We start from the raw sequence: 115,343 nt of genomic DNA, 5'->3' as shown, positions 1-115,343 counted from the left end.
TTCCGGGGTAAGATTCAGAAAAGAAGCAATTAAATACTGTGGAATCCGTTGAATAAACCATGGATACAAGGTACTGAAATGTACATACAGTTCTTCCCTGGACATCTCATATAAATAACGGATTCTCCGCTCTGAAGCGGCATAAGCTCTTTGGTAGATCATTCTGAAATACCGTTCCATCACGGGATGCTTCTGCAGAAGAAGTTCCTGCTGCTGAAGATCAATAACGAGGATGCTGGAACGCTCCACAGCCTGGATAGAAAAATCGGACGGAATCTGTCTTTCATACGCGAAGGTATCTGTAATCCACCAGTTTTCTATGGCAAATTCAGTGGTCTGTTCTGATCCTTTTTCATTAATAAAAAACTTTCTCAAACAGCCTGTCATTACAAAATACATGGATCTGCAGATTTCGCCGTGAAGCATCAGGTCCTGCTTTTTTTTCACTTCCATCTCTTTAAAAAAAGAACGTACTGAAGCATATTCTTCATCCGAAACCTTAACAAACTTATTTAAATGTTCTTTGAAAGTATCCATCTTTTCAATTGAATGATCAAACTTAACTTTATTTTTTTAGTTTTACAATGACAAAATAATAAATCATGGAACTCGTTGCTAAAATTCTGATTGCTGTTGTTGCACTGGAACATATCTATATCCTGTGGATGGAAATGTTCGCCTGGGAAACCAAAGGGAGAGAGGTATTCAAAGCGGCATTACCGGCTGAAATGTTTAAACCCACAAAAGGTCTGGCTGCCAATCAGGGGCTGTATAATGGTTTCCTTGCGGCAGGACTGATCTGGTCATTCCTTATTGATGATCCGAAATGGCAAACCAATGTTTCCTTATTTTTCCTGGGCTGTGTTGCGGTTGCAGGAATTTATGGAGCTGTTTCTGCTGCGAAAAAAATATTCTTTGTTCAGGCTTTGCCTGCGATATTGGCAATTATTGCCGTGCTTTTGAAGTAAATTTCAAATTTATTTTGTTGGAAATCGCAAAGACACGAGTTTTTTTCTTGTTTTGTTGTTTTAAGGCGCAAGGATTTTATCTCCGATAAAATTGAACCCTGCCCTTGTAATCAGACTGAAACTCTGCGAAAATCGTTCAGAAACTACGATTCGCAATGACGAATGCGTTCTGTCCGCAGTTTTTTGCACGCAGATTACGCAAATCGAGCAGATTTATCATAGGTACAATATCTGTAAGTATGGAATTTTAAAATAAAATCTGTATAATCTGCACAATCTGCGCGAGAAGAAAATTATTATACCCAAACTTTAGATTTAAGTTTCAAAATCGAAGATTTTCAGCTATTCCTTAATGTGTTTAGTGAGCACCCCGTCATTGCAGGGGCAAAGATTTCGTTCTGACATTGTCCAACAAAAGCTACAAAGCAGAAATTTCCAGAAGTTTCTGCTTCATGGTTTCTGGCTTCAGCATGCCTTCATGGTAGTATACCAGTTTCTGATCTTTATCAAGAATGATCCACAAAGGATAGACAGGCTGATCCTTATTTCTGGACAGCGCCAGAGCCAGCTCATGAATTCCTGAACTTCCATTCGGCAGATATCCGAACTCTTTTCCCTGAAACGTTATCTTTTCCTTCGTTTTTTCAGCTTCAAAATTGACCAGATAAAAATTGTCATTAACCAGATCTACAGCTTCTTTGTCTTTATTCAGATTATATTTCTCCATTTTACAGACTGAGCACCAGTCTGTATACAAATGGATGATGACAGGTTTCGGATCTTTTTCCATCAGGGATTCAAGATCGGAAAAAGTGCCTGTCTTCATCTGAGACAGATAAAAACAGGGCACTAACATTAAAAATAAAATAAAAATTCTCATTTCAAAGTATATTTTACCCCCAGAAAACCTCTGATCTTCTGCATAGGAGCATAGCCATATGCCGTATCAAAAGTATAATGGTTGGGATTGTTTACAGGGTCGTCCACATATTTATCAAACGGGTCAAACGGTCTCATCAATGGATCTTTCGGGGTGAAATTGAAAAGGTTTTTAATCCCGCAATATACTTCAAAGCCTGATCTGAAGCTTTTGGAAACCTGGATATTGGCCAAAGAATAAAAAGGTGAATACTCCGGACGGTAGTCATTCGGTAATACAGGAAGCCTCATCGGTCCGTAGAATTGTCCTGTAAAATCCACCGTCAGGTTATGCGGGAACTTATAGGAAAGATTATAGGTCCCACTCCACTTTGGTGCATGAAGCTGTTGTGATTTTTCAGTCTCACCGTCAAATTTCTGATATACATCAAGATAAGTCACCCCCAGATTAATGCTCAGTGGGAAATTGAAGTTGTAATCTACATTCAGTGAAGCACCCCTTGAAATTCCGTATCCGTGGAGGTTATCATAAATAATTTTATCAGGATCCGTATCAAAATCCCCTACGATCTTATTGCTGAAATAGGTGTAAAATGCAGAAGCATCCAATTGCAGCATACGGCTTCCCACCGGAATTTTCCAGATATAATTTAAATTTCCATTGACTGATCTCTCTGGCTTCAGATCAGATTTGATCACTACTTCCCGCGAGCCTGTGAGTGCCGCATGATCTTCCGTAAACAGATTCACCACCCTGAATCCGGTTCCAAAATTGAATCGTAAAGTGTGGTAAGGGTTCGGGGAAAATTTCCATGCAAATCTTGGGGAATGAACTTCGTGGTGGATCTTGTCATAATCAAAACGATATCCAACCAATAACGTATGCTTATCATTGATATCCCATTGGTCCTGAACAAAAGCTCCCCAGATCGGAGACTTCATCGGTGCATTTGTGATTCCGTCTGAAGACAAAGTTCCGGGTGTATTGTCATCATAAAATGTTCTTTTAAATGTAATTCCTCCTGTAAGATCATGCTGCCCTATTTTTTTACTCCAGTAAGTCTGTGCAAATGCTACTTTCTGAAGGGCATCATAGGGATTGCTGCCATAAAAAGAATTCTGGTCATGGTAGTTATAGGAAAACTGGGTCACAATATATTCCTTTAAAGGCCATTGATACAGTCCAAAAACTTCCGCTCTGTTGGTATAAATACTTTCACCGTATACATCACCGCTTCCACGGTAAGACTTGTTCCACTGCATCTCGCCTCCGAAACGGTCTTCATACAGATATCTCAGGGCAAAACTTGCCTGGCGGTTTTCCTTTCGCTGGAAATTCCATTTATTAAAAACAGAAATCCTGCTCTGCAATGCCGAATCGGTAAAATTGTCTTTGTTCTGATCTATTCTTTCCTTAAAACTGAAATAATTTAAACTTAACAGTGCTGCCGCATTTTTACCAACATTGAATTTTGTTGAAAGATCAAGATTATTTTCACTCCAGGTGCTGGTCATCAGATCTACACTTAATTTTGGAGCGGTCAGCGCATTTTTAGTGATAATATTGATCACGCCCCCCATGGCTTCAGAACCATAAATAGAAGAGGCCGGACCTTTTACCACCTCAATCCTGTCAACAAGGCTGTTGGGAATTCCGCTTAAACCATATACCGTTGAAAGTGAACTTACGATAGGCATTCCATCGATCAGGATCATGGTATAAGGCCCTTCCAGACCATTGATATGAATGTCTCCGGTATTACAAACGGAACAGTTCAGCTGAGGTTTTACTCCATTCACCATGGCAATGGCTTCAAAAATACTTGGAGTAGGATTTTTCTGGAAAAACTTCTGGCTGTACACCTCTACAGCAACAGGACTTTTTGACCTGCTGAACGGTTTTAAACTTCCGGTCATCACCACATCATCAATAGCATTGGTTTTCACACTTGCTTTGGGCACTGCTGCAGAATCTCTTTGTAAAGGTTGCTGTACATTCAGGCTGTCGCTTTCCTGAGCAAAACAAAAAGAGGATAAAAAAACAGAAAAAAATAGTATTCGCTTCATGAAATCAAAATTGTTAGACAAATCTAACAATTATTTTTGAATTACCAAACACCATGATAAATGTTGTTGAAATCAATTCGCGAAAAATGACTAAATTTGAGAAACTACATATAAAAGTAAAATGAGATATCATCACGCGGGAAACATCCCACCAAAAAGACATACGATTTTTAAATCACCGGAAGATAAATTTTACTATGAACAGCTTTTCGGAACAGAAGGCTTTCACGGAATTTCCTCACTGCTTTATCATATACACCGCCCAACCCAGATAAAATCCATTGGTCCGGCCAAAGATGTGACACCAAAGATTGCGGTAGAGAAAAATGTGGCTCCGAGAATGTTTAAGGGAATGAATGTAACGCCTGAGGACGATTTTATGGACAGCAGAAAGATCCTTCTGATGAACAATGACCTGAAAATGGGATTATCCAAGCCGAGAAAATCTATGGATTATTTCTATAAAAACGCTGAATGTGATGAACTTCTATACGTACACCAGGGCACCGGGATTCTGAAAACTTTTGTTGGTGACCTGGAATTTGTAACAGGTGATTATCTTATCATTCCGAGAGGAACCATTTACCAGGTGGAACTCAAATCCGAAGACACGGTGTTTTTTGTGCTTGAAAGCCACTCTCCTATTTACACACCAAAGCGTTACAGAAATGAATTCGGACAGCTGCTGGAACATTCTCCGTTCTGCGAAAGAGATATGATCGCTCCGGTTTTCAAAGAACCTGTGGACGAAAAAGGAGAATTTTTAATTAAAGTAAAAAAGGAAAACCAGATCACGGATTTCATCTACGCCACCCATCCGTTTGATGTCGTAGGCTGGGATGGCTATTTTTATCCGTATAAATTTAATATCAAGAATTTTGAACCTATTACAGGAAGAATTCACCAACCGCCGCCAATACACCAGAATTTTGAAGGCCATAATTTCGTAGTCTGCTCGTTCTGTGCCAGAATGTACGATTACCATCCATTGGCAATTCCGGCTCCATACAACCATTCAAACATCGATTCCGATGAAGTTTTATTCTATACGGAAGGTGACTTCATGAGCCGTAACCATATTGACCTGATGGACTTCACCTTACACCCTGGAGGCATCGTACACGGACCTCACCCTGGAGCTATGGAAAGAAGTATCGGAAAAAAATTCACTGAAGAATATGCCGTGATGGTAGATCCTTTCCGTCCGCTGAAAATCACTGAAGAAGCCTTAAAAGTGGAAGATCCATCCTATAAAACCTCATGGCTGGAGGAATCTGACAAAACCATGGAAGACCGTTCACAGGAATAAAAAATCACCCATAAAAATTTCATTATGTACAATTATATTAGTGCAGAAGAAGCGATATATACAGTAAAAAGCGGAAACCGCGTATTTTTCCACGGAAGTGCATGCACCCCGAATTATTTAATTGATGAGCTGGCAAGACAGTCCCATCGCCTGGAAAATGTAGAAATGGTTTCCATTACCCAGCAGGGAAACGTGGAAATAGCAAAGCCGGAATACAAGAACAGTTTCTTTGTCAACTCTCTATTTGTATCCACTCCGGTGCGGGATGCAGTGAATTCTGACCGCGGAGATTTTGTTCCCGTTTTCCTCAGTGAGATCCCTATTTTATTCAGAAAAAATATCCTGCCGCTGGATGTGGCCTTAGTAACGGTTTCTCCACCGGACAGACATGGATTCTGTACCCTTGGAACTTCTGTGGATGTGGCCAGAGCAGCTGTGGATACGGCCAAACTCATTGTTGCCATCGTCAATCCATTAATGCCGAGAACGCACGGAGACGGGATGATCCATATCAGCCGGATCCATAAGCTGGTATGGCATGAAGAGGAACTTCCTACCGTAGATTATGGTTCAAAGGTGGGTCCTGAGGAAATGCTGGTGGGAAAAAATGTGGCAGAGCTTATTGAGGACAGATCAACCTTACAGATGGGGATCGGGACCATTCCTGACGCCGTGCTTAAATGCCTGAACAATCACAAAGACCTTGGAGTTCATACGGAAATGCTGAGTGACGGGGTGATAGACCTGATCCAGAATGATGTGATCAATAATAAATATAAAGGCTACAACGATAATAAGACAATCACCAGTTTCTGTTTCGGAACAAGAAAACTGTATGATTATGTGGATGACAATACCGTTTTTGCATTCAAGGATGTAAGTGACGTCAATTTCCCGATCAATATCATGAGGAACAAAAAGATGGTAGCCATCAATTCTGCCATTGAAATAGACCTTACAGGGCAGGTTTGTGCAGATTCCATCGGAACACTTCAGTACAGCGGAATCGGAGGACAGATGGATTTTATGAGAGGAGCTGCTTTAAGTGAAGACGGAAAACCGATCATTGCCATCACTTCAAGAACCAAAAAAGGAGTTTCGAGAATCGTTCCTTTCCTTAAGCAGGGAGCAGGGGTGGTAACAACAAGAGGGCATATTCATTATGTAGTAACCGAATATGGCACAGCCTATCTTTATGGTAAAAACCTACGACAGCGAGCGCAGGAACTGATCAGTATTGCCCATCCGGACGACAGGGAAATGCTGGAAAGAGCTGCTTACGAAAGGTTTAAACAATAAAAATAATATTTTAAAGTTTATATAACATATCTCTCAAAAGTGAGGTGTGTGTTTTTATGAATAAAAACAAAATGAATCTTAATAAAACTTTAACATTTGGCAGTGTTTTTGATAAACTCATTCAAAACCAAGGAAATTGAAAACGATATATAATTCAATACGGGAAGAAGTTGAAAAACATTCTAAGGTAAGGAATTCTGTTTTGGGGAATGTGAGTGAATGGAAGAGAAGCCATTATATTATTCTTTCCGAAATTATAAAGGATGAATTATCTGAAGCTGAAGAACTAAAAGGCGGAAAAAAATTTGAAATAGGCAATACAATATCACACGTTACGTTACAGCGTTTTTTTGAAAATGATTATCAGGATAAAACCCATAATGATCTCAGGTTCCTGAAAACACTGGATAAGATCTGTATTTTCCTTGGTTATAAGGACTTAAATGATTATATACAATCTTTAAAGTTAAATAACCGCGAAAAAGAACCCGCCGGCAGCCTGGAGTTTCTTACAAAAATGGTGTATGATTACTGCGCCACCACGTTTGAGTTTTACAAAAATTTTCCGGATCATAAAACTGAAATTTTTCAGGAGCTGGTCTTTAGCGGCTCGCCATTTTTAGAAAGAACTTCACAGTTCAGCAAAGAATTATGTGAACGGGATTTTCAGCTGGTCACCAAAAACAACCGTTCCAACTATGAAGTTTTTGATATTCATCTGGTGACGGATGAACCGGATAAAAAAATACTGGAAACCCAAGAGTTCTGGAATCTTCTGTTTAAAGTAGGGGAAACCGGAGAGGAACATTTTGTGAATCAGCTCAATACCCAGATCTATTTTATCCGAAAAATAGACAATGTATGGAAGATCTGGGACAACTATAATCCCGATGCCGGAAGACTGAACAGGAAATTTGAAATAGAAAAATAAAGAAAGCCGTAGAAGTTCTACGGCTTTCCTGTTTCGAAAATATTCTTTTTTTCACTTGTTCTTTGTGATAACAAATGTAGACAACCCTTTTTATTATAAAGAAACTTAAATATACTTAAATGAACACTTCTTTAATTTTATGTTAAGTATATTTCAGGAATCCTCCCCAATATTTTCGCTATTTATAAGATTTTTGTAATTTGCATACATTAAAATAAAAGTAAAAATAGAACTATGTCAACACTTACATTTGCCGAAAAAATTGCTCAAGCTGAGAATTTTTTACCGATCAACGGTACAGATTACATTGAGTTTTATGTAGGAAATGCAAAACAGGCTGCCCATTATTATAAAACCGCTTTCGGTTTTCAGTCTGTAGCATATGCGGGTCCTGAAACAGGAGTAAGAGACCGTGCTTCTTATGTTCTTCAACAGGGGAAGATAAGATTGGTACTAACAACCGGGCTTAAATCCGAATCACCAATCAGCGAACACGTAAAAAAACACGGTGATGGAGTGAAAATTTTGGCACTTTGGGTAGATGACGCGTACCAGGCTTTCGAAGAAACTACAAAAAGAGGCGGAAAACCTTACCTGGAGCCGGTTACTTTAACAGATGACAGCGGAGAAGTGAGAATGTCCGGAATTTATACCTACGGTGAAACAGTACACATGTTCATCGAAAGAAAAAATTACACCGGAGCTTTCATGCCAGGATATGAAAAGTGGGAAAGTGACTACAATCCTGAAGAGGCAGGTTTATTATATGTAGACCACTGTGTAGGAAATGTAGACTGGAACAGAATGATCCCCACTGTGGAATGGTACGAAAAAGTAATGGGATTTGTAAACATCCTTTCTTTTGACGACAAACAGATCAATACGGAATATTCAGCTTTAATGTCTAAAGTAATGTCCAACGGAAACGGATATGCAAAATTCCCTATCAATGAGCCTGCAGAAGGTAAAAAGAAATCCCAGGTAGAAGAATATCTTGATTTCTATGAAGGAGAAGGCGTTCAGCACATTGCTGTGGCTACAAAGGATATCATCCACACCGTAACTGAACTGAAGAAGCGTGGTGTAGAGTTCCTTTCCGCTCCACCAGAGGCTTATTACGATATGGTTCCGGAAAGAGTGGGCCATATTGATGAAGATATTAAAAAATTACAGCAGTTAGGCATCCTTATTGATCATGATGAAGAAGGTTATCTGCTTCAGATCTTTACGAAGCCTGTAGAAGACCGCCCTACCCTTTTCTTCGAAATCATTGAAAGACACGGTGCACAGAGTTTTGGTGCCGGAAACTTCAAAGCATTATTCGAAGCACTGGAAAGAGAGCAAGAGCGAAGAGGAAATCTTTAATTTACAATTAAATAATAAGTTTTGTCAGGATGAACAGTCTTGACAAAACTTTTTTATAAAAGCACATATTATGAGAAAAATTTTAATCGGGATTTTATTTTTTGGAACTTTAGGGCTTAAAGCTCAGTATGGTACCCTGAATGAAATCCTTAACCGCCTGGAAGCAAGAAAAGGAATCAATCAGCATCTTGAAAGTGTAAATATTGACAACAAAAAATTTGTTTTCATCAAAGATGAGGCAGATCATACAGAAAGGGATTTCATCATCATCAAAGGAAACAATGCTACCTATGTGGAAGTTTTTGATGACAAAGCAACGGGAGAAAGCAGCTCAAATGTTTTTACAGGTGATATTGTCAGAAGAAAAAACATCATTTCCCTGCGGGCAGACAAGCTTGAAAATAAAAAAGTTCCGATGCCGGTAACCAAAACTCTGCTGCTGACCAAACAGGACGATATCCTGTATCTGATAGACGTCAATACAAAAGCCAGATGGATTGATGAAGCCTCTTATTCCAAAAAGAAATAATTCCCAAAAAATCAGGATAGCATATCTTCACAGATTTGTTATCTTACCATTTTAATTTAATTCCAAAACATTATGAAATCATTTGTAGAATATTCTTCAGATTCAGACTTTTCTATACATAATATTCCTTTCGGAGTAGCAGTTTTTAATAAAGAATATATCGGATGCTGTACAAGGATCGGAGATCAGGTTGTTGATCTTGCCACCCTGTATGACCTTGGTTATTTTGAAGACATTGAAGGATTGGGCGACAATGTTTTTGAAGCCTATACTATCAACGAGTTTATCGAATTGGGAAAACCGACCACCAACGCAGTCCGCGCCAGAATTCAGGAAATCCTTCAGGAAGGTTCTGCTTTGTCCAAGGATGAAAAAACCATCGAGGATGCATTCTATGACCTGGATAAAGTAAAAATGATGATGCCTGTACACATCCCGAATTATACCGATTTTTACAGCAGCATCGAGCATGCCACGAATGTAGGAAAAATGTTCCGCGATCCTGCCAATGCACTTCTTCCCAACTGGAAACACCTTCCGGTAGGCTATCACGGAAGAGCTTCCTCTATTGTGGTTTCAGGAACAGATATTAACCGTCCGAAAGGCCAGACCAAACCTGCAGATGCAGAAAAACCGCTATTCGGACCAAGCAAGCAGTTGGATTTTGAGCTGGAAATGGCTTTCATCATCAACAAGAATACGGAAATGGGCGAAAGCATCTCTACAAAAGACGCTGAAGATGCTATTTTCGGAATGGTGGTATTCAACGACTGGTCAGCAAGAGATATCCAGGCCTGGGAATATGTTCCACTGGGGCCGTTCCTTGCCAAGAACTTTGGTTCATCCATTTCTCCTTGGGTCGTTACCCTTGAAGCCCTTGAACCCTTCAGAACCGCTTCTCCAAAACAGGATCCTGAAGTTTTAGACTATTTAAAATTTGAAGGCGATAAAAATTATGATATCAACCTTGAAGTCTATATCCAGCCCGAAAATGGTGAAGAAAACCTTGTTTGCGAAAGCAATTACAAACATATGTACTGGAATATGACCCAGCAGTTAGCCCATCATACCGTAAACGGCTGTAATGTGGAGGTTGGCGATATGTATGCCAGCGGAACCATTTCAGGTAGTGATCCAAAATCTTTCGGATCTATGCTGGAATTAACCTGGAGAGGGCAAAATCCGCTACAGCTAAGCAACGGCCAGGAAAGAAAGTTCATTGAAGATAATGATACCGTTACGATGAAAGCCTGGGCAGAAAAAGACGGAGTAAGAGTAGGCTTTGGTGAAGTTTCCGGAAAAATTATTCCAACGGTTTAATATCTTTAACCACAAAAGTCACAAAAGATTTTATGATTACACAGTCATATTTAACTGATCTGACATATAAGATAAACGGCGCCTGCATAGAAGTTCACAAAATTCTAGGCGCCGGTTTGTTGGAAAGTGTGTATCATAAATGTCTGGAAGAAGAATTCAGGTTAAGAAATATAAATTTTAAATCAGAACTGAAAGTTCCTGTGTTTTACAAAGGCAAAGAAATAAAGTGCGACTTTTTTTGTGACTTTCTTGTTGAAGATTTAATTGTTGTTGAATTAAAAGCAGTCGTTGAATTTAATGATATTCATCGTTCCCAAATTTTAAATTATATTAATTTAATGAAGAAACCCAAAGGAATCTTAGTCAATTTTAACGTAAAAAATCTGTATCATGGAGGACAGGAAACTTTTGTAAACAAATACTACAACATGCTTTTTTGAACTTAAAAAACAGCTATTCTTACTTAATAAGCTTTTGTGACTTTTGTGGTTAATTAATAAACAATGAAAACAGTAATCCCCTCCGAATTATCCCCCGTACAGCTTCAGACCATTATGCAGACCGCTGTATCACCACGCCCTATTGCACTTGCTTCAACGGTAGATAAAAACGGAACCATCAATTTATCGCCGTTCAGTTTTTTTAATATGTTCAGTACCGTTCCTCCGATATTGATTTTTTCACCATCGAGGAGAGTCCGTGACAATACCACCAAACATACGCTGGAAAATGTTCTGGAAGTTCCTGAGGTAGTGATCGGGACGGTAAATTTTCCAATTGTCCAGCAGATTTCTCTGGCTTCCACAGAATATGAAACCGGTGTGAATGAGTTTATTAAATCCGGCCTTACCATGAAAGATGCAGATCTGGTACAGCCTAAACTCATTGCAGAGTGCCCGGTGAATTTTGAATGTAAAGTTTTAGAGGTGAAATCCCTTGGGGATCAGGGTGGTGCCGGAAATCTTGTGATCTGTGAAGTGCAGAAAATCCATATCAGGGAAGAATATCTGAATGAAACCGGAAATCTGGATCAGCAAAAACTGGATATGGTAGCCCGCTTGGGAAGCAACTGGTATTCCAGAAGCAATGAGAACAGCCTTTTTGAAGTTCCGAAACCTTTGGTAACAAAAGGAATCGGGTTTGATCTTCTTCCGGATTCCATCAAATACAGCAAAGTATTTACAGGAAATGATCTGGGAATGCTCGCCAACGTTGAAATACTTCCCGCAGGTGATTTTCATGCTGATGAAAACATCCACCTGGATGCACAAAAACTATTACTTGAAAGCAGGATTGAAGAGGCCTGGACATTTCTGACAATAAAATAATTGTACAAATAAAAATAAAACCCGGTCTAATTACAGACTGGGTTTGTTATTTTTAAAATTTCCGCTGTAATTTTTCAATAAACGCTTCATCAAAATCAACTTGTTGATTTCCTCTTTGCCTTCTTAAAATACACAAATCATAATCCTTTGCGTTTAAAAAATTATCATCGTTGGAAATCGCAAGGCCGCAAGATTTTTCCTACCCGAGTGTTATAAGGCGCAAGGATTTTATCTCCGATAAAATTTCACATGGTCATTGCGAACATTAAGGAATAGCTGAAAATCTTCGATTTTCTTGCGCCTTAAATCTAACGTTTAGAAATTGGCCTTGCGTCTTTGCGCTTATCCAACTCATAATTTCTCCTCGCGCAGATTGTGCAGATCATGCAGCTTTTTTTAATAGTCAATCTACTCCTTTATTGATTTCTTATCATCTTAAACCATATTTTTCCTGATAAAATCAATACATTTTTCAGTAACCGTATTCAGGTGGTGCGGAAGTTCCTTCTCTGTCCACGGCTCCTTTGATCCGAAAGTATGATCCGCATTGTCAACCAGGAACAATTCTGAATTGGGATTAAGGATATGAAGATGCTCGGCATTTTTTACACTTACGCTTTCATCATGGGTTCCGTGGACAATCAGTACATAAGCCTTGGCCATTTCCGTCGCCCGCTCTACATCAAAACGATGAATATCCTTTTCAAAATCTTCGTAAAACTGATAATAGTGAGGCATTTCCTGTTTTGTACGGCCATTCAGCACATAATATACGCCTTCTTCTTTCCAGTTTGCGAGCGCCATATCTCTCGGAAATCGTTCTAAAGTATCAACACTGGCCAGTGTAATCAGTCCATTGATCCTTTCATCTTCATAGGTCTTGATAATGGAAATTCCTCCTCCCCTGCTATGGCCGATCAGAATGATTTTCTGGTCGTCCACATGAGGATCTTTTACAAAATGATCAATCACAACGCCAAGGTCTGAAAGCTCTTTGGAGTAATTATTATTCCCAAAAGCTTCCAGGTCCCCGAATTGATGGGGATCTTCAACAGTGGTTCCGTTATGGGAAAAATTAAATTTAACAAAGAAAAAGCCTGCAGCAGCCATCTTTTCAGCCATCAGGTTCCAGGCGCCCCAATCTTTATAGCCTTTGTAGCCATGAACAAAAATGACCAGCGGCAATTTTTCACTTGTATCCGGATAACAGGCATCGGCCAGAAAATCGCGGGTTTCCGGATTTTTCAGTTGTATATTAATCTTTTTTATTAATTCCATATAATTTTTTTAATATGATCTTAAACAGCAGTTGAATCTGATATTTTCACCTTATCGAAATATATAAAAAAATATCTACCCTAAAAAGTTATTCTTATACACAGAATTGATTTAATAGTTATAAAATTTACCTTATTTTTGTGGCATGCTGGATTTAAGAACCGTAACCGTCATGCGTTATATCCTTCCCTTAAGAGAAGGAGGCTCTCTTCCTGCTTTGGCAGAAGCTGATGATGATTTTAAATATGTGCTGAAATTCCGGGGTGCCGGCCATGGGGTAAAGATGCTGATCTCTGAACTTCTGGGCGGTAAGATTACCGAGGCTTTAGGGCTTAAAATTCCGGAACTGGTTCTCGTGAATCTGGATGTTGATTTCGGAAGAGCAGAAGCTGATGAGGAAATTCAGGATCTTTTGAAATTCTCAGAAGGGCTGAATCTGGGGCTGCACTACCTTTCAGGCTCTATCACGTATGACCCCGGCGTAACAGTAGATCCGCTCCTGGCTTCAAAAATCGTCTGGCTGGATGCGTTTATCACCAACATCGACCGTACTTTTAAAAATACCAATCTTCTGATGTGGCATAAGGAACTTTGGGTGATCGATAACGGGGCATCCTTTTACTTCCACCATTCATGGCAGAATTTTGATGCTGCAGCGAAAACCCCATTCAAATATGTAAAAGATCATGTCCTGCTTCCGAAAGCTAAAATGCTGAACGAGGCAGATCAATTTGCCCATACCGTACTGAATGACAATTTATTCAGAGAAATCGTCAACTTAATTCCGGAGGACTGGCTCCATTGGAATGATGCCGATGAGACCCCAGAAGAGATCCGAGAGATCTATTTTCAGTTTTTGAAAACGAGATTAGAAAATTCCCAAATATTTGTAAATGAAGCCCAGAATGCTAGAAAATAAAATATACGAATACGCGGTTATCCGCTTGGTACCGAAAGTTGAAAGAGAAGAATTCTTCAATATCGGTCTTGTGATGTTTTCCAAAAAAGAGAAATTCATCCGCATGGAATTTCACTTGTGTCCTGATAAATTCAAACTGATGGACAGTAAAATGGATTTTGAAGATGTTCTGCAGAATCTCGAAAGCTTCCAGAAAATCGCCAACGGTGACAAAGACGGAGGCCCGGTTGCCCTGATGGATATCCCCGAACGTTTCCGCTGGCTGACAGCTGTAAGAAGCTCTTCTGTTCAGACTTCACGACCTCATCCGGGAAAAACCCAGGATCTGGAAAAGACCTTTGGTAAACTTTTTGAGGAGTTAGTGGTATAACACTACACCACAAAAAGTATCTTATGAAATTATCAACGAACATATCAGTCTACAGGTTTTTTATAAACCTGTTTTTTGTTTTCGCCTTAGCCTCATTCAGTTTAAGCAATGCACAAAACCAACTGGAGACTGCTCCAAAGAAAAGCAGCCTTCTACCCGAAATCTCAACGGTTTCTGAAGAGGTCATCTACAAAACCAACACAATAGGAAATCCACTGGCGCTGGATATTTACATTCCTAAAAATGTGGAGACCGAAAAAATTCCGGTGGTCATCTATGTACACGGAGGTGCCTGGGTAAAAGGAGATAAAATGATTCCGGAAGGCAGCTATATTGAAACATTTATCTCTAAACTTCTGGAAAAAAAATACGCTGTAGTAAGCATTGACTATACCCTTCTGAATGACAGTACCCATTTTCCACTTCCTTTGGAGGACACCAAAGATGCAGTAAGGTGGGTAAGAAAAAATGCAGCACAGTATCATTTTGATCCTGATAATATCGGGTTCTTCGGAGCTTCTTCAGGTGCACACCTCTCTATGCTTGCCGCTTATACACCGGATACCGAATTTCCGGGAAATCCTGAGCTTGCCAATTATTCAGCGAAAGTAAATTATGTGGTAGATCATTATGGCCCGGCGGATATGAATCAGTTATTGCACACAAGGCTGGGAAAAGTTCCTGTCTTCTTTTTCGGACTGGCAGCTAAAAAAATTGTGGATCTCAGGACAGACCTTGTTCGGGGATTGTCCGGTTACGATATTAAAAAAGATAAAACTAAGGTTGTAGAATATTTCAAGACCATTTCTCCGGTTACTTATGTTGCAGCAGGCGTTCCCACTCTGATTGTCCAGGGAAATAAGGATAAAATAATGCCGATGAAGCAATCTAAGAAACTCCATCGGAAGCTGAAAAGAAATAATATTCAAACCAGTCTGATCATCGTTGAAGATGGTATTCATGGTTTCAAAACAACAGATAAAGTATACATGGACCAGCTTATTGGTCAGATGGTGGATTTTATCGTTTCTCAAAGGAAATAGCAATATACAAGTCCCTGCAAAACAAGTCAATAAATAACTAAAAATCAGGAAACTAAAATACGCACCTGTATAAAATTGCTAAATTGATATACATTTCATCAATTTTTATGTCTAAAATAATTAACTTGGCTTTTGTTTAAATTATTCTTAACAAAACATCCGATATTTTTAATTATTCACGCTTAAAAAACCGATGATATGGATTTTCTAAATAACACCAATGCCCTTACCCTGATCTTTGTATCCCTACTGATCTTTGCGATCGCGTATCGTTTTTACGGGATTTTTATTGCTAATAGAGTATTAAGGCTTAATGATAAAAATACTACACCGGCCGTAGAATTTGCTGATGGTAAAGACTATGTAGCCACCAATAAAAATGTTCTTTTCGGCCACCACTTTGCCGCTATAGCCGCTGCCGGACCTCTGGTAGGGCCTGTGCTGGCAGCTCAGTTCGGTTATTTACCGGGTGCTTTATGGATCCTGATCGGCTGTGTGCTCGGCGGGGGTGTACATGATATGGTTGTCTTATTTGCTTCTGTAAGGCATAAAGGTCAGAGTCTTGCTACCATTGCCTCTAAAGAAATAGGAAAAACCACCGGAACTGTTGCCGGGTTTGCCATTCTGTTTATCCTCATTCTTACATTGGCCGGTCTGTCACTGGCCTGCATCAATGCGATGCATGAAGCTTCATGGTCTCTTTTCACCGTAGTCATTACAATGCCCATTGCAGTAATTATGGGCTTGATTATGAGATACCGAAAAAACAGCGTCCTTTTTGCCAGCATCCTGGGCGGTATTCTTTTAGTGGCCGGAATTATCGGCGGACACAGCCTGATGCAGAACGAAACCATGAACAATCTTTTTACATGGGACATTAAAACCATTTCCATCGCAATACCGTTATATGGTTTTCTGGCTTCCGTACTTCCGGTATGGCTTCTATTAGTGCCGAGAGACTACCTTTCAACGTATCTTAAAATAGGAACCATCATCATGCTTGCTGTAGGGGTTATTGTGATCCACCCTACCATTCAGATGCCGGCCCTTACGGAGTTTGTGAACGGTGGCGGGCCTGTTATCGGGGGACCTGTGCTTCCTTTTATTTTCATTGTGATCGCATGTGGTGCTATTTCCGGTTTCCATGCCGTGATTGCAACGGGAACAACCCCTAAGATGCTTAACAAAGAAAAAGAAATCCTTTTTGTAGGCTACGGAGCAATGCTGGTGGAAGGTTTTGTGGCTTTAATGGCCCTGATTGCGGCCTGTACTCTAATGCCTGGAGATTATTTTGCGATCAATACCCCAAAAGAATCCTATGATGCTTTTCTGGCCGCCCATCCTTCCCTTCATGGGGTAGACATTGATTATTATTCACAAAAAATAGGCATCGAACTTCACGGAAGAACTGGTGGAGCGGTGTCTCTGGCCGTTGGAATGGCTCATATTTTCAATAAAATCCCGTATATGGACCAGCTGACTGCGTATTGGTATAATTTCGCGATCATGTTCGAAGCGGTATTTATTCTTACTGCTATTGATGCGGGAACAAGAGTGGGTCGTTTCTTTTTACAGGAAATGCTGGGTTCCGTGATCCCGAAATTCAATGATAAGAACTGGATTCCGGGAATTATTATCAGCAGCCTCCTGTTTACTTTTGCCTGGGGATATCTGGTGTTTACAGGAAATGTAAGCAGCATCTGGCCGTTATTCGGGATCAGTAACCAGCTCCTCGCAGCCTGTGGACTGATCGTATGTACAACGATGCTGATCCGGATGAACAGGGGAAAATATGCATTATGCTCGGCAATTCCGGGAGTTTTTATGGCCGGAATTACGTTCTGGGCAGGCTATATTCAGGTTACCGCAATCTATCTTCCCAAAGAGCAGTATTTATTGGCGGCTTTAGCAGTAACAGCCATAGTCCTGATGCTGATTGTTTTCTTTGGAGCTTTTATCAAATGGTATCAGCTTCTGAAAATCAAAACCACAGTGACGGATTATTACGGGGAGCCTGTTAAAGAGCTTGTAGAAAGATAGAAACCTATAAATGTTTTGTGAATCTTTGCCTGCTCTGATAATTTTTATACATTTGTTTTGCTTTAGGGGTATTCTGAAAAGAATTGAGAGAGTCCCTTTGAACCTGATACGGCTTACACCGACGTAGGAAAAAGCAAAATTACATTGTTGACAGTGTACTTTTTGTTTGGATTTTTCCTGAAGCTATTTTTATTTAAATGATAACAATGGAAAAAATTCTTTGGGAACTGGTACAGCTCGTCAGACAACAATCTCCTCTGGTTCATAACATTACCAATTATGTAGTGATGAACAATACGGCCAATGCCCTTCTGGCTGCAGGAGCCTCACCTATCATGGCGCACGCAAAATCTGAAATTCAGGAAATGATCGGCATTGCCCATTCAGTGGTTGTTAATATTGGTACCCTTGATGAATACTGGTCGGAATCTATGGTCATGGCAGCTGAAACTGCCCATTCTACTGGAAAACCCTGGGTTTTGGATCCTGTGGGAGCCGGAGCCACTTCATTCAGGGATCAGGTTTTAAATCAACTGCTGCAATACCAGCCCACCGTCATCAGAGGCAATGCTTCAGAAATTATCGCATTAGTCAAAGCCAATACCACCGTTACAAAAGGAGTAGACAGCACTGCACAAAGTAACGAAGCTGTAGACGCAGCGCGCAGTCTTGTGGAACAGTACAAAACAATTGTCTGCATTTCCGGCGAGACCGATATTATTTTAGCAGATCAAAAGGAAATTTTTATCAGAAACGGACATCCGCTGATGACAAGAGTAACCGGTCTTGGATGTTCTGCGACGGCTTTAACCGGTGCATTTATAGGAATTACAGAAGATAAAGTATCTGCTGTAGCTGCTGCCATGGCTTTAATAGGTATTGCCGGTGAGCTGGCCGCAGAAGAAAGTAAGGGACCTGGAAGCCTTCAGGTCAATCTGATTGACCGCTTATATACAATGACTGAGCAGGAATTTTTCAACCGCTTAAAAATAGAGTTGAAATGACTTTACATCCTTTTCCTTATCAGCTCTATCTGGTGATTTCTGAAGCCGACTGCAAGGGAAGAAATTTTCTGCACGTTGCCGAGCAGGCCATTCTTGGCGGAGTGGATGTCATTCAGCTCAGGGAAAAAAATACGGATACTGCTTCTTTTCTTACAAAAGCCAGGCAGCTGAAAGAAATCACAGATCAATATTCAGTTCCCATCATCATCAACGATAATATATCAGTTGCGGAACAGGTAAACGCTGCCGGTATCCATGTGGGCAATAGTGATGCCGCTCCTGTTGATCTCAGACAGCAGCTTATTTTCCGTGAAAAAATTATCGGCTACTCTATTGAATACCTGTCCCAGCTCGACAATGAACAGACGGCGGTTTCCGATTATCTTGGAATAAGTCCCGTATTCAGAACCGATACGAAAACAGATACCATAACTGAATGGGGACTTGATGGGATTGCAACCATCAGAAAGCTTACGGAAAAGCCTTTAGTTGCTATCGGCAATATTCATCACGGGAATGCCAGAGAGGTGATTAACGCCGGTGCAGATTGCATCGCTGTAGTTTCTGCGATCTGTAATGCTGCTGATCCTCAAAAGGCAGCCTATGAACTAAAAAATAAAATTTTAAAATGAAAAAATACAGATATCCGTCAGTACTCACCATTGCAGGATTCGACGGAAGCGGTGGCGCAGGGATCCAGGCTGATATAAAAACGGCTTCTGCCCTTGGATGTTTTTCAACTTCGGTATTAACGGCGCTACCGGTACAGAATACGCAGGGAGTACGGAAAATTTATCCAATTCCTGTAGAAGCTGTAGCCGATCAGATTGAAGCGATTCTGGATGATATTTTTCCCGATGCTATAAAAATCGGGATGGTTCATACCCCACAGCTTGTTGAAACCATTGTATCAACATTGGGAAAATATAAAAAAATCCCGATTGTTTTTGATCCTGTCATGGTTGCGACCAGCGGCCACCGGCTGATTGAGGAAGATACGATAATTGCCATCACAGAAAAGCTTTTCCCGATTGCCGATGTCATTACCCCAAATATGGACGAGGCCTCTATTTTAGCAAAAATGAAAGTAGAAACCCTGGAAGACCTTTACACTGCAGGAAAAGAAATAAAAAAGCTGGGCTGTAAAAGCATACTTCTTAAAGGCGGACACCAGGAAACCTCAACCATTACTTCTTTATTTCATGATGAGCATGGGAATGACCATTCTTTTGAAACTGTAAAATTTAATACAAATAATACCCATGGTTCAGGCTGCACGCTTTCTTCTGCCATTGCAGCTTATCTGGCCCGGGGTAAAACTTTATATGAATCTGTTGCTCTTGGACAGGATTACGTCTATCAAGCCATAGAAAACGGTAAAGATGTACAAACCGGTCTTGGAAACGGTCCGCTGAATCACTTTTTCAATCCTCAAAAACTTATTAAAAATGAAATGGTCTGAATACACCTGGAAAGCTATAGAACAAAGTTATGAGTCCATCCTGGACATGCCCTTTATCAAAGAATTATCAGAAGGAACTTTACCTGGGGATAAATTCCGATTTTATATGGCCCAGGATTCTTTATATCTTGAACATTTCGGGAGAACTTTATCCCTGATCGCTTCAAAAATCCAGAATCTTCCCGATGTACTGGCCTTTATGCGCTTTGCTGAAAACGCGATTGTAGTGGAAAATGCTCTGCATGAATCCTATTTCGTTGATTTTGGAGTAACGGATAAAGGCGTTTTGCAACCTGCATGCCATCACTATATTCATTTCCTGAGAAGCACCGCCGCTTTTGAATCAGTAGAAATTGCCGTGGCAGCAGTCCTGCCCTGTTTCTGGATTTACAGAGAAGTTGGTGACTATATTTACAAACATCAGAATTCTGTTAATAATCCTTATCAAAAGTGGATTGAAACGTATGGCGGGGATGAGTTTTCCGCTGCTGTAGACCAGGCCATTGCGATCTGTAACCGGTTAGCCGAAAACAGTACAGAGGAAAACAGGAAAAAGATGACGGAAGCTTTTATCATGTCTTCGAGGATGGAATTCCATTTCTGGGAGGCAGCGTATGAACTTAAAACCTGGAAATAGTAAAAAAATAAAAGCGGATTCAAGGTAGAATCCGCTTTTTAATATAGTTTTTATTGAAACTTTTTAGTTTAAAAGCAACACAATATCTTTTGTCCTATGCATATTAAACTTTTTTGGTAAACGCAAGGGCGCAAAGTTTTTACAGTGCGACTGTGGTTAAGGCGCAAGAAAATCAAAGATTTTCAGCAAGGTTGAATGGATAGATTTTAACGGTTCTCAATTTTATCGGAGATAAAATCTTTGCGCCTTGACCACATAATATTAGAATATCTTGCGTCTTTGCGATGTTCCAACTTATCATTTAAAAATTAAAATTAAGCCTTGTGAACACATACCTCCCGTTCTGCCCAAACTGGGAAGTAGAGCGGGAATAAATAAACTGGTCATTGTTGGTAGAGGCCGTCAGGTTTTTATCCGGATAGATATCAAACAGGTTGTTGACTCCCAGAGTAAACCCGACATTTTTTGTAAACTGATAAGCCAGAGAAAGATCTGTAATGATCTTGTCCCCGATCTGCTGATGCTCGTTGAATTCTGTAATTCCATCACCGTTGGCATCAATAATATCCGCACCCGTCACCTTTCCGAAATAGGTATTTCTCAGATAAACGCTTGCATTTTTCCAGGAAAGCGTATGGGATAAGCTTGCTTTTACTCTTGGAACGGCCTCTTCAAGATACACTCTCGACTTTTCTGAAAAATAGATCTTTTCAAGATTAGGAGACTGAAGCAGTCCTGAGGAATGGACATCCCCCACTTTTCTGGTCTCACTGATATTGGCCGCAAAACTATTTTCCAGCTTTAACCCGGAAAATCTGGCATTATGAGAGATCACTAGATCTATCCCTTTTGTTTCAGTATCAATGGCATTGGTAAAAAACTGTGCGGCATTTACGTTCTGGTCATCAAAGGCAATTTGCGCTCCGGCGGGTACATCAGCCCTTAAGAACTGGTCTGTAAGAATAATCCTGTTGTTGATTTTTGTAAAATAACCGTCTGCCGTGAAAGTCAGTCCTGTAGAAGGAATCCTGTAGGTAAATCCAACGCTTGCCGATTTAGAGGTTTCCTGTTTCAGTTTTGGCATCCCGAGCTGTTCTGCGATCTTTGAATCATTGCTGAATGTTCCTACCTCCAGCAGCTGACTGTTGGTAAACAGTGTAGAAGTCACATTGTAATAGATCTGGTGAATGGAAGGTGCCCTGAATCCGGTAGAGCCGGCTAATCTTATATTAAAATCAGGAGCCACTTTAATCCTTGACGCCAACTTATAATTAAATGTTGATCCAAAATCTGAATAATTCTCATACCTCGCTGCAGCATCTACCAGTAACCAGTTGGTGAAATTAAATTCCACATCCGCATAAGCTGCCACTGCCTGTCTGTTCTTATCAATTGCGTTGACCGGTTTAAATCCCCCGAACACCTGAGAACCTCCCGGAAGTGCGTTTCCAAAGAAATCAGTAGCTCTCGGGCTGGTATTATTCCAGACATTTCCTGCCGCATCGTAAGTTGTATAGGACGCTTCATCACCTTGGGTTATTTTAAAGTTTTCATACCGGTGCTCGGCTCCGAAGGCTACATTAATTCCACTCCAGACGTCATATTTTTTGGAAAAATCAAGGTTGATGGTGTTCTGGGAAAACCTTAGGCCCCCAGCATCAAATTCATCGGGAGAAGCAAACCGCAACGATGTATTTCCTGTGTTCCTTATATTATAGGTAAATGAATTCTGTCCGAATGTATTGCTCAAATCAATATGCCATCCTTCCCAATTTCCTTTAATTCCCGCTGAAAGCGACAAATCCTGAATATCCGTCCCGATCTGAGGCAGATATCCGTCTGAATACAGCCCTGTAAAGGTCCGGCTCTGATTCGGTTTCCTGTAAAACCCTCCCGAACTTCCATGCCTGAAACTGTAGCCGCCAAACGAATAAACTTTCCAGTCATCATTCAAAGGAACCTCAATATTGGCGAAAAGCTGGTGGTTGTTCAGTTTCGATTGACCCACCTGCATATTGAAATCTTTCCGATCCAGTCCTCTGTAGGCCAGTTCCTGGTCTGTAAAATCTCCTTTTAGCAGGCCTTGAAGTGCAGTGATGGTATTGGCATTTTGAATCTTATTTTGAAGATCCTGGGAAAAATAATTGACACCCTGGGCATATTGATGAATATAATTGATTAGCTGCTGGGAATTCGGGACGTTATTGATATTGGTAAACAATGAAGACAGATTGACTCCATCGTTCAGGGCACGTCTTTCAATAGCATTGTACGCATTATAGATGGCTCCGCTTTCAGCTCCGGCCCGGGAAGTCGGGTTTCTGAACTGTGAGGACCACGTAATATTATAAAAACCGCCTTTGCTACCTATTTTATTACCATAGTTAAGGTCAACCTGAATATTCTGTCCGTCGAAATTTCCGGTATGGTCATTGGCTGCTGGGGTTAAATTTCCTCCGTAACTTACCTGCCCGGTCAGTTTTCCGGTATCTCTTTTCAATTCAAGGTTGATCACTCCGGCAATAGCATCCGATCCGTATTGAGCTGAAGCCCCGTCACGCAGCACTTCAATCCTGTTTAATGCAAATGAGGGAATAGAATTTAAATCCGTTCCTACGGTTCCTCTTCCCGGTGTACCATTCACATTGACCAGCGCTGAAGTATGTCTTCTCTTTCCATTCACCAACACCAGAACCTGATCCGGGCCCAAACCTCTCAGCTGAGCAGGATCCAGGTGATCCGTACCATCCGAATTGGTCTGGATAGTAGACGTGAACGAGGGAGCCACCGCATTTAAAATCTGCCCGATGCTTGACTGCGGAAGCACCACGGATGTTTCTTTTATATTGAAGACATCCACGGGAACCGGACTGTCTGTTTTTGATCTCGCGCCGCCTCTGGACCCCAGTACAACCACTTCTTCCACGGTATTGGTCTTTACACTGTCCTTTGGTTTCTCCTGCCCGAAAGCATAAGTTCCGAGGAAAAACAGTACGGAAGCAGATACAATAGTATTTTTATTTTTCATACCCTTCAATTTATAGTTTATGTTTTTTTGAAGTGGCAAATGTAAAACAAAATTATTAGTCTACAAAAAAAGTAGACTTTTGTTTTATAAAAGGACATAATAGTTTTCTTCTATCCTGGGATAAACTAATAGCTGAAATTACTTTATCGCAATGACAAACAAAAGTGATGAAAAGCATACCTTTCAAAAGAAAAACAAAGCCGCTTCGCTTATTTTTGAAATACAAACAAACCGGACGGGATTGTTTTACTTTTAATAAGTTTACGCCTTTGTTTAACTTTAAATACCATTAAGAAAATAAATTCTTTGTTTTTCTTTGCGATTAAAAAAATCCAATAAAAAAACGGAATCCATCGGAATCCGTTTTGAATTTTCACTGTCAGTTTGCTGCTGAAAAAATAACCGCTATATTTTTGTAAGCTTGGCGTATTTTAAGATCAGGTTTTTCTCCCCTTCATGAACGAAGATCACTTTTGCTTTGATGTTCTGTGGATCCGTTCCATCCAGGAAAGAAACTTCCCCGATTCCGAAACGGTCATGTCTTACTTTATCTCCCACTTCGATATCCTGAGAAGAAGCACCGCTTGGATTGATAATTTTTGCAGTACTCACCGGTTTCAGTTTTCTGGCCTCCGGTGCCGGTTTGGAGCTCTCTCCTCTTTCTATGGTTTTCTTTTCCACTTTTTTAAATGAGCGCTGCTCGGAAGGATGATCATCAAAAATATTGGATTTGATTCCCGCATTATTGATGAATCTTTTTTCCAGGGCAGGATTTAAGAATTCAATGTACTCCTCATCTATTTCGCTCAGGAACCTTGAAGGTTCAGCATCGGTAATTTTCCCCCATTGGAAACGGGAAACCGCATAAGAGAAAAACACTTTCTTTTCCGCTCTTGTAAGGGCCACATAAAATAAACGTCTCTCTTCTTCCAGGTCTTCTCTGGTGGCAGAGCTCATAAAACTCGGAAACAGGTTTTCTTCAAGCCCCACAAGATGAACTACAGGAAATTCCAACCCTTTAGAAAGGTGAATGGTCATCAGAGAAACCATATCTTCATCCGTATTCTTATCCTGGGTATCTGCAGAAAGGGCAATATTCTCCAGGAAATTCGGAAGGCTCGGGTCTCCGTCTTCCAGCTGCATCTGCTCTTCGATGAACCCCTGCATGGAGTTCATTAATTCCTGTACGTTTTCCACACGGGAAATCCCTTCCGGCGTCTGGTCGTCCTTTAAGAATTTGATCAGTCCGCTGCGTTTGGCCACTTCCATCGCCACACTGTACGCTGTATCTGTTTTCAGCAGCACCTGAAAAGCTTTGATCATGGACCAGAAGTCATTCAGTTTGTTGAGAACACCATTGTTCAGCCCTAACTGAGGAGCATACATCGGCAGGTTATCCAGTACTTTTGAAACAGAAATGTTTTGTGCATCTGCAAAAACAATCAGTTTGTTCTGTGTGGTATCGCCAATTCCTCTTGCCGGATAATTGATAATTCTCATCAGCGCTTCAGAATCATTTTCATTGACCAAAAGACGCAGATAAGCAATGAGGTCTTTTACCTCCTTTCTCTGATAGAAAGAAAGTCCCCCGTAGACCTTGTATGGGATATTTTTACGTCTCAGCGCATCTTCAAATGCCCTGGTCTGCGAGTTTGTCCTGTATAAAATTGCGAAATCGCTGTATTTTCTCTGATCTGTATTTCTGAGTTCCCAGATATTTCCGGCTACGAAATTCGCTTCATCCGCATCGGAAAGGGAACGGTATATTTTGATCTTATCTCCCTCTTCATTATCACTGAATACGTTCTTTTTAAACTGCTGCAGGTTTTTTGCAATAACAACGTTCGCAGCGTTTACGATATTCTGTGTGGAACGGTAATTCTGTTCCAGGGAAACAGTTAGGGCATCAGGATAATCTTTTTTAAAGTTCAGGATGTTATAAATATTGGCACCACGGAAGGAATAAATGGACTGGGCATCATCCCCTACTACGCATATATTCTCGAATTTTGAAGCGAGTGCCTTTACAATAAGGTACTGGGAATGGTTCGTATCCTGGTACTCATCCACCATGATGTATCTGAACCTGTCCTGGTATTTGGCCAATACTTCCGGAAAACGGGTCAGCAGTTCGTTGGTTTTCAGCAGGAGATCATCAAAATCCATCGCGCCGTTTTTGAAGCATTCCTCCACATATTTCTGGTAGATCTTCCCGATGAATTTCATATTCGCTTTTTCATCGGCCTCCATCAGCTCCGGATTGTTAAAATACGCTTTTACCGTGATCAGGTTGTTTTTGTAGGTAGAAATTCTGGCCTGAACTTTTTTAGGTTTATAAAGATCGGCATCAATATTCATATCCTTAATTACTTTTCTGATGACATTCAGGGCATCCTGCTGGTCGTAGATCGTAAAATTGGAAGGATATCCAAGATAATGGCCTTCAATTCTCAGGATTCTTGCAAAAACCGAGTGAAAAGTTCCCATCCATAAGCTTCTTGCATTGCTGTCTCCCACTACTTTCGCGATACGTTCCTTCATTTCACGCGCCGCTTTGTTTGTAAAGGTTAATGCCAGGATATTGAAAGGATCCACTCCGTTGTGGATCAGGTGGGCAATACGCATGGTAAGCACACGTGTTTTTCCGGAACCGGCACCTGCCAGAACCATCAGAGGTCCCTGTAGTGAGGTAACGGCTTCATATTGTGATTCATTGAGTCCTTTCAGATAATCCATGCTGCAAAAAATTTGGGAACACAAAATTAATGTATTCAAAGGACAATTCAAATTATGAGTTTAATTTTGAGATGGTAAAAGACAGAAAGTTCTATTGCGTAAGGGAAATCCTGATTGAATGATCTGAAAAGAAAAAGAAAAACCAGAATGGCAAATTTTCATGAATAATTAATCATCTTCTAAGAATAACAAAAAAATTAAAAAAAATATCTGTAGAAATGTAACAATTACTCTACTTTTCCTACTAATTGGTGCAAAACAATTTCTACTTTATGAAAAAGCGACTTCTTTCTGTTGCAGCCGCATCTTTCTTCGGAATGGTACTGAATGCACAGCAAATTAAATTCGAAGAGTATGACCTGCCAAACGGCCTTCACGTAATTCTTCATCAGGACAATTCTGCACCGGTAGTCACTACAGGGGTAATGTACCACGTAGGTGCGAAGGATGAAGTAAAAGGAAGAACAGGTTTCGCCCACTTCTTTGAGCACCTTCTTTTTGAAGGAACTCCGAACATCAAAAGAGGCGAATGGTTCAAAATAGTTTCTTCAAACGGAGGACAAAACAATGCCAACACAACGAATGACAGAACGTATTACTACGAAACTTTCCCATCCAACAACGAGCAGCTTGGACTTTGGATGGAAGCTGAAAGAATGCGTCATGCCGTGATCAACCAGGTGGGAGTAGACACGCAGAGAGAGGTTGTAAAAGAAGAGAAAAGATTAAGAATGGACAACCAGCCTTATGGAAATCTTTTCCCGACGATTCAGAAAAATTTATTTACGAATCACCCGTATAACTGGCCTACCATTGGGTCTATGGAAGATCTGAACTCTGCAAAACTGGATGAGTTCCAGGCTTTCTATAAAAAATTCTATGTTCCGAACAATGCTACATTAGTGGTTGCGGGAGATATCAAGCCTGAGCAGACCAAGAAATGGATCAACGAATATTACGGAGCTATTCCAAAAGGAACACTTTACCCTAAAGATTTCCCTAAAGATGCGCCTATCACCCAGGAAAAAGAAGTAACGGCTACAGACCCTAATATCCAGCTTCCTGCATATATTTTCGCATACAGAACTCCGGCCAACAAGGAAAAAGATGCATATGTTCTTGATATGCTTTCTTCTTACCTGAGCAACGGTAAATCTTCCGTTCTATACAAAAAACTGGTAGATCAGGATAAAAAAGCGCTTGCCGTACAGGCTTTCAACCAGGGTCTTGAGGATTACAGTATTTTCGCATTTTTCGCGATCCCGATGGGACAGACTACCAAACAGACTTTACAGTCTGACATTGATGCTGAAATCAAAAAACTTCAGACAGGCCTGATTTCTGAAGAAGACTATCAGAAGCTTCAGAACCAGTATGAGAATCAGTTTGTAAATGCCAACTCAAGTATTCAGGGAATTGCCGCTTCACTGGCAACCAACCACGTATTGATGGGAGATACCAATTTGATCAATAAGGAAATTGACATCTACAGATCCATCACAAGACAGGATCTGCAGAACGCAGCGAAGAAATATCTGAACTCTAATCAAAGGGTAATTATCAATTACGTTCCTGAAAAAAAGTAATCATTTAAAACTTTCAGGTTTAAAATATGATTATTAAAAATTAAATTTTTACAAATGAAAAAGCAATTAACATATATAGCTGCAGCGTTTTTATTCGCAGGAACGGTTTCAGCACAAAAAACAGACCTTAACGCAATGCCGAAACCGGGACCTACCCCTTCTATCAACATTGCAAAACCAAAAACGTTCCAGCTGAGCAACGGCCTTACGGTAATGGTGGTGGAAAACAATAAACTGCCAAGAGTAAACACTACACTTTCTATGGACAGAGCTCCTTTCCTTGAAGGAAATGTAACGGGAGTAAGCTCTATCATGGCTGAACAGTTTGAAAACGGTACCACGAACTTAAGCAAAGAGGATTTTAACAAAAAAGTAGATTATCTGGGAGCAAGCCTGAACTTTTCTTCCAACGGTGCTTTTGCGAATTCCCTTTCGAAATATTTCCCTGAAGTACTGGGGCTGATGGCCGATGCCATTATCAATCCTAAATTCTCTGCTGAAGAAATCCAGAACTCAAAAGAAAGAGCGCTGGAAGGATTAAAAGCAGATGAGAAAAACGCGTCTTCTATTGCTTCAAGAGTTTCCAATGCACTAATGTACGGTAAGAATACTTCCAGAGGTGAATTTGAAACAGAAGCTACGATCAGCAAGATTCAATTAGCAGATGTACAAAATGTATACAAAAAATATTACGCTCCTGATAATGCCTATCTGGTAATTGTTGGTGATGTGAAATTTGACCAGGTTAAATCTTTGGTTGAAAAAGCATTCAGCGGCTGGAAAAAAGCCAATACACCTGTAACTGCTCTGGAGCCGGCTTCCAATCTTGCGAAAACAGAGATCAACGTGGTTGATGTTCCTTCTGCAGTGCAGTCTGTGGTTTCTGTGAACAACCTGAACAACCTTAAGATGAAGGATCCGAACTACTTCGCAGCAGTAATGGCCAACTACATCCTTGGGGGAGGTGGTGAAGCCAGACTTTTCATGAATCTTCGTGAGAAAAACGGATTTACATACGGAGCCTATTCCAACATCAATGCCGATAAATATTCTTCTGATTTCTCAGCTGACGCCAGCGTAAGAAACGAGGTGACAGACAAAGCTGTTAAGGAATTCATGAATGAACTGAATGCTATTTCTACGGTAAAACCTGAAGAACTGGCCAATGCCAAAGCAAAACTGAAAGGTTCTTTCATCATGTCCCTTGAAAAACCGGAAACCATCGCAAAATTTGCTTTAAACCAAAAAGTTCAGGATTTACCTTCTGATTTTTATACCAACTATCTGAAATCAATTGATAAGGTAACGGCTGCGGATATTTCGAATGCTGTAAAAGCGAACATTCTTCCTAACCAAAGCAGAATTTTTATCGCCGGTAAAGCTTCTGACATTTCTGAAGGACTTGAAAAGTTAGGATATCCTGTAAAATATTATGACAAGGAGGCTAATCCGGTAGCAAAACCGACGGTACAAAAAGTGGACGCTGCAGTAACTGTAGCTTCTATTGTTGATAAATACATCAACGCCATCGGAGGAAAGGCTAATCTTGCCAAGATTTCTTCCTACACGATGAACGCTTCCATGTCTATGCAGGGACAGAATATTGATTTTAAAACCGTAAGAGCACAAGGCGGAAAAGAATTAAACATTGTTACTGTTATGGGACAGGTGGTTCAGAAGCAGGTATTTGATGGTAAAACAGGATACTCTGAGCAGTCCGGACAAAAAGTTCCTATGGCAGCAGAAGAGATTGCTGAGCAGCAGAAAAACACAGAGCTTTTTGATGAACTTGGCTTTGCAAAATCTTCAGAATACAAGGTAGCCGGCATTGAAAAAATCGGTGGTGAAGATTCTTATGCTGTTAAAGGAGATGGTATCACTTACTATTACAGCGTAGCTACAGGTCTTAAAACAGGAGAAACCAAAACTGAAAAAATGCAGGGACAGGAAGTAACTATTCCTACCACGTTCTCCAATTATAAGGATGTGAGCGGAGTAAAAATGCCATTTACCATCACGGTAAACCAAATGGGTATGGACATGACGATGACTGTAAAATCATACGAAATGAACCAGGCTAAAGATTCTGATTTTAAATAAGAATCCTTTTACATTATAGAAAAAACGGCAGCTGACGCTGCCGTTTTTATTTTTAATAACATTTACGATGATCTTCTTTGTCATTCGATAAAAAAAGATTAAATTTGCCCATTCAAAAAGATATCAGAATTAATGGATACTATATTTACACTATTGATGGTTCTTGTTATGATTGCCAGCATCTTATTGGTAATCATCGTTATGGCTCAAAATCCCAAAGGAGGAGGTCTTTCCAGTACTTTCGGAGGTGCATCTTCTGCACAGTTCGGAGTACAGAGAACCAATGATTTCATGGAAAAAGCAACATGGACTCTGGGCGCAGTAATCATCGTTCTTATCCTGATAAGTGTTGTGATCACCGGTAAGCCGACAACAGCAGCGCCACAACAGCAACAACCCGTAAAAAAAGAAGCTCCTGCAAAGCAAACAACTACTCCGGCAGCTTCTACTACTACCCCGGCTCAACAGACACCTGTAGCTCCGGCAAAATAATACAAGATTCATCTTATATAAAGCAAAAGCAGTTCAAATTGAACTGCTTTTTTATTTTAGTTTGATCTTTTCAATCTTGTGGCGAAGCTTCAGCCCTGCTTTCAAAAATGAATATTGCATGGGTTTGGATTCCTTATAATACTTATCTATAAAGATCTGCATCGCTCCGTAAAACCTCTCAAGATACACCTCATCTTTAACCGTACTTTCGCCTTTATGGTGAAGAAGTGAAGCGTTTCCGTAATAATAGTTTTTATATCCGTTTCTCAGCAGTGTATAACAAAGATCAATATCTTCTCCGTACATAAAATAGGTTTCATCAAGGCCCCCTATTTTATTATAGACATCTCTTTTGATCAACAGGAAGGCTCCGGTCACCACCTCTACTTCTGCAATTTCAGTTTCATCAATATCACTTCTGTAGTACGATTTGGAACCGCTTCTTTTAAAATTCGTAAACAGCTTCTCAAAAGAATTGAACATATCAGGAACAGAACGTTTGCTTTCCGGAAGAAAATTTCCTTCCGCGTCATGCATTCTCACCCCAAGGCATCCGAAATCCGGTTTTGAATCTGCAAAATCAAGGAGGTCTTTCATATAAAAGCCTTCCAGCTCCGTATCAGGGTTTAAAAGCAGAACATAGTCTCCGTTTGCAGTTTTAATCGCTTTATTATTGGCAACGGCAAAGCCTCCGTTAAGTTCTGAAGAGATAAAGTGTACGGTTGGAAACTCAGGAATAAGATCGCTCCAGGAAGCATCCGTAGAGGCATTATCAATGACAATCACTTCATAATTTTCCCCTTCGGTATATTTCCGGATAGATTGAAGGCAGTTTCTCAGCAGCCCGGTCACATTATAATTAACAATAATTATCGACAATTTCATGTCTAATCCTTTTCGTTGTAAGGTAATCTGTTGATGATGGATCTTCCTAAAGATACTTCGTCTGCGTATTCCAGCTCATCACCTACGGAAATCCCGCGCGCAATACTGGAAAAATTCACATGGAAGTTTTTGAATTTTTTATAAATATAGTAGGCCGTGGTATCCCCTTCCATAGTAGCACTGAGTGCAAAAATAAATTCTTTCACCCTGCCTTCATTGACCTTTCTTTCAATGCTGGGAATATTCAGCTGATTGGGACCAACGCCTTCCATAGGTGATATTTTCCCGCCCAGGATGAGATATTTCCCGGTAAATTTCCCGGTGTTCTCAATGGCGATCACATCACGTACATCTTCTACAATGCAGATCAGCTCATCATTTCTTTTTTCATTACTGCAGATCTCACAGACATCAAAATCTGAAAAATTGTGACATTCTTTGCAGTATTTTATTTCGTTGACAAGGTTGATCACTGAGTTTCCAAGACTAACGGCCCTGGAGCTGGGTTGTTTTAACAGATGTAATGCCAGTCTCAAAGCTGTTTTTCTCCCAATTCCGGGCAGCCCTGAAATTTCATCTACAGCTTTTGATAAAACTTTACTAGGATAATCCATAAGTACAAAAATAGTGAATATTGTTGAGAATTGATCGGGTTTTTGCGTCTGAGAGTTTCAGAGTTTGAGGGTTATAGAGTTAGAGAGTAAGTTTGGTTATGAGTTATAAATTATAAGTGATGGGTTTCGGAATTTATGGGTCATAGAGTTTGAGTGTTTTAGAGTGTAGACTGGTGTGAAGCCGGAAATATTGAACTAATGACAAATATCTGGAGGCTGAAGCTCCCGAAGCCACCAGCCTGATGTCTGAAATCTGAAATCTGATATCTAATATCTGATATCTCTATTCTAAAATCCTGGCTCCTGAGCCTTACTCTTGACTCTTACTTCGCAGTTCCTCAAAAACCCCTATCTTTGGGTTCTAATATGAAAAAAACAGACTCATAATGGTTCTTAAAAATTTAAACTATCCGCTGGATTTCAAATTTAAAATTTCAACGTTATCCAGTGATTTCAATATTACTGACCGAAACGGCAACTATGTAGCGTACGTACGTCAGAAAATGTTCAAACTGAAGGAAGATGTTATTGTTTTCAATGACGAAAGTAAATCTAAGGAGCTTTTCAGGATCAGAGCCAACCAGTGGATTGACTTCAATGCATCTTATTCTTTAAATGATCTTACTGATAACAAAAACTACGGAAGACTGGCCAGAAAAGGAATGCGCTCATTATGGAAATCTACCTATGATATTCTGGACTCCGGTGACCAACCTAAATTCACTGTTACGGAAGATAATGGATGGACAAAATTCTTTGATGGACTGGTCAGTGAAATTCCACTTATAGGGATGTTTACAGGATACTTTCTTAACCCGGCCTATACGGTAAGAGGTACAGACGGAAAGGAATATTTTAAACTAAAAAAAATGCCGTCATTCTTCGGAAGAAGGTTCCAGCTGGACAGGATGATTGATATTGATGATGAAGACGAAAGCTTAGTAATCTTATCCTTACTGATGATGGTTCTTCTGGAAAGAGCCAGAGGCTAAAAATAAAAACCACCACAATGAAATATTTAATCATTTTCTTCTCTGCGTTTCTTTTAACCGCATGTAAAAAAGATAAAGAAACGGTTCAAAGTTCAGCTCCGGCAGATTCCTCAAACCAGGTTAAGGATTCCGCAGCAATACAGCCGGCATCAGGAAAAGTAATGGTAGACGTTATGCCTTTTCCCAAAGAAATCAAGGAATGTTCATGCTATTTTGCCAGAAATAAAGCAGATTTCGAGGCTGAAAAATACATCTATGCAGATGATGCAGGGAAAACCGCCTACATGAAGCTCGATGGAAAGAGACTCGCCATGAATCTTATTTCCTCAAGTGATATGGAAGTGGATGAAGAGCTGACCAAAGAAATTGAAAGCGATCAATACAAGATCTCTGTAAAAGGCAAGAAAATAAAAAACGAAGAAGCTTTATTATTCGAAGGTACCCTAACGATTGAAAAACCGGACGGTACTGTAGAAACAATGTCTATTTACGGAGAATGCGGCTGCTAAGCCGAAGGGGGGCGAAAAGGTAAAAGGGCAAAGAAAGCAAAGAAGGCTGATAAGCAAATTAGCCTATTCGCCCTTTTACCTTTTTGCCTTCTTTACTTTTTTGCTTTCTTCGCTTTCTTCGCCTTTTTGATCCCAATAAATTCACTGAACCCCTTTAATTTTCGTAATTTTGATAAAAATAAAATTTCATGGAATTATCTAATATAGAACCGCAGATTATCTGGAAAAATTTCTCCAGGCTGAATGCGGTTCCAAGACCCTCTAAAAAAGAAGAAAGAGTCATTGCTTTCATCAAAGAATTTGGTGAAAACCTAGGACTGGAAACTACGGTAGATGAAGTAGGAAATGTGATCATTAAAAAACCGGCAACTCCGGGCATGGAAAACCGTAAATCTGTTGTACTTCAGTCACACCTGGATATGGTGTGCCAGAAGAACAATGATGTGAATTTTGATTTTGACACAGAAGGAATCAAAATGGAGATTGACGGTGACTGGGTAAAGGCAAAGGGAACAACTTTAGGAGCTGATAACGGCTTGGGAGTTGCTACGATCATGTCTATCCTTGAAAGTTCGGATATTCCGCATCCGGCTATTGAAGCACTTTTCACAATAGATGAAGAAACGGGAATGACGGGTGCTTTAGGCTTAAAACCGGGACAGTTGACCGGTGAGATTCTTTTAAACCTTGATACGGAAGAGGATGATGAGATTGACATAGGCTGTGCAGGCGGTGTAGATGTTACCATTACTCAGACTTATGAAAAAGAAGCTGCGAAGGGACAGATTGTAAGAATTGAAGTAAAAGGACTTCAGGGAGGACATTCAGGAATGGATATCCACAAGGGTTTTGGAAACTCCAATATTATTCTGGGAAGACTTCTTTATAATGGTTTGGCCAAGGAGAATGTTCAGCTGATCTCTATTGACAGCGGCGGGTTGAGAAATGCTATTCCTAGAGAAGGGGTTGCGCTTATTTCTGTGAGAAATGCTCAGGAATTCATTGAAGAAGCTACAGTTCTGAAAAAGGAAATCCTGGAAGAGTTTGCATCTGTCGAACCTGGTTTGCACATTAATATCGAGAATTCTACTACTTCGGATAAAGCCATTTCTGAAGAAGATTCAAAGAAAATCATCCTTACCTTAAAGTCTCTTCACAATGGGGTTTACAGAATGAGCCCTGATGTGAAAGACCTCGTGGAAGCTTCCAATAATGTGGCAAGAGTGGAGTTAAAAGGAGGTGAACTTAAGATTTTAAACCTTACGAGATCCTCTGTAGATTCATCTAAATATTCGGTGGCAGAACAGCTTAAATCCGTTGCGGAATTAGCCGGAATGAAGGTGGAATTCAGTGGTTCTTATCCTGGCTGGAAGCCTAAACCGGGTTCTGAAATTGTTCAGCTGATGGAAAAAATCTATACCGAAAAGTTCGGGGAAAAACCTCATGTAGTTGCCTGTCATGCGGGACTGGAATGCGGTATCATCGGAGCCAATTATCCTGAAATGGAAATGGTAAGTTTCGGACCTACCATCAGAGGGGCGCACTCTCCGGATGAGAGAGCTAATATTCCTTCTGCACAGAAGTTCTGGAGCTTTACTAAGGAAATTTTAGCGAATATCCCTTTAAAATAAGAGAATAATATTACTATATTGAATATCCAAAGTCGTATGATTTTGGATATTTTAATTTGAACAATTTCAAACCATTAAGATCAATGAGATATTAACGGTTCAAAAATTATTTAACAAGATTAAAAACAATGAAAAGTATCACAGTATTCTGCGGTTCCAGTTTCGGGTCAGATGACATTTATAAAGAGCAGGCAATCTTACTTGGACAGACTTTAGCAAAACAAAATATTCGGCTTATCTATGGCGGTGCAGACGTAGGCTTAATGGGTGCTGTAGCGGACGGTGCTTTACAAGAAAACGGAAAAGTTATTGGCGTACTTCCCCATTTCCTGCAGTCCAAAGAAATTGCCCACAAAAACCTTACTGAGCTCGTCATCGTAGAAACCATGCACGAAAGAAAAACAAAGATGAATGATCTATGCGAAGGCGTGATTGTCCTTCCCGGCGGCTATGGAACACTGGAAGAGTTTTTTGAGATGATCACCTGGGCACAGCTGGGACTCCATAAAAAACCGATCGGGATTTTAAATATCGATGGATTTTATGATGACTTGATACAATTGGTGCAGACCATGGTGGATAAGGGATTTTTAAAGCAAGTGAATCGCGACATGCTTCTGGTGAGTGAAAATATTGATGAGCTTTTGGAAATGATGAGGAATTATGTGGCTCCTACTGTTGGGAAGTGGATTTCGAAGGAGGAAATATAACATTTTTATTGTTCGTATAAATAACTACTACAATGTTAATTAAGAAGCTAAAATAACCCCGTTCGAAAATTCGAACGGGGTTTATATTTAAGATTAAAAAATATCTTCTAAGGATAAGGAGCAATCTCCACTTCAAGACCTTCCATTTCATCCATCATATGCAGCTGGCATCCCAGTCTGCTGTTGTCTTTTACGTGGTATGCTTCCGCCAGCATGGCATCTTCTTCATCGCCCATAGGCTCAAGGCCCGGATCATTGATCACATACACCTGACATGAGGCGCACATCGCCATTCCTCCGCATACCCCAATGGTTCCCTCTTCCGCCAATTCATAGGAACGGATGATCTCCATCAGGTTCATAGACATATCTGTAGGTGCTACCACATCATGGGTTACCCCTTCCCGATCCGTGATCTTAATATTGATATCTGACATAATAGTGCAAAATTAGTCAATTTTTTTCACAACTGCCTTTTCTGCTTCTTTACGGCTTCCGTCAAATCCGTCTACACCGCTTACTGTCGTATATTTTAGTACAAATTTCTTACCTGGATTCAGTCTGTTGTAAACACTCTGACACATCAATGTTGCTTCGTGGAAACCACAAAGGATCAGCTTTAATTTTCCAGGATACGTATTGATATCTCCGATAGCGTAGATTCCGTCAATGTTGGTCTGATAATCCAGGGCATTGTTCACTACGATTGCGTTTTTCTCGATATTCAAGCCCCAGTTTCCGATCTCACCCAATTTTGGAGTTAAACCGAATAGAGGAATGAAATAATCTGTTTCAATATCAAAAGCTTCCTGTCCTTCAATTTCTACGGTGATGGCTTCTACTTTTCCATCTCCTTTGATACCGGTAACTTCTGCAGGGGTAATTAATTTGATTTTACCTTCGTTTTTAAGATCCTGTACTTTCTCTACAGAATCCAAAGCTCCTCTGAATTCATTTCTTCTGTGAATCAGGGTTACTTCACTGGCCACATTAGAAAGGAAAATACTCCAGTCCAGCGCTGAATCTCCTCCTCCGGCAATAACTACTTTTTTATTTCTGAAATGTTCAGGCTCTTTAACGAAATATTCAAGACCTTTTTCTTCATAATCCGCCACGTTTTCAAAAGTAGGTTTTCTCGGCTCAAAAGTTCCCAATCCACCGGCAATAGCAATGGCTTTACATCTGTGAACTGTTCCTTTATTGGTGATCACTTCAAACCACTCATCGTCTATCTTGGTATAAGAAACCGCCGTTTCCCCTAATGTGAATCCCGGCTGGAATTGCTTGATCTGCTCCATTAAATTATCCACCAGTTCTCCTGCATTCACAGAAGGATATCCCGGAATATCGAAAATAGGTTTCTTAGGATAAAGCTCTGCTAGCTGTCCTCCCGGCTGTGGAAGTGCGTCAATAATATGACACTTCATTTTTAATAAACCTGCTTCAAAAACAGCAAAAAGCCCGGTAGGTCCGGCTCCTATGATCAATATATCAGTGGTTATCATAATAATAAGATAATTTAATTATACATGTAAGTGCAAATTTACTAATTTTAATGCGAAGCATATTTAATTGATTCTAAATAAAAACCTGAGATTTATCAAATCTCCGTAAAACATTCAGAATCTTAAATTTGGCAGTGTTTTTGTTAAATGTGATACCATGAAGAAAATTTTAAGTCTTTTTGCAATATTAATGTTCCTGTTCGGTCATGCTCAGATTGATAATATTGCTGACGGTGAGTCTATTACCTTCAGAATCCACTACGGAATTCTGAATGCCGGAACCGCCAATCTTACCACAAAGAAAGTAAACTATATGGGGGCTCCCCACTTTTATGTGAAAGGTACGGGGCAGACTACCGGGGCCGTAAAGGCCTTTTTTAAAGTGGAAGATCTGTATGAAAGCTTTATCAATACGGATACCGGGCTTCCGAGCTTCTACGTTAGAAATGTGCGGGAAGGAAGCTACCGCCAGCATTTTGAAACCGTTTTCAACCACGATAACCATACCCTGATCTTAACGGATAAAAAGACTCCTGCCAATGGCTCAAAGGTCCTAAAATCCGTAAAAGGAGTCCAGGATATGCTTTCCTGTTTTTATTATCTCAGAAGTAAAAGCACCAGCGAGCTGAAAGTAGGAACTGTGATCAATATGAACGTATGGATTGACGATGAAATGTTTCCATTCCAGCTGAAAGTGACAGGAACTGAGGATTTAAAAACAAAATTCGGGACCATCAACTGTTTAAAAATCATTCCATCGGTAAAAAGCGGAAGAGTTTTCAAAGAAAAAGAAGGGGTGACGATGTGGGTGACCAATGATGCCAACCATATCCCAATGCTTCTGAAAGCCGAACTGGCAGTGGGCTCTCTGAAAGCTAGCATCGATGGATACAAAAATGTAAAATACCCATTAAAATATCTTAAATAAAAGATTAAATAATCAACAATATAAAAAAAGGAGTAGCTTAAAAATTACTCCTTTTTTGTTTATTAAAATCTGTACGATACTCCTCCCTGGGCAATACCTTTCATCCCGATATTGGCTTCCAGGAAAACACTCAGGTCTCCCCCATATCTGATACCAATAGGTAAAATATTGAACCCAAATACGGTATCGGTATTTTTTGTTTCCTTTTTATCTTTATTCACATAAGTACTGCTTATAAAAGTTACACCGACAGCAGCCCCTGAGTATAATCCAAGCTTTTCTTTTCTTAACCAGAAATAATCTACTTTCGGTAATACTGATAAAATGTTTTGTTTGGAAATAGATTCTGTTGTATTGAAAAACTCATTCGCAACATCTGCCCCATAACGCCACTTCATATTCTCACTGTACATGGCTACTCCTATAGCAGCAACTCCAGTACTGGCAGGATTGCTTTCATTGGTAATAATACTTGTTGTAATAGCAGATGCCAATTCATAGGTTGCATCATATACGGAAGGTGCTCCATAACTTGCAGAAACTTCAAATTTCTGAGCACTGAGAAATCCACTCGCCAATAATAATGGCAATAATACTTTTTTCATTTTCAGATTATTTTAACATAATAAAATTAGATAAAAAAATACCTGTTGCCGGAGTTAAGCCACTTTTTAACATTTAATCGTTATAATATATAAGCAAGATCTTGAATTGAGAAAATTATTTTCTTTTTTTTAAAAATGGTGTAATAGATTTTTAATATGGATTGTCTTACTAATAGAAGCAGACATAAAGATTCATGGAAATAATAAGCCTAATATCACGCTTCGACTCCGACCAGCATGACAGGCCTTCAGAAAAAGAAAATATAAGTAAAATTAATAGGTCTCCATTAAAATGATACACGTTGTAATTTTCAATAAATCCCGTTTTTAATTACGTTTTGTTTCTTAGGTCAGTAATTAAAAACAAAAACCTCCGGAATTTCCGGAGGTTTAATTTTTTATAGTGTTTTAAACTGTTCAAGTGTTCTGATATCATTTTCAAAGAACATTCTGATATCGCTCATCTGGTACAGAAGCATGGTAATTCTTTCAATCCCCATTCCGAATGCATATCCTGAATATTTTTCAGAATCGATATTCACATTTTTCAGAACGGCAGGATCTACCATACCACATCCCATGATCTCCAGCCAGCCTGTTCCTTTGGTAATTCTGTAGTCTGTTTCCGAGTTCAATCCCCAATATACATCAATCTCAGCACTTGGCTCTGTAAAAGGGAAATAAGACGGTCTCATTCTGATCTTCGATTTTCCGAAAAGCTCAGTTGTAAAGAACTGAATGGTCTGCTTCAGGTCTGCAAAGCTTACATTTTCATCAATATAAAGCCCTTCAATCTGATGGAAAATACAGTGCGAACGTGAAGAAATAGCCTCATTTCTGAATACTCTTCCCGGAGAAAGAATTCTGATGGGCGGCTGATTTTCTTCCATATAACGGATCTGTACGGAAGACGTATGGGTTCTTAAAAGGATGTCCGGATTCTGCTCAATGAAGAAAGTATCCTGCATATCTCTTGCCGGATGGTATTCCGGAAGATTTAGCGCGGTAAAGTTGTGCCAGTCGTCCTCTATTTCAGGACCGTCTGCAACTGCAAAACCGATGGACTTGAAAATCTCGATAATCCTGTTTTTTACCAGATTGATCGGGTGTCTCGACCCAAGATCCAATGGGAAAGCAGGTCTTGTAAGATCTTCCTTTTCTGTGATCACAGCAGATTGGGAAGCCTCTTTAAGATCTTCCAGTTTTCCGGCAACGGCTTGTTTTAAAGAATTGATCTTCTGCCCGAATTCTTTTTTCTGGTCGTTTGGAACTTCTTTAAATTTTTCAAAAAAATCGTTCAGAACCCCTTTTTTACCATTATATTTAATCCTGAAGTTTTCAATTTCCTCTTTAGACGTAGCATTGAAGCTGTTTACTTCGGTAAGTAGTTCTTCTATCTTTTCTATCATTGTTTTACCCTTTCAAAATGTTTTGCAAAAATACGTTTTTTAAGTTGAATAAAGAATCTGTGACAAAAAAATCTGCCCCTTTTTGGGAGGCAGACTTCAATCACTTATTTCACTTAAATAAAAAAATTATTTCTTTTCCAAAGCTTTAACGTTGATCTGAAGGGTTACCTCATCCTTGATCACTCCGTTTTCAGCAGGAGCCTGGAATTTTACGCCAAACTCTTCTCTTTTAATATCCTTAGGTTCGGTAGCCACACTTACTTCTCCGTCTTTCACGGAAACATTGGCCTTAAACTGAACCGGTTTTGAAATCCCCTTAATGGTTAAATTTCCATCAAGAAGGGTATTGTAATCGCCTTCTGTAGCAGGTGCCACTTTTGTAATCTCAAAAGAAGCTGTGGGGAATTTTTCCACTTCAAAGAAGTCTCCGCTTTTAAGATGTCCGTTCAGCTTTTCCAGCTGATCTTTATCATCCTTCAGGTCCACAGAGGTTAATGAATTCATATCAGCAACAAATTTCCCGCTTTCAAGTTTTCCGTCTTTTACCGTTACATCACCACTTTCAAAAGTAATGGTTCCGAAATGGCTTGTACTTTCAGACTTGAATATTTTATATCCCTTCCACTCCACTTTACTGTTTAAGGTATCCACTGTATACTGATTCCCATCCTTTGTAGTGGTTACTTCATTGCTTTCGCTGGTAACCGGTTTGTCTTTTTTACAGGAAACCATTACAGCTGCCACAAATAAAGCAGGAATAGCCAGTGAAAACAGCTTTTTTTTCATCTTTGATCTATTTTTATTACTTCTGCTAATATAATAAAAAAAATTATTTTTTCATAAAAACCTTACATTTGTATTATGCTATTAGAAATAAAGAATTTATATTTTTCCCATACCAAAGAAAAACCGCTGTTCCAGAACCTCAATCTGGAGCTTGAAGAAGGCAGGATCATTGCACTGGCCGGAGAAAGCGGATGCGGAAAATCTACTTTGCTCAATCTTATTTATGGACTTCTGGACTGGGAAAGCGGTGAAATTATTTTTAATGGAACAAAACTTTTGGGTCCTAAAGGAAATCTTGTTCCCGGAGAAGCAGAAATGAAGCTTGTGGCTCAGAATTTTGATCTGATGCCTTACGCCACCGTTGCAGAGAATGTAGGAAAGTTCATTTCCAATATCAATTTAGCTCAAAAAAGAGAAACTGTAACTGAACTTCTGGAAGTAGTGGGACTTCAGGAATTTGCCCATGTCCTCCCCAAATACTTAAGCGGCGGCCAGCAACAGAGGGTAGCCATAGCCAGAGCCCTTTCCATATTACCGAAACTGCTGGTACTGGATGAACCTTTCAGCAACCTGGATTTTTCGAGAAAAATAGAACTCAGGGAAAGATTGTTCAGGTACGTGAAACAGCACCGGATCTCCCTGATTATTTCCACCCATGAACTTCAGGAAATTATGCCATGGCTTGACCAGATTGTTATCCTTCAGGATGGAAGACTCATTCAAAACGACAGCCCGGAGGAAACTTACAAAAAACCATACAATTCTTATGTCGCCAGGCTTTTTGGCGAAGTCAATATTTTCAGTGAAGAGGAAATCTCAGATTTTCAGCTTAATAAATTTTCCTATTATCCCAAAGAAATCAAAATTTCAGACCAGGGCATTGAAGCAGAACTTCTGGAAAGCAGATTTGCCGGCAGCCACTACTGGAACAAAATCTCTTTGAAGGGAAAGGAACTCGTTGTGTATACGGAGGAGAAGATGGAGGGGAATATTAAAGTAGCTTTTGAGTAATTGGCGAAAAGGCAAAATAGCGAAATAGCAAAAAGGCAAAGATAGCTGAGAAAGCAAATGGGCGAATTTGCAAATTTGCTTATAAGCCTTCTCAGCTTCCTCAGCTTTCTTCGCCCTGAATAAAGCCGTTTTACCGTTTCGCCGTTTCACCTTTTTACCTTGTAACCCCTACATTGTGTTATAGTTATTGTTAATATGTGGATAAAAAAAACACAAATGCAAGAAGCCGTTTAAAACTTTTTCCTACATTTGTATTTCCACAGCATAAGGAAATTTTTGGTTAATTCTCTTTCTGCCCTAAAGACGGACATTAGCACATCGTGCAATTAAGTTTTTGAAAGATTACACTGTCCAATTCTTTCCTTTTTTTTGTGCCTTGATATCAGATTTTATGCTTTCTTAACGAATTCTGATTTAAGTGCCATAGACCCGAAACCATCAATTTTACAGTCGATATTATGATCACTGTCCGGTCTAAGACGAATATTTTTAACTTTAGTTCCGGCCTTTACCGGCTTAGGTGCTCCTTTTACGGGAAGATCTTTAATGACTACTACAGAATCTCCATCCTGAAGCTCATTTCCGTTTGAATCCAGTATTTTTCCTTCATTAGCAGATTCAGCAACCGATTCCTCAGGACTCCACTCATAGAAACATTGCGAACAGGTCATCATGTTATCACTTGGGTAAGTAAATTCAGAGCCACATTTCGGACAAAGTACAGTATCACTCATATTTTTGATTTTTGCAAAGGTAGGATTTTTTGAATTAGATCACAGATCTAAGATACCAGATGTCAGATGTCAGATATTATACTTAACACGTTCCTGCTGGTGGCTTCGAGGCCCTCAGCCACCAGGTGTTTGTCATTTGTTCAATATTCCCTGATTCAGCACGCCCACACTCTAAAAACACTCAAACTCAAACCCCTCCAACTCAATATTTGAACTCATCACTCATAATTTATAATTCATAACTCTAAACCCCTCCTCCCCCCTCACTCTCAAACTCCCACACTCACCAGCCTTCAACTCTCAACTATAATTCGTACTTTTGCAGATTCAAACAGCGAAGCAAATTTATGGAACTTATTCACAGAAACTTAGCAATCGGAATTCACGATGCTTTACAGGAAACATTTTTCGAGAAAAACAAATACGCCGACAAGGTGATCGAAAGGCTATTAAAAGCTCACAAAAAATGGGGAAGCCAGGACAGAGCCGTTGTTTCTGAGATTTTCTATAATATCATCCGCTGGAGAAAACGTCTTGAATATTATATGGGAGAAGGCGTAAAACCCAATAATATTTATAAACTGATTATTGCATACCTGCTTTGGAGTAAGACCAATTATAAAAAGTTTGAAGAATTCGACGGAATTAAAATCGCGGATATTCTGACCAAGCTTAAAAAAAATACAGTTCCTACAAAAGCTATAGAACATTCTATTCCTGAATGGCTGGCTGAAACTCTGGAAAAAGAGTTGGGTGCCAACTGGGAAAAGGAAATGAGGGCTTTAAATGAGCAAGCACCAACCGTTCTTAGAGCCAACACGCTGAAAACTTCTACCAAAGAACTGATCTCTGATCTTTCAGATGAAAATGTTGTGGCGTACACGGTAAGAAATTATCCTGATGCGGTACAGCTTGAGGAAAAAAAGAATGTATTTCTTACCACAGCTTTTAAAGAGGGATTGTTTGAAGTTCAGGACGCTTCTTCACAAAAGATCGGGTACTTCCTTGATGTGAAAGAGGGACAGCGTGTTGTGGATGCGTGTGCAGGTGCAGGTGGAAAGACACTTCACCTGGCTGCACTGATGGGAAATAAAGGCCAGATCGTGGCATTAGATATCTTTGAATGGAAACTTGCCGAACTGAAGCGCCGTGCAAAAAGAGCCGGAGCACACAATATTGAAACCCGTATGATTTCTGACAATAAGGTAATCAAGCGTCTTTATGATAAAGCAGACCGTCTTCTTATTGATGCACCGTGTTCAGGGCTTGGAGTTCTGAAAAGAAACCCGGACAGTAAATGGAAAATTGATCAGGATTTTATTGACAGAATCAAAAAAGAACAGCAGCAGATCCTTCAGGATTATTCCAAAATGCTTAAAGTAAGCGGAAAAATGGTGTATGCTACCTGTTCTATACTGCCTTCTGAGAATAATTTACAGGTAGAGGAATTCCTGAAAAACAATCCGAACTTTAAACTGATTAAGGATGACAAAGTAATGCCAAGCCAGGGTTATGATGGATTCTATATGGCTCTGATTGAAAGAGTTTCTTAATCTGAATTTAAAATAATATATTAAAACTACTCTATTTTCAGGGTAGTTTTTTTATTGATAGGCATTCATGAATGGGGTTGTAACATTTCTATTGCTAATTTCTACTTATTATTTTGTAATCCGTTTTATAAATTTACAGAAAACCAGTATCTATGTATAAAAGAATTCTCTTCACTTTTTTTGCCTTGCTTCACTGTGGCTTTATTTACTCGCAGACTTATGAAATCCTGTACACCAGTTCTTACAACGGAAAAGTTCTTACGGAGCAGCCTCCCGTACTTGTCTGGGCAGACGGAAAAGAGAATTTTATCCTGAACAATAATATTAGACAACAAAAAAGTGAGTATCCGTTTGAAATCACTAAAGTTGAGAAACCTTCCAATACCATTGTTTCTTATGGCTTTCTGAGACCGGGAGAAATTATTTCTTCTTCGGATACGGAATCTGTAGGAAAACAGACTTTTGAATTGACCAATGAAACCAAAAAAATTCTGGGTTACACCTGTAAAAAAGCAGTAACCAAAATCAACTCCAATACCATTGTGGTCTGGTACACCAATGATTTAAAAATAAACGGCGGACCATCAGTTTTGGGACAGAATTTAGGATTGGTCCTGGAAATTGAAAGAAATAAAGACTCAGTTATTACAGCCAGTTCCGTTAAAAAGGTAAACAAAACAGATATTGATGTCATTTTAAAAGGTTCTATCCAGTCTACAGACTTGCCGGGTTACAAAGATCTTCTGTGGAAAAGCCGTTTTACGACCCTGAAAGTTTTTGACAATGAAACCATTAATTTTTCACAGGAATCTAAATCAAATGAAATAGTAAAAAAATTCGCTAACGGGACCATTATTCTTAAAAAAATACAATTCCCGGCTATCAAAGAGGGCGAAAACATTTTTGTAGAAGTGAAACAGCAATCCAACGGTGATGCGTATGACAGAACGGGAACCGTATTCTTTATTCCGCAGGATAAAACCTATTCTTTTTTTAACGGATTGGAAAAAGGCGTTAAAACACTTCCCCTTTATGAAAACGGAAACGGGAAACAGTATTATGGAGTTGCAGCCACTGAAAATTACAGTCCGGCTGTAGAAATGATGCGCTTTTTTACGGCTTTCGGTATCAGGAAATTCAATCATATTCAGCTGAAAGGAAAAGACTGGCAGACCATCAGCCCATACCGACAGGATATTACAGAATTGAAACCCTCTCTTTCCGGAAAGGAGCTCTGGGTAGGCGCTTTCATCGGTAATTACGATAAAGGAGGGCATACAATAAGCCTTGAGATCACCATTCACAAAAGTGACCAGACGGTCCACAAAAATAATATCGTCATTCCTCTTTTTAATACATTGAACATTATGGAAATGGCAGGTCAGGAATATTCTACCCTGTTTGATAAAGACAATGGTCTTCTTGTAGAATTTACCTTACAGAAAGACCTTAAGAATGCCCAGCTGAGATACCTCACTACCGGACACGGAGGCTGGGAAAACGGAGATGAATTTGTTCCTAAGGCAAATTCCATATTCTTAGACGGAAAAATGACCTTTTCTTTTGTTCCATGGAGGTCGGATTGTGGCTCGTACAGACTTTACAACCCTGCGTCTGGTAATTTTCCGGACGGGCTTTCTTCTTCAGACCTCAGCAGATCCAACTGGTGCCCCGGAACGGTTACCAATCCCAATATTATTCCTTTGGGTGATTTGAAAGCCGGCAAGCATACCATACAGGTGAAAATTCCACAGGGGGCTCCGGAAGGAACAAGTTTCAGTTCATGGAACGTTTCAGGTGTACTGATAGGCTCCCTATAAAACAAAACCTTCTTGCAAAGAGAATTGCAAGAAGGTAAAAACACAAATGATGAAAAAAAATTATTTCGAGCCACAAAGTAAGGGCTAAAATTCATAGAATAAATTACCATATATTATTAATTATTTCATTTTAATTTTGTATAGGATATAAGCCCATCTTCCGGAAGCGAAAAAAATCAAGTAAATACATTGAAATTGATTCAAATAGTTAATATTTTTCGTTTAAATAAATTATTTAATTAAAAATTTTAACTTTTATTAATTTTTTGTTGTTAATTATAAACATCAAATCTAATTTTGTTTCAAATAATTAACAATATGTGTGGAATTGTATGCTTGTTTGATGCCAAACAAAAGACCGAAATCCTGAGACCTCAGGTTCTTGAAATGTCAAAAAAAATCCGTCACCGCGGCCCGGACTGGAGCGGGGTTTTTCAGGATGACAACGTTGTATTTTCTCATGAAAGGCTTGCTATCGTAGATCCTACTTCAGGAAAGCAGCCATTATTTACCAAAGACGAAAAAATAGTTTTGGCAGTGAATGGTGAAATCTATAACCACAGAGAATTAAAAGAAGAGTTCCCGGATTTCGAATTCCAGACCCAGTCGGATTGTGAAGTGATCCTTGCATTATATAGAAAATACGGAAAAGATTTTATTGAAAAGCTGAACGGTATTTTCGCTTTTGCCCTTTATGACATAGAAAAAGGAGCTTACCTCATCGCCCGTGACCATATGGGAATCTGCCCTCTGTATCAGGGATGGGACAAAAACGGAAACTATTATGTAGCTTCCGAACTGAAAGCCCTGGAAGGCATCTGCAAAACCATTGAAACTTTCCTTCCCGGACATTTTATATACAGCCAGGACGGACCTGAACTTCAACAATGGTACAAAAGAGACTGGGAAAGTTTCGACCATGTAAAGGATAATGAAACCGATATTTCCAAAATAAGAAAAGGTCTTGAAGATGCAGTTCACAGACAGCTGATGAGCGATGTTCCTTACGGCGTGCTTCTTTCCGGAGGGCTGGATTCATCCGTGATCTCCGCCGTTACTGCAAAATTTGCAAGACAGAGAATTGAAAGCGGAGACACCCAGGAAGCCTGGTATCCGAGACTTCACAGCTTCGCAGTAGGATTGGTGGGCTCACCTGACCTGGCCGCAGCAAGAAAAGCGGCAGACCATATCGGATCTGTACATCATGAAGTTAATTTTACCGTTCAGGAAGGACTCGATGCAGTACGGGATGTAATTTACCACCTTGAAACCTATGATGTAACCACAATCCGAGCTTCCACCCCGATGTATCTTTTGGCAAGGGTAATTAAATCCATGGGAATTAAAATGGTGCTGTCCGGAGAAGGTTCGGATGAACTGTTCGGTGGCTATCTGTATTTCCACAAAGCTCCCAATGCTAAAGAATTCCACGATGAAACGGTAAGAAAACTGAGCAAATTACATCTTTATGACTGTCTGAGAGCCAACAAGGCACTGATGAGCTGGGGAATTGAAGGCAGGGTTCCTTTCCTTGATAAAGAATTCATGGATATTGCCATGAACGTTAACCCACAGGACAAAATGATTGATGCAGCAGAAGGGAAAATAGAAAAATGGGTCTTACGAAAAGCTTTTGAGGATATCCTTCCGGAATCCATCGTCTGGAGACAGAAGGAACAGTTCTCAGACGGCGTAGGCTATTCCTGGATCGACACTTTAAAAGAGGTAGCTGAAAAAGAAGTTACTGACGAAATGATGGCTAATGCAAGATTCAGGTTCCCGCTTAACACTCCTCAAAACAAAGAGGAATACCGCTACAGAACCATCTTTGAAGAGCATTTCCCAAGCGAAACTGCCGCCGCAACGGTTCCATCGGTTCCTTCTGTGGCCTGTTCCACTCCTATTGCTTTGGAATGGGACGAAGCTTTCAAAAAGATGAATGACCCGAGCGGAAGAGCAGTGAAAGTGCATGAGACGAGCTATGGAGTTGGAGAGTTTTAGAATGATGAGTTATAAATTATGAGTGATGAGTTTCAGGATCAGGGTTTGATTTTTCTTTGTAATAATCGTTAACCTTAACCTTAACCTTAACCTTAACCTAAAATCTCCTGTCTGAAATCTGATATCCCGCATCTGATGTCTCTTATCTAAAACCTCCCATCTCACTTCTAATCTCTAATTTCTAGCCTCTCTTTCTCAAAACATTATCAATCCTGTAGCAATACGGGATTTTCTTTTGAATAAACGTTAATAATATAATATAATTTAACTCACAATCAAAAATAATATCCAAGAAATAATTATATTTGGACAACGAAAATATCAATTATAAAAAAATGAGAAGAAACCTTACTGTTTTATTTGCCTTGCTATCCATCAGTTTTGCTTTTGGACAGGGAAAATACGGCAAATACCTGAATTCAAAAAAGCTGGCTCTAACTTATAAAAGCGTGAAAGAGGCTGATAAGGATGATTACTATCAGCAGTTTTACTGGCTGGTAAAGGCGGAACAGCTTAAAACGTATCCTCACCTTAAAGATATAAAGCCTATCGTTTTATATGAGTTTGTAAAATATGTAAACCCTCAGAATCCTACCAAAAAGCTGGACGAAAGAGGAAAAGAGCTTAGAGCAACGGCAGAGTTATCTTTAAACCAATATTTTAAAAATAAAAATTTCGAGAACAATTCGGTTTTAATGTACAACCTTGAAACCTACGTAGATCCTTCCAAAGGACAGTTCTATACCAAAGTAGACCCTGAAAAGATCAAAGAGCTGGTTCCTAAAGAATTATTTGCCTTCAACTCTATCAACAGGAATTTAGGGGAAGAAAAAACCTACTACCTGTGGATCGATAAGAAAAAAGATGACCTTAATATTGTAGATATCATCCCGAACGAAAAAGAAGATAAGGCTTTCTACACAAGATTAAGACAGTATCTTCCAGGTTATAAGTTTTCCAAATATGTTCCGTCTGTGAAAAAAGGAAACAAATCCGACAAAACAGATATTGATTACTACTATATCATGCCGTTTGAACAAAACACTGATAACATTGAGTACAAAACAAAAGATTTCAAAACTTACATCTTAAGCCAGTACAGAAAAGCCGGCGACGAATGGAAAGGAGTAGAAAAACCAAGAAAATAAATCAAAAAGTCCTGTGAAAATTCACAGGACTTTTTTAATTTTATATGAAATTCTTCATCTAAAGATCAGACTGTTTTTAAAACAGCCACTGATCAAAAAAACAAATCTGGAATTCATCAGCTTTCCAGTCTACAGTACATGACAGAAACAAGCCCGCAACAGATCTCTGTAAAAAAAATACTTCCACTCATCCTGGCTACTGCTATCTTTATGCAGATGCTGGACTCCACCATCCTGAACACTTCCCTCCCTTCTATTGCAAAGGACCTTCATGAATCTCCGCTCAATATGCAGAATGCAATTATCAGTTACGTTCTCACACTGGCGGTTTTCATGCCTGCGAGCGGTTTTCTGGCAGACCGGTTCGGAACCAAAAAAGTATTTATTTTTTCGCTGGTGCTTTTCAGTTTAGGTTCATTGTTCTGTTCCATGTCTCAAAACCTTACCCACTTGGTCATCTCAAGAGTGATCCAGGGAGTCGGAGGAAGTCTGATGACCCCTGTGGGAAAACTGGCCCTGATCAAAACTTTTGATAAAAATGAGTTGCTGAAAGCCATGAATTTCGCGATCATTCCGGCATTAATAGGCCCTGTACTGGGGCCGCTGGTCGGCGGTTATATGGTAGATTATCTTTCATGGCACTGGATCTTCCTCATTAATATTCCTATCGGGGTTTTAGGAATTATCTTAGGACTAAAATACATGCCGAACTACAAATCTACCGATGTTGACTTTGATTTGAAAGGCTTCCTGATCTTTGCAGCAGCATCACTTCTTTTATCCATCTCCCTGGAACTGTTCGGGGATATGCAGAATATCAGTCCGGTTCTTTTTGTTTTCATTCTCGGCTTTTTATTCCTGTATTATTATTACAAACATGCCAGACGCGGAGGAAATCCTATTTTCCCACTGGACCTGTTTCAGGTAAGGACTTTTCGTGTAGGAATTGTCGGTAATCTGGCTACCCGGCTCGGGATCAGTTCCGTTCCGTTACTACTGCCTTTAATGATCCAGATCGCGTATAAACAATCTGCTGTGACTTCCGGATGGATTATTGCCCCGATGGCGCTCACCGCCATATTCGGAAAATCTTCAGTGATTAAAATCCTGGACAAATACGGCTACAGACAAACCCTGATGGTCAATACCTTTATCATCGGAACCCTGATCTGTCTTCTTGCTATTCCTGATATCCACACCAATTTATATTGGTTTGTCCCGATCATTGCGATCCTGGGCTTCTTCAACTCTATCCAGTTCACCTCTATGAACACTATTTCTATTGCAGACCTCAGGAATTTCCAGACCAGCAGCGGCAACTCACTGATATCAGTCAACCAGCAGCTTGCCATCGGCTTCGGGATCGCTTTCGGATTGATTGTCCTAAAGTTATTTGAAAATTCCAGTCTGATAGAAGGTGAAATCCATAACGCCTTCCGTTATACCTTCCTTACCGTGGGTATTCTGACCATCATATCCGGTTTTGTCTTCAGAAGACTGCATATTTCGGATGGGAAGAATATGAGATCGAAGGAAGATTAGGGCGAAGAAAGCTGAGAAAGCGAAGAAGGCAAATTTGCAAAAAAGCGAAATCGCTAAAGGGCTAAACAGCTAAATGCCCAATAAACTTATTTACTTTCTCAGCTTCCTTCGCTTTCTTTGCCTTTTTGCAAATTCGCCTTTTCGCCTTATTACGAACTTACCACAGATCAATGCCCCTCCCTACCCGCTTCACTATATTTGTTATATAAAATTCACAATATTATGACAGCGAAAAAAGTAGAAATCGTAGTATCACCAAAACCTGCACATTTTGTGGGGGATGGTTTTAGAGTTCATAATTTTATACCGGGAGTACAAGGTTTGGACATGAAAAGAATGGACCCGTTCATTATGCTTGATTACAATTCAAAATTCCACTTCAACGGTTCTGAAAGGCCAAGAGGCGTAGGCGTTCATCCTCACAGGGGTTTTGAAACCGTAACTATAGCTTATCAGGGAAAAGTAGAGCACCACGACAGCTCAGGCGGCGGCGGAATTATCGGGGAAGGCGATGTACAGTGGATGACCGCAGCCAAAGGGGTTCTTCACAAAGAATACCACGAAACCGAATGGTCCAAAAAAGGCGGTATTTTCCAGATGGTTCAACTTTGGGTCAATCTTCCGGCCAAAGATAAAATGAGCTTACCAAAATATCAGGCGATAGAAAATTCAGCGATGGAACGTGTGGATCTGGTCGAAAATGGTTTTGTAGAAGTTATTGCAGGAGAATATAACGGCCATAAAGGACCGGCTGAAACTTTCACTCCTCTGAATATGATGAATGCCAAATTAAAAGCCGGTGGAAAAGCTGAATTCAGTTTTCCTGCCCATTTCAATACAGCAGCATTGGTGATTGAAGGAAGTATTACGGTAAACGGAGAGGAAAAAGCCAAGGCAGATCATTTCGTTTTATTTAAAAATGAAGGGGAAGCATTCACGATTGAAGCGTCTGAAGATGCCATCGTACTGATCATCAGCGGAGAACCAATCAATGAGCCGATTTATCCTCACGGACCTTTCGTGATGAATTCCAGGGAAGAAATTATGCAGGCTTTTGAAGATTTCAATACCGGAAAGTTTGGCTACCTGGAAGATTGAGAAAATTAAATTTATCTTAATCTTACATCATCCCTTTTTTATTAACTTTATATAATGATGTCCGGTGAAATGCAAAGACGAAGAATTTTGATTCTACTGAAATTCTAAGGCTGAAAATTAAATCTTATAAGTTGCAAAAATCTGTAAGGTTTGACAGAATGCTTTACAAAAGTAAGTTTTGAAATCTGATCCGTCTTTGCAATCCGCCGGTTCACATACAACAAAAATTTATGAAACCAGAATTTGAAAATATTCCGCTTGTTAAGGCAGAAAAAAGATTTGAAATAGAAATCGACGGTCACTTTGCATTTATTGATTACCGTGAAATGGGTCATCAGATTGCTCTGGTGCACACTGAAGCAGAGCCGGAGCTTGCCGGAACCGGTGCAGCCACTGCCGTTGTGGAAAAAACATTGGCTTATATTGAAGACAACGGAAAAAAACTGCTTCCGTTCTGTCCTTATGTGTTCGCTTACATCAAAAAGCATCCTGAGTGGAAACGCATTGTGGATGAAAGGTTTGAAGGATACGACAAGCTTTAACTGTATCTCAGACGATTAATTTCATCACTTAAACTCAATTCAAAAAACATTTATTTAATTATGTCAAATATTGGACTTATCATAGAAGAAAAATCTGCGGATATTGGAAATTTCCTGGTGGGAAGACTTCTTCCGTTCCGCGAAAAAAGAGCAGTAGGACCTTTTGTTTTTATCGATCATATGGGACCCTCTGATCTTAAAGATTATCAGAATCTTGATGTTCCGCCTCATCCGCATATCGGATTGTCTACCTTAACCTACCTTCTGGAAGGATCCATTTTTCACAGGGACAGCATTGGAAGCGCTGTTGAAATAAAACCGGGAGCCGTGAACTGGATGACCGCCGGTAAAGGCGTTGTTCACTCCGAAAGAACCCCTGAATATTTAAGACACAGCGATAAAAGACTTCACGGATTCCAGATCTGGGTAGGCTTACCTAAGCACCTTGAACAAACGGAACCTACGTTTCATCATATTGAAGCGGATGAAATTCCGGTTTGGGAGGAAGACGGGATCCATTACAAGCTGATTGCCGGGGAAGCATTCGGAAGAAAATCTGCCGTTCCTGTTCACAGCAAATTATTTTTCATTGAGATCAAAACTAAAGAAGCGAAGAAAATAAGCATCGGAAAAGACCTGTATGGTGAAGCTGCCATGTATGTCCTGGACGGAACTGTTTCTACAGACGGAAATACTTACGGTTCCAAACAGCTGATGATCGCCAAAGACACAAAACTGTGCGAATTTGAAATGAGTGAAAACGGAACGGTCTATCTTTTTGGCGGCGAGCCGTTTGATGAAGAACGTTTTATATTCTGGAACTTTGTCAATTCTGATAAAGAAATGATAGACCAGGCCAAAGTAAACTGGAATGATCAGAACCATGATGCATTTCCTCTGGTTCCGGGTGATGACAAAGAATATGTTCCGCTTCCGAAAGCCATTTTAAACAGAAAATAATTTCCATAGATTATCAGCCATGAAAATATTAGCATTTGCAGGAAGCTCGTCTTCTACATCGATTAACAGGGAACTGGTAAAATTTGTTCTGAAGGACTTTCAGGAAGAAGAGATTAATCTACTCGATCTGAATGATTTCACAATGCCCGTTTTTTCTGTAGACCTTGAAAAGAAAGGCTTTCCGGATGAGGCCCATCGTTTTTTAAAAGAAATCGAAGCATGTGATGTGATCATCTGTTCTCTTGCAGAACACAACCGTTCGTACAGCTCGGCTTTTAAAAATCTCTTCGACTGGTCTTCCAGGATCAATGTAAAGCTTTTCCAAAACAAACCCATGCTGCTGATGAGCACTTCTCCAGGAGGTTACGGCGGCGGCAATGTGATGAATACGGCCAAAACTTTTTTCCCGCAGTTTGCAGCAGATATAAAGGATACCTTCTCGCTTCCAAAATTTTACGAGAATTTTGATCTGGAAAGCGGCATTATCAATCCTGATATGCTTCATGAGCTTAAAATTAAAATAGAAAACTTTAAGAACAATCTGAAAACCAATGACTAAGGGAAGACTTGAGGCTTTCAGCGATGGCGTTATGGCGATCATCATCACCATCATGGTTCTTGAACTTAAGGTTCCGGAAGGAAGCAGCTGGACCAGTCTCAAACCCTTACTCCCTAAGTTTCTTGCTTATATTTTCAGTTTTATTTATGTGGGTATCTACTGGAACAACCATCATCATATGTTTCAGGCTGTGAAAAAGGTGAACGGAAGTATCCTATGGGCCAATCTTCACCTGCTGTTCTGGCTTTCGCTGATGCCCATTGCTACAGAATGGATCGGCGCAACGCATTTTGCAGAAAATCCGGTGGCAGCGTACGGTGTATGCCTGATTATGTCTGCCGTGGCCTATACTATAATGGAACATCTGATTGTACAGTGTGAAGGTGAAAATTCCCGGTTAAAGGAGGCTATTCATTCAAAATTTAAAGAATATATTTCCATCGTATTTTATGTCCTCGGAATCGGCGTTTCATTTTTTTATCCTTATATTGCCATAGGTTTTTATTATCTCGTGGCTCTCATATGGCTGATTCCGGACAAAAGAATCGAAAAACTACTAAAAGAAGATTAATATGGACATACACGAATATCCTAACGGCAGTATCACTGTCATCTGGCAGCCTCAGAAGTGTATCCACTCGGCTGTTTGCGTAAAGATGCTTCCCAAAGTCTACAATCCAAAGGACAGACCATGGATAAAAGCAGAAAATGCAAGTCCGGAACAACTTAAAAACCAGATAGACCAGTGCCCTTCGGGAGCATTGAGTTATAAATTCAATACAGAACAATAATGGCGGTAACCGTAAAAGCAAGTTTAGGAAAAACAAAATATTATACCGAGGTAACGGCTGGTGAAAACCGGATTATTACCGATGAACCAATTGATAAGGGCGGGCAGAACAAAGGTTTCAATCCTTTCGAAATTCTGGCCACCTCCCTGGCAAGCTGCACTGCTGCCACCTTAAGAATGTATATCGAAAGAAAGGAGTGGGACGTGGAAAACATCCATGTGGAAGTGGAACTTGAAAATTATCCTCTCACAAAAAGAACTGTTTTCAAAAGAGATATTACCTTTGAAGGCGTTCTGGATGATGAACAGACGAAAAGACTTCATACCATTGCCGATGCCTGCCCCGTACACAAAATGCTAACAAACGAAATAGAAATATTAACCAAATTTTCATAGTATGACCGAAGTAAAACAAAACAACGACGAAAAACACGGAAGTTTTGAAGCTTTCATAGATGGAAGACGCGCAGGAATGATGACCTACACCTGGGCCGGAGAAGAAAGATTTATCATAGACCACACCGAGGTGGAAGAAGCCTACAACGGAAAAGGCGTAGGAAAAGAAATGCTTCTGGCAGCGGTGGATTTTGCCAGGAAAAACAACAAAAAGATCATTCCTCTCTGCCCTTTTGCCAAAGCAAGTTTTCAGAAAAGCGAGGAACTGCAGGATGTTTTAGTTAACTAACGTTGACTTCTGTCCTTAAGATACAGGCCTTCCGGAGTATATTTCCGGAAGGTTTTTTATTTTCTGAACCGAACAGAAAAAAACTATATTTGTAAAATTTTAATTGAAAAACTATGTCTCCAGTTATACTGCTGTCTATTATTATCGTCTACTTCGCATTGCTGCTGTGGGTAGCCTACAGAACAGGGAAAGGAAGTGATAATGAAAGTTTCTTTATCGGAAACCGTAAGAGTAACTGGATGCTTGTCGCTTTTGGAATGATCGGAACCTCACTTTCAGGGGTAACATTCGTAAGTGTTCCGGGGGCGGTAGGAAATGATAAGTTTGCCTACCTTCAGATCACTTTAGGGTATCTTATCGGCTACATCGTGATTGCTTATGTTTTGCTTCCATTATACTATCGTTTAAAACTGACCTCTATCTATGGTTATCTTCAGCAGAGAATGGGCCAGCTGTCTTATAAATCAGGGGCATGGATCTTTATTGTTTCAAGGCTGGTAGGTGCTACGGCAAGATTGTATCTTGTAGTGAATATCCTTCAGATCTCTATTCTGGACAGTCTGGAAGTTCCCTTCATTGTCACCACACTGATTATTTTAGCCATGATTATTCTGTACACGTATGAAGGCGGAGTAAAAACCATTGTATGGACAGATACTTTGCAAACTTCATGCATGCTTCTGGGACTGATTATCTGTACGGTTTATATGCTGAATCATTTAGGATTAAGTTTTGGTGAAAGCTTTACCGCCATGCAGGATAAAGGCTACACAAAAATTTTTGATTTTGATCCGAACCAGAAAAGCTTCTTCATCAAACAAATCCTTGCCGGCGCCTTTATCACGATTACCATGACAGGAATTGACCAGGAAATGATGCAGAAAAGTTTATCAGTGACGAGACTGAAAGATTCACAGAAAAATATGGTGACCTTAGGATTTATCCTTCTTGGAGTAATTTCATTATTCCTTTATATGGGCGGACTTCTTCATCTTTACGGAGCCCAGGAACAGGTAGCCAGCTCAGGAGACCAGCTTTTCCCGGATGTAGCCTTAAACCATATGCCCGGCTTTATTTCCATTATCTTTATTATTGCGCTGATTTCAGCCTTATTCCCAAGTGCAGACGGAGCTATGACTGCTCTTACCTCTTCTTTATGCATTGACGTTTTTGGCATGAAAGAAAAGAAAGACTGGGACGATTCCAAAAAAGAAAAATTCAGAAAAAGAATACACCTTATTGTCGCCCTTTCCTTCCTGATCATGGTGGTAATCTTCAAAGTAATCAATGACAATTCCATGATCGGATTGATCCTTAAGCTTGCCGGCTTCACTTATGGACCGCTGCTTGGGCTCTTTGCTTTTGGAATTTTTACGAAATATAAGGTGAAGGACCAGCTGGTTCCTTATGTATGTATTGCTGCACCGGTGATTTCATTCTTCATCGATAAATACCAGGAAAACCTGTTCGGTGATTTCAAAATAGGTCTGGAATTGCTGATCATCAACGGATTGCTGACGTTCATAGGACTTTGGCTGATCAGAAAGAAATAACTTGCAATTTTGGCTAAAGCCGGATTTATTTTCTATTTTTATATGACGGGCTAAAGCCCGTCCCTATTGAATATTTATCCGTAATCCAATAAATTTTATATGAAATTATCCGTCTTCCTCGTTATGAGTTTGCTTTCAGGAGCATATGTAAAGGCACAAAGTGCGGTTGATTTTGCCAATCTTGCCCGATACAAAGAGGAGAATATTGCTCTTCTCAATGCAAAGAAAAAAACAGATGTGGTCTTCATGGGCAATTCCATTACAGAAGGCTGGGTAAAAGAGCACTCAGGGTTTTTTTCTGAGAATAATTATACGGGCCGGGGCATCAGCGGACAGACGACTTCACAAATGCTGCTCAGGTTTCAGGATGATGTTGTCGCATTAAAACCAAAACTGGTGGTCATCAATGCCGGAACTAATGATATTGCTCAGAATACGGGAGCTTATGATGTAAATTTTACGTTTAACAACATCAAAGCGATGGCGGATATCGCCCGCAGCAACGGCATAAAGGTCATTATCGCGTCTGTACTTCCTGCTGCTGGATTTCCATGGCGTAAAGAGATCACGGATGTTCCACAAAAAGTAGATGCTCTGAATAACCGTTTGAAAAAGTATGCAGCCACCAATAAAATCCTGTTTGCTGATTATAATACGGCAATGCGCGATGAAAAAGGCGGCATGCGCGAAGGTCTTTCAAAAGACGGCATACACCCTACTCTAGCAGGATATACGATTATGGAACCTATTATTAAAAAAGCCATTCACCGGGAATCAGGGAAAAAATAGATTCCTGACATCCTATTTATTTTTTAACCTCAACTTATAATCACCATGAAAAAAATTATTTCACTTTTCGTATTGATCTTAACATTCGGCGGCATTACGGCACAGGATTTTGAAGTTTCTACCCTGAGAATCGGGCCTTACAAAGTTTTTATGGAAAAAACGGAAGCTGAAAAGATCTCCGGCACCAAACTGAAAATGACAGACGGAGTCATCAAAAACAGTGTAAAATATAACGGAGAGCAGATCCAGATTCACCTTTTCGAAACCTATATCAGTGAAGCGAAGCCTAATGTACCCAGCATTATGGGACTATCGACCACCAGCAAAAAATTTAAAACCAAAAGCGGAATCGGTATCGGGAATACAAAAGATGACCTGATCAATGCGTACAGAAACCATCCAAGTTTTACCGTTCATCCGGCCTGGGACGACAAGGGTGAAAAACGCCTGAAAGATACCGGATATTTCACGTTGGAGGATCTGGATGCTGGCACGCAACTTTCTTTTAAATTTGTGAACAATATCATTACAGAAATTTCAGTATACCTGAACGAAGGCTGTTAAAACCAGTATTTTCAGCAAATAATTCTAAATCCGGATCCTAAGTCCGGATTTTTGCATTTCCGTAAGCCATTAAAAAATCGTAAATTCGCGTGCAAATAAATCAGATATAATGAGTAAAAGTATCGAAGAGTTAAAATCTCTTACTACGCAGATCAGAAGAGACATTTTAAGAATGGTTCACGCTGTAAATTCAGGTCACCCGGGCGGAAGTTTAGGCTGTACGGAATTTTTCACAGCGCTTTACGGAAAGGTGATGAACTACAGTCTTCCTTTCACGATGGAGGGGAAAAATGAGGATCATTTTTATCTTTCAAACGGGCATATTTCACCGGTTTACTATTCTACTTTAGCGAGATTTAACTTCTTTCCTGTAGATGAACTGAGAACTTTCAGAAAACTGGATTCAAGACTTCAGGGACATCCTACTACTCATGAAGGTCTTCCGGGAATCAGAATTGCTTCCGGATCTCTTGGTCAGGGACTTTCTGTTGCACTTGGTGTAGCTCAGGGTAAAAAAGTGGATGGCGACCAATCTCTTGTTTATACACTTCACGGTGACGGTGAGCTTCAGGAAGGTCAGGTTTGGGAAGCTTTTATGTATGCTGCGGCTAAAAAAGTGGATAACATCATTTCCACTATTGACTACAACGGACGCCAGATCGATGGAGATACTGATGATGTACTGAGCCTTGGAAACTTACATGCTAAACTTGAAGCGTTCGGATGGACCGTTCTGGAGGAGAAAAACGGTAATGATCTTGAAGCTGTTATTGCGATCCTTGAAAAGGCCAAAACTGAAACCGGAAAAGAAAAACCTGTCGTGATCATCCTTCATACAGAGATGGGCTTCGGTGTAGATTATATGATGGGTTCTCACGCATGGCACGGAAAAGCTCCTAATGATGAGCAGCTTGAAACCGCATTTAAGCAGTTATACCTGGAAGCTCCTGCAGACTATTAATTATAAATGATCAATTTTCACCGATCCATGATGTAATCGTCAGGTTAAGCCTGTCATTTATCATGATCAAAAACTTTAGTAAAAATGAAATATACATATACAGAAAAAAAGGATACACGTTCAGGTTTTGGAGCTGGATTAGCAGAACTGGCCGACAAAAACCCTAATGTAGTAGCACTTTGTGCAGACCTTATCGGTTCTTTGAAAATGGAAAAATTCATTGAAAAAGCACCGGAAAGATTCTTCCAGGTTGGAATTGCAGAGGCTAATATGATGGGAATTGCCGCAGGTCTCAGCATTACCGGAAAAATCCCTTTCACCGGAACTTTCGCGAATTTTTCTACTTCAAGAGTGTATGACCAGATCCGTCAGTCTATCGCTTATTCAGGCAAAAATGTAAAAATATGTGCATCTCATGCCGGTCTTACACTAGGTGAAGACGGTGCTACCCACCAGGTTCTGGAAGATATCGGAATGATGAAAATGCTTCCGGGTATGACAGTAATCAATCCATGTGACTACAACCAGACAAAAGCAGCCACTATTGCTATCGCTGAGCATGAAGGTCCTGTATATTTAAGATTCGGAAGACCTACGGTTCCGGTATTCATGCCTGAAGATATGCCTTTTGAAATTGGAAAAGGAATTTTACTTCAGGAAGGTACTGATGTGACGATTGTGGCAACAGGACACCTTGTATGGGAGTCTCTTGTAGCCGCTGATGAGCTGGAGAAAGAAGGTATTTCGTGTGAGGTAATCAATATTCATACAATCAAACCTCTTGACGATGAAATCATCATCAAATCCGTTGAAAAAACAGGAAAGATCGTTACTGCTGAAGAGCACAACTATCTGGGTGGTTTAGGTGAATCTGTAGCAGGAATGCTTGCCAGAAAAAGACCTACAAGACAGGAATTTGTGGCCGTAAATGATACGTTCGGTGAATCTGCGACGCCTGCTGAACTGATAAAGAAATATAAGATCGATGCAGCGGCAGTAAAAGAAGCTGTCAAGAGAATTTTAGCTAACTAAAAAAGCTATATAATATGAGTCCGGGCGGTTTCTTCGAAACCGCCCGGACTTTTTTACCCCTTTACTGTGGCCTGTTGATCGGAAGATCTATGGTATCAAGCACGGGATATAATATTTTCTGAAGAAATTCATTTTCTCTTTCCCGGGAGGCTTTGGAGCCTGAAAAGTAATTGCTGATCCTGTAATTTTTTATAAACTGGTTTCTCTTTTTGGAGATTGCATAATAATACCCACGGCTGTCTTCATTGATAAAATAGGTCATTTCATCAAAGTTCATGATCTTTTTTGTGGACAGCAGCTTTCTGTAGATCGCTTTTTCACGTTTATCAAAAATAAATTTCACAGGTACCCGGAAGAGCAGGTCAGCCAGAAGGTAGCCCATGTAAACTATCCATAAGGCAAAAGCAATGACCATCACCTTTTCAGTGACTTTATTTTCCAGATACCACGCAATTGGAACCAATACTATTCCGGCGGCCAGCCACCATTTTAATGTTCGAAGGATATGGTAATTGGGCATAAAAGTGATTTCGCTGCCGTTTTCTTCAAATTTATAACGGTCTGCGGCGTTCATCGTATGTTCTCATTTAACCGCATGATGTCTTCGGTTTCATTCACCATTTTTTGTATTGCTTTACGGGTAAGGGACTGCCCTATCGTAAGTTTTTCATCTTTACCGTTTGCATTAAAATGGATGGAAAGGATCACATTGGTTCTGATAAGCCCCATATACCGCATCACTAATATCTGGAAACCGGTAAAATCCTGAAAGGAATAGGTCTTGGCAGGAACGAAAATACTGTGTTTTCCGGTAATCGTTTTCCGCTGTGGGTCGATGACCAGTTTCTTTGCAAAAAAGTTAATAATAATCAGTATTCCAACAGCAATCAGGAATAGACCTAAAAAAGGGATCCTGTACTTATAGGTAAGCCCTGCCGCGATAAAAAAAAGAATAACCAATATGGATATAAATACCGGCTGGTTTTTGAAAACATAGAGTGTTCCGTCTTTTTTGTAAAATTGATAAGAGTTCATGATCAATAGTAATTGGTTTAATGTATCGTTATATTATTCAGTTTCACTGCGTGCTGCCATTCGTGATTATTATTAGATTTAAAGGTATTCAAATCTGTTTTAAAAACACCTGTTGTGAGTGGAAAAATAAACATCTTTTTTCTTTTTAAGTCCGGATAATCAGGTTTTCCCCCCGTTAAGAATTTGTACAGATTGATATGCTGTTGTTCCCGCTTCCATCAAAATAATTTTTTAATAAATATTGGAACTGTTTAAGATTTTCCATAAGCTAACTTTCCGATTTGTATTTTGAACAATACCTGCATACAAAAATAGATTAAAAATTAAACATCCGGATAATCACACCCTACTTGTTTTTATTGTATTTTTTGTATGCATATGATCATGATTTTGTGTACAAAAAAATTTTAGAATTCTCCATCAATTCATCAGATCTGTAAAATCAGACTCTCTATTTTTTATTACTTCATTAATAAAATTTAATCTCAGGAAAAATTTATCCGTGTATTTAAACTTGTACAATCATGCATATATCCTCGGAAGATTCGCAATAAATCCACAATTTACTCACATAATTGAGATATAATAATTTTTAGTTTTGAAACCATCAATGTTGATTGGCTGTTCGGTAGATCACTCTGTAAGTGTACAGTACAGGAAGAAATCCAAAACAGCAAAACCCAATGCCAGGGCTGATATGGCAGCAAAAATATTAATTAAAAAATGACTCAATTATGAAAAAATTACAAGGAATGAAGAATTTCTCTTCATTGGAAAACAAGAAGCTGGAAAATTTACAGGCTATCTCCGGTGGATCTGCCAGTAACAGAAATTCACAATCTCAATATCCTACACCTGAAGGAATGGTACAAGATACAGATTATTACACAGATGATGTTCCGGGTACCTGGGTGTATAAGTCCAGATTAATAGTAGGCCCTGTAACCCCAACAGATGCATACTAATTAAAAAAGGTTAGGGAGGATATTTCTCCTCCTTAATTTCTTTACCATTTAAAAATAGTCTTATGAATACTCTGTTTTTACAATCCCTCCGCTGGATATCCGTTTTATGCTTAATCTCCTTAATAAGCTGCAAAAAGAAAGATTACATCATTTATTACCAGAGAGCCAATGAGATTGACAGCATCTACAGGATGGCCGGAAAACCGAAACTTGCCGTAGAGGAATACAAAAAGCTTTTTGAAGAATATGAGCCCAAAAATCAGGAGCGCCTGCGGGAATATGAAACCTATATTATTCTGGCAGACCGTTTTAATATGGATTTCGGAGGAAAAAAAAGCCTGAAAAAACTGATTCTTTTGGATGCAGAACGTGGTGGAAGCTGCAGGGAATATTATCCTCTTTTTAAAAAATATGGAATAGACAGCTCAGAGGTCAAAGAAGAGATTGCAGACTGGAAGAAAGATCTGAACCAAACCCTCATCGATTCTTTTACAGTGGCCATGATAAGGGACCAGGAAAAAAGAAGACCACTAGAGCTAGATACAGCAGTGGCCCAAAGGAACGTCATGAAAAATGCCAGGCTTCTCCTCTGGACTTTCCGGAAATACGGCTACCCTACCCCACGAAAAATGGGAACCATGGGGCCCAATGATACATTTTTTGCGATGACCACCTTGCTTACCCATATGAACGAAACTAAAGAATACTATCCCCAAATAAAAGCAAAATTGTACGAATATGTGAAATCCGGAGACTGCCCGCCGCGTGATTATGTATTGATGGTTGATTCCAGAGCTATACTGGACGATAAAGAAGGAATATACAGGTTCAATCCTGGTGTATCAAAAGATTCTGCAAAGATTAACCGAAACAGAAAAAGCATAGGCTTACCCAGCATAAAGCATACCAACCTGATTATAGCAGGCTCTTCAAAACCCATATGGGAGCTATTGAAAAATATAAGAGAATAACTTTTATTAATTTTTAATGATGAATAATCAAAACGGTCTTATGAAAAACCTTTGTCTACAATCCCTCCGCTGGGTATCCGTTTTATGCTTAGTCTCCTTAATAAGCTGCAAAAAGAAAAACTCTATCCTTTATTACCAGAAAGTGAATGATATTGACAGCATATACAGAATGGCAGGAAAGCCGAAACTTGCCGCAGAGGAATACAAAAAGCTGTTTGAAGAATATGAGCCCAAAAACCAGGAACGCATACAGGAATATGAAACCTATATTACTCTGGCAGACCGCTACAATTTAGATTTCGGAGGAAAAAAAAGCCTGAAAAAGCTGATCCTTTTGAAAGCAGAAGTTGGTGGCAAATGCAAAGAATATTATCCTCTTTTTAAAAAATATGGGATAGACAGCTCAGAGGTCAAAGAAGAGATTGCAGACTGGAAGGAAGATCTGAACCAAACCCTTATCGATTCCTTTACAATTGCTATGAGAAGAGATCAGGAAGAGAGAAGAAGACCAATTGATACGGCAACATGCCAAAGAAATGTCATGAAAAACGCCAGGCTTCTTCTTTGGACATTCCGGAAATACGGCTATCCTACGCCACGAAAAATGGGAACCATGGGGCCTAACGACACATTTTTCGCGATGACCACCTTTCTTACCCACATGAACGAAACTAAAGAATACTACCCCCAAATAAAAGCAAAATTGTATGAATATGTGAAATCCGGCGATTGCCCACCACGCGATTATGCATTGATGATTGACGCCATGGCTTTTCTGGCAGATAAAGAAGGAATATACAGGTTCAATCCAAACGTATCAACAGATTCTGCCAAGATCAATCGGCATAGAAGAAGCATCGGGCTTCCCAGTTTGAAACATACGGCTAAAATTAAAAAAGATTTTTTCAAAGAAGTTCAATAAAATGATACTCATCCTATCAAATAATAAAGAACCCACTACCGAAAGTGTCATCGCATGGCTGATACAATTGGGTAAAAAATTCATCCGCGTGCATGAGAACGAATATTTTGAAATTAAAGTACAGGACAAAAAGATTTTTCTTCAAAGCCGCCGTAATTCTTTTTTCCTGGATGAGATCTCAAGTGTATGGTTTAGAAGAGGAGGATTAAGATTTAAGCGTTTAAGCTATAACAACGACGCAGTTGATTTCCATATGAACGAAACCCAGCACTGGCTGGAAGATTATGTACTGAAAACCCTGGAAAGTAGAAAACATATCAACAAACAGCTTAACAGCAATGTAAACAAGCTCCTTGTTCTTGAAAAAGCAATAGATGCAGGATTAGATGTTCCGTTGTACTACCTTTCGGATAAAACGGATAATTCAGCACTTGGACAGACTATTGTGAAGCCTATTTCAGGAAGTCCTATACTTGAAAATATTATAAAAAATGCAGACGGTGCCATGTACACCAGCATCGTTAATGAACATGAAAAAGACTTCTTCATTTCATTCTTTCAGGAAAAAATTAAAAAAGATTTTGAGATCAGAACATTTTATCTGAATGGAAAATGCTGGTCAATGGCCATCTTTTCACAAAATGACAAACAGACCGAAGTTGATTACAGGAAATACAATGATAAAAAGCCAAACCGGAATATTCCATATAAACTTTCTGCTCATCTGGAGAAAAAAATTGATATTCTGATGAAATCCATGGGATTAAACTGCGGTTCCCTTGATTTTATACAAAGTGGCAGCATCTGTTATTTTCTTGAAATCAACCCGGTTGGTCAGTTTATGCATTTATCAAGCTGCTGCAACTATTTTTTAGACAAAGAAATCGCTGAATTTCTATACTGATTCCCTTAAATGAATTGCAATAATGAAAAAAATATTAAATGAAAAAAATAAGCTTCCGCTTACCTTTAAATATCTTGAAATCATAAAAAGAAAAAAAGCAGTCCGTAAAAATTGTTTAATCAGCTATTATACAGTATCTGAAAAATACCAGACCGATTTCCTACTGACTGATGCTCCTTTTAAATCACTGGTAAGATTCATCTAAAGTATTTCAACCTTTTAAATCATTTTAAAAGCACATCATCAGGCTTATTATTCCCTATATTTTATCATTGTGAGGTGTAAGCACGATTACATTCTAAAAACACAAACAACAGATTCCCATAACGATATGAAATATTTCAATTTATTCAGTAATATTCTTGTGACCAAAGGATTCTCCCGCATGCTTATCTCAGATCTTCAGAGGAATTCTTCCGGGATTTATCCGCTGGAGCTTTATGAAATTATCGACGAATTAAAGAATAAATCCATAGAAAATATTCTCGATAATTATGATTCAGAATCTAAACCATTTATCAGCGAATATCTTGATCTGCTTCTTGAAAAAGAATATGGCTTCCTGACTGATGGAGACTGGGACCGGAATTTTCCTCCGTTATCTCATCAATTTCACGATCCCTGTACAATTTCCAATATTTTTATAGAAATCAATGACCATAATGTGCCGGATACCATCAAAAAATCCGTTGAAAATATGGGCGTAAAACATTTGGTCATTTATAGTCACAAAAAACTGTCGGTCCAAGAGTTCCAGGACATTGATTCACAATTTAGAAATTCTGTGTTAAATGGTATTGAAATACTCTCCCCTTTTCATCATGATGTAGATATGAACTTTATTAACAGCCTTGGCCAGACATTGGAACGAACGTACAGCCTGATGTTTCATAGTTGTTCAAAAAAAACTTTTAAAGTAAAAGATGAATTCAGATTCACCGTACAATTTACCAAAGAACCTCTCAGGATTTCCTCCTGTGGAAAGGTAGATCTGAAATATTTCAACACTAATCTCTCAAAAGTATCGGAGGCCATGAATCATAACTCCTGCCTGCATAAAAAGATCGGAATAGATATTCACGGTAATATTAAAAACTGTCCGTTAATGGGTGAAAGCTTTGGAAATATCAATGAAATCAGCCTGGAAGAAGCATTAGCCCGGCCGGGATTTAAAAAATACTGGAATATCACCAAAGATCAGATTGAGACCTGTAAAGATTGTGAATTCAGGTATATCTGCACAGACTGCAGAGCCTACACGGAACGTAACCACAAAAACAGTGAAGGACTGGATATTTCCAAGCCTTTAAAATGCGGTTATGACCCCTACACCGTAACATGGGAAGCATGGAGCAAAAACCCGTTAAAACAGGAAATCATCAGCTATTATGAGCAAGCTACCTACAAGAGATAACCCTCAGCCAAAAAATCTTATCTGAAAAATTTCCATTTCGGGATAATGGCCAGCATTCCGAATCCTGTAAAAAGGAAAAGATTGGTCACATCCGTATACAAAAATGTAGACAGATAATAATTGTGCATAAAGAAATGCAGCACCAGCAGTGCCGGAAACATAAAGATCCCCACTTTTCTGTAGAAAAACATCAGGATAAGCCCTATCATCATCAATACATCAATAGAAAAGATCACGAAAAAATACCACCTTGGAATCTGAAGATATTCATGCTGCAGATATTCATCCACATCTATTCCCAGCCCCATCACAGTGAACAGCATCAAAGCCGCAAATGCTAAAATAAAACCCCATCCTTTCTTTGGATCCTCATCAAAATAAGTGTATTCTTCCATAGTACAAAAATAAAGAACTTATGAAATACTTTCATAAGTTCTTTAATATAATATTCGTTTAAAATTTGATTTATACAGAAATAGCGTTGATCAGTCTGTTTTTGTCGCTCAGGTACTCTTCCATAGAAATCATACTTTCGGTTCTCATTACATCCTGAATGTCATCTATCTGATAAATAATTCTCTTCGCATCTTCAGTATTCTTAGCTCTTACTTTACAGAAAATATTATATTTTCCGGAAATAACACTTGCTTCGATTACGTTTGGAAGTATAGATAACTCTTTTAATACTTCCTGAGTGCGGTTTGATTTTGTCAAAAGGATCCCAATGAAAGCTGTAAAGTGATAGTCCAGCTTACCATAATCGATATTAAGAGATGATCCCAAAATAATACCTGCATCCTCCATTTTTTTCACTCTTACGTGAATTGTTCCAGCAGAAACATCCATCTGCTTTGCAATTTCAGTAAAAGGCATTCTTGTGTTTTCGACTAAGAAATCAAGAATCTTCTTGTCTATTTCGTCCAGTTGATAGTTCATATTAGTTAAATTACAATTTTCTTAAAAAATCTATGTATTTGTTGCAAATTTATAAAAAATAATTTAACTAAAAAAATTATATTAAACATTAACAATAATTAACACAGATGATAAAAATCATTAAAATATTACGATTATTTACTACCTGATTTTGTAGAATCTGTTTTTATTTCAACTTTGGCTTCCGGTTGTTTTTTGTCTTTTTTCTTCTTTTTAAATAGTGAATTAAAGCTTTTACTCCACACTACACCGCCACCATAGGCTTGATTTGCAGAACCATTGGTACTCACCATTCCTATATTGGTAGGCTTGGAATACCCCCTCAATACAAGGCTTCCGTCATTCTTTTTAGAAATATCATATTCAATGGAACCTTCCCCGGACAGATAATTATTTTGTGTCCCTTCGGTTTTCGTTAAAGGAATTCCCAGTCCTGTTTTAATATTTACCCTAGGCGAAAGTGCTACACTCACTCCGGCGTTCGCGCGGTCTCCGGTATTGGAGTTCTGATCACCTTTTACATAGTTAAGGTCAATCTGGAATTCATTACTCATGGTATTAAGAACAGATCCCAGCTGTTTCAGAAGCATATTGTATCCTGAAGATTCTGCGACTCCCGCCACATCGAAGTCTACTCCGCCGCTATTGGAAACATTAAATGTACTCAACAATAATATGGAACCAAACTGAAGAACTTTTTCTCCTTCCTGGCTCATCTTGGCTGCCAGTGTTTCTTTTACCTGGCTTGAAACGTCCAGTGCGGTTAAGTTAAGGTCTATCTTCGGATTGACCAGCGATTGGGTGATATTGGCCTGAAGCAATACACTGATCGGCTGCAGTCTGCCCATATTTAAATATTCTCCGGCATTGGATACCATTCTTACATAATTGGCTGTAATGTCCAGAGCAGGCTTCATGGCATCACCATCCCATCTGATGCTGCTGTTCTTCTCGATCTGGAAGGTTTTATTCAGGATTGCTTTGGAAACAAAGGTCCCGTTATCTACCTTATAAGTACCGTTCATGGCAATAGCTCCCTGTCTTCCCATCTGGAACCTCAGCTTATCTGCCGTTCCTTTTACGGTAATATTTCCTACATCATCTCCTACCAGTACATTCACTGTAGTTCCTTTATCAACATCCAGACTGAAGTCGATATTCATATTGGCTCCGGTCTTTTTCTTTTCTTCCAGCGTAATGAGTCCGTCTTTTCCTTCTTTCAGGAACCTCAGCATTTTAAATTCTTCTACATTGGATGTGGAACTTGAATTAAAGGTGAAATTACTTCCGTTCAATGCCTTCATATTCGGGGTAGAGATACTCAGTCCCGAAACAGGTCCATCCACGTACAAATCCCCCTGTCCATATACTCTTCCCCAGAAAAGATCATATTCCTTTTGGGTGGTATTCAGCATCAGAAGGTTATCAGCCCGCATAATCAGGTTGACCCCCATTGAAGAGAGGGTTTCAAACTGGATAGCTCCGGAAATTGTTCCCTTGGAATTGGATCTTCCGTCGTGCACTTCAATATTGTTGAGGATCGCCAATCCTCGGGAAAGCGGGATCACCGTATCATCAAATGAATAATCTACTCCGGTAAAGAGAAGTTTCAGGCCAAAGCCTTTCATCGCGATATCCCCGCTGTAATCAAGATCACTAAGTGTTCCATTGATCTTAAGATCTCCGGTAGCTTTTCCCCGCAGATTTCCAAAAATAGTCTGGACGAACTGTTGGGTAAATGCAATATCAAAATCACGCATTTCAGCCGTCAGATCAATCGTAGGAGAGGCTGTATTATTATTTACGGTTCCGGTCAGATGCAGGTTGTTATTTCCAAGAACTCCCGCCGAAGTTACTTTTACATCAACGTCATATACATTTAATGAGAAGCCGTTCGTTGCAGAAATTGTAAGATCACCCATCTCATTGCCGTTCATCATGATATCGTCTACGGTAAGGTCTACAAGCGGCTGGAGTGTACTTTTGTCCATCTTGATCTTCACACTTCCGTTGGCGAGGCCTTTAATGCCCATCGGGTTACCTCCGGACTGCATTTCAAGAAGCTTTTCTATGGCAAATTCTTCAATATCCGCATCTACATAAAAATCTTTGGCTGATTTAAACTGGGCTTCCTTAATAAACAAAGCACTTTTATCGGAAAATACCCGCAGATTCCGGATATCAAAATCAGCAGTTGCTTTTCTGTATGTGATGGAATGATCCAGCTCGGGGCTTGTATCAATTGCCCAGGTGACATCATTAAACTTAACTTCAGTAGGTTCAAATCTGAAAACATAATCTCCGGCCGCATTGGTAGACTGGTCTACATTGATCGCATAAGCTTTGAGATTTTCATTCAGATCATCTTCCGGACTTCCGTGTTTGAAAGTGGTAGCAAGATGAAGCGCAGTACCGTTTTCATTTTTCCCTTTGAGTTCAAAATCCCTGATGATATTTTTATTGTATTCTACCCTGCTGATCCTTGCATACAGCTGCTCGTTAAAGTTTGCCGTATTGATCCTCACCATAACACTGTCGATCATCGCGCTGTCTCTCGAAATATTTTCCCTGTCGTTGATCTTATAGTCAGGATTGGCAGCGGCTAAAGCTTTATCAGCATCCGTGATCTCTTCTTTCTTCGTCATGAGATACTTCAGGGAATTGGCATCCAGATTCAGGATCAGGTCATTGGAGTCTCCATTGTATTCCCCCTCTACCACCGCTCCTTGCGGAAGCTTAAGGTCTGGAAGGAAATAGTTCACTACCCCCTGCTGAACATCAAAATTCATTTTAAAGTTCTGGCCTCTGTATAGTTTTCTTGGCGGAGGTCCCACCAATATTCTTCCAATACCGTTTTCCATCATTCCGGCAAGGTCTGCCAGATTATATCTTCCGGAAATCTTACCGCTTGCTGCCCCTGGCGCATCAACGTCAATTACACGTCCGCCATTTTCTATAAAGGTTTTCAGCTTCGCTTTCGGAATTAAATATTTTTGGGTAGCCGTCGCAAAATTAAGGTTACTGGCATCAACATCCAGGGTAAGGTCATTAATGGAAGACATAGACATTTTACCTTCCACCTGGCCGCTTACAATCTGGCTTCCCGGTTTGTTGGTAAAATAATTCATATTCAGGTGGCTGACGTCTGCATTCACATTCATATTGATCCTTGGAGTGCTGAAATCAATCAGTCCTTTAATGGTAGCCTTCGCCTGTTCATCATTTACAGTGATGAGTCCGTTGTATTTTTTATGATCGAGTAATCCGTCAAGATAGAGATTACTGATCTGCTTATCCATAATTTCAATGCTGGTGATCTGGGACTTTGTGGTGAGACGCATGGTATTGACGTCAAAACTTTGTCCGTTCAGGTCAAATTTACCGGAAATCAGACCTACCGATTTATTTTTGATGATCACGGAAGTATTCAGGTCTTTCACTTCCAGATACCCGGAATATTTAGGCATGGCGGTGCTGTAGCCGGTAAGGGAAAGCTTAGTGATCTTAGCCTGCCCTATTCCTGTCATCAGGTTTCCGTCTGCCACATACACCTGCTGAGGATCTACCCTAGCTGTTCCGTTATATTTCAGCTTTCCGAAATCATCTGCAAAATTCTTCATCTTTTTGGAGATAAATGAAGGCATCATCGCTTTCAGGTCCTTATAGGTGAAATCAGTGGAAAGGTTTTTGGTCTCGATGGAGAAATTTCCTTTCAACAGCCTGTCGACCTTCATGGTTTGAGTGGCAATATTGACATCAGGGTTTCTGATCAGGAAGTTTTCCAGATAAAATTTATTCAGCGGACCGGTCATTTTTCCGGCCAGATTGAAAGGTTTGAAATTGTCCCAGTTGGTCACAAAATAACTGATATCATATCCGCTCAGCTGACTTCCCTGCTTGATTTCCATATCCCAACGCACACGGTCTGCAAACTCCGCCCATGAGCCATCATGAAGATTGAATTTTATATTTCCCTGCAGCAGTGAATGGTCAGTATTTAAAGTAAGATCTTTTAGTGATAAGAATTCATGCGTCAACGAAAGTTCAGTAGAAAAAGTATCTACAAAATGAGATTTCCCCCATCTGGAAGTGACGAAGGACATATTATTGATCAGCGCTGAAATATTAGGTCCGTTGACCTTTACATTCGGCGCTTTTAAATTAAATTTTGTTGCGGTAAGCCATTTTCCGGGTTCTCCCGGAGAATTTTGACTGGTGATGGACACCTTTGAATCGATAATCTGTACCCGGGAATCCAACTGAAAAGGAGGTTTCTTGGGGTCCCTTTTTTTACCGCTGTCGAAAAGCTGGGTAAATCTGATAAAATTGGAAATACTGTCCCCTTTATAGGTAATAACTTTTACATCGGCATTCACAAGGGTAAGGGAGTTAAAGCTCAAAGAATTGCTGTTCCCTGAAATCGCGTTATAGGCAAGCGACATCCAGTCGGAATTGGCGCGGAATTCTCTTGCTTTGATGAATTCGAGGCCTTTGTAATCCTTGATTTTTAATCCTTTTATCGTTACATCTCCGAAATAATCCACTTCTACACTTTCGGTAGTCATTCCGGATTTAAAGTCTTTATTAACAATCTGAAGTGCCTGGTCTGCCGCCCACTGTTTGGTTGCAGGAAGATTAATGGCAATAAGAACTCCACCTACGATAACAATGCCCAACCAAAAAAGAATCAGGAGAAGTTTGGCCCACCAGGAATAGCTGGTAACATCTTTTACCGCCTGCTTCCCAAATTCCTCTGCCGTCTCTACGGGATGATGAATAGCATCCGATGCCAGCTCAGATGCTTCTTTAACCGTCTCCTTTACCGCTCCTTCTACATTCTCAACAGTCTTTTGTACCTGATCCCCTATGTTCTCAGCTACTGATTTTTTATTCTCATTCTCGTTATTATTCTCTAACTTTGCCATTATTATGAGCGACTCTATAATTTTAGGTATTGAATCGTCCTGCGACGACACCTCAGCAGCTATCATCAAGGGAAACTGTATTCTATCAAACATTGCCGCGAATCAGGCTATCCATAAAGAATATGGAGGCGTAGTGCCTGAACTGGCATCGCGAGCGCATCAGCAAAATATAATCCCCGTTGTTGAAAAATCTATTACTAAAGCAAATATACAACAAAATGCTATTTCAGCTATAGGATTTACACGCGGTCCCGGACTTTTAGGATCACTTCTTGTGGGAACATCATTTGCCAAGTCTCTGGCTATGAGCTTAAATGTTCCGTTGATTGAAGTTAACCATCTCCAGGCCCACATTTTAGCCCATTTCATTGACGATGCAAATCCTATGCCGCCAAAATTCCCGTTTCTGTGTCTTACCGTAAGCGGCGGCCACACCATGATTGTGGTGGTTAAGGATTATTTTGACATGGAAATTATCGGGAAAACCATAGACGATGCTGCAGGCGAAGCCTTTGATAAAATAGGAAAAATTTTCGACCTCGACTATCCTGCCGGACCTATCATAGACCGCCTGGCTAAAGAAGGAAACCCTGACGCTTTTACCTTCAACAAACCAAGAATGGAAAATTACGATTATTCATTCAGCGGGATCAAAACTTCGGTCCTGTATTTCATTCAGAAGGAAGTGAAAAAAAATCCTGATTTCATCAAAGAAAACCTCAATGACCTGTGTGCTTCCATTCAGAGAACCATTATTGAAATTCTGATGGCCAAACTTGAAAAAGCCGCCAAAGAACTGAACATAAAAGAAGTCGCCATCGCCGGAGGAGTTTCCGCCAATTCCGCTTTACGAAAAGCAATGGAAGACAACAGAGAAAAACTCGGCTGGAATATCTATATCCCAAAATTTGAATACACCACAGACAATGCTGCAATGATCGCCATGGTAGCCCAGCTGAAATTTGAAAGGGGGGAGTTTACGGATATGAGAATTTCGGCAACGGCGAAGTATGATTTGTAAGAGGGCAAAAAGGTGAAAGGGCGAAACTGCGAAAAGGCTAATGGGCGAATTTGCAGATCAGCTAATTTGCTCATTTGCTTTTCTTATTTTAAATTTAAAGCACAGCAAATGATGGAAAAATGTATAAATTTTATTTTGAAAAGCTTGACGTATGGAATAATGCCAGAAATTTGGTGAAGGATATTTATAAAACTTCTCATAACTTTCCTGAAAGTGAAAAGTTTGGGATTACCACTCAGATACGACGGGCATCAACAAGCATAACAGCTAATATTGCAGAAGGAATGTGCAGATCTACTGAAAAAGAGAAATTAAGATTTATCAATATTGCTTTTGGAAGCTGTATAGAAGTTATTAATTTTCTCATCCTCTCAAATGATCTTGAATTTCTGGACGATGAAAATTATAAATCACTAAGAATTCAGGCAGAAAGTATTTCCAATCAACTCAACGCATTAAGTAAAACTTTGAACAAAGGAAGTGTATTGTAAAAAAGTCTGAAAGAGGCCATTTTGCAATTTAGCTTTTCTACCTTTTAGCCAAAACAAACTATGAAATTATTCTACGGACATATAGAAAACAACAACGTAATTATCAATGACGAAGAGCAACAGCACATTGTGAAAGTTCTTCGTATGAAAAATGGTGAAGATATTCATGTGACGGATGGAAAGGGAAACGTTGCGTCCGGAAAATTGGTTATTGAAGGAAAGAAAGCCGGTCTGGAAGTTTCTGAAATAAAAAGTGGAACTCCTGATTTTAATCCTAAGCTTCATATTGCTATTGCTCCGACGAAAAATATTGACAGAATAGAGTTTTTTGTGGAAAAAGCCGTTGAAATGGGTATTTCTGAGATCAGTATTATTATTACAGAGAAAACGGAACGTAAGAATATTAATATAGATAAGATCAGGAAACAGGCAATTGCGGCATCCAAACAGAGTTTAAGGTTTCATTTTCCTATTATCCATGATGCGGTGAAGCTTACCGACTTCTTAAAAAACATTGACCCAAGACATACTTTTGTGGCACACTGTCATGAAAATCTGGAAAGAATTGACCTTAAAAATATTCCTGCTTTGGAACAGATTACTTTTCTAATTGGACCTGAAGGAGATTTTTCGGAAAAGGAAATTTCATTTCTGGCAGAGAACAATATCAAGGCTGTTTCACTGGGAAGTCAAAGACTGAGAACTGAAACGGCAGGGGTATTTGTGGCGGCGTGGAATTATTTTTTGATGAGAGGTTAGAGGTTAGACTTCAGATTTCAGATTTCAGATATCAGATTTACAGTTAGACGGGAGATATTATTGGTGGCTTCGGGAGCCTCAGCCACCAAGTGTTGTTTCACATTCAATATTTCATTTTCGTTTACAGACAAAAAAATTTCAAACTCTCTAAACCTATAACCCTAAGCTCATCATTAATAACTCAAAACAACTCTCAAACACTCCCACTCTCAAACTCTTCTACTCTCTGACTCGTGAACTCCGTCAGAATTCCAGTTGATGATCCTTAAGGTATTTTTCAAAAATCTGTTGTCCGCTTCGGATTGAATTAACGGCCCAGAGAATTTTCATTCTCAACAGCTTTTCTTCGTTTAATTTATACTCAATATCGGATTTTATGAGCTTTTGCTTCAATTCATACATACAGATGGAAGCAGCTACCGATACATTGAAGCTTCTGGTAAAACCATACATGGGAATGGCCAGTGTTTCATCTGCAAAGTCTAAGATTTCCTGGGAAACGCCTTCCATTTCGGTTCCGAATACTAAAGCAATCGGCTCGGTGATTTCATACTCAGGCAGCATTTTCGCATTGTTTTCTAATGAAACAACGACTATTTTATAGCCTCTGTCTTTGATTTTCTGAAAAGATTCCCTATTTCTGGGAAGTTTCTCAACTTCAACCCAGGTATCAGCACCTTTTGTAACGCGCAGATTCGGTTCAAAACTATATTCTTCCTGCAAAGCCACCACTTTATGAAAACCACAGGCTTCTACGGAGCGTACAATGGCTGCAGCATTTCTGAACTGATAAATATCTTCCACAACAGGAAGCACAAAATCCGAACTTTCCTGAGAAAAATGCTCGATTTTCTGTAATCTTTCTTCGGTTAAAAACTGCTTTAAATATTCAAAAGTTTTCGCTAAATCTTCCATTCATTTTCAAATCTTTGCAAATTTAACGTAATTTTGGGCTATGAACCTGAACGAGGCTCAATTTCTTAGAAAAAAGTAATTCATGAAACGAAAAGTCCTGCTCATTTATACCGGAGGAACCATCGGTATGGAAAAAGATTATGAAACCGGAAGTCTCCGCGCATTTGACTTCGGAAATATTTTCGAAAAAATGCCTGAAATGAAATTAATGGAATGCGAAGTTTTTGTACATCCGTTCGCAAAACCGCTGGACTCTTCGGATATGGGGCCTGAGGAATGGAAGGTGATCGCCAACTATATTCTTAAAAATTATGAATTGTATGACGGCTTTCTGATTCTGCACGGGACAGATACAATGTCTTATACGGCTTCTGCGCTGAGTTTTATGCTGAAAGGCCTCAGAAAACCTGTAATTATGACAGGGTCGCAGCTTCCAATCGGAGACCTGAGAACAGATGCAAAGGAAAATCTTTTGACCAGCCTTTATTACGCCAGTCTTTATGAAAATGATGAAGCGGTGATCCAGGAAGTTGCCGTGTATTTTGAGTATAAATTATTAAGGGGGAACAGAACCCTGAAATATTCTGCGGAGTATTTTGATGCCTATTCAAGCCCGAACTACCCTATCCTTGGGCAATCAGGGGTTCATTTAAATATTATCAAGGACAATCTGTACCGCTGTGATCCGGATGTGGAATTCCATGTGGATGAACATATTTCTGAAGATATTCTGTTCTGGAGGATTTTCCCGGGGATGCATCTGAGCCACTTTAAAGAAATCCCGAAAATGAAGGTTCTGATCCTTCAGGTTTTCGGTTCCGGAACTATTTTCAGCAGTGAAAAAACACAGCAGACCCTTGAGGAAATCAGAAGCAACGGAACTGAGATCGTGGTGGTAAGTCAGTGTATATCAGGTGGTATTTCATTTGGAAAATATGAGAACAGCAATATATTTTCAAGAATCGGAGCGATAAGCGGAAAGGACATCACTGCAGAGAGCGCAATCACCAAAGCCATGCACCTGATTGACAATCCAAATTATGAGGGAACTTTCGCGGATAACTTCAGCAGAAGCCTTTGTGGAGAAATAACTGAGTAATTTTTCAATAATAATTTGCAGATTCCAGAAATTACCTTATTTTTGCAATCTCAAATAGAGAGGTGTCCGAGTGGTTGAAGGAGCTACCCTGGAAAGGTAGTATACGGGTAACTGTATCGAGGGTTCGAATCCCTTCCTCTCTGCAAATTTATAAAAGTCTTAAACTTAATTGTTTAAGGCTTTTTCGTTTTGCTATTTTTATACAATTTTCATATATAATATACCGGAACTGACTGCTACTGTTAATTTCCACTCTAAAATATCCCTATTATTATCTTTGAATTAATTAAACAAAATCCCGACAGCAATGCCGGGATTTGTCTGGAGGACCTGTCCGGATCTTCCACAATATAATTAGATATGAATGTTTGGTGTAAAATTTTAATTGCAGATGGTGAGAAACTGGTGGCTCATCTGTACTTTGAATTTAGCTTCGGATTTCAGTTTTATGTAAGAAGTATATTCAAAAGCCTTTACAGCTTTAAGTTTTCTGTCGATGTATTCTGCAATCTGAGCAACGGAAAAGATAAAGTCCCTGTACACCGCAATATTAACAGTCTGTCCGTAACAAGGCAGATAGGCTTTCAAAAAAGGAACTGCGGCCTGATGTCTGCTGTAATTCACACAATATCCTGCTCCTTCTCTTGAAGTGATGATCTCACGATCATTGATATAATCCAGAACTGTTTTATTTCCCGGTTCACTTCCGCTTTTCAGCATATGCCGGTTGATTTTATCCAAGATATGCTGGGCATATTCCATCATAGTGATGGTTTTCCATTCAAATATATGGTTCATTCCTTTGGTTGTTTTGGGGGTTTTCCCATTTTCACAGGTGGGGCAGAAAGAAATCCCGATTTTTTCATGATAAGGAAAAAAGCAGTCCTTGATCTCCATGGACGCATCAGCCATAAGCTTGTCATCCGCAAAACTGTAATACAGATACGGGCTGTAAAGATCTGCAAGTGCCTTCAGATAATCGATTTCACTCGCATTATGGTATTCTTCAAACCATTTTTCAAGTGTATCGTAATAATGGCTTTCAAATTCTTTAAATGTTAAATAAAACGGCAATTCCATAGCTCTGTAATTTTGATATGACAAAGCTATTGCGGTAATGCGACAAAACTTGACGTGTTATTTTTTTGTTTGTTCTCACATGCAAGATTTCAGATTTCAGACATCAGATGTCAGACAGGAGGTTTTAGTAGTGGTGGCTTCGAGGACCTCTGCCACAGGATGTTTGTTTATTCAATATTTCCGGATCCAAAAACTCTAAAATGCTCTAACCCTCTGACACTCCCATCATATTCTGTATCCAGAAACCCATCACTCATAATTCATAACTCAAAACAACTCTCAAACCCAACCTACTTGTCGTAATTCGTCATCATAAACTCAAAGTAATGGATCATCTTCAGGTAATTTTCGATGCTCAGGTATTCGTTGGTGCTGTGGATGCTTTGCTGCTCTGATTTGTTGATCAGGATGGGCATGAACCTGTATATATTTTTACTTACGATCTGGTATTTATAGGCATCGGTTCCGGCCATGGTAAGATAGGGCGTTACAATGGCACCCGGATAAATTTCCTTTACACCGGCTTCTATCAGCTTAAAACTTTTAGTATTGGAAGGAGAAACGGCAGAAGCTTCCCTTGTATTATCGATTTCTTCCACTTCAACATCAAAACCTTTTGTTGCCTGAGCAATATGCTCCCGGACATCCTTTAAACTGTTTCCGGGAAGAAGCCTGAAATTGACTACAAATTCTACTTCAGGAGAAAGGACGTTGGTTCCGTCACTTCCTTTCATCATCGTTAATGCGGTGGTGGTTCGTACCAGGGCATTGGTGGTGTTATTTTTTGTCAGCTGCGATAAAAGGAGCGGTTTCAGGAGCCACTGATTTGAAATGGCCAGCCTGCTGGTAAACGGCATGGATCCGCCGATATTATCAAAAAATTCTTTGATCAATGGGGTAATCTCCGGTTTCATCTGATCGTCTTCCAGGCGCTGCATGATGATTGCGGCCTTTCCTATTGCACTTTCCATGGGCGGCATTGAGGAATGTCCTCCAAGTCCTTTCACCTTGATTTTTGCAGATAAAAATCCTTTTTCTGCGCAACCTACTACCGCTACGTCAGAGTCTACTCCCGCTATATTTCCTTTCCGCATAATAAGGCCGCCTTCGTCGTATACCGCCTCAAACTTTAGTCCTTTTTTCTTAAAATAATCCGCAATCTGTCCCGCTCCTTTTTGTCCGCCTACTTCTTCATCGAAACCGAATGCCAGATAGATATCTCTTTTGGGAACTTTTTTGCTTTTAACCAGATTGTTCATGGATTCCATGAGGGAAAACAGCATTCCCTTCATATCAATGGCTCCCCTTCCGTAGATTCTTCCATGGGCTACTGTTCCAGAAAAAGGTTCAAAATCCCAGTCTTCGGCCACTTCGGAAACAGGAGGCATCGGCTGGTCATCGGGTCTGAAAATATTCTGCTGAGTATTTTTTACATCAGCATCCCCGGGAGGGACTACATCGATGTGAGAAAGGAAAAGTACAGGCTCCAGCGACGGATTGCTCCCTTTAAGCCTGAATACCAAAGCATGGGTGTTGATCTCCATATTTTCGGTGCTTTGATAGACTAAAGGATATGACATTTTCAGATATTCTTTAAACTGATCAAATGGAGCATAATTGAATTCTCCCAAGCTTCCGGTAGAAACGGTAGGAATTTTAAGGCCGCCTGAAAAACGCATCAGGGCTGAATCATTCTTTACAGGTTTCCACCCCTCAGAGCTTGCAGCTGTATTTTTTTTAAACGGATAGGTGTACATTTTGATCAGCAGTACGGCAACCAAAATAACAAGGATCCCCAGAAGGATTAACAGGAACTTTTTCATGGCAATAAATTTTTGTGTGGTGACGGTCTCACAAATATACCAAACAAAACAGTGATCCTGCTCACTAAAAGTCAAATATTTCCCTTAAAAAAGAAAAGAAGATCGGGACAATGCTTATTTCCAAAAAGAATTGATTTCAAAAAATACATTGGTATTTTCCAGCCTGAATTTATCAACGGACTGTTTTGCAGAATTATTTACTGAAATAAATCGAACTACCCCCTTTTCTTCCTCCTTATACCAGTCCATAATGTAAAAGCTCTTGTATTGACAGGTGTAAAGAAGTCCGCCCTGCATCTCTTTTTCAGGCGTTTTACCGGATATATTATTCTTTATATCCTGCAACGTTTTCCCCTGGTAATAAAAGCCCAGCATATTGTTGTAAATACTGGATTTGGTGTAGGTGAAAAGAACCTGGGAAGAAGGTTTTATATGAAGGCTACTTAAAATCCTGCCAACATCCTTATTGGTAAAAAAGATCAGGTTCCTATCTACCTTGTCGAATATATAATCTCCGTAAAAATTAACTTCCATTGTTTCGTCCTGAAGGATTAATTTCCTTGTGATATTTTCAGCGCCGGACACAGGTTCTGTGTGGATGGGTTTGATATAGCTGGTGCAGGAAAGGGAAATTAAAAGGAGGAAAGCGGCAATGGTTTGGAGGGTTTTGTTTTTCATGGGAGTGTGAGGTTTTAAGGGGTTGGTAAATATAGAAGTTTGAGATGAAATGATAAACCACTGCGGAAAACAGTGGTTTATTTTATTGTAGCATGAGCGAGGATGCTAGCGCAAGCAGGGACTTAATGTATAAGATTTTGCGCAGCGGGGTATATTACTCCCTTTTTTCAAACCAAAATGGCTGTATTTCTTTTTCTTTCTTACTTTTTATCAGGGCTTCAGAATTTTTAATATTTATGTATAAAACGTATCTAGTAAATCCTTCTGAAAATGCTTGATCATACCTTATTACTGTTCCTTTTTTTAAAACACTTTTATTATCTTCACCTAAATAATCAGAATCAAGGCTGTAATATTCATATTCATTTCTGTCGAGATAATAATAAAATTTATTTAATAATAAACCTAATATAATTCCAATTATTAAAAATATCCATTTATTCATTTTATTAAAATTTTGGTGACCCATTTCCTACATCTCGCAGGCTTTTTATTCTGTCTTCTAGAGGACGACCTGCATCACCAGGTCTAGGAGGTTTATTTCTAGTATCCATTGTTCTTTCAGATGGTTTATCTTGATTCGGAGTATAGGTTATACTTTTTTGTCCTCCCTTTTTAAATACTGTTCTTTGTAGTCCTAAATTCTTATAACTAGATTCCATGGTTTTCAAAGCTTCTCTGGGGTCATACTGGCTGCCCAACCAATTTTCTCCAATAATTTTCAAGCCTCCACAAGACATTGTAACGCAATTATTAGAAAAAATATCATAATCTTTCTTTAACTTATATCTTGCTTTATTTTCATCAGAAGAGATCAATTCGCCTTCATTCATTAATCTTTGAAAATTTTCAATTATAGCCTTATCTTCGTCTTCAGAAGAATATTCAGAATAACCTATAGACTCCCTTAATTGCTGTTCGGACTTAAAATATGCATCAGAGTTTTTATAAACATTTAATATTCCTTCTCCAGAAATCTGATCCCAATTCACTTTCCCATATCTTCCGAAATCATATACATAATCATATCCCGCTTTTCTATTATACACCCTCAAAGCCATATGTTCATAAGGATAATCTTTTCCATGACTTACATAAGGTCTTCCTATAACTAATTGGATTGAATCTCCTGCAACATCAATATATTTAAGTGGATTATTGGCGGCGTATGAATATACAGACTTATCAAAATATTTTTCAGAAAGTCTATCTAATCGGTTAAATCGGCCTATATCTGGCATGTAATGACGTTGTCCATAATCATACATTCCCGTCTCCTGAAGTTCCTTACCGTTATATTTATACTTATACGCAGGATTTCCTCCTAAAACATTATACCCCTCATGTTTCAACCCAAACGGATAATAATTACTCTCCTCAATAATCTCTGCTCCTGCCCCGTTTTTAAAATAACTTAGCCTTGTATTTCCTAAATGATCGGTGTAATTGTACACATACTTTCCTGTCTCAGCATTATAATAACCTTCTGCGGTTGGGAAGAACTTTAATGTTTCATTTTCATACTGGAAACCATCTAAATAATTTGTGGTTACTGTGCTAAAGAGCTTTTCACTTTTACTCTACCTATTGTAAATATAACGTTTCTTGGTGTTAAATGATAAACCACTGTTTTCCACAGTGGTTTATTTTATTTAATAGCAAAAGCGAGGACGCTCGCGCAAGAAGGGAAAAGTCTTTCTCCAGAAGAAAAACAAATCATCTATACAATGCTCGACGCTTTTATTGGTAAACGTAAATTGAAAGATCCACTTTCTAGTGTATTGCAGGATGTAAATAAGATTTCTTTAATAAAAATACTGCTGCACTATAAAATACAAAAAACCTCGCAAAATGCGAGGTTTTTTCATTATCAATGGAACCACCAGCGGGGAAAATCAAAATGCTATAAGGTTATTTCACAAGCTTTTTCATCACTACTATAACTATAAAGATAAATGCAACGCCAGTGAAAAATTTTATATATCCCGCCGTTTGATCTTGTATTTCTTTATAACTTCTTCTATCTCCCATTAATTTTCGAAGTAAAAAATAAATACCATTGCCAATTACATTGATAAGTATTTGTTGAAATATAAATTCAAAAATTCCCATTTCAAAAATTTTAATTAATTTTTATGTTTATCCTCTGACAAGGGTTTTACGAGACTTGTAGCTCCAGTTTTAAACATACTAGCGGTATTAATAAAATTCACGCTCTTATTTAAGTATTTATATATAGTGCCTCTTGTAGCTGGTGTTGCATTGGAAATGCTTGTTCCTTTAAGTAATTTAGAAGTATTTGTAGCATTGTCTAACATTCTAAAAGACGTTTTAGGAAGAACCTGCTGACCTAGTCCCGCGACTTTTAATTCAGATGATAAAGGATTAAATGTTGATGTAAAAGCAAGTGCTATATCCCCTTCATTATATTGATTTGATCCATCTAAGTTGCTATATACTTGTTGCCCTGTTAGTCCGGAAGTATGCTTTCCTCCCATCAAATTGAATGTATCTACAACTTGAAATCCTAAATAAAAACTATTTGCAACATTATATGAAAGTTTACCAACAAAACTATCTGATGCCCCCCAATCTCCCCATATACCTTTATCTCCTCCGTCCCAGTGACTTACGTATGACCCGGTAGATATATTAGTTCCGGCAGGAGTGGAAAAACGTCCTCCTAGAGTACTTCCATTCATACCAGTCACAGAACCATTTGCATTTAAAGAATAACTATATTTTCCTGTCCCCATAAATCCTTCCCCAGATATATTAGCATAAGAATAAATTGCAGCAACGTTTTTGTAGCCAGCAGCCGTAGCTTGCGCTACAGTTTTTATATTGGCATCATAAGTCCAAGTAGATACTCCATTAATATTTTGCAATATCCAATCATATGGCGCACGACCATCAGGATCTCCGAAACGTATCGGATTATTGAAGCTGTAACTATATGGAGACCAGGCTGGCATCTTCTCTGCCAGCGGATCTACCACTCCCCATCTTCCCAAATCCGCCATATAAAATCTCGCTCCATAATCATACATTCCACTTTCCTGCAATTCTTTCCCATTGTACTTATACTTATACGCAGGATTTCCTCCTAAAACATTATACCCCTCATGCTTCAACCCAAAAGGATAATAATTACTCTCCTCAATAATCTCTGCTCCTGCCCCATTTTTAAAGTAGCTTAGCCTTGTATTTCCAAGATGATCCGTGTAATTGTAAACATATTTCCCTGTCTCAGCATTATAATAGCTTTCTGCGGTTGGGAAGAACTTTATGTTTCATTTTCATACTGGAAACCATCCAGATAATCTGTGGTTACCGTGCCAAAGAGCTTTTTCACTTTTACTCTACCTATTGTAAATATAACGTTTCTTGCAATTAAATGATAAACCACTGCGGAAAACAGTGGTTTATTTTATTTAATAGCACGAGCGAGGACGCTCGCGCTAGCAGGGTGAGGACACTCGCGCCAGCAGGTTCTAATTAGTTTTTGTATGTTTCATTACTGCGGATAAAGTGTTCAAATAATCTGAAAATACTGTCACAGTAGTAATATCTTCATATTCAACATATGCTTGATCCATTAATTTACATTCAGTATCAAAAAAATCAATATCGATAGAGTCTTCATAAACTTCTATAATTTTACCTATATAAACTACATCTTCTTCACTAAGTGACAGTTCACATAGTAAATCTAAAGATTGTATAATTGTAAATAATTCTTCAAAATTACTAATTTTACTATCCTTAAATATTTTTTTTGGCAGTTCTTCAAAATACATTTGAAGTTTTTCCGTCATAACCTTATCCTTAAAGTTATCTGTTTCTACAGTTATATTTTCTATCTTTTTGGTATTGATGAATTTTATCCCATCTAAAACGTAATCTACCGGATTGAAAATTATACCTGTTATATTTTTTTCTTCTTTAAAATTACTACCGATAATATTTTCTTTTCGGTTTTCTAAAAAATATTCTTTCATACTATTTTATTTATATCGCCTTCTATTTCTATCTCCTTTTTCTCCCCCTTGATCTCTATTTCTTCTTGCTAGACCTTTTTGATGTGGTTGTTTAGTGGAGGGTCTTGCGTTACTTTTATGTTCTGCAGATTCATTATATTCGCTATTGCCATTATTTCCTTGGTTCCCATTTCTAGCTTTCTTCTGTTGCATCCTTTCATTTCTAGTCGGTTTTCCATTACCATCTCCTTTTTGCTCTCCTTCTTTCGGTACATCTTGACCATTTACGTCTTTATCATCATTAGAATTAGAATTAGAACTAGAATTAGAATCTGATTCAGAGTTCATAGTATGAGGAGAATGCATCATCGGATCAATTCGAATTCCATACTGAGTTGGAGTAGTATCTACAAAATCACTGATAACATACCATGAAGCAACCGCTAAAAAAGCAAACAATCCTAAACGAGCATTTTGTGAAAGAGCAATAGCTGCAGCAGCTGGAGAAGCTCTAATTACAGCAATTTCGTCTATATCTGTAAAAGTTTTTCCCCCTTCTAAAAGGTGTACAGTTGCTCCGTTGATCCTATAACTCCCCGTTGGTCCAACATAGCTCCAGTCTTTAGGAGTATTTCCCGGTCCGGTTACATTAGGATCCCATTTGTAACTGCCTTTTCCATTAGTAATCCAATCAGAAACTTGTTCTCCTTGCATTCCCGTTGGATCTGTAAACATAATCGGATTATTCCAAACGTAACTGTAAGCTTCATGAGTATACTGTCCTCTTGGATCAATAACACCCCATCTTCCCAAATCCGGCATGTAGAATCTCGCTCCATAATCATACATTCCCGTCTCCTGCAACTCCTTTCCATTGTACTTGTACTGATAAGCATTCTGAGTTGTCACTGTATAATTATGCAACATCCCAAAAGGATAATAATTACTCTCCTCAATAATCTCTGCTCCTGCTCCATTCTTAAAATAACTTAACCTTGTATTTCCTAAATGATCCGTATAATCATACACATACTTCCCTGTCTCAGCATTATAATAGCCTTCTGCGGTTGGGAAGAACTTTAATGTTTCACTTTCATACAGGGAAACCATCCAGATAATTGTGATTATTTTACGAAGGGCTTATCTACTTTTACTCTACCTGTTGTAAATATAACGTTTCTTGTAATAAATGATAAACCACTGCGGAAAACAGTGGTTTAGTTTATTTAGAAGCACGAGCGAGGACGTTCGCGCTAGCGGGGTATTATGCTCTATCCTGATAATTCTCTATCAATTTTTTATAGTCTGATTTAAGTTCATTATCAAAATTCAACAAATCATCTAATATATCTATCTGTTGTTCAACAGAGGTGAATATATCTGAATTATCTTTAAAAGAAATCAAAAATTTTTCTTTCATTTCCAAAGATGTAAATCCCACAATCGCAATTTCCCATTCTCTTGAACCCATAATCGCCCAATCATTTGAATTTGAAAAGCATGATATTTCGTTTGAATTTATCCCAATAGCGTCTGCGGTATTTTCACCAGGATCCTTATATATAATATTATTAAAATCATCATAATTCTTATTTATCTCTAATTCAAAAACGCTATATTTATTAAAATGTAAAAAAAAATAGTCTTCAGGTGAAGGATCAATTGTATAGAAAAATAACTTCTCATTTTTAATGTTATTCAGAAAAGCTATTACTCCTTCAAAAAATATTTCTTCAAAAATATAGTCAAAATCAAAAGCTATAAAGTATTTAAAATTACTGTTAAAAGAGTTTTTTTCAAATGAAAGATACTCGGGAAACAACTTTTTTATTTTTGATTTATAATGTTCAAATTCTTTTTTATCAGTTACAAAATTTTCCATATTTATGGTTTTAATCGTATTTTAATATCTGTTTTTCCTACTCCATGTGGATTTTTCTTGAAACCAGCTGTAGGATTTCCTCTCTTATCATTTCGAAGGTTATAAGAAGTTTTCCCATTAGAATAGGTTCTTGATTTTCCATCTTCTGAACTTTTAGTTTTTTTATAGCCAGATTTTTCCAGGTTATCTACAAATTCTCCCTCAGAAACATTTGTCTCTTTATTATTAACAGCTCTTTTACCTGTTTTATCTACATATTCAGAATTGTCTCCTTCTTCAGGTACTTCCACACCATTAACATCCTTATCTTCTCCTGCGCTATCCTCAGTTTTCAAATTTCCTCATTCCCGCACCGGGATCTGCAATAGTTGTATGCCATTGTAAGGGAGGTTTTGTAGCCTGGTCATAAATAACCTTTCCCAATAAAGCCGCTAATATAACCCAACCAACAGGATTTTCTGAATTGAGAGTTCCAAGTGTAGCAGCAGCAGCATATCCATTATTTTGGCTATCTTTAGATTTTCCCAGTAAATTAATCTGAGTAATTATGGAACTTCCATTATTAAAATCTTTCCAGACACTGTTTTTTGCATCCCAATAAAACTCTCCATCCGAGTCTCTCCAATATTCTCCGTCTTTTCTACCGTCCCTATCAGGATAAGCCAACTCTCCCTGCATTCCGGTAGGATCTGCAAAAGTTATCGGATTATTCCAAACATAGCTGTATGCTTCGTGAGTGTATTGGCTTCTCGGATGTACCACGCCCCATCTTCCTAAGTCAGGCATATAAAATCTTGCGCCGTAATCATACATACCCGTCTCCTGAAGTTCCTTGCCATTGTACTTATACTTATACACAGGATTTCCTCCTAAAACATTATACCCCTCATGCTTTAACCCAAAAGGATAATAATTACTCTCTTCAATAATCTCTGCTCCTGCTCCGTTTTTAAAATAGCTTAACCTTGTATTTCCTAAATGATCTGTGTAATTATACACATACTTTCCGGTTTCAGCATTATAATAGCCTTCTGCGGTTGGGAAGAACTTTAACGTCCCGTTTTCATACTGGAAACCATCTAAATAATCTGTGGTTACCGTGCGAAGGAGCTTTTTACTTTATTCTACCTATTGTAAATATAGCATTTCTTGTAGTTAAATGATAAACCACTTCGGAAAACAGTGGTTTATTTTATTGGTAGCACGAGCGAGGTCATTCAAACCAGCGAGGGTTCACATTATCAGATGTTTTAATTAATTTTAGAGATAATTCTTTTTTTAAAAATTTCTTTTAATTGTTTATTTTCCTTATCAGGTAAATCCTTATTAATTTTCCTCCAATTACCTAAAGATAAACCATTTTGTATACTTATAAAGCCTATTTTTGTATGATTCTTACCATTCTCTTTTGCATAAAACTGAATTATTTGGTTCCTTTCTTTAATAAAAATATAAAAAACAAAATAACCATTTGCCTGAACCTCATCACTTAGTGAAACTTCATTTCCAGCCCATTCAAAAACAGGAACTTGAAGCTCTGTATTTATTGTTTTTAGCGAATCTATTTTTTCTATTACTCTCTTTTCTGATAAGCTTATTTCAAAAACTTCTGCATAAGGATAACTTCCTGCTGAAAACTTGTTAACATCTTTGCAGGAAAATATTGATAATAAATAAATTACATTAATAATAAAATATTTTTTCATTATTTATCTTTTAGGCTTATTGGTTACACCCTTACTAGATTCTCTATAATCATTTTCTATATGCATTGGTCCAAACTGTGGTTGTGTAATGAGTTTAAAGATTGTTTTTGGAGCTGCTGCAATACCAAGGCCAATTCCCAGCCCTGCTGCTATAGCTCTGTCTTTAGCCCCAATAAATGGATTGACCGCAATTTCTAGTTCTTCCGCAACAAATTTATAATCAGCTCCAATTGCTCTTGTATCTGTAAGTAGACCAGAAACTCCTGAAATTTTTAAATTATCATATCTTCTATCGTGCCCTATTGCTGGATACTCAGAGAATAACAAGGGTTTATAGTCATAACTATAATTCCCTTTATATGTCATTGGATTATCACCCCCAGGATAAGTTAAATCACCCAGATTTTTATAAAGTGTACCAGGATTTAAACAATTTGAACAATTACTGAAAATAGTTTTATCCCTTGCTTCTATGTTCTGTGTATTATCCATAACATTTCCACTCGAATCTGTAACAGTACCATTATCATGTAATGTATATTGAAAGTCGCCATCGCCTTGACCATTTGTAACACTTGTAACCGTTGAACCTTCATCTAAATGTTGAACATTAGAACCATATTTATCAACTGCTTGTTGTTGAGTAGTGATTTCAGCATCAAAAAATATTTGATTTCCTCTTTTTACCCAGTCTGTTGATTCTCTTCCATCTGGGTCAATAAATCTTATTGGGTTGTTAAAAGCATATGTATAAGGACTCCATCTTCTCGAAGTTTCCGCCAACGGATCTACAACGCCCCATCTTCCTAGATCAGCCATATAAAATCTCGCCCCGTAATCATACATTCCACTTTCCTGAAGTTCCTTCCCGTTGTATTTATATTTATACGCAGGATTTCCCAACAACACATTATACCCCTCATGCTTCAGCCCAAAAGGATAATAATTACTCTCCTCAATGATCTCTGCTCCTGCTCCGTTTTTAAAGTAGCTTAGCCTTGTATTTCCTAAATGATCAGTGTAATTATACACATATTTTCCGGTTTCAGAATTATAATAGCCTTCTGCGGTTGGGAAGAATTTTAATGTTTCGTTTTCATACTGGAAACCATCCAGATAATCTGTGGTTACCGTGCCAAAGAGCTTTTTCACTTTTACCCCGTCTGCCCGGTACGTGTAATCCGTTACTTTGGCGTTTTGGGTAATCTTTCCAGGTAAATTTAAATAATTATATTGAATGGAAGAAATCCCTTTATCCGGTTGGGTAATCATACTTCCGTTGACATCATACGTTATTGTACTTCCTGTAGCTCCGGAGGCCAGCGGATAACCGCTTAAGGCATTACCGGTCCCTTTTTCTTTAAGGTAGGATAATATATTGCTCTGTTCGCTGTTTTGATAATGGTATTCCAGGTCATCCATTACTTCGGGAGCAGTGTAGCCGGGAAGCTGCTTTCCTCTTCTGAGCAGGGTTTTGATATTCCCGTTCAAATCGTAGGTAAGCTGCTCGTGGTATTCACCCCGGTCCAGATTCATTCCGTCCCAGAAGCGTCCTTCTTTAAGACGGTTAAGGGCATCATACTCATAGGAATAATTTCTCAGTACGGCATCACTTTGGGTAATCCATGACATCTGGGAAATATTTCCATTGTATTTCGCAGATCCGGAAAACTGGCTGTCGGGTTGATTATACCTCAATTCATACGCAAAGAGTTTATTCTGCAGATTGGCGGGATCGTTAAGTCTGGTCAGCCATCCTCTGATATTGTAGGCATACTTCACACTTTGCAGCGGGCTGCCGGTTGTATTTCCTACATTTTTAGTCTGCAGCTGGCCCAGATCGTTGTAAAGGTTTTCTGCAAGCAGTTCTTTAGCGCCGTTGTTTACTTCATGCCAATGCCTCACCATCCTTTCCTGATGGTCATAGTCAAAACTTTCTTTGATATTGATTTTGGTTCCGCCGGCAGTTCTTTTATGCTCGGTAAGCGTATAATCCGGTACGCCTGAAAATTTCAGGAAGCTTTCGGTTTTGGTATAACCTCCGAGGTGGTTATCGGAATGGGTAGCGATGGCCCTTCCTTTTTTATCATAAAAGGTATATGTTTTGGTCCAGCTCTCATTTTCAATATTCCGTACATAGGATGCGGTAGGCAGGCTTTTGGTGCTTACATTTGAGCTTGCCGTAGCCTGAGGCAGTACTTCCTGGCCCAGAACAGTTCCAGGAACAGCGGGAGCTCCCTGCGGATAAGTATCGTAATAGTTTACGCTAAGGATTTTATCGATACTGGTCGGATAAGAAACATTGCCGTATTCTACAGCCAGTCCGCTCAGGGTAAAGCTGCCTCCACGGGTTTCGTAGGAAGCATTCGCCGCCTGGTTATCAATATAATTCTGGATATTCTGCCTTGGCGTTCCGTCCCTTGAAATCCCGGTATACACTACTCTTCCGAACTGATCGTATTTGGTAAAAGTCCATGACTGGTCAGCCGTAAAATTGGTGATCCCGTTTTTCAGCACGGTGTCACGGTAGAGCACAATCTGGTCTTTTTTATTGTAGACCATCTGTTCCCATCCTTTTCCGGGAAGCTTCTTTTCTACGAGCCTGTTTCTTCCGTCATACTTATACTGATAGCAGAGGTGTGCCAATGCAGAATCGGATACGGAGGCAGAGGTTGATGCCAGTGGAGGAATCACAAATGCCAGCTGATCATATTCATTGTATACGTAGTAGGTATCTGCATTTTCAGTAGCACTGATCACTTTTCTGACCAGAAGGGTTTGCCCCTGCCCGTTTTTAAATTCTATGGTTGTATTGCCATCCTCATCAGTAACGGTGTTTTTGTATAGCTGTGCCTGGCCGTAAGTTCCGGATAGGCTTAACTGGGAGGAAGTAGCTCCATCAAACCAGGTGGTTACGGTGGTATATTTTTTTACTTCTCCTGCCGTATTGGTATCATAGCCGAAGGTAACGGGCTTATTCTGCCAGCCGCTACCGGGATTCTTCTGGCTCAGGATCCTGTCCAGGGGAGAATTCTCCAGGTTTTTATGACTGAAGGGGAAAGAATCATTGATCCCGTTGGCCTGATAATAAGCATTGGTACTGCTTTCTACCCCGCTTTGGATGTTCCCGCTCTGGGAAGACATGGGAACGGGAAGCCAGCTGTCTACCTGCCTGCCATAGGCGTCGTAAGGAATATGGGTTACGAGATCTTTCCCGGTAGGGGTAGACTTAATGCTCACGGATTGTTTGGGACGCCCCAGACCGTCAAAAAACTGAACACTCTGGATCTGCTGCAGGGATCCGTTGGAAACCTCCGTAGGCACGAGGTACTGCCTGGTATAAACATAATTCTCAGTATTGGAGATACTGGAAGCGTAATCTACGGTAATGGGGGTATAGGTATTCCCGGGATTCCCAGGAGATGTGCCCCCGATATAGGCCCGGAAAGTTCCGTTAGCAGAATTGAAGCGAAAGCCCGGGAGCATGCGTATGCTCTGGGGATTGGCTACTTCGGTATTGGGCGCAGGCGGAGAGGTCAGAACCACCTGTGCATGGTGATAGATTCCACACAGCAATCCCAAACTTATATATATTTTTTTATACATAGTTTTTCAATTAATGGGTGGCAGTGGATTTCTTGTTCAGGATCTGATCTTTGAGCTCTTTAATTTCCAGGACTGCACTTTTTAAATCTGCATTCTCAGTTTGAAGTTTCTGAATTTTTTGGTGTTGGTCTTTTAACTGTTTGTTTTGTTCAATAACATACAGCGTTAATTCTTCAATTTTCTGCAGCAGCTTAATCTGAAATTCACCAACGTTTACGCCTTCTTTTTCCATTACTTTTGCAGAGGCTATTTCGGGTAAATGCTTTTTGTCTTTGATATGTTTTTCCACGTCTTCGAGCTTGGGAAGGCCATAATTTTCTTCAAAAACGAAATCGGCGGTTGGCGTCAGGGTCACTTTGAGCTCTTTGGCTTCCAGTTTACCTTGCAAAAGGGCATTGCCATTCACGGAAATTTTCATGATTTCATTCATGGCTACCGGAGAATTCATGGCAATGGTTTGTGGAGTTGAGCTTAAAAACTTAATGCCCTCATCGCCCATGGTCATGGCTACTTTGGAAAAATTTAGAGTTCCATTGGAAGACAGCCAACCGTACCCTACATTTGGATCTGCCTTAACCCCAAAACTCATATAGGAAGCCGCTGAACTCCTCAATGAGCCCCAGTTACTGAGTGATCCGTCTTCATATCGTATGGCCAGTGCATTAATCCCTTCTGTGGAACTGGCTCCGCCTGCTAAAATATTACCGGAAACATCCAGTTTTTCTTTTGGAGCAGTAGTTCCTATTCCTATATTCCCATTTCTGAGAATAGATAATCTTTCGGCTAAGCTTGTTGCACCGTTGCCGTCATTTACTAAAATAGAAAATTTTGAGCCGTAGGTATTTCCTGTTTCCTCGGTAGCTGTTATTCTTGCTTTGGGGGAGTTCTGGAATCCTGTAAACTCTAAAGCAGGGTATTTCGGGTTGGATGAAAGCGCACTTGCTCCACCTGTGGAAATTGTTATTTTACCGCCATCGGGGTTGGCTACCTCCAAATGCGAATGGGGGTTGTGAATTCCTATCCCAACGTTACCCGATGCGGGAGTTGTTGTCTGATTTAAAGCACCTCCCTGAGTATATAACTGTGCATAAGTTAACTGAGCGGCAAAAATGCCTGCAATGAATATTGTTTTTTTCATAATCTGAGTTTTATTGTTTGTAATTGTATTTGAATTCTTTTAAAATTTTCCCTGTTGCACTATTTTCCCTGATTTCCATTAATCTGTTGGCGGTATCATACATGTATACTTCTCTGATACCAGATGGAGGAGTGATGCTTCGCACTCCGATTAACGGGTCATAGGAGTAAGTCGTGATCTGGTAACCTGATAAGGCAGAATGAGTTCTGAACAAATCCAAAGCTGAAATGAATGACTGTTCAGAAGCATCAGTTCCCAACTGGGCATCATTAGCAGATGCGTTAACAATACTGTCTATTAATGTTTGTGAAATATCTGACAGTTTTGCGCCTTCTATCTTTGCTATTGGCTGTGTTTTGTTGTAGCCCCAAACGATGGTTGTCGAGATTCCGTTTCTGGAAGTGTATTGCTGCAGGTTTCCGTTAGAATCGTATTTATCATATGTGGCCTCAGTGGACATCAGATTTCCCTGGATATTTAATGACTGAACAGAAGTTGGAAATAAATGGGAAACGTCATTATATAACGTTTCCGTCTTTGAAACTGTTTTGTTGTTTTTCTTAACTTCTGTTTCTAAAGGAATTCCAATAATGTTTGCATTAATTAGTTTTGTATTATTTTTTTCGTGAGCATATAGATAAAATACCTCCTGAGTACTAAGATCGGGAAAAATATTTTTTTGAGAAGTCAATTGATAATGATTAGTACTACTATATAAAAAGGTATTTTTAGAAGTTAAAATTTTATCATTTCTATAATCATTGATTATTGTTTTATTTTTTTCTACTTTACCACTGTTAAAATAATAAGGTTTATAGTATATTTTTAAATTATCCGTGAAATTTACGACTAAAAAATTATTATGTGGCAGGGGAGAGCCAACAAGATGAGAAAGATTCATGTACATTTGAGCCAATGGAACAACATAATAATCTCTATTTTTAGTGTAGTTGTGAATCATTCCGTCTGCGGACTCAAAACCCATTGGAGGGCTGATTTCATACGGAGTGTCAAAACCACCGAATTTATATTCATTTGATTCATCCTGTAAAAGTTTATAAGAATTATTGATGTTTTCATAATGTTTTTTTGAAGTTAATAACCCTCTTGTCCATTGGTTATCGGTCGGTAAAGTAAACGGATATTTTAAGAAGTTACTCCCATCAGCAAAATTTGTAAACTCGTAGTCTGTACGCCCTTTATTTTCAAGTTCATCACCCAGGTATTCTTTTACATAGCGATATCCCATACTGTTAGATTCCAGAGAAGAATTCACTGATCCGGCGAAAACACCTTTGGGGTCTAAAATAGGGACGTTATTCTGGTTAATTCCCACAACTCCTACATATTCCCTCATCCCGAATAGATCTCCACTCGCTGTTCCAGTAGGCCCTTTATATTCGAATGTTTTTTTTATTTTTAATTGATCCTGATCCAGATACCTTATTTGTCTGATTCTGTTTCCTGGCCCGTAGTAAAGGTTTTCATTGATATTTGCTACCTTATAGTCGAGCATCAGGGAAACACTTTCAGATTCGTTAGAAATCACATCTTCCAGTGAACAACCGAATGCTGTTACTCCTAACCTGTATGTGGAACCTGCTGTTAATGCCCTCGTAGAGGAAGTACCTTTTACTATAGTTTTATTGGCTCCGATATTGGGGAAAAGAATAACTCTCGCACCATTTTGCTCTATCCAACCCGTGTAATAACTGCATTGTACAGGCATATTAGGATTTACAAATGTTTGATAATCCAATGTTATTTTTACTTCTGTATCATACAGATTAGGATCTATCGTAATGTCTTTATAATACGAATTTGTGGAAGTATTGTAGTTTGGAAGTATATCCCCCGCTTTTATAAGAGTTTCCGATTTAGTTTGATAAGGAGTATTAATAATACCTAATATCCCATCCATATTAAATGTAGGCTTCAAAAGATTGTTTTCGTAGGTGAATTCTGTTTTTAATCCGGTAGAGTGGCTTACAGATTCCAATATACCTGCTTTTGATCCTTCCTCACTACTTTCTCTGTTACTTGAAAAATGTCCATTATAATCAAAAAAATGCAAATACGATCCGTTTGATGCATTATTGTAATATCCCCACATATCCTGAGATGTCGAAAATCTGTTAGGAAGCTGAGTAGAATTATATGTATAATTATACTTTTCAATAATTCCATTCTGTTTTGAGTAACGGACTGCTCCACTAAGAAACATTCTCTTATTTGAGGAAGTATCTAATGATGCCAACAGTGCATTTATATTTGGATTTTGGACTGATTCCTGCGTACTATAATTAAATTTAAAATATTCAATTAAATGATTTTTACTGTCATAAATTTCAATTTTATCAAGTGATTTCCCCCCCTGAATGTCTGTGCGGTTGACAGAAGATGGTAAAAATTTAATTTTCCCTTCGGGAAATTCAATAGATTCAAGTATATATTTATTTTCAATGATCTTAGAAAAATAGGTATAAACTCCTGGATTGGTTGGCTGATCACAAGGTGTGGAGATACAAGGATAAACAATCTTATCATAATCTTTTTTATAATAATAAGATTCATCCAAAGTATAATTATACTTTATCACATCGCCATTAACAGTTTCAATTTGAATCAGATACCAGCTATCAACATACGTATCCTCTGAGTTATCACCATTTAAGGTATAAGAAATTGAAGGTGTGCCATTCTGGATGTAACCTTGCGTCTGAAGTGAACTTTTAAAAGATTTTAAGTCTAAAGTTCCATAATAAAATTTATTTCCTTTGTCATCGACAACTATCCAACTATTCAGTAAAGAGTTTTGAGTGGTGGTTGGTGATATTTTATAATCGCTAAAAGGTTGTTGTACAATTTTTTTATCGAACTGGTCAAAAATAAATTTACCTGAATAACTAGGAGTAGAAAAATAAAACTGATCAGGAACCAGATCTCTTGTAGGGGAAGTAATTGTTTGATTGTAAACCAAAGCCCTCTTCTGGATATTGGTAAAAAAATTAGTATAACTATCAGTGATTAAATAGCCATTTGACGAATCATCAGGTCTGTCTCTTACTTGTCTGCTAACCATACCTCCATAGCTTAAACTCCATCCTAACCCAACTGTTGAAGCTATATCTTCTACTTTTATTCCTCTTGAATGATAATCTAATTGGATGGGAACAGCCAGATCCTTTGTTTTTATTATGTAAATTGGTAAATTAATATTAACAAGCCCATTATTAAGAGAAACAGGTGTTTCTGTAAATTTAAATAGAGATGATGCATCAATGTTAGGTGATTTTACATTGATCTGACCAAAAAGAATCATTGCATAATTCAAAAGTATCAGTAGTAAGATTTTATTTTTCATCTTTTATTTCTTAATGATTTTCGCGGTTGCGGTTTTATTATTATCCGTCTTTATCGTCACCACATAAGCCCCCTGAACTAAATTCTGGGTATTTATTTTCGTCACCTTATTCTTAGTCTTCAAGCTCTGAAGCTGTCTTCCGCCCATATCATACAATAAAATATCAGCCTCTTTGAATTCGAAGCCTATTTCCACATAAGCATACTCTGAAACCGGATTCGGATAAATTTTAATATCCTGCTTCTCAATCAGCTTATTGATTTGGCTGTCTCCAAGTTTCACAATCTTCCAGTTTTCTTTTCCAAGCTCTTCTGCGCTTGTTCCGGCAAGGATAATAGAACCGTCTCTGTTCAATTTTATATCAGACAATCTTTCTTCACGTTTTCTGGATTCACCTTTCACATGTTTTCTCCACTGTTCATTACCCTCCTGATCCAGATACAGCATCCAAAATGTTTCGTCCTCTGCTTCAATCCTTGTCTCAGCTTGGGTATATCCACCTAAAAGAATTCCTTTAGAAGACTTATCATCTGCTGAATGAAGTACACTTGCTCCCATTAGAATATCACGATTTCCAAAAGTGTAAGACTTCTGCCAGATCTCTTCACCTCTTTCGTTAAGTGAAATTAACCACAAGTCTGTTCCTTCTTCAATTCCTACGGTTTTGTTTCCTGATCTTTCTGATCTGGATTCACCACCAACTAAATAACCCGCTGATGTTAAAGCCAATGTTCTCAAATGGTCATCTCCTTTTCCACCAAAATTCTTTTCCCATTCTACCTTTCCGGATTTATCAAGTTTGATGATCCAGTAATCGCCCTCGCCGGAGTTTTCAGATTTTTTTGAACCGCCTAAACCACTTCTGGAATAGATACCTAGCAAGGCTCCGCCATCTCTGGTTGGAATTATTTTTTCAACTTCATCAAGTCCTTTTCCTCCAAATACGGATTCAGACACAATTTTGCCATCTTTATCAAGCTTTACAATCAAAACATCTTTTGATCCATAGCCTTTAGCTGAATTCTGAACATTCCCGGCTACAAAAAATCCAAAATCTGTAGTCTGAATCACCGACCTTGTTTCTTCATCAGATGCTGATCCTAAAGTTTTCTGCCAAAGTTCATCCCCAAATTCATTCAGTCTGATCAGCCAGATATCAGACCCTCCTTTGGAATCTTCTTTTTTATCTAAGCCTTTCCCGGAATAGGAAGTTCCTGCAATCAAAAATCCTCCTTCCTGCGTAGCAACGGAAGCGGAAAGATAATCGTGGTTTTGTCCGGAGAAATATTTTTCCCAGACCTGCTCACCCTGTTGATTGAGTTTGACTAAATGAAAATCATAGCCGTTGTTTTGCTTTTGGCTATTGGCTGCTGGCATCTGGCCGGATCCTGAAGAATGGATAGAACTTCCGGTTATCAGATACTGCTGATCAATGGTTGTGGTTACCTGGCTTAGAAAATCCTGGGTAGAAGATTTGATATCTTTCTGCCACAATACTTCCTGGGCAGATAGCCCCAGAAGCGTGCATAAAGTACATGCACCAGCGTAGAATTTCTTCATCGGTTTTGTATTTTTAATTTTAAAATTCTTTTTTTATAATCCTTTCGCAAATTTAACATTTTTTAACGCATTTCAAGTCCCAATACTGAGATTTAATAAACTTTTTCATTTGCCTATATATTATTAATTCTTTTCAATTAATTAATGAACAAAATTAATGTCATGACACGACAGAACTTGACGCATAAAAATAAAAAGAGCCGATCCCCGAAAGGATCAGCCAAAACATTAACTGTTTATATTGATAGAATTATGATGTCTTACTTCCAGCCGCCACCTAAGCTTTTGTAAATATCTACCACCGTACTCAGCTGTTTCTGTTTAGCTTCAATGAGTTCAATCTTCGCATCCAGCGCATCTCTCTGGTTCAGAAGAACTTCAAGATAATCTGCTCTAGAATTCCTGAACAACTGGTTTGCAATATCAATAGATTGTTCAAGCGCTTTGGTTTCCTGCGATTTCATCTGATAGTACTGATCGATATTTTTCACTTTCGACATTAAATTGGCAACATCCAGATACGCATGTAAGATCGTTTTATCATATTCATACAGCGACTGGATCTGTTTGGCATCTGCAGTCTGGAAGTTCGCTTTGATAGCACTTTTATTGATCAGCGGACCTGCCAGTTCACCGGCTAAATTATAAGCGATGGATTCCGGCATCTTAACCAGATAAGAGGGTTTAAATGCCTCTAATCCTAAGGTTGCTGAAATTTCCAGTGACGGATAAAATTCTTTTCTTGCAGCTTCTACATCCAGCTTTGAAGCTTTCAGTTCCAGTTCAGCCTGCTTGATATCCGGACGGTTAGCCAATAGTTGAGACGGAATTCCGGTATACACTGTTTGAGGCATTGTAGACATAAAACTCTCCTTCGATCTCACAATAGGCTGCGGATATCTTCCCAGAAGTGCATTGATCTGGTTTTCTTTTTCCGTGATATCCTGACGGATGGTGTATTCAGCCGCTTTGGATTTTGCCAGCTCAGCTTCAAACTTTTTTACCGCCAGTTCTGTTGCCGCCGCTGCTTCTTTCTGAATTTTGGAGATTTCCAAAGCTCTCTGCTGCAGTTTTATATACTGTTGAATAATATCCAACTGATTATCCAAGGCTAACAGCTCATAATAATTATCCGCCACTTCTTCGATAAGATTGGAAAGCACAAAGTTTTTTCCTTCAACCGTAGAAAGGTAATGAGCAACGGCAGCTTCCTTCTCTGTTCTGAGTTTTTTCCAGATATCAATCTCCCAGTTCGCCATCAGCCCGCCTTCAAAATTGCCAAGCGGATCCGGCATTTCTTTTCCGGGTTCTATTTCTGTGGTGGCATCACCGGCACCTTCACTGGTATAACGGCCCGCTTTTTTCAATCCGGCTCCTATTCCTGCTGAAACAGTCGGGGTGAGTTTTCCTTTTTTGGCTAAAACACCGCTTTTTGCAATTTCAATTTCCTGAAGGGTGATCAACAATTCCTGATTGTTTTTCAAGGCGGTTTCAATTAAGCTTACCAGATTAGGATCGGTAAAAAACTGTCTCCAGGGCGTAGTTCCGCTGTTGGCATTCGCATCCTGCTGCTCTTCCTGATTGAAGTTCTGAGGCAGGTTTTCTTTCACTTCATCTTTTATAACGGTGGCCATCGGAGCTCTACAGCTTGCTAAAACAAGCAATAAGGCAGTGGCCGCTATATATTTATTATAAATCTTCATGTTTATCATCGTGTTGATAAGGTTCGGTTTGTTCTGTTAAAGGGTTCTCTTCTTCATATCTTGCCAGCCTGGATTTCTCTGCAATGGTTCCGAAAATATAATACAGTCCCGGAATAATCATCAGTCCGAAAACAGTCCCGATCAGCATTCCTCCGGCAGCAGCAGTACCAATCGTCCGGTTTCCTACAGCTCCCGGACCCGTTGCCATTACCAGTGGAATAAGCCCTGCAATGAATGCAAATGAGGTCATCAGAATCGGACGGAAACGGATGGCTGCCCCTTCAATGGCTGCCTTCGCAACAGGAATTCCCTCTTCTGCTTTCTTCTGAACGGCAAATTCTACGATCAATACGGCATTTTTACCCAGCAGCCCTATCAGCATGACCATGGCTACCTGAGCATAAATATTATTTTCCAGTCCTAATAATTTTAAACATAAAAAGGCTCCGAAAATACCCGTAGGAAGGGATAAAATCACCGGCAGCGGCAAAATAAAGCTTTCGTACTGGGCAGCAAGGATCAGATAAACAAATCCAAGGCAGACCAGAAATATAAATACCGCTTCGTTTCCTCTACTCACCTCGTCTTTGGAAATACCGGCCCAGTCTATTCCGAAACCTCTCGGAAGTGTTTTATCAGCAACTTCCTGAATGGCTTTAATAGCCTGGCCGCTGCTGTATCCCGGTGCCGGGGTTCCGCTCACTTCCGCCGAGTTGTACATATTATGTCTGGTGATCTCGGACAATCCGTATACTTTTTCCATTCTCATAAAATCTGAATACGGAACCATTTCATCCTTATCGTTTTTCACATACAGTTTCAGCAGGTCTGTAGGCAGTGCACGGTATTGTGGGCCTGCCTGCACAATTACTTTATAAGGTCTGTCAAAACGGATAAAACTCGTTTCATAGTTAGATCCTATCAGTGTAGACAGGTTATCCATCGCATTTTCAATCGTTACTCCTTTCTGTTCTGCCAGGTCATTATCAATCCTGAGCATATATTGCGGGAAACTTGCAGAATAGAACGTGAACGCAGATCCAAGTTCAGGACGTTTTTTCAGTTCTTTTACAAAATCATTACTCACCTGTTCCATCTTATGATAATCCCCGCTTCCTGCCTTATCCAGCAGACGAAGTTCAAAACCTCCTGCGGCACCATAACCCGGTATGGAAGGCGGCTGGAAGAATTCTATATTCGCTCCCGGAATATTCTTGGCTTTTTCTTCCAATTTTTCTATGATTTCTGCTGCGGATTCTTTCCGTTCCTCCCAGCTTTTAAGGTTGATCAGACAGGTTCCGGAGTTGGATCCCGTACCTTCTGTCAGAATTTCATACCCTGCCAGTGAAGAAACGGACTGCACGCCATCAATATCTTCAGATTCCCTTAATAATTCTTTAGCGATCTGATTGGTTCTCTCCAAAGTTGATCCCGGAGGCGTCTGAATAATGGCGTAGATCATTCCCTGGTCCTCTGCAGGAATAAAGCCTGAAGGAAGTGAATTGCTCAGGAAGAAAGTACATGCACAGAATGCTAATAACAACGGCAATGTGATGCTTTTTTTCTTCACTGTTTTGTTCAGCATTTTTTCATACTTCCCGGCTCCTTTTGTGAATAAATTATTGAATTTATCCAGGAATATGGTCACCGGAGTTTTCTTTTTCGCTTTTCCGTGGTTACTTTTTAAGATCAAAGCACATAAAGCCGGAGTCAGTGTTAATGCCACAACTCCTGAAAGAATAATGGCAGAGGCCATCGTAATGGAAAACTGACGGTAAAATACACCTACCGGACCGGACATGAACGCAATCGGGATGAATACGGATGCCATTACCAGAGTGATCGCGATAATCGCTCCGCTGATCTCATGCATTGCCTCTTCTGTGGCTTTCAACGGGGAAAGCCCTTTTTCTTCCATCTTGGCATGGACCGCTTCAATCACTACAATGGCATCATCGACGACGACTCCGATGGCCATTACCAGGGCGAAGAGTGAGATCATATTCAACGTAATTCCAAATGCAGACATGACCGCAAATGTACCCACAAGTGAAACAGGAACCGCCAGCGCCGGAATCAGGGTGGAACGCCAATCACCCAGGAACAGGAATACTACAATCGCCACCAGGATAAAGGCTTCAAACAGGGTATGAACCACTTTTTCCATGGAAGCATCCAGGAATCTGGAAACATCATAGCTGATATCGTAATGCATTCCTTTCGGGAAGTTATTCTTTTCAAGATCCTTCATCAGGGCTTTTACATTCTTGATGACGTCACTCGCATTGGAGCCGTAAGATTGTTTCACGGTAATAGCTGCAGAAGGTTTTCCATTCAATGTAGAATAAATATCATACATGGAAGAACCGAATTCTATATCGGCAACATCTTTTAATCTTACAAATTCTCCACCCGGCTTAGCTTTCAGAATAATGTTTCCATAATCCTTCTCGTTATTAAAACGCCCGGAATATTTCAGAATATATTCAAATGACTGGGACCGTTTTCCTGAGCTCTCCCCTGTTTTTCCCGGGGAAGCTTCCAAACTCTGCTGGTTCAGGGATTCCATCACTTCGTCTGCTGAAATATTGTAAGCGGTTAACCTGTCCGGTTTAAGCCAGATACGCATAGCATATTCCCGGGTTCCCAGGATGTCTGCAAAACCTACTCCACTTACCCTTCTTAACTCAGACATCACATTGATATCCGCATAGTTGAAGAGGAATTTCTGATCCGCTTTGGGATCATCACTGTACAGGTTAATGTACATCAACATGTTGGGCTCTTCACGGGTAATTTTTACCCCTTCACGCACTACAAGAGGTGGCAGCTTATTCACAACGGAAGATACTCTGTTCTGAACGTTTACTGCGGCTACATTGGGATCCGTTCCCAGATCAAATACGATCTGAATGGAAGCTTCCCCGTCGTTACCGGCATCGGAGGTCATATATTTCATACCCGGAACTCCGTTCAGTCCTCTTTCGAGGGGAATAACCACTGATTTGATCAATAGTTCGTTGTTGGCTCCCGGATATTCTGCGGTGATATTTACTTTAGGGGGTGAAATAGAGGGAAACTGGGTCACCGGGAGTTTTACCAGCGACAGGATTCCCATAAATACAATGATCAGTGAGATCACAATAGACAGAACAGGTCTGCGGATGAATTTCTTAAACATACTGCTTCGTTTTACGGGTAGACTACTCTGCTTTTAGTTTCAGAGATTGAAGAACTTTTTTGGGATCCTGGAATTTGGTCTGTACTTTCTGATCGTCTTTCACTTTCTGAACGCCTTCCAAAAGAATTTTATCTCCTTCTTTAAGCCCTGAGCCCACTACATACAGATCAGGAAGTTCATAGGCCACCTTGATATTTCTGGATCTTGCAGTCCCGTTTTTATCAATGATGAATACGTATTTCTGATCCTGAATTTCATAGGTGGCTTTCTGTGGAATAATCAGCGCATTGTGGACCGGAAGGGTCATCTGTACTTTTCCGGTTTCGCCGTTTCTCAGCAATTTATCCGGGTTTGGGAATTTTGCCCTGAAGGCAATGTTTCCGGTTTCGTTATCAAACTCTCCTTCAATGGTCTGGATTTCTCCTTTCTGAGGAAGCATTTCGCCATTGGCCATAATCAGGGAAACCTGATTGCTGCCTCTGTCTGCAGCATGAGTCTGATAACTGATATATTCAGGTTCGGAAACGTTAAAATAGCTGTACACATTGGTATTGTCTGAAAGAGAAGTGAGCAGATCGCCTTCATCCACAAGACTTCCCAGTTTCAGCGGAATCCTGTTGATCACTCCTGAAAACGGTGCTTTGATGTCTGTAAAAGACAAATGGATCTGTGCCAGTTTCATTTCAGCATTGGCAGCATCCAGTTTGGCTTTGGCCATGGCTCTTTCGTTTTTCGAAACGATATTATTGCCGGCAAGCGTACTGGCGTTCTTTAATTCTATGGCAGCCTGCTCTACTTCTGCCTTTGCTTTTAATAATTCAGCCTGGTAAAGCTGTGGCATAATTCTGAACAGGGTTTGTCCGGCATGCACATACTGGCCTTCATCTACATAAATTTTTTCAAGAAATCCTTTTTCCTGAGCGCGGACTTCGATGTTTTTTACGGACTGGATCTGGGCCACGTATTCTTTGTTGATCACCGTGTCCATTTTTACAGGACTGGTCACGGGATATACTGCGGCTTCTTCTTTTTCTTCTTTTTTCTGACTGCAGCCGACAGCCAGTAAAAGGGTGCTTATCGCAATGCCTGAGGCAACTCTTTTGATCATAATTCTAGAGCTTAATATAAATCGTTAATGTTTTGAATGGAAAAGCGGTAATAGAAATCCTGCGCCGTAATGATTACCGGCATACGCAACGCAGTTGCTCTCCCGTCCCTATTCCGGGCGGAAAACAGATATTGGAAAATGAAATTTTAAATTCTGATAGAACGGATCAGAATGAATGTTTTAACATTGGAATACAGCGAAATAAAGCCATGAATACACGGTTTTCTGCTTTTAAAAGAACGTAATCCAAAAATATAGACAAGACTGAAAACACTGGCAAATACGGCTATAATCTGCAGGGTATCCGCGAGTTGAAAATCATCTTCTGTAAGCTCCAGAGTGGAATTATCAATATTGTCCGCCATCTGCTGCACCGAAAGCTTTTCAAAAGTCTGGTTCAGGCGGTTGGCTTTTTTGGGCATATGATGAGAAACATGACCTGAATAGTCATTTCGGAGGGTTTTAACACTAAGCCTGCTTTCTACTACAAAAAGCAGAAAAAGACCGGTTAAAAAGTAAATAATAAAGTTTCTCATTTTGAAGTGGCAAATGTACATTCAGAAATACATACCGTCATAGCAGATTAACAAAATTTAACGCTCCTTTAAATTAGCTGAAGAAGCTTGTTTTGCGGGAATTCTGGTTAAAAATCGGAGGAAAATTAAAAACAATGGTCAACTAAATCATATATTGACAAAGAATAATACAATAAAAACAGTTAATAAAATCATTAAATAAAAATAATATTAATTATTATTTAAAAACACACTATTAATAAATAATATTCATAATAATTTGTATATTTATTAAAAATTAACAACGATAAACCAACAATCCACTACAGACATAGGATGTAATAAAAAGCCTGATTTAATCTGCTTTTGGAAGTATTTGATGTTTATAAGTTATTTTTAAACTAACCAACAATAAAACCCATGAAAACATTAATTATGAAACAAAGAACCTTTCTTGCCGGTCCTTAGCACTATTCAGGTAAAACCATTTACAACCTGATCCTCATTTATTTTTACGGAAATCTCAAATTGTCTCCACTCATCTGAAGACAAGGTTTTTCTTTTATTCAAACTGAACTAACAACCTTAATACTTTTTAATATGAAAAACAAACTATTTTTATTGGGGTTACTACTGATTTCATCCGTATCTGCAGCCCAGATAGGAATCAATACCTCTAATCCGCAAAACACATTCCATGTAGATGGAGCCAAGGACAACACCCCCACAGGAACCCCTACTCCTACCCAGCAAGCCAACGACTTTATTATTACTTCAAACGGCAGCACCGGCATTGGAACCACAACCCCAAATGCTTCTGCTATCCTGGAAATTAACTCACCCGACAAAGGGATCTTAGGACCCAGAATCAGCCTTACTTCCGCTACCATGCAGCTCAGCGGAAATCCGAACGCCACCGGTCTTCTGGTATACAATACAGGCCCGGTTCTTCCATCAGGATATTATTTCTGGAACGGTTCTGAATGGAGGGTTTTCAATACTTCTTCATCCGGCGGAGGCGGTGGAAACGGACCTATTGCAAGCATTGAGAACATAGCAGTTATGGGACCATTGACAGCAACCACAGACAACGGAAGAGCCGGGTATGCATTGGTGATCACTACGCCTGATGGAAAATTCTCAGTACGAACCTTCATCCCTTCGGGTTCTGCTTTCTCCACGGTCAATCTTCAGATCAGAAATAACTCAACCGGTAATGTGGAAATCATTTCCAACGGACATTATCTCTGGAGCGGAGCGGGAGGATATCAGCAAAACCAGCTCAGGCTTCCACCGGGAGCGTGGGCAGGTGACAACGCCCTTTCCAGTGCAAGTCTTATAGATGCCACCTCAGGAGCGAGAATTCAGACCGCATCCACAAATCCTTACTGGGGAGATCCGGAAACTTACGCAGGGGGAATGCCTGAGCAGAGAATTTACGCCTGGACTACAAACAACGGGACCGACAAGGTTTTTTACAAGATGTATTATATGATGGGCTCATCTTCACCTGCGAGTGTAGGAAATGCAACCACATGTCCGGGAGGAACATGCAGTACAACCAAGGCATTCTTTACCATTGACCAAATTACAGCTCCTTAGTTCATACAAAGCATGGATTAACCGATTACAGAGAACTGAATATTCAGTTCTCTTTTTTATGTGATGTCTGCAAAAATAAATTCCCGCCGGCATGATTTAAATCATTTTTTACTGGTTATCAACATTATATAATTTTTAATACTTTTGCAGCAAATTAAAACAACAAATGTAACCATGAAAAAAACAGCGTATTTTGTTCTTAACGCCGGCTGCTGAAAACAGTATTCCAATGTTGATAAGCATTACCAATCCCTACATGACATATTTTTAATGTAAAAAATTCTACAAATAGGTCGTAATGCATAACAAATAGAAAAAAATCAGATTAATTTATGTAAAATTAACATATATTTATTAGAAATATTTGTAAATTTATGTAGTATTAATATCACTATTTCATGACACACTTACAAATCACTTACCACTATGAAAAAATTATTCACATCGGTCCTTATCGGGCTGGCAGTCCTTTCCTCAACAGCGTGTAAGCATCCGGGCAAAGAGGCAGAAGTTATTACGGAGGCAGTCCCGGAAAACAAGGATGAGATCTCAAAAGATATTTTCACCGATGCTTACGGGGAAAAAATTGAAGTGACCATCAACCATACAAAAAATACTGCAACCGTTCATCTTGAAGGCAAAACCTATGACCTTAAAAAGAGCGACGCTCTTCCCGAATATACGGCAAGTAATGAGGAATATCAATATTCTGACATCAAAGGAAACATTACACTGCTGAAAAAAAACGTAGATATGGTCCTGTTCCACGCCAAACGTGATACAAAAGGATCCGGGTCTGCAAAAATGGCTTCTTATTAGAACCTATTTACGTTTATTTATTCAACATTAACCCATTCTAATTATTGATTAAAAATCGTTCAGGAATGCGGATTCAGACTTCTTTTACAGATCCTTAAGGATTCTGTTTCAGGGGCTGTTTTTGATTTTTAATATTGCAAAATGTAATTTGAATAGGCTATGATTTAAAATAAAATTATCCCAACCTCACAAAATAATTCCTATGAAAAACTTACCTTATTACTTATCCGTTCTTTTTTTATTTGTATTCCTTACGGCTTGCAAAACACCTCCAGCACAGAAAACAGCCACCGACATTACGGGAAAAACATGGAAACTAACGGAACTGAACGGGCAGCCGATCCAGCTTAAAAACCCTAAGAACAACCCTTACTTCAAGCTTAATACTGAAGGCATGAGATATGAAGGACATGCAGGCTGTAATGGATTTGGAGGCACTTTTGAAATCAAACCTGAAATAATGAGGATCAAATTCAACCAGGGAATGTCTACGATGATGGCCTGTGAAGATCTGGAAACTGAGCAATTATTTACAAAAGCTGTTTTAGCTGCGGATAATTATTCCGTAAACGGAAACACGCTCACTTTAAATAAAGCAAAGATGGCTCCACTGGCGAAATTTGTGCTTCAACCGTAAGAGGCTAAAAGGCAAAATAGCGAAAGAGCTAAAAGGTGAAAGGTGAAAAGGCTGAGGAAGCGAAGAAAGCAAAAATGCAGATAGCTGAAGAGCAAATTTGCAAATTAGCCCATTTGCGATTTTGCCTTTTCGCCTTTTTCACGATTTCCTGTAAAGCATATAGCAGATGAGGAGGCTTATGTTGACCAATACAGCAAATGCATTGGATAGAATAATGGGCAGCTCTTCTTTTTTAAAACCGTACCAAACCCACAAGGAAAGTCCTGAAATAAGCACCAATAGCATGACCAGCGATATATCTTCCACATTCTTCTCTCTGATCACCTTGATGAGCTGAGGGATCATGGAGATAGAAGTGAGAACTCCAGCCACAATACCCAGAATATTTTCATTCATAGTTTAATTTTCTATTCTTAAGATACAACTTTTCAGGCATATTTATCTGACCGTGAAATAAACTATTCAAATCTACTGCTGGAAATCTCTTCGTGCAGCGGAATATGCTCTTCAATAAACTGAAACAGGCTTTTCGAAAAGTAGCAGCCATTGAGAATTCCCCTTGCCCCCAGACCATTAAAAACATAAAGGTTTTTATGGAACTTATGCCTTCCTATGATGGGTCTTCTGTCTTTTACGGTTGGTCTGAAGCCGAAATTCACTTCTTCCACTTCAAAATCATAGGGATAAATTTCGGACAATCCACTGACAAGCTGTGCTACTGCAGATTCATCTACGTGCTGGTGAAGCTGCTCCCGGTCGTAGGTTCCGCCATAGAAATAAAGTCCGTTATCGGTCGGGAACAGGAAATGTTTCTTTTTAATCGTGACGTCATCCGGAATTGCTTCAGACAATTTTACTTTAATGTGATGTCCTTTGTTGGGATTCACTGCAACATCTGAAAAGAAAGGATTTTCTTTCACGCCCATTCCTTCACAGAATACGATATGCTTAAACTGAAAATCTTTATAGGCAGATGAAGAGGTATCTAATTTTTCATAATCAAACTTTTCTCTGATCAGAAATTCTTTTTTTTCCAAAAAATCAAATAGATCTGTAAAAAATCCACTTACCTGAAGTCTGGCAGACTGATTGACCTTTCCGGTGAGAAAGTCGTTTTTTACCCCCTCTAAACGATCGAATTTTTGGTCAAGAAAAGCTGAAAGCTCTTCATTCCCGGATTTCTTCAACCAAAGCTTCTGTTCATTTTCATCATGAAAAATTCTATGAATGGGTGAATCGATCAGGTAGTTTTTCCCGGTATAGGATTCTATTTCATTGAGGGTATCCTTCAGGAAATCAATCTGCTCCTGAGCTTTCCAGAATGTTGTAAATTTTTTAAGTACCACGGGATTAATGATTCCGGCAGAAACCTGGGAAGCGCTTTTTCTTCCTTCTGAAAAAAGGACAAAAGATTTGTTATTTTTAATCAGCTGATGGGCGAAAAACAATCCCGCATATCCATCTCCAACAATGATATAGTCTATATGTTTCATAATAAAAAAACCTGAGTAAAAATACTCAGGTTTTGTATAAATATCAAGTGAAATCTTAGTAATTCCACATATCATTTTCCATGCTCAGGATCTGATTTTTGATTCTTTCGCTTTCATCCATCTGATCGTCAGCATCTTTAGGGATGTAATCCTTAATGGTACCGTCACCTAAGCCGCTTGATGATTTATAGATCACTGAAGAGAATCTTCTTGCATTGATGATATCATCGAAAGACAGATCAGCAGAAGAGTTTTTTCTGTTGTAAACGAAGTTGTTTGCTAAAATATCACGCGCACTTGGGTAATAGATCCAGAATAAGTCAATCAATTCATCAGCACCAGCTAAAGGCTGACCGTCAGGACCAATTCTTCCAACAGATGTAGGATCTGGTCCCATAGCTGCAATCCCAAGAGGCCTGTATTTCATCTGCCCGTCTCTTTTATCAATAAACCACATACCCATCACTTTAAGAACTTTTACTTTATCTGTAGTTGTTCTGATGATATCTGTTAGTCTTTTCTTCTCGTCTTCTGTAAGTGATCTTCCAGAGTTAAGGATATCAATAGCTTCTTCGTCAAGTCTTACACTTTCCAGTCTTTTCTGAATGGCTTCAGGTGAAAGTCTTGTAACAAAGTTTTCGTCATCATAAACTTCTTTGATTTCACCACTAAGAGCTCCATCAAGTAATAACTGATATAGAGATCTTGTAGGACTTGCAAGCAGACCATCCGGATTGTCATAATAGAATGGTTGGTTGATCTTATCATTCATATCAATGATCTCCCAAACAAACATACTCTTGTAAATATCCTTGTCGTCAACAAAACCATATTCAAGAGGTTTTACTTTATTGCTGATAACAGTATCCCCCGCTTTTCTCATCGATTCAGATCTCATTTGTCTAAATTCCTCAGGAGAACCAGCATTTAGAATAGTTTGGGAAAAAGCGAATCCCGAAACTAATACTAAAAGGGTGCTAATATATTTTTTCATAATATGATTTTATAAATTAACCTTATTGTACATTAATAATTACAGGTGAAATTTCTTTCAATCTCTGATTACCAAGACCTGTTGCTGTCGCCTGAATATCATAGATCTGAACCACATCGCCAGGTCTAAGGTTTCTAAGCATACCTTCTGCTCCTGACAATGAACTACCCTGAATAAGAGTACCTGCTTTTCCAGGAAGCTTAATAATAAAGCTATTCACAGTGAATGAAACAGGGAAATCAAAATCAGGTAGAGTAGCTGATACTATCTGGTTGGCTATAGAACCTACCGGCATAAAGTTTACTGCTTTACCTCTAATCTGACCCTGAGGTCTAGGTATATTCTTTATTCTATATTCAAACACCTGAGAAACTGTTTTACCATATGGATCAATTCCTGATAATGTTAGCTTAACTGTATTTCCTGTAGTAGGAATTACATCCCACTTACCTTGGCCTGTACTCTTAACAGTTGCTCCTGCAGCAGACAATGAAAGTCTTGAATTATCAGCACCTAAGATTGATCCTGAAACAGGGTTTTCAAGTCCTCTATACATTACATTCATCTTATCCGCAGATAGTAATAATCCTTTTTCAAGTTTTACTTCTCTTGGTCCCGCAATTACATTATACGTATGCGTCCATGGGAAACTCTGAGGTTTTCCTGAAGCATCTGTCAACGTAATCGTTCCTGCTAATTTATGTTCGCCGATACCAGATCCGGTAATCGGAATAATTCCTTTACCGTTCTCTACTCTGCTTACGCCGGAGATAGCGATCTTATTGCTGTTTGAATAGGTACCCAACATTACTTTTACTTCAGCCTGTTTTCCTGCCTGAATATCAACCGGACCGGAAACAATAGGCTCATAGCTGGAGAATTTGATGCTTGCATCCACTTTCTCCTGAAGCAATAGTGCCAATGCATCAGACTGTACGTTTCTCGCATCGTTCTGAATAATCTCAAGATTAGAAATCGCTGCGATCAATGGCTGGTGATAGAATTTATTCTGGAACCAGGTTTTCTCATTCGGAGATTTTCCTTTAGGATATTCAGCGATCAGAGATTTATTGGCTCTGTCTACCAAATCTTTCAACTGAGGATTATTTCCAAAAGTTGCATTGATATAATTTCTTACATCATCAATTTTAGCCTTTAGTTCCAAAGCTCCTTTTGAAGGGGTATTTTCATCTCCTTCTTTGAAGAAATATTCTGTAGTTGCTTCATTGTTGTTCAATGCAGCAAAGTTTTCGCTTACATCCAGGTCTTTTCCGGTTTTCGGATCTTTGTCATGGAAATCCGACTGCTTTTTCAAGGCATCTTTGATACCCTGAGCAGAGGAAACCAATACATCTATTTTAGACTTCAAAACTTTATACTGTGACCAAGGCTGCGCATAGGTATCAGGTACCTGCTGAGCTTTGGCTTCCAATGTTTTTTCAAAGATCTTTTCGTTCTTTTTCTCTGTTAAGCTTCTCGTTTCATTTAAAGCTCTGGTAGAGTCATAGTATGATCTGATGATTTCTGCATCAATATTTAGGGCCATCATCGCGATGAACACCAAATACATCAGGTTGATCATCTTCTGACGAGGGGTCTGTTTTCCTTGTGCCATTCTCTTTTCTTTTGTTTTTGATTAAGTAGTTAAATTCTAGAAATGGTTAGGAATTAAGACTTCATAGCAGTAAGCATACCACCATAAACTCTATTTAAACTGTTAAGATTAGTTGTTAAACCTTGTAACTCTTGATTAAATTTCTCAGACTGCTCAGCAGATTTCTGCATATCAGCTACATATTTGTTAGCAAATTCAGATTGTCTTTTACCGTTTTCAAGCTGCATTACATATAAAGCATTCATACTTTCCATATGCTGGGCAGCTTTGTTAAGCTGATCGTTATATTTATGAGTAGAAGCGGATACGTCAACAGTTTGGTTGATCTGGTCAACAGAGTTTGAGAACTTGTCGATACCTATTCTCAGTCTGTCAAACAATTGAACGTCCAGTTTTGCTTCCTGAAGCATTTTGTCTAATTTATTTGAAAGAGAGTTTTCTAATTCTGCAAACTGCTGTGCATTATTTTTAGAAGACACATTAGAGTGTAAAGGGTTCGGGTTGGCATGCTTATCCAATAATTCAGGATATACATTCTCCCATGCATAAGATTCTTCTGATTTAGGAGGGTCAAATGCGAAAATGATAAAGATAATAGCCTCAGTAATAAGTCCTACAGTAAGAGCTATATTACCGTTAATAGGTCCCAAGGTAATGTGAGTAATTTTAAGCCAAGCTCCAAGAATTACAATTGCAGCACCGAATGAATAAAAGAAATTCATCCAAGCATCTTTAGTCTTAAACATATTAAGTTAGTTTTTTTAATGTTAAATAAAATTGTTATTGAAAAATAATTGTATGGTTAATTTCTGTTAACTCTTCTTGGCTTCACTGCTGCTTCAGGAATATCCTGTACAGTTCTGAACCCGATATAGCTTCTTGCGGAATCTTTTCTTTCCCAATCTCTAGCACCTGTCATCAGGGCATATCCTATATCTTTCCAAGAACCACCTCTTACCGATCTCTTTGTATCCTTTGTATCTTTCGTAGAAGGATTTAAAGTAGATGAGAACCCGTAAGAAGAGTTGTTATACGCAGATGCTGTCCATTCAGAAACGTTTCCAGCCATATCAAATAACCCAAATCCATTTTTCTTAAATTTCTTAACTGGAGCTGTATATGTATAAGTACCTTTTTTCTCGTCTTCCATATAGTTACCTCTCTTAGGTTTGAAGTTGGCAAGGTAGCAACCTCTGTCATCCATTAAATATGGACCACCCCAAGGGTAAGTAGCATTTTGCATTCCGCCTCTAGCTGCATATTCCCACTCAATTTCTGTAGGAAGACGGAATACCAATGGTCTTTGTTTTTTTCTTTTTAAACTTTCGTTGTAGTCTGTTTTCAGTTTGGATCTGAAGTTACAGTAAGCTCTTGCCTGATCCCACGTTACCCCTACTACAGGATAATCTTTGTAGGCTTTGTGCCAGAAGTACTGTTCGAACAATGGTTCGTTGTAAGTGAAGTGGAAATCATTTACCCAAACTGTAGTATCAGGATAGATGGCGATGCTTGAACTCTTAAGGTAGTTAGCTCCTCTTTCGTTGTCAGCAAGTGCGGCATCCATATCTCCCCACTGATAAGTATATTTTAGTTTACTTACGTCTAAAATCCTTTCGTTTCCGATTCTTGAAGAAGCCGGCAGATACATAGATTCCAGAACTTCCGCATATTCTACATCCGGGTACTTTCCAGTGCTCCAGTGTAATGGGATTTTCCAGTCTAGTCTTTTCGATGCATCATAAGTTCCGTCTTCTCTTCCTCCCTGGCCTTCTAAATATTCTTGATAAGGTGTTAAATTCTCTTCTTTTTTAGCAAGATATGCATAGTCTCCGATGCTTGCTCCTCTACGTCCGCCTTCTTCACCGCCTTCCCCAGCAGCTTCAGCAAGTAGAGTTCTGGCAATAGAATCTCTTACATAATTGATAAATACTCTGTATTCTGCATTGGTAGTTTCTGCTTCATCCATAAAGAATGAAGACACAGTAACCGTTTTCAATGATGCTTTTTCAGGAGTATTTGTCGGGTCCTGATCTGCAAGACCAGCAACAAATGAACCTGCAGGAATAGCAACCATTCCAAATGGTCTTTCCGCAACAAATGATTTCGTTTTTTCTCTTGGTATCAATTCTCCTTTCGTTCCAGGCTTCCCTACAGAAGAACTGCCACCACCTGAACAAGATACTGATGCTACCGACGCAGACAATAATAAAAGAAATATCCTTTTCATGTTAATTTTTATAATTAAGCCGTAAATATATAATTTTTTTAAGAAACTTTTAAGATTTTTTTTGAAATAACGGAAGAAATCTAAATTTATTTTATTTACAACTACTTTTTATTCCACGGTTACTGATTTTGCTAGGTTCCTCGGCTGGTCTACATTGGCTCCACGGTATACAGCAATGTAGTAAGCAAGCAGCTGCAGAGGCACTGAAGCAACGATTGGCGAGAAACATTCTGAGGTCTCAGGAATTTCAATCACATAATCTGCCATTGAGCTTACCTGCTGGTCTCCTTTATTTACTACAGCAATCACTTTTCCTTTTCTGGCCTTGATTTCCTGTACATTGCTCACAATCTTGTCATAATGTCCTTTTTTAGGCGCTATAATTACGATCGGCATATTCTCGTCAATAAGGGCGATAGGACCGTGCTTCATTTCTGCTGCAGGATACCCTTCGGCGTGAATGTAAGAGATTTCTTTCAGTTTCAGAGCTCCCTCCAGTGCTGCAGGATAGTTGTAACCTCTTCCCAGATAAAGGAAGTTGGTGGCATTGACAAAGTCTTTTGCAATATTCTGTGTAAGCTCATGGGTAGCGCTCAGGACTTCTTCAATCTTTTTAGGAATAGCATCCAGTTCAGAGATTAAGCTCATGAATTCAGCATTTCCTAAGTTCCCGTTATGTTTTCCTAATTTAAATGCAATTAAAGTAAGGATGGTAAGCTGGGCAGTAAAAGCTTTTGTAGAAGCCACCCCAATCTCAGGACCCGCATGGGTATAAGAACCTGCATCGGTAATTCTTGCAATGGAAGAATCCACCACATTACATATACCATAAATAAATGCTCCTTTTTCTTTAGCCAATTTCAAGGCGGCCATCGTATCCGCAGTTTCTCCGGACTGGGAGATTGCAATTACCACATCTTTATCTGTAATAATAGGGTTTCTGTATCTGAATTCCGAAGCGTATTCCACTTCTACAGGAATCCTTGCATACTCTTCAATAAGATATTCCCCGATAAGACCTGCATGCCATGAAGTTCCACAAGCAATGATGATGATTCTGTTGGCATTCTTGAATTTCTCCACATGATCCCAGATTCCGGCCATTTTAATCACCCCTTCGTCTACAAGAAGTCTTCCTCTCATGGTATCGTGGATCGATTTAGGCTGTTCAAATATCTCTTTAAGCATGAAGTGCTCATAGCCACCTTTTTCAATCTGCTCAAGGCTTAATTTCAGCTCCTGGATCTCAGGTTCAATTTTTGAGTTATCATTAATGGTTCTGATATCTACTCCATTTTCCAATGAAATAGTAGCCATATGACCTTCTTCAAGATAGATCGCTTCTTTTGTAAATTCCACGAAAGGAGATGCATCAGACGCAATGAAATATTCTTTATCTCCGATACCGATTGCCAGCGGAGAACCTAATCTTCCTACCACCAGTACTCCCGGATAATCTTCGTGAAGCACCGTAATGGCATATGCTCCGTATACTTCATTCAAGGCATATCTTACCGCCGTAGGGAAATCTATTCCGGCATTTACATCCATGAAATACTGGATCAGGTTGACCAAAACTTCCGTATCTGTTTCAGATTTGAAAGTAAAGCCCTTTTCGGTAAGCATGGTTTTAATGGTATCATAGTTTTCTATAATTCCATTATGCACA

The 115,343-nt window shown here is 39.2% G+C and carries 105 protein-coding genes, 1 tRNA gene and 1 riboswitch (2 of these 107 running past the window's edge); of the genes, 58 read left to right on the top strand and 48 right to left on the bottom strand.

Annotation, left to right across the window (positions count from 1 at the left end):
• On the bottom strand, nucleotides 1-537 hold the 5' portion of the coding sequence (locus B7E04_RS08445; RefSeq protein ID WP_062653263.1) for a Crp/Fnr family transcriptional regulator. The gene continues 36 nt to the left of window position 1, outside the view; only the first 537 of its 573 coding nucleotides appear in the window; it begins with the start codon at nucleotides 535-537; its stop codon lies off the left edge, out of view.
• Nucleotides 538-602: 65 nt separating this feature from the next.
• Between B7E04_RS08445 and B7E04_RS08440 the strand changes: the two genes are divergently transcribed.
• Entirely contained in the window at nucleotides 603-968 is a 366-nt protein-coding gene (locus tag B7E04_RS08440; RefSeq protein WP_080778253.1) for a DUF1304 domain-containing protein, read from the top strand.
• A gap of 418 nt (nucleotides 969-1,386) precedes the next feature.
• Here B7E04_RS08440 and B7E04_RS08435 read toward each other — a convergent pair whose 3' ends face one another.
• Together B7E04_RS08435 and B7E04_RS08430 are read right to left on the bottom strand one after the other, a co-directional pair.
• Nucleotides 1,387-1,794, bottom strand: coding sequence for a thioredoxin family protein (locus B7E04_RS08435; protein WP_228439862.1), 408 nt, complete (start codon nucleotides 1,792-1,794; stop codon nucleotides 1,387-1,389).
• Between the two features lie 50 nt (nucleotides 1,795-1,844).
• Nucleotides 1,845-3,914 carry a TonB-dependent receptor plug domain-containing protein gene (locus tag B7E04_RS08430; RefSeq protein ID WP_080778251.1) on the bottom strand — a complete coding sequence of 690 codons (2,070 nt, stop codon included), beginning with the start codon at nucleotides 3,912-3,914 and terminating at the stop codon, nucleotides 1,845-1,847.
• Nucleotides 3,915-4,035: 121 nt separating this feature from the next.
• On the opposite strand from B7E04_RS08430, the gene B7E04_RS08425 reads away from it, so the two are divergent.
• The 8 genes from B7E04_RS08425 to B7E04_RS08390 all read left to right on the top strand — a co-directional run bounded on the left by B7E04_RS08425 (nucleotide 4,036) and on the right by B7E04_RS08390 (nucleotide 11,995).
• Nucleotides 4,036-5,223, top strand: a complete 1,188-nt coding sequence (locus B7E04_RS08425) for a homogentisate 1,2-dioxygenase (protein ID WP_080778250.1) — start codon at nucleotides 4,036-4,038, stop codon at nucleotides 5,221-5,223.
• Between the two features lie 24 nt (nucleotides 5,224-5,247).
• Entirely contained in the window at nucleotides 5,248-6,522 is a 1,275-nt protein-coding gene (locus tag B7E04_RS08420) for an acetyl-CoA hydrolase/transferase family protein (protein ID WP_080778249.1), read from the top strand.
• 136 nt (nucleotides 6,523-6,658) lie between these two features.
• Nucleotides 6,659-7,453, top strand: a complete 795-nt coding sequence (locus B7E04_RS08415) for a hypothetical protein (protein WP_080778248.1) — start codon at nucleotides 6,659-6,661, stop codon at nucleotides 7,451-7,453.
• A 234-nt stretch (nucleotides 7,454-7,687) separates the two neighbouring features.
• Nucleotides 7,688-8,818 carry a 4-hydroxyphenylpyruvate dioxygenase gene (gene hppD, locus B7E04_RS08410; RefSeq protein ID WP_080778247.1) on the top strand — a complete coding sequence of 377 codons (1,131 nt, stop codon included), beginning with the start codon at nucleotides 7,688-7,690 and terminating at the stop codon, nucleotides 8,816-8,818.
• A gap of 70 nt (nucleotides 8,819-8,888) precedes the next feature.
• The gene (locus B7E04_RS08405; RefSeq protein ID WP_080778246.1) at nucleotides 8,889-9,347 is read left to right on the top strand and encodes a hypothetical protein; all 459 of its coding nucleotides are present in this window, start codon (nucleotides 8,889-8,891) and stop codon (nucleotides 9,345-9,347) included.
• Nucleotides 9,348-9,419: 72 nt separating this feature from the next.
• Nucleotides 9,420-10,667 carry a fumarylacetoacetase gene (fahA, locus tag B7E04_RS08400; RefSeq protein WP_080778245.1) on the top strand — a complete coding sequence of 416 codons (1,248 nt, stop codon included), beginning with the start codon at nucleotides 9,420-9,422 and terminating at the stop codon, nucleotides 10,665-10,667.
• A gap of 32 nt (nucleotides 10,668-10,699) precedes the next feature.
• Complete coding sequence (locus tag B7E04_RS08395; protein WP_080778244.1) at nucleotides 10,700-11,107, top strand: GxxExxY protein; 408 nt, start codon at nucleotides 10,700-10,702, stop codon at nucleotides 11,105-11,107.
• A gap of 63 nt (nucleotides 11,108-11,170) precedes the next feature.
• Complete coding sequence (locus B7E04_RS08390) at nucleotides 11,171-11,995, top strand: flavin reductase family protein (protein WP_080778243.1); 825 nt, start codon at nucleotides 11,171-11,173, stop codon at nucleotides 11,993-11,995.
• Between the two features lie 435 nt (nucleotides 11,996-12,430).
• On the opposite strand, the gene B7E04_RS08385 is transcribed toward B7E04_RS08390, so the two are convergent.
• On the bottom strand, nucleotides 12,431-13,273 hold the full coding sequence (locus tag B7E04_RS08385; RefSeq protein WP_080778242.1) for an alpha/beta hydrolase family protein: 843 nt from the start codon (nucleotides 13,271-13,273) through the stop codon (nucleotides 12,431-12,433).
• Nucleotides 13,274-13,418: 145 nt separating this feature from the next.
• Here B7E04_RS08385 and B7E04_RS08380 point away from each other — a divergent pair, with 145 nt between their 5' ends.
• From B7E04_RS08380 to tenA, 8 genes are all read left to right on the top strand, one after another.
• Nucleotides 13,419-14,192 carry a HipA family kinase gene (locus B7E04_RS08380; protein WP_062653228.1) on the top strand — a complete coding sequence of 258 codons (774 nt, stop codon included), beginning with the start codon at nucleotides 13,419-13,421 and terminating at the stop codon, nucleotides 14,190-14,192.
• The gene (locus tag B7E04_RS08375; RefSeq protein ID WP_062653226.1) at nucleotides 14,179-14,562 is read left to right on the top strand and encodes a DUF3037 domain-containing protein; all 384 of its coding nucleotides are present in this window, start codon (nucleotides 14,179-14,181) and stop codon (nucleotides 14,560-14,562) included. Before B7E04_RS08380 ends, B7E04_RS08375 begins: the two co-directional genes overlap by 14 nt.
• A gap of 23 nt (nucleotides 14,563-14,585) precedes the next feature.
• Nucleotides 14,586-15,605 carry an alpha/beta hydrolase gene (locus B7E04_RS08370; protein WP_080778241.1) on the top strand — a complete coding sequence of 340 codons (1,020 nt, stop codon included), beginning with the start codon at nucleotides 14,586-14,588 and terminating at the stop codon, nucleotides 15,603-15,605.
• A 198-nt stretch (nucleotides 15,606-15,803) separates the two neighbouring features.
• Entirely contained in the window at nucleotides 15,804-17,645 is a 1,842-nt protein-coding gene (locus tag B7E04_RS08365; RefSeq protein ID WP_080778240.1) for a carbon starvation CstA family protein, read from the top strand.
• Between the two features lie 54 nt (nucleotides 17,646-17,699).
• Nucleotides 17,700-17,792: riboswitch (TPP riboswitch) on the top strand.
• A 59-nt stretch (nucleotides 17,793-17,851) separates the two neighbouring features.
• On the top strand, nucleotides 17,852-18,649 hold the full coding sequence (gene thiM, locus B7E04_RS08360; RefSeq protein WP_185117073.1) for a hydroxyethylthiazole kinase: 798 nt from the start codon (nucleotides 17,852-17,854) through the stop codon (nucleotides 18,647-18,649).
• Nucleotides 18,646-19,281: a thiamine phosphate synthase gene (gene thiE, locus B7E04_RS08355; protein ID WP_080778239.1), complete on the top strand. Its 636-nt coding sequence runs from the start codon at nucleotides 18,646-18,648 to the stop codon at nucleotides 19,279-19,281. The genes thiM and thiE overlap by 4 nt, the downstream gene beginning before the upstream one ends.
• The gene (thiD, locus tag B7E04_RS08350) at nucleotides 19,278-20,111 is read left to right on the top strand and encodes a bifunctional hydroxymethylpyrimidine kinase/phosphomethylpyrimidine kinase (protein ID WP_080778238.1); all 834 of its coding nucleotides are present in this window, start codon (nucleotides 19,278-19,280) and stop codon (nucleotides 20,109-20,111) included. Before thiE ends, thiD begins: the two co-directional genes overlap by 4 nt.
• The gene (gene tenA / locus B7E04_RS08345) at nucleotides 20,098-20,748 is read left to right on the top strand and encodes a thiaminase II (RefSeq protein ID WP_080778237.1); all 651 of its coding nucleotides are present in this window, start codon (nucleotides 20,098-20,100) and stop codon (nucleotides 20,746-20,748) included. Before thiD ends, tenA begins: the two co-directional genes overlap by 14 nt.
• A gap of 301 nt (nucleotides 20,749-21,049) precedes the next feature.
• Here the strand turns inward: tenA and B7E04_RS08340 are convergent, their stop codons facing one another.
• Together B7E04_RS08340 and B7E04_RS08335 are read right to left on the bottom strand one after the other, a co-directional pair.
• Nucleotides 21,050-23,776 carry a TonB-dependent receptor plug domain-containing protein gene (locus tag B7E04_RS08340; protein WP_080780622.1) on the bottom strand — a complete coding sequence of 909 codons (2,727 nt, stop codon included), beginning with the start codon at nucleotides 23,774-23,776 and terminating at the stop codon, nucleotides 21,050-21,052.
• Nucleotides 23,777-24,181: 405 nt separating this feature from the next.
• On the bottom strand, nucleotides 24,182-26,512 hold the full coding sequence (locus B7E04_RS08335) for an ATP-dependent helicase (protein WP_080778236.1): 2,331 nt from the start codon (nucleotides 26,510-26,512) through the stop codon (nucleotides 24,182-24,184).
• Nucleotides 26,513-26,784: 272 nt separating this feature from the next.
• On the opposite strand from B7E04_RS08335, the gene B7E04_RS08330 reads away from it, so the two are divergent.
• The 3 genes from B7E04_RS08330 (at nucleotide 26,785) to secG (ending at nucleotide 30,690) form a co-directional block, all read left to right on the top strand.
• Nucleotides 26,785-28,098, top strand: coding sequence for a M16 family metallopeptidase (locus tag B7E04_RS08330; RefSeq protein WP_062653211.1), 1,314 nt, complete (start codon nucleotides 26,785-26,787; stop codon nucleotides 28,096-28,098).
• Nucleotides 28,099-28,152: 54 nt separating this feature from the next.
• The gene (locus B7E04_RS08325; RefSeq protein WP_080778235.1) at nucleotides 28,153-30,198 is read left to right on the top strand and encodes a M16 family metallopeptidase; all 2,046 of its coding nucleotides are present in this window, start codon (nucleotides 28,153-28,155) and stop codon (nucleotides 30,196-30,198) included.
• 132 nt (nucleotides 30,199-30,330) lie between these two features.
• The gene (gene secG / locus B7E04_RS08320; protein WP_080778234.1) at nucleotides 30,331-30,690 is read left to right on the top strand and encodes a preprotein translocase subunit SecG; all 360 of its coding nucleotides are present in this window, start codon (nucleotides 30,331-30,333) and stop codon (nucleotides 30,688-30,690) included.
• A 51-nt stretch (nucleotides 30,691-30,741) separates the two neighbouring features.
• Here secG and B7E04_RS08315 read toward each other — a convergent pair whose 3' ends face one another.
• Together B7E04_RS08315 and recR are read right to left on the bottom strand one after the other, a co-directional pair.
• On the bottom strand, nucleotides 30,742-31,575 hold the full coding sequence (locus B7E04_RS08315; protein WP_080778233.1) for a glycosyltransferase family 2 protein: 834 nt from the start codon (nucleotides 31,573-31,575) through the stop codon (nucleotides 30,742-30,744).
• A gap of 2 nt (nucleotides 31,576-31,577) precedes the next feature.
• Nucleotides 31,578-32,189, bottom strand: coding sequence for a recombination mediator RecR (recR, locus tag B7E04_RS08310; protein ID WP_080778232.1), 612 nt, complete (start codon nucleotides 32,187-32,189; stop codon nucleotides 31,578-31,580).
• Between the two features lie 386 nt (nucleotides 32,190-32,575).
• Between recR and B7E04_RS08305 the strand changes: the two genes are divergently transcribed.
• The 4 genes from B7E04_RS08305 (at nucleotide 32,576) to B7E04_RS08290 (ending at nucleotide 36,031) form a co-directional block, all read left to right on the top strand.
• The gene (locus B7E04_RS08305) at nucleotides 32,576-33,181 is read left to right on the top strand and encodes an LURP-one-related family protein (protein WP_080778231.1); all 606 of its coding nucleotides are present in this window, start codon (nucleotides 32,576-32,578) and stop codon (nucleotides 33,179-33,181) included.
• Nucleotides 33,182-33,198: 17 nt separating this feature from the next.
• Nucleotides 33,199-33,690, top strand: a complete 492-nt coding sequence (locus tag B7E04_RS08300) for a hypothetical protein (protein ID WP_080778230.1) — start codon at nucleotides 33,199-33,201, stop codon at nucleotides 33,688-33,690.
• A 188-nt stretch (nucleotides 33,691-33,878) separates the two neighbouring features.
• Nucleotides 33,879-35,321 carry an aminoacyl-histidine dipeptidase gene (locus tag B7E04_RS08295; protein WP_080778229.1) on the top strand — a complete coding sequence of 481 codons (1,443 nt, stop codon included), beginning with the start codon at nucleotides 33,879-33,881 and terminating at the stop codon, nucleotides 35,319-35,321.
• Between the two features lie 128 nt (nucleotides 35,322-35,449).
• Nucleotides 35,450-36,031 (top strand): LOG family protein, encoded by a 582-nt coding sequence (locus B7E04_RS08290; protein ID WP_080778228.1) that lies wholly within the window; start codon nucleotides 35,450-35,452, stop codon nucleotides 36,029-36,031.
• A 107-nt stretch (nucleotides 36,032-36,138) separates the two neighbouring features.
• Here B7E04_RS08290 and B7E04_RS08285 read toward each other — a convergent pair whose 3' ends face one another.
• Together B7E04_RS08285 and B7E04_RS08280 are read right to left on the bottom strand one after the other, a co-directional pair.
• On the bottom strand, nucleotides 36,139-36,468 hold the full coding sequence (locus tag B7E04_RS08285) for a 2Fe-2S iron-sulfur cluster-binding family protein (protein WP_080778227.1): 330 nt from the start codon (nucleotides 36,466-36,468) through the stop codon (nucleotides 36,139-36,141).
• A 12-nt stretch (nucleotides 36,469-36,480) separates the two neighbouring features.
• Nucleotides 36,481-37,536 (bottom strand): NAD(P)/FAD-dependent oxidoreductase, encoded by a 1,056-nt coding sequence (locus B7E04_RS08280; RefSeq protein WP_062653187.1) that lies wholly within the window; start codon nucleotides 37,534-37,536, stop codon nucleotides 36,481-36,483.
• A 157-nt stretch (nucleotides 37,537-37,693) separates the two neighbouring features.
• On the opposite strand from B7E04_RS08280, the gene B7E04_RS08275 reads away from it, so the two are divergent.
• Nucleotides 37,694-38,464 (top strand): DUF3108 domain-containing protein, encoded by a 771-nt coding sequence (locus B7E04_RS08275; protein WP_080778226.1) that lies wholly within the window; start codon nucleotides 37,694-37,696, stop codon nucleotides 38,462-38,464.
• A 62-nt stretch (nucleotides 38,465-38,526) separates the two neighbouring features.
• Here B7E04_RS08275 and B7E04_RS08270 read toward each other — a convergent pair whose 3' ends face one another.
• From B7E04_RS08270 to B7E04_RS08260, 3 genes are all read right to left on the bottom strand, one after another.
• The gene (locus B7E04_RS08270) at nucleotides 38,527-39,069 is read right to left on the bottom strand and encodes a hypothetical protein (RefSeq protein WP_080778225.1); all 543 of its coding nucleotides are present in this window, start codon (nucleotides 39,067-39,069) and stop codon (nucleotides 38,527-38,529) included.
• A gap of 398 nt (nucleotides 39,070-39,467) precedes the next feature.
• Nucleotides 39,468-40,478 carry a phenylalanine--tRNA ligase subunit alpha gene (gene pheS / locus B7E04_RS08265; RefSeq protein ID WP_062653183.1) on the bottom strand — a complete coding sequence of 337 codons (1,011 nt, stop codon included), beginning with the start codon at nucleotides 40,476-40,478 and terminating at the stop codon, nucleotides 39,468-39,470.
• A gap of 126 nt (nucleotides 40,479-40,604) precedes the next feature.
• Complete coding sequence (locus tag B7E04_RS08260; protein ID WP_080778224.1) at nucleotides 40,605-41,264, bottom strand: YceI family protein; 660 nt, start codon at nucleotides 41,262-41,264, stop codon at nucleotides 40,605-40,607.
• Between the two features lie 75 nt (nucleotides 41,265-41,339).
• On the opposite strand from B7E04_RS08260, the gene B7E04_RS08255 reads away from it, so the two are divergent.
• Complete coding sequence (locus B7E04_RS08255; RefSeq protein ID WP_080778223.1) at nucleotides 41,340-42,275, top strand: sulfate/molybdate ABC transporter ATP-binding protein; 936 nt, start codon at nucleotides 41,340-41,342, stop codon at nucleotides 42,273-42,275.
• A gap of 389 nt (nucleotides 42,276-42,664) precedes the next feature.
• On the opposite strand, the gene B7E04_RS08250 is transcribed toward B7E04_RS08255, so the two are convergent.
• Nucleotides 42,665-43,009, bottom strand: coding sequence for a zinc ribbon domain-containing protein YjdM (locus B7E04_RS08250; protein WP_080778222.1), 345 nt, complete (start codon nucleotides 43,007-43,009; stop codon nucleotides 42,665-42,667).
• Nucleotides 43,010-43,356: 347 nt separating this feature from the next.
• On the opposite strand from B7E04_RS08250, the gene B7E04_RS08245 reads away from it, so the two are divergent.
• The 18 genes from B7E04_RS08245 (at nucleotide 43,357) to B7E04_RS08160 (ending at nucleotide 60,606) form a co-directional block, all read left to right on the top strand.
• The gene (locus tag B7E04_RS08245; protein WP_080778221.1) at nucleotides 43,357-44,562 is read left to right on the top strand and encodes an RsmB/NOP family class I SAM-dependent RNA methyltransferase; all 1,206 of its coding nucleotides are present in this window, start codon (nucleotides 43,357-43,359) and stop codon (nucleotides 44,560-44,562) included.
• A 152-nt stretch (nucleotides 44,563-44,714) separates the two neighbouring features.
• Nucleotides 44,715-46,382, top strand: a complete 1,668-nt coding sequence (locus tag B7E04_RS08240) for a GLPGLI family protein (protein WP_080778220.1) — start codon at nucleotides 44,715-44,717, stop codon at nucleotides 46,380-46,382.
• 318 nt (nucleotides 46,383-46,700) lie between these two features.
• On the top strand, nucleotides 46,701-48,383 hold the full coding sequence (asnB, locus tag B7E04_RS08235) for an asparagine synthase B (RefSeq protein WP_080778219.1): 1,683 nt from the start codon (nucleotides 46,701-46,703) through the stop codon (nucleotides 48,381-48,383).
• 335 nt (nucleotides 48,384-48,718) lie between these two features.
• The gene (locus tag B7E04_RS08230) at nucleotides 48,719-49,531 is read left to right on the top strand and encodes a hypothetical protein (RefSeq protein WP_080778218.1); all 813 of its coding nucleotides are present in this window, start codon (nucleotides 48,719-48,721) and stop codon (nucleotides 49,529-49,531) included.
• Between the two features lie 138 nt (nucleotides 49,532-49,669).
• Nucleotides 49,670-51,073 carry an MFS transporter gene (locus B7E04_RS08225; protein WP_080778217.1) on the top strand — a complete coding sequence of 468 codons (1,404 nt, stop codon included), beginning with the start codon at nucleotides 49,670-49,672 and terminating at the stop codon, nucleotides 51,071-51,073.
• Between the two features lie 222 nt (nucleotides 51,074-51,295).
• Entirely contained in the window at nucleotides 51,296-52,171 is an 876-nt protein-coding gene (locus B7E04_RS08220; protein ID WP_080778216.1) for a pirin family protein, read from the top strand.
• Nucleotides 52,172-52,401: 230 nt separating this feature from the next.
• Nucleotides 52,402-52,713, top strand: a complete 312-nt coding sequence (locus B7E04_RS08215; RefSeq protein ID WP_080778215.1) for a GNAT family N-acetyltransferase — start codon at nucleotides 52,402-52,404, stop codon at nucleotides 52,711-52,713.
• A gap of 60 nt (nucleotides 52,714-52,773) precedes the next feature.
• The gene (locus B7E04_RS08210; RefSeq protein ID WP_080778214.1) at nucleotides 52,774-53,673 is read left to right on the top strand and encodes a pirin family protein; all 900 of its coding nucleotides are present in this window, start codon (nucleotides 52,774-52,776) and stop codon (nucleotides 53,671-53,673) included.
• Between the two features lie 19 nt (nucleotides 53,674-53,692).
• Entirely contained in the window at nucleotides 53,693-54,232 is a 540-nt protein-coding gene (locus B7E04_RS08205) for an NADPH-dependent FMN reductase (RefSeq protein ID WP_080778213.1), read from the top strand.
• Nucleotides 54,225-54,803: a TMEM175 family protein gene (locus tag B7E04_RS08200; RefSeq protein ID WP_080778212.1), complete on the top strand. Its 579-nt coding sequence runs from the start codon at nucleotides 54,225-54,227 to the stop codon at nucleotides 54,801-54,803. Before B7E04_RS08205 ends, B7E04_RS08200 begins: the two co-directional genes overlap by 8 nt.
• A gap of 1 nt (nucleotide 54,804) precedes the next feature.
• Complete coding sequence (locus B7E04_RS08195; RefSeq protein ID WP_080778211.1) at nucleotides 54,805-55,023, top strand: (4Fe-4S)-binding protein; 219 nt, start codon at nucleotides 54,805-54,807, stop codon at nucleotides 55,021-55,023.
• Complete coding sequence (locus B7E04_RS08190; protein ID WP_080778210.1) at nucleotides 55,023-55,418, top strand: OsmC family protein; 396 nt, start codon at nucleotides 55,023-55,025, stop codon at nucleotides 55,416-55,418. Before B7E04_RS08195 ends, B7E04_RS08190 begins: the two co-directional genes overlap by 1 nt.
• A gap of 1 nt (nucleotide 55,419) precedes the next feature.
• Complete coding sequence (locus B7E04_RS08185) at nucleotides 55,420-55,707, top strand: GNAT family N-acetyltransferase (protein ID WP_062653147.1); 288 nt, start codon at nucleotides 55,420-55,422, stop codon at nucleotides 55,705-55,707.
• A gap of 113 nt (nucleotides 55,708-55,820) precedes the next feature.
• Nucleotides 55,821-57,260 (top strand): sodium:solute symporter, encoded by a 1,440-nt coding sequence (locus B7E04_RS08180; RefSeq protein WP_080778209.1) that lies wholly within the window; start codon nucleotides 55,821-55,823, stop codon nucleotides 57,258-57,260.
• A gap of 99 nt (nucleotides 57,261-57,359) precedes the next feature.
• Nucleotides 57,360-58,049 carry an SGNH/GDSL hydrolase family protein gene (locus tag B7E04_RS08175; RefSeq protein ID WP_080778208.1) on the top strand — a complete coding sequence of 230 codons (690 nt, stop codon included), beginning with the start codon at nucleotides 57,360-57,362 and terminating at the stop codon, nucleotides 58,047-58,049.
• Nucleotides 58,050-58,094: 45 nt separating this feature from the next.
• A complete protein-coding gene (locus B7E04_RS08170) occupies nucleotides 58,095-58,613 on the top strand; it encodes a hypothetical protein (protein WP_080778207.1) in 519 nt (172 codons plus the stop codon).
• A gap of 106 nt (nucleotides 58,614-58,719) precedes the next feature.
• On the top strand, nucleotides 58,720-59,574 hold the full coding sequence (locus B7E04_RS08165; RefSeq protein ID WP_262484670.1) for a transketolase: 855 nt from the start codon (nucleotides 58,720-58,722) through the stop codon (nucleotides 59,572-59,574).
• An 84-nt stretch (nucleotides 59,575-59,658) separates the two neighbouring features.
• On the top strand, nucleotides 59,659-60,606 hold the full coding sequence (locus B7E04_RS08160) for a transketolase family protein (protein ID WP_080778205.1): 948 nt from the start codon (nucleotides 59,659-59,661) through the stop codon (nucleotides 60,604-60,606).
• 61 nt (nucleotides 60,607-60,667) lie between these two features.
• Here B7E04_RS08160 and B7E04_RS08155 read toward each other — a convergent pair whose 3' ends face one another.
• Together B7E04_RS08155 and B7E04_RS08150 are read right to left on the bottom strand one after the other, a co-directional pair.
• On the bottom strand, nucleotides 60,668-61,180 hold the full coding sequence (locus tag B7E04_RS08155; RefSeq protein ID WP_228439860.1) for a hypothetical protein: 513 nt from the start codon (nucleotides 61,178-61,180) through the stop codon (nucleotides 60,668-60,670).
• Nucleotides 61,177-61,641: a hypothetical protein gene (locus tag B7E04_RS08150; protein ID WP_080778204.1), complete on the bottom strand. Its 465-nt coding sequence runs from the start codon at nucleotides 61,639-61,641 to the stop codon at nucleotides 61,177-61,179. Before B7E04_RS08150 ends, B7E04_RS08155 begins: the two co-directional genes overlap by 4 nt.
• Before the next feature lie 734 nt (nucleotides 61,642-62,375).
• Between B7E04_RS08150 and B7E04_RS08145 the strand changes: the two genes are divergently transcribed.
• The 6 genes from B7E04_RS08145 (at nucleotide 62,376) to gwsS (ending at nucleotide 66,817) form a co-directional block, all read left to right on the top strand.
• A complete protein-coding gene (locus B7E04_RS08145; RefSeq protein ID WP_080778203.1) occupies nucleotides 62,376-62,606 on the top strand; it encodes a TIGR04139 family peptide modification target in 231 nt (76 codons plus the stop codon).
• A gap of 62 nt (nucleotides 62,607-62,668) precedes the next feature.
• Nucleotides 62,669-63,577 carry a hypothetical protein gene (locus B7E04_RS08140; protein ID WP_080778202.1) on the top strand — a complete coding sequence of 303 codons (909 nt, stop codon included), beginning with the start codon at nucleotides 62,669-62,671 and terminating at the stop codon, nucleotides 63,575-63,577.
• 40 nt (nucleotides 63,578-63,617) lie between these two features.
• Nucleotides 63,618-64,499: a hypothetical protein gene (locus B7E04_RS08135; protein WP_080780620.1), complete on the top strand. Its 882-nt coding sequence runs from the start codon at nucleotides 63,618-63,620 to the stop codon at nucleotides 64,497-64,499.
• 1 nt (nucleotide 64,500) lies between these two features.
• Entirely contained in the window at nucleotides 64,501-65,403 is a 903-nt protein-coding gene (gwsG, locus tag B7E04_RS08130) for a grasp-with-spasm system ATP-grasp peptide maturase (RefSeq protein ID WP_080778201.1), read from the top strand.
• Between the two features lie 22 nt (nucleotides 65,404-65,425).
• Nucleotides 65,426-65,608: a hypothetical protein gene (locus B7E04_RS08125; RefSeq protein ID WP_080778200.1), complete on the top strand. Its 183-nt coding sequence runs from the start codon at nucleotides 65,426-65,428 to the stop codon at nucleotides 65,606-65,608.
• Between the two features lie 126 nt (nucleotides 65,609-65,734).
• On the top strand, nucleotides 65,735-66,817 hold the full coding sequence (gwsS, locus tag B7E04_RS08120) for a grasp-with-spasm system SPASM domain peptide maturase (protein ID WP_080778199.1): 1,083 nt from the start codon (nucleotides 65,735-65,737) through the stop codon (nucleotides 66,815-66,817).
• A gap of 17 nt (nucleotides 66,818-66,834) precedes the next feature.
• On the opposite strand, the gene B7E04_RS08115 is transcribed toward gwsS, so the two are convergent.
• The 3 genes from B7E04_RS08115 to B7E04_RS08105 all read right to left on the bottom strand — a co-directional run bounded on the left by B7E04_RS08115 (nucleotide 66,835) and on the right by B7E04_RS08105 (nucleotide 72,678).
• On the bottom strand, nucleotides 66,835-67,212 hold the full coding sequence (locus B7E04_RS08115) for a hypothetical protein (RefSeq protein ID WP_062653125.1): 378 nt from the start codon (nucleotides 67,210-67,212) through the stop codon (nucleotides 66,835-66,837).
• A 70-nt stretch (nucleotides 67,213-67,282) separates the two neighbouring features.
• Nucleotides 67,283-67,753, bottom strand: a complete 471-nt coding sequence (locus B7E04_RS08110) for an Lrp/AsnC family transcriptional regulator (RefSeq protein ID WP_062653123.1) — start codon at nucleotides 67,751-67,753, stop codon at nucleotides 67,283-67,285.
• A gap of 134 nt (nucleotides 67,754-67,887) precedes the next feature.
• Nucleotides 67,888-72,678: a translocation/assembly module TamB domain-containing protein gene (locus B7E04_RS08105; RefSeq protein ID WP_080778198.1), complete on the bottom strand. Its 4,791-nt coding sequence runs from the start codon at nucleotides 72,676-72,678 to the stop codon at nucleotides 67,888-67,890.
• Between the two features lie 4 nt (nucleotides 72,679-72,682).
• On the opposite strand from B7E04_RS08105, the gene tsaD reads away from it, so the two are divergent.
• From tsaD to B7E04_RS08090, 3 genes are all read left to right on the top strand, one after another.
• Nucleotides 72,683-73,699, top strand: a complete 1,017-nt coding sequence (gene tsaD, locus B7E04_RS08100; RefSeq protein ID WP_080778197.1) for a tRNA (adenosine(37)-N6)-threonylcarbamoyltransferase complex transferase subunit TsaD — start codon at nucleotides 72,683-72,685, stop codon at nucleotides 73,697-73,699.
• Nucleotides 73,700-73,818: 119 nt separating this feature from the next.
• Nucleotides 73,819-74,190 carry a four helix bundle protein gene (locus B7E04_RS08095; protein ID WP_080778196.1) on the top strand — a complete coding sequence of 124 codons (372 nt, stop codon included), beginning with the start codon at nucleotides 73,819-73,821 and terminating at the stop codon, nucleotides 74,188-74,190.
• 60 nt (nucleotides 74,191-74,250) lie between these two features.
• A complete protein-coding gene (locus B7E04_RS08090) occupies nucleotides 74,251-74,949 on the top strand; it encodes an RsmE family RNA methyltransferase (RefSeq protein WP_080778195.1) in 699 nt (232 codons plus the stop codon).
• A 243-nt stretch (nucleotides 74,950-75,192) separates the two neighbouring features.
• Here B7E04_RS08090 and B7E04_RS08085 read toward each other — a convergent pair whose 3' ends face one another.
• Nucleotides 75,193-75,864, bottom strand: a complete 672-nt coding sequence (locus B7E04_RS08085) for a TrmH family RNA methyltransferase (protein ID WP_080778194.1) — start codon at nucleotides 75,862-75,864, stop codon at nucleotides 75,193-75,195.
• Between the two features lie 82 nt (nucleotides 75,865-75,946).
• Between B7E04_RS08085 and B7E04_RS08080 the strand changes: the two genes are divergently transcribed.
• Both B7E04_RS08080 and B7E04_RS08075 read left to right on the top strand, forming a co-directional pair.
• Nucleotides 75,947-76,963, top strand: a complete 1,017-nt coding sequence (locus tag B7E04_RS08080; RefSeq protein WP_080778193.1) for an asparaginase — start codon at nucleotides 75,947-75,949, stop codon at nucleotides 76,961-76,963.
• 56 nt (nucleotides 76,964-77,019) lie between these two features.
• Nucleotides 77,020-77,106 (top strand) — tRNA-Ser (locus B7E04_RS08075).
• A 238-nt stretch (nucleotides 77,107-77,344) separates the two neighbouring features.
• Here the strand turns inward: B7E04_RS08075 and B7E04_RS08070 are convergent.
• The 21 genes from B7E04_RS08070 to B7E04_RS07965 form a co-directional block, all read right to left on the bottom strand.
• A complete protein-coding gene (locus tag B7E04_RS08070) occupies nucleotides 77,345-78,043 on the bottom strand; it encodes a hypothetical protein (RefSeq protein WP_080778192.1) in 699 nt (232 codons plus the stop codon).
• A gap of 290 nt (nucleotides 78,044-78,333) precedes the next feature.
• Nucleotides 78,334-79,866, bottom strand: coding sequence for a M20/M25/M40 family metallo-hydrolase (locus B7E04_RS08065; protein WP_080778191.1), 1,533 nt, complete (start codon nucleotides 79,864-79,866; stop codon nucleotides 78,334-78,336).
• 114 nt (nucleotides 79,867-79,980) lie between these two features.
• A complete protein-coding gene (locus B7E04_RS08060; RefSeq protein WP_080778190.1) occupies nucleotides 79,981-80,544 on the bottom strand; it encodes a hypothetical protein in 564 nt (187 codons plus the stop codon).
• Nucleotides 80,545-80,698: 154 nt separating this feature from the next.
• Nucleotides 80,699-80,989, bottom strand: coding sequence for a hypothetical protein (locus tag B7E04_RS08055; protein ID WP_080778189.1), 291 nt, complete (start codon nucleotides 80,987-80,989; stop codon nucleotides 80,699-80,701).
• A gap of 4 nt (nucleotides 80,990-80,993) precedes the next feature.
• Nucleotides 80,994-81,998, bottom strand: a complete 1,005-nt coding sequence (locus B7E04_RS22600) for an RHS repeat domain-containing protein (protein WP_080778188.1) — start codon at nucleotides 81,996-81,998, stop codon at nucleotides 80,994-80,996.
• Nucleotides 81,999-82,455: 457 nt separating this feature from the next.
• On the bottom strand, nucleotides 82,456-82,656 hold the full coding sequence (locus tag B7E04_RS08040) for a hypothetical protein (protein WP_080778186.1): 201 nt from the start codon (nucleotides 82,654-82,656) through the stop codon (nucleotides 82,456-82,458).
• A 14-nt stretch (nucleotides 82,657-82,670) separates the two neighbouring features.
• The gene (locus B7E04_RS22655) at nucleotides 82,671-83,678 is read right to left on the bottom strand and encodes an RHS repeat-associated core domain-containing protein (RefSeq protein WP_394334769.1); all 1,008 of its coding nucleotides are present in this window, start codon (nucleotides 83,676-83,678) and stop codon (nucleotides 82,671-82,673) included.
• A gap of 360 nt (nucleotides 83,679-84,038) precedes the next feature.
• Nucleotides 84,039-84,545, bottom strand: a complete 507-nt coding sequence (locus B7E04_RS08030) for a hypothetical protein (RefSeq protein ID WP_080778184.1) — start codon at nucleotides 84,543-84,545, stop codon at nucleotides 84,039-84,041.
• Nucleotides 84,546-84,551: 6 nt separating this feature from the next.
• Nucleotides 84,552-85,634 (bottom strand): RHS repeat-associated core domain-containing protein, encoded by a 1,083-nt coding sequence (locus tag B7E04_RS22595; RefSeq protein ID WP_080778183.1) that lies wholly within the window; start codon nucleotides 85,632-85,634, stop codon nucleotides 84,552-84,554.
• 154 nt (nucleotides 85,635-85,788) lie between these two features.
• On the bottom strand, nucleotides 85,789-86,406 hold the full coding sequence (locus tag B7E04_RS08020) for a hypothetical protein (RefSeq protein WP_080778182.1): 618 nt from the start codon (nucleotides 86,404-86,406) through the stop codon (nucleotides 85,789-85,791).
• Nucleotides 86,407-86,408: 2 nt separating this feature from the next.
• Complete coding sequence (locus tag B7E04_RS08015; RefSeq protein ID WP_080778181.1) at nucleotides 86,409-86,741, bottom strand: hypothetical protein; 333 nt, start codon at nucleotides 86,739-86,741, stop codon at nucleotides 86,409-86,411.
• Nucleotides 86,731-87,405: an RHS repeat-associated core domain-containing protein gene (locus B7E04_RS22650; protein WP_080778180.1), complete on the bottom strand. Its 675-nt coding sequence runs from the start codon at nucleotides 87,403-87,405 to the stop codon at nucleotides 86,731-86,733. Before B7E04_RS22650 ends, B7E04_RS08015 begins: the two co-directional genes overlap by 11 nt.
• 251 nt (nucleotides 87,406-87,656) lie before the next feature.
• Nucleotides 87,657-88,112 (bottom strand): hypothetical protein, encoded by a 456-nt coding sequence (locus B7E04_RS08005; RefSeq protein ID WP_080778179.1) that lies wholly within the window; start codon nucleotides 88,110-88,112, stop codon nucleotides 87,657-87,659.
• Nucleotides 88,113-88,115: 3 nt separating this feature from the next.
• Nucleotides 88,116-91,718 carry a DUF6443 domain-containing protein gene (locus tag B7E04_RS08000; RefSeq protein ID WP_080778178.1) on the bottom strand — a complete coding sequence of 1,201 codons (3,603 nt, stop codon included), beginning with the start codon at nucleotides 91,716-91,718 and terminating at the stop codon, nucleotides 88,116-88,118.
• 10 nt (nucleotides 91,719-91,728) lie between these two features.
• Nucleotides 91,729-92,856 (bottom strand): FtsB/FtsL family cell division protein, encoded by a 1,128-nt coding sequence (locus B7E04_RS07995; protein WP_080778177.1) that lies wholly within the window; start codon nucleotides 92,854-92,856, stop codon nucleotides 91,729-91,731.
• Between the two features lie 10 nt (nucleotides 92,857-92,866).
• On the bottom strand, nucleotides 92,867-96,220 hold the full coding sequence (locus tag B7E04_RS07990) for a hypothetical protein (RefSeq protein WP_139785364.1): 3,354 nt from the start codon (nucleotides 96,218-96,220) through the stop codon (nucleotides 92,867-92,869).
• Nucleotides 96,221-96,223: 3 nt separating this feature from the next.
• Nucleotides 96,224-97,780, bottom strand: coding sequence for a T9SS type A sorting domain-containing protein (locus tag B7E04_RS07985; RefSeq protein WP_080778175.1), 1,557 nt, complete (start codon nucleotides 97,778-97,780; stop codon nucleotides 96,224-96,226).
• Between the two features lie 260 nt (nucleotides 97,781-98,040).
• Nucleotides 98,041-99,483: a TolC family protein gene (locus tag B7E04_RS07980; protein WP_139785363.1), complete on the bottom strand. Its 1,443-nt coding sequence runs from the start codon at nucleotides 99,481-99,483 to the stop codon at nucleotides 98,041-98,043.
• Nucleotides 99,470-102,664, bottom strand: coding sequence for an efflux RND transporter permease subunit (locus tag B7E04_RS07975; protein ID WP_080778173.1), 3,195 nt, complete (start codon nucleotides 102,662-102,664; stop codon nucleotides 99,470-99,472). The genes B7E04_RS07980 and B7E04_RS07975 overlap by 14 nt, the downstream gene beginning before the upstream one ends.
• A 22-nt stretch (nucleotides 102,665-102,686) precedes the next feature.
• Nucleotides 102,687-103,772 carry an efflux RND transporter periplasmic adaptor subunit gene (locus B7E04_RS07970; RefSeq protein WP_185117072.1) on the bottom strand — a complete coding sequence of 362 codons (1,086 nt, stop codon included), beginning with the start codon at nucleotides 103,770-103,772 and terminating at the stop codon, nucleotides 102,687-102,689.
• A gap of 146 nt (nucleotides 103,773-103,918) precedes the next feature.
• Nucleotides 103,919-104,308 (bottom strand): hypothetical protein, encoded by a 390-nt coding sequence (locus B7E04_RS07965; protein ID WP_080778172.1) that lies wholly within the window; start codon nucleotides 104,306-104,308, stop codon nucleotides 103,919-103,921.
• A 579-nt stretch (nucleotides 104,309-104,887) separates the two neighbouring features.
• Here B7E04_RS07965 and B7E04_RS07960 point away from each other — a divergent pair.
• The 3 genes from B7E04_RS07960 to B7E04_RS07950 all read left to right on the top strand — a co-directional run bounded on the left by B7E04_RS07960 (nucleotide 104,888) and on the right by B7E04_RS07950 (nucleotide 107,345).
• Nucleotides 104,888-105,889, top strand: coding sequence for a hypothetical protein (locus tag B7E04_RS07960; RefSeq protein ID WP_080778171.1), 1,002 nt, complete (start codon nucleotides 104,888-104,890; stop codon nucleotides 105,887-105,889).
• 426 nt (nucleotides 105,890-106,315) lie between these two features.
• Nucleotides 106,316-106,708 (top strand): hypothetical protein, encoded by a 393-nt coding sequence (locus B7E04_RS07955; protein ID WP_080778170.1) that lies wholly within the window; start codon nucleotides 106,316-106,318, stop codon nucleotides 106,706-106,708.
• 202 nt (nucleotides 106,709-106,910) lie between these two features.
• Nucleotides 106,911-107,345, top strand: coding sequence for an META domain-containing protein (locus tag B7E04_RS07950; protein WP_080778169.1), 435 nt, complete (start codon nucleotides 106,911-106,913; stop codon nucleotides 107,343-107,345).
• Between the two features lie 138 nt (nucleotides 107,346-107,483).
• Here the strand turns inward: B7E04_RS07950 and B7E04_RS07945 are convergent, their stop codons facing one another.
• The 7 genes from B7E04_RS07945 to glmS form a co-directional block, all read right to left on the bottom strand.
• The gene (locus B7E04_RS07945; protein ID WP_062652856.1) at nucleotides 107,484-107,741 is read right to left on the bottom strand and encodes a SemiSWEET transporter; all 258 of its coding nucleotides are present in this window, start codon (nucleotides 107,739-107,741) and stop codon (nucleotides 107,484-107,486) included.
• A 62-nt stretch (nucleotides 107,742-107,803) separates the two neighbouring features.
• Nucleotides 107,804-108,838, bottom strand: coding sequence for an NAD(P)/FAD-dependent oxidoreductase (locus B7E04_RS07940; protein ID WP_080778168.1), 1,035 nt, complete (start codon nucleotides 108,836-108,838; stop codon nucleotides 107,804-107,806).
• 55 nt (nucleotides 108,839-108,893) lie between these two features.
• Nucleotides 108,894-109,832, bottom strand: coding sequence for a type IX secretion system ring subunit PorN/GldN (porN, locus tag B7E04_RS07935; protein ID WP_080778167.1), 939 nt, complete (start codon nucleotides 109,830-109,832; stop codon nucleotides 108,894-108,896).
• Nucleotides 109,833-109,854: 22 nt separating this feature from the next.
• On the bottom strand, nucleotides 109,855-111,447 hold the full coding sequence (gene porM / locus B7E04_RS07930; protein WP_080778166.1) for a type IX secretion system motor protein PorM/GldM: 1,593 nt from the start codon (nucleotides 111,445-111,447) through the stop codon (nucleotides 109,855-109,857).
• A 53-nt stretch (nucleotides 111,448-111,500) separates the two neighbouring features.
• Entirely contained in the window at nucleotides 111,501-112,193 is a 693-nt protein-coding gene (gene porL / locus B7E04_RS07925) for a type IX secretion system motor protein PorL/GldL (RefSeq protein WP_080778165.1), read from the bottom strand.
• A 56-nt stretch (nucleotides 112,194-112,249) separates the two neighbouring features.
• Nucleotides 112,250-113,674 carry a T9SS ring complex lipoprotein PorK/GldK gene (gene porK / locus B7E04_RS07920; protein WP_062652861.1) on the bottom strand — a complete coding sequence of 475 codons (1,425 nt, stop codon included), beginning with the start codon at nucleotides 113,672-113,674 and terminating at the stop codon, nucleotides 112,250-112,252.
• 108 nt (nucleotides 113,675-113,782) lie between these two features.
• A protein-coding gene (gene glmS / locus B7E04_RS07915) for a glutamine--fructose-6-phosphate transaminase (isomerizing) (protein ID WP_080778164.1) crosses the window boundary here: on the bottom strand, nucleotides 113,783-115,343 show its 3' portion. Its footprint extends 293 nt past the window's final position; only the last 1,561 of its 1,854 coding nucleotides appear in the window; the start codon falls outside the window, past its right edge — the gene reads right to left on this strand; its stop codon occupies nucleotides 113,783-113,785.

Source organism: Chryseobacterium phocaeense, assembly GCF_900169075.1.
Lineage (GTDB): Bacteria > Bacteroidota > Bacteroidia > Flavobacteriales > Weeksellaceae > Chryseobacterium > Chryseobacterium phocaeense.
The sequence above is the reverse complement of the archived record's forward strand: the minus strand, read 5'-3'. Positions and strand labels throughout refer to the sequence as shown.

What these genes read in the sequence shown, in the direction of transcription:
- B7E04_RS08440 (WP_080778253.1), top strand. Translation starts at nt 603, where the DNA reads ATGGAACTCGTTGCTAAAATTCTGATTGCTGTTGTTGCACTGGAACAT.
- B7E04_RS08435 (WP_228439862.1), bottom strand. Translation starts at nt 1,794, where the DNA reads ATGAAGACAGGCACTTTTTCCGATCTTGAATCCCTGATGGAAAAAGAT.
- B7E04_RS08430 (WP_080778251.1), bottom strand. Translation starts at nt 3,914, where the DNA reads ATGAAGCGAATACTATTTTTTTCTGTTTTTTTATCCTCTTTTTGTTTT.
- B7E04_RS08425 (WP_080778250.1), top strand. Translation starts at nt 4,036, where the DNA reads ATGAGATATCATCACGCGGGAAACATCCCACCAAAAAGACATACGATT.
- B7E04_RS08420 (WP_080778249.1), top strand. Translation starts at nt 5,248, where the DNA reads ATGTACAATTATATTAGTGCAGAAGAAGCGATATATACAGTAAAAAGC.
- hppD (WP_080778247.1), top strand. Translation starts at nt 7,688, where the DNA reads ATGTCAACACTTACATTTGCCGAAAAAATTGCTCAAGCTGAGAATTTT.
- B7E04_RS08405 (WP_080778246.1), top strand. Translation starts at nt 8,889, where the DNA reads ATGAGAAAAATTTTAATCGGGATTTTATTTTTTGGAACTTTAGGGCTT.
- fahA (WP_080778245.1), top strand. Translation starts at nt 9,420, where the DNA reads ATGAAATCATTTGTAGAATATTCTTCAGATTCAGACTTTTCTATACAT.
- B7E04_RS08395 (WP_080778244.1), top strand. Translation starts at nt 10,700, where the DNA reads ATGATTACACAGTCATATTTAACTGATCTGACATATAAGATAAACGGC.
- B7E04_RS08390 (WP_080778243.1), top strand. Translation starts at nt 11,171, where the DNA reads ATGAAAACAGTAATCCCCTCCGAATTATCCCCCGTACAGCTTCAGACC.
- B7E04_RS08385 (WP_080778242.1), bottom strand. Translation starts at nt 13,273, where the DNA reads ATGGAATTAATAAAAAAGATTAATATACAACTGAAAAATCCGGAAACC.
- B7E04_RS08380 (WP_062653228.1), top strand. Translation starts at nt 13,419, where the DNA reads ATGCTGGATTTAAGAACCGTAACCGTCATGCGTTATATCCTTCCCTTA.
- B7E04_RS08375 (WP_062653226.1), top strand. Translation starts at nt 14,179, where the DNA reads ATGCTAGAAAATAAAATATACGAATACGCGGTTATCCGCTTGGTACCG.
- B7E04_RS08370 (WP_080778241.1), top strand. Translation starts at nt 14,586, where the DNA reads ATGAAATTATCAACGAACATATCAGTCTACAGGTTTTTTATAAACCTG.
- B7E04_RS08365 (WP_080778240.1), top strand. Translation starts at nt 15,804, where the DNA reads ATGGATTTTCTAAATAACACCAATGCCCTTACCCTGATCTTTGTATCC.
- thiM (WP_185117073.1), top strand. Translation starts at nt 17,852, where the DNA reads ATGGAAAAAATTCTTTGGGAACTGGTACAGCTCGTCAGACAACAATCT.
- thiE (WP_080778239.1), top strand. Translation starts at nt 18,646, where the DNA reads ATGACTTTACATCCTTTTCCTTATCAGCTCTATCTGGTGATTTCTGAA.
- thiD (WP_080778238.1), top strand. Translation starts at nt 19,278, where the DNA reads ATGAAAAAATACAGATATCCGTCAGTACTCACCATTGCAGGATTCGAC.
- tenA (WP_080778237.1), top strand. Translation starts at nt 20,098, where the DNA reads ATGAAATGGTCTGAATACACCTGGAAAGCTATAGAACAAAGTTATGAG.
- B7E04_RS08340 (WP_080780622.1), bottom strand. Translation starts at nt 23,776, where the DNA reads ATGAAAAATAAAAATACTATTGTATCTGCTTCCGTACTGTTTTTCCTC.
- B7E04_RS08335 (WP_080778236.1), bottom strand. Translation starts at nt 26,512, where the DNA reads ATGGATTATCTGAAAGGACTCAATGAATCACAATATGAAGCCGTTACC.
- B7E04_RS08330 (WP_062653211.1), top strand. Translation starts at nt 26,785, where the DNA reads ATGAAAAAGCGACTTCTTTCTGTTGCAGCCGCATCTTTCTTCGGAATG.
- B7E04_RS08325 (WP_080778235.1), top strand. Translation starts at nt 28,153, where the DNA reads ATGAAAAAGCAATTAACATATATAGCTGCAGCGTTTTTATTCGCAGGA.
- secG (WP_080778234.1), top strand. Translation starts at nt 30,331, where the DNA reads ATGGATACTATATTTACACTATTGATGGTTCTTGTTATGATTGCCAGC.
- B7E04_RS08315 (WP_080778233.1), bottom strand. Translation starts at nt 31,575, where the DNA reads ATGAAATTGTCGATAATTATTGTTAATTATAATGTGACCGGGCTGCTG.
- recR (WP_080778232.1), bottom strand. Translation starts at nt 32,189, where the DNA reads ATGGATTATCCTAGTAAAGTTTTATCAAAAGCTGTAGATGAAATTTCA.
- B7E04_RS08305 (WP_080778231.1), top strand. Translation starts at nt 32,576, where the DNA reads ATGGTTCTTAAAAATTTAAACTATCCGCTGGATTTCAAATTTAAAATT.
- B7E04_RS08300 (WP_080778230.1), top strand. Translation starts at nt 33,199, where the DNA reads ATGAAATATTTAATCATTTTCTTCTCTGCGTTTCTTTTAACCGCATGT.
- B7E04_RS08295 (WP_080778229.1), top strand. Translation starts at nt 33,879, where the DNA reads ATGGAATTATCTAATATAGAACCGCAGATTATCTGGAAAAATTTCTCC.
- B7E04_RS08290 (WP_080778228.1), top strand. Translation starts at nt 35,450, where the DNA reads ATGAAAAGTATCACAGTATTCTGCGGTTCCAGTTTCGGGTCAGATGAC.
- B7E04_RS08285 (WP_080778227.1), bottom strand. Translation starts at nt 36,468, where the DNA reads ATGTCAGATATCAATATTAAGATCACGGATCGGGAAGGGGTAACCCAT.
- B7E04_RS08280 (WP_062653187.1), bottom strand. Translation starts at nt 37,536, where the DNA reads ATGATAACCACTGATATATTGATCATAGGAGCCGGACCTACCGGGCTT.
- B7E04_RS08275 (WP_080778226.1), top strand. Translation starts at nt 37,694, where the DNA reads ATGAAGAAAATTTTAAGTCTTTTTGCAATATTAATGTTCCTGTTCGGT.
- B7E04_RS08270 (WP_080778225.1), bottom strand. Translation starts at nt 39,069, where the DNA reads ATGAAAAAAGTATTATTGCCATTATTATTGGCGAGTGGATTTCTCAGT.
- pheS (WP_062653183.1), bottom strand. Translation starts at nt 40,478, where the DNA reads ATGATAGAAAAGATAGAAGAACTACTTACCGAAGTAAACAGCTTCAAT.
- B7E04_RS08260 (WP_080778224.1), bottom strand. Translation starts at nt 41,264, where the DNA reads ATGAAAAAAAAGCTGTTTTCACTGGCTATTCCTGCTTTATTTGTGGCA.
- B7E04_RS08255 (WP_080778223.1), top strand. Translation starts at nt 41,340, where the DNA reads ATGCTATTAGAAATAAAGAATTTATATTTTTCCCATACCAAAGAAAAA.
- B7E04_RS08250 (WP_080778222.1), bottom strand. Translation starts at nt 43,009, where the DNA reads ATGAGTGATACTGTACTTTGTCCGAAATGTGGCTCTGAATTTACTTAC.
- B7E04_RS08245 (WP_080778221.1), top strand. Translation starts at nt 43,357, where the DNA reads ATGGAACTTATTCACAGAAACTTAGCAATCGGAATTCACGATGCTTTA.
- B7E04_RS08240 (WP_080778220.1), top strand. Translation starts at nt 44,715, where the DNA reads ATGTATAAAAGAATTCTCTTCACTTTTTTTGCCTTGCTTCACTGTGGC.
- asnB (WP_080778219.1), top strand. Translation starts at nt 46,701, where the DNA reads ATGTGTGGAATTGTATGCTTGTTTGATGCCAAACAAAAGACCGAAATC.
- B7E04_RS08230 (WP_080778218.1), top strand. Translation starts at nt 48,719, where the DNA reads ATGAGAAGAAACCTTACTGTTTTATTTGCCTTGCTATCCATCAGTTTT.
- B7E04_RS08225 (WP_080778217.1), top strand. Translation starts at nt 49,670, where the DNA reads ATGACAGAAACAAGCCCGCAACAGATCTCTGTAAAAAAAATACTTCCA.
- B7E04_RS08220 (WP_080778216.1), top strand. Translation starts at nt 51,296, where the DNA reads ATGACAGCGAAAAAAGTAGAAATCGTAGTATCACCAAAACCTGCACAT.
- B7E04_RS08215 (WP_080778215.1), top strand. Translation starts at nt 52,402, where the DNA reads ATGAAACCAGAATTTGAAAATATTCCGCTTGTTAAGGCAGAAAAAAGA.
- B7E04_RS08210 (WP_080778214.1), top strand. Translation starts at nt 52,774, where the DNA reads ATGTCAAATATTGGACTTATCATAGAAGAAAAATCTGCGGATATTGGA.
- B7E04_RS08205 (WP_080778213.1), top strand. Translation starts at nt 53,693, where the DNA reads ATGAAAATATTAGCATTTGCAGGAAGCTCGTCTTCTACATCGATTAAC.
- B7E04_RS08200 (WP_080778212.1), top strand. Translation starts at nt 54,225, where the DNA reads ATGACTAAGGGAAGACTTGAGGCTTTCAGCGATGGCGTTATGGCGATC.
- B7E04_RS08195 (WP_080778211.1), top strand. Translation starts at nt 54,805, where the DNA reads ATGGACATACACGAATATCCTAACGGCAGTATCACTGTCATCTGGCAG.
- B7E04_RS08190 (WP_080778210.1), top strand. Translation starts at nt 55,023, where the DNA reads ATGGCGGTAACCGTAAAAGCAAGTTTAGGAAAAACAAAATATTATACC.
- B7E04_RS08185 (WP_062653147.1), top strand. Translation starts at nt 55,420, where the DNA reads ATGACCGAAGTAAAACAAAACAACGACGAAAAACACGGAAGTTTTGAA.
- B7E04_RS08180 (WP_080778209.1), top strand. Translation starts at nt 55,821, where the DNA reads ATGTCTCCAGTTATACTGCTGTCTATTATTATCGTCTACTTCGCATTG.
- B7E04_RS08175 (WP_080778208.1), top strand. Translation starts at nt 57,360, where the DNA reads ATGAAATTATCCGTCTTCCTCGTTATGAGTTTGCTTTCAGGAGCATAT.
- B7E04_RS08170 (WP_080778207.1), top strand. Translation starts at nt 58,095, where the DNA reads ATGAAAAAAATTATTTCACTTTTCGTATTGATCTTAACATTCGGCGGC.
- B7E04_RS08160 (WP_080778205.1), top strand. Translation starts at nt 59,659, where the DNA reads ATGAAATATACATATACAGAAAAAAAGGATACACGTTCAGGTTTTGGA.
- B7E04_RS08155 (WP_228439860.1), bottom strand. Translation starts at nt 61,180, where the DNA reads ATGAACGCCGCAGACCGTTATAAATTTGAAGAAAACGGCAGCGAAATC.
- B7E04_RS08150 (WP_080778204.1), bottom strand. Translation starts at nt 61,641, where the DNA reads ATGAACTCTTATCAATTTTACAAAAAAGACGGAACACTCTATGTTTTC.
- B7E04_RS08145 (WP_080778203.1), top strand. Translation starts at nt 62,376, where the DNA reads ATGAAAAAATTACAAGGAATGAAGAATTTCTCTTCATTGGAAAACAAG.
- B7E04_RS08140 (WP_080778202.1), top strand. Translation starts at nt 62,669, where the DNA reads ATGAATACTCTGTTTTTACAATCCCTCCGCTGGATATCCGTTTTATGC.
- B7E04_RS08135 (WP_080780620.1), top strand. Translation starts at nt 63,618, where the DNA reads ATGAAAAACCTTTGTCTACAATCCCTCCGCTGGGTATCCGTTTTATGC.
- gwsG (WP_080778201.1), top strand. Translation starts at nt 64,501, where the DNA reads ATGATACTCATCCTATCAAATAATAAAGAACCCACTACCGAAAGTGTC.
- B7E04_RS08125 (WP_080778200.1), top strand. Translation starts at nt 65,426, where the DNA reads ATGAAAAAAATATTAAATGAAAAAAATAAGCTTCCGCTTACCTTTAAA.
- gwsS (WP_080778199.1), top strand. Translation starts at nt 65,735, where the DNA reads ATGAAATATTTCAATTTATTCAGTAATATTCTTGTGACCAAAGGATTC.
- B7E04_RS08115 (WP_062653125.1), bottom strand. Translation starts at nt 67,212, where the DNA reads ATGGAAGAATACACTTATTTTGATGAGGATCCAAAGAAAGGATGGGGT.
- B7E04_RS08110 (WP_062653123.1), bottom strand. Translation starts at nt 67,753, where the DNA reads ATGAACTATCAACTGGACGAAATAGACAAGAAGATTCTTGATTTCTTA.
- B7E04_RS08105 (WP_080778198.1), bottom strand. Translation starts at nt 72,678, where the DNA reads ATGGCAAAGTTAGAGAATAATAACGAGAATGAGAATAAAAAATCAGTA.
- tsaD (WP_080778197.1), top strand. Translation starts at nt 72,683, where the DNA reads ATGAGCGACTCTATAATTTTAGGTATTGAATCGTCCTGCGACGACACC.
- B7E04_RS08095 (WP_080778196.1), top strand. Translation starts at nt 73,819, where the DNA reads ATGTATAAATTTTATTTTGAAAAGCTTGACGTATGGAATAATGCCAGA.
- B7E04_RS08090 (WP_080778195.1), top strand. Translation starts at nt 74,251, where the DNA reads ATGAAATTATTCTACGGACATATAGAAAACAACAACGTAATTATCAAT.
- B7E04_RS08085 (WP_080778194.1), bottom strand. Translation starts at nt 75,864, where the DNA reads ATGGAAGATTTAGCGAAAACTTTTGAATATTTAAAGCAGTTTTTAACC.
- B7E04_RS08080 (WP_080778193.1), top strand. Translation starts at nt 75,947, where the DNA reads ATGAAACGAAAAGTCCTGCTCATTTATACCGGAGGAACCATCGGTATG.
- B7E04_RS08070 (WP_080778192.1), bottom strand. Translation starts at nt 78,043, where the DNA reads ATGGAATTGCCGTTTTATTTAACATTTAAAGAATTTGAAAGCCATTAT.
- B7E04_RS08065 (WP_080778191.1), bottom strand. Translation starts at nt 79,866, where the DNA reads ATGAAAAAGTTCCTGTTAATCCTTCTGGGGATCCTTGTTATTTTGGTT.
- B7E04_RS08060 (WP_080778190.1), bottom strand. Translation starts at nt 80,544, where the DNA reads ATGAAAAACAAAACCCTCCAAACCATTGCCGCTTTCCTCCTTTTAATT.
- B7E04_RS08055 (WP_080778189.1), bottom strand. Translation starts at nt 80,989, where the DNA reads ATGAATAAATGGATATTTTTAATAATTGGAATTATATTAGGTTTATTA.
- B7E04_RS08040 (WP_080778186.1), bottom strand. Translation starts at nt 82,656, where the DNA reads ATGGGAATTTTTGAATTTATATTTCAACAAATACTTATCAATGTAATT.
- B7E04_RS08030 (WP_080778184.1), bottom strand. Translation starts at nt 84,545, where the DNA reads ATGAAAGAATATTTTTTAGAAAACCGAAAAGAAAATATTATCGGTAGT.
- B7E04_RS22595 (WP_080778183.1), bottom strand. Translation starts at nt 85,634, where the DNA reads ATGGTTTCCCTGTATGAAAGTGAAACATTAAAGTTCTTCCCAACCGCA.
- B7E04_RS08020 (WP_080778182.1), bottom strand. Translation starts at nt 86,406, where the DNA reads ATGGAAAATTTTGTAACTGATAAAAAAGAATTTGAACATTATAAATCA.
- B7E04_RS08005 (WP_080778179.1), bottom strand. Translation starts at nt 88,112, where the DNA reads ATGAAAAAATATTTTATTATTAATGTAATTTATTTATTATCAATATTT.
- B7E04_RS08000 (WP_080778178.1), bottom strand. Translation starts at nt 91,718, where the DNA reads ATGTATAAAAAAATATATATAAGTTTGGGATTGCTGTGTGGAATCTAT.
- B7E04_RS07995 (WP_080778177.1), bottom strand. Translation starts at nt 92,856, where the DNA reads ATGAAAAAAACAATATTCATTGCAGGCATTTTTGCCGCTCAGTTAACT.
- B7E04_RS07990 (WP_139785364.1), bottom strand. Translation starts at nt 96,220, where the DNA reads ATGAAAAATAAAATCTTACTACTGATACTTTTGAATTATGCAATGATT.
- B7E04_RS07985 (WP_080778175.1), bottom strand. Translation starts at nt 97,780, where the DNA reads ATGAAGAAATTCTACGCTGGTGCATGTACTTTATGCACGCTTCTGGGG.
- B7E04_RS07980 (WP_139785363.1), bottom strand. Translation starts at nt 99,483, where the DNA reads ATGAAGATTTATAATAAATATATAGCGGCCACTGCCTTATTGCTTGTT.
- B7E04_RS07975 (WP_080778173.1), bottom strand. Translation starts at nt 102,664, where the DNA reads ATGTTTAAGAAATTCATCCGCAGACCTGTTCTGTCTATTGTGATCTCA.
- B7E04_RS07970 (WP_185117072.1), bottom strand. Translation starts at nt 103,772, where the DNA reads ATGATCAAAAGAGTTGCCTCAGGCATTGCGATAAGCACCCTTTTACTG.
- B7E04_RS07965 (WP_080778172.1), bottom strand. Translation starts at nt 104,308, where the DNA reads ATGAGAAACTTTATTATTTACTTTTTAACCGGTCTTTTTCTGCTTTTT.
- B7E04_RS07960 (WP_080778171.1), top strand. Translation starts at nt 104,888, where the DNA reads ATGAAAAACAAACTATTTTTATTGGGGTTACTACTGATTTCATCCGTA.
- B7E04_RS07955 (WP_080778170.1), top strand. Translation starts at nt 106,316, where the DNA reads ATGAAAAAATTATTCACATCGGTCCTTATCGGGCTGGCAGTCCTTTCC.
- B7E04_RS07950 (WP_080778169.1), top strand. Translation starts at nt 106,911, where the DNA reads ATGAAAAACTTACCTTATTACTTATCCGTTCTTTTTTTATTTGTATTC.
- B7E04_RS07945 (WP_062652856.1), bottom strand. Translation starts at nt 107,741, where the DNA reads ATGAATGAAAATATTCTGGGTATTGTGGCTGGAGTTCTCACTTCTATC.
- B7E04_RS07940 (WP_080778168.1), bottom strand. Translation starts at nt 108,838, where the DNA reads ATGAAACATATAGACTATATCATTGTTGGAGATGGATATGCGGGATTG.
- porN (WP_080778167.1), bottom strand. Translation starts at nt 109,832, where the DNA reads ATGAAAAAATATATTAGCACCCTTTTAGTATTAGTTTCGGGATTCGCT.
- porM (WP_080778166.1), bottom strand. Translation starts at nt 111,447, where the DNA reads ATGGCACAAGGAAAACAGACCCCTCGTCAGAAGATGATCAACCTGATG.
- porL (WP_080778165.1), bottom strand. Translation starts at nt 112,193, where the DNA reads ATGTTTAAGACTAAAGATGCTTGGATGAATTTCTTTTATTCATTCGGT.
- porK (WP_062652861.1), bottom strand. Translation starts at nt 113,674, where the DNA reads ATGAAAAGGATATTTCTTTTATTATTGTCTGCGTCGGTAGCATCAGTA.